102 protein-coding genes, 1 tRNA gene, 3 other RNA genes and 1 pseudogene (1 of these 107 cut by a window edge) are annotated in these 115,343 nt (G+C 57.2%); 56 read left to right on the top strand and 51 right to left on the bottom strand.

Annotated features, from left to right (window positions below; genetic code table 11):
- The 3 genes in view from bcsA (EDF73_RS12105) to bcsR are tightly spaced (at most 11 nt apart) and all read right to left on the bottom strand, a layout consistent with a single transcriptional unit that may run on beyond the window.
- On the bottom strand, positions 1-2,357 hold the 5' portion of the coding sequence (gene bcsA / locus EDF73_RS12105) for a UDP-forming cellulose synthase catalytic subunit (RefSeq protein WP_132729374.1). Its footprint begins 262 nt before the window's first position; 2,357 of the gene's 2,619 nt are visible here — the first part of the coding sequence; it begins with the start codon at positions 2,355-2,357; its stop codon lies beyond the left edge, outside the window.
- Positions 2,354-3,091, bottom strand: a complete 738-nt coding sequence (bcsQ, locus tag EDF73_RS12100) for a cellulose biosynthesis protein BcsQ (RefSeq protein WP_132729373.1) — start codon at positions 3,089-3,091, stop codon at positions 2,354-2,356. The genes bcsA (EDF73_RS12105) and bcsQ overlap by 4 nt, the downstream gene beginning before the upstream one ends.
- Positions 3,092-3,102: 11 nt before the next feature.
- A complete protein-coding gene (gene bcsR, locus EDF73_RS12095; protein ID WP_132729372.1) occupies positions 3,103-3,291 on the bottom strand; it encodes a cellulose biosynthesis protein BcsR in 189 nt (62 codons plus the stop codon).
- Positions 3,292-3,459: 168 nt separating this feature from the next.
- Here bcsR and bcsE point away from each other — a divergent pair, with 168 nt between their 5' ends.
- The 5 genes from bcsE to map all read left to right on the top strand — a co-directional run bounded on the left by bcsE (position 3,460) and on the right by map (position 8,027).
- On the top strand, positions 3,460-5,016 hold the full coding sequence (gene bcsE, locus EDF73_RS12090; RefSeq protein WP_132729371.1) for a cellulose biosynthesis protein BcsE: 1,557 nt from the start codon (positions 3,460-3,462) through the stop codon (positions 5,014-5,016).
- On the top strand, positions 5,013-5,210 hold the full coding sequence (bcsF, locus tag EDF73_RS12085) for a cellulose biosynthesis protein BcsF (protein ID WP_132729370.1): 198 nt from the start codon (positions 5,013-5,015) through the stop codon (positions 5,208-5,210). Before bcsE ends, bcsF begins: the two co-directional genes overlap by 4 nt.
- Positions 5,207-6,868, top strand: a complete 1,662-nt coding sequence (gene bcsG / locus EDF73_RS12080; protein WP_132729369.1) for a cellulose biosynthesis protein BcsG — start codon at positions 5,207-5,209, stop codon at positions 6,866-6,868. Before bcsF ends, bcsG begins: the two co-directional genes overlap by 4 nt.
- A 180-nt stretch (positions 6,869-7,048) precedes the next feature.
- Positions 7,049-7,267 carry a ParD-like family protein gene (locus EDF73_RS12075; RefSeq protein WP_004868736.1) on the top strand — a complete coding sequence of 73 codons (219 nt, stop codon included), beginning with the start codon at positions 7,049-7,051 and terminating at the stop codon, positions 7,265-7,267.
- Positions 7,248-8,027: a type I methionyl aminopeptidase gene (gene map / locus EDF73_RS12070; protein WP_132729368.1), complete on the top strand. Its 780-nt coding sequence runs from the start codon at positions 7,248-7,250 to the stop codon at positions 8,025-8,027. The genes EDF73_RS12075 and map overlap by 20 nt, the downstream gene beginning before the upstream one ends.
- Before the next feature lie 41 nt (positions 8,028-8,068).
- Here map and EDF73_RS12065 read toward each other — a convergent pair whose 3' ends face one another.
- The 19 genes and pseudogenes from EDF73_RS12065 to EDF73_RS11975 all read right to left on the bottom strand — a co-directional run bounded on the left by EDF73_RS12065 (position 8,069) and on the right by EDF73_RS11975 (position 31,164).
- Entirely contained in the window at positions 8,069-9,070 is a 1,002-nt protein-coding gene (locus tag EDF73_RS12065; RefSeq protein ID WP_132729367.1) for a glycosyl hydrolase family 8, read from the bottom strand.
- Positions 9,071-9,081: 11 nt separating this feature from the next.
- Positions 9,082-9,558, bottom strand: coding sequence for a cellulose biosynthesis protein BcsD (gene bcsD / locus EDF73_RS12060; RefSeq protein WP_165905712.1), 477 nt, complete (start codon positions 9,556-9,558; stop codon positions 9,082-9,084).
- Positions 9,558-13,610, bottom strand: a complete 4,053-nt coding sequence (locus EDF73_RS12055; protein WP_132729365.1) for a cellulose biosynthesis protein BcsC — start codon at positions 13,608-13,610, stop codon at positions 9,558-9,560. Before EDF73_RS12055 ends, bcsD begins: the two co-directional genes overlap by 1 nt.
- Positions 13,607-16,006, bottom strand: coding sequence for a cellulose biosynthesis cyclic di-GMP-binding regulatory protein BcsB (gene bcsB / locus EDF73_RS12050; protein WP_132729364.1), 2,400 nt, complete (start codon positions 16,004-16,006; stop codon positions 13,607-13,609). The genes EDF73_RS12055 and bcsB overlap by 4 nt, the downstream gene beginning before the upstream one ends.
- Positions 16,003-18,114, bottom strand: coding sequence for a UDP-forming cellulose synthase catalytic subunit (bcsA, locus tag EDF73_RS12045; RefSeq protein WP_132729363.1), 2,112 nt, complete (start codon positions 18,112-18,114; stop codon positions 16,003-16,005). Before bcsA (EDF73_RS12045) ends, bcsB begins: the two co-directional genes overlap by 4 nt.
- A gap of 19 nt (positions 18,115-18,133) precedes the next feature.
- Positions 18,134-18,926 (bottom strand): annotated as a pseudogene (locus tag EDF73_RS12040) (cellulose synthase operon protein YhjQ/BcsQ).
- A 1-nt stretch (position 18,927) separates the two neighbouring features.
- Positions 18,928-19,458 (bottom strand): cellulose biosynthesis protein BcsO, encoded by a 531-nt coding sequence (locus EDF73_RS12035; RefSeq protein ID WP_132729361.1) that lies wholly within the window; start codon positions 19,456-19,458, stop codon positions 18,928-18,930.
- Positions 19,459-19,944: 486 nt separating this feature from the next.
- Complete coding sequence (dppF, locus tag EDF73_RS12030) at positions 19,945-20,958, bottom strand: dipeptide ABC transporter ATP-binding subunit DppF (RefSeq protein WP_132729360.1); 1,014 nt, start codon at positions 20,956-20,958, stop codon at positions 19,945-19,947.
- Positions 20,955-21,938 (bottom strand): dipeptide ABC transporter ATP-binding protein, encoded by a 984-nt coding sequence (gene dppD, locus EDF73_RS12025; RefSeq protein ID WP_132729359.1) that lies wholly within the window; start codon positions 21,936-21,938, stop codon positions 20,955-20,957. Before dppD ends, dppF begins: the two co-directional genes overlap by 4 nt.
- Before the next feature lie 10 nt (positions 21,939-21,948).
- On the bottom strand, positions 21,949-22,851 hold the full coding sequence (dppC, locus tag EDF73_RS12020) for a dipeptide ABC transporter permease DppC (RefSeq protein ID WP_132729358.1): 903 nt from the start codon (positions 22,849-22,851) through the stop codon (positions 21,949-21,951).
- 9 nt (positions 22,852-22,860) lie between these two features.
- A complete protein-coding gene (dppB, locus tag EDF73_RS12015; protein WP_132729357.1) occupies positions 22,861-23,880 on the bottom strand; it encodes a dipeptide ABC transporter permease DppB in 1,020 nt (339 codons plus the stop codon).
- A 107-nt stretch (positions 23,881-23,987) separates the two neighbouring features.
- Entirely contained in the window at positions 23,988-25,595 is a 1,608-nt protein-coding gene (gene dppA, locus EDF73_RS12010) for a dipeptide ABC transporter periplasmic-binding protein DppA (protein ID WP_132729356.1), read from the bottom strand.
- A 760-nt stretch (positions 25,596-26,355) separates the two neighbouring features.
- Positions 26,356-26,487, bottom strand: a non-coding RNA gene (locus EDF73_RS12005) — RtT sRNA.
- A 34-nt stretch (positions 26,488-26,521) separates the two neighbouring features.
- Positions 26,522-26,653: non-coding RNA, RtT sRNA (locus tag EDF73_RS12000), on the bottom strand.
- 33 nt (positions 26,654-26,686) lie between these two features.
- Positions 26,687-26,818, bottom strand: a non-coding RNA gene (locus EDF73_RS11995) — RtT sRNA.
- 34 nt (positions 26,819-26,852) lie between these two features.
- Positions 26,853-26,929 (bottom strand) — tRNA-Pro (locus EDF73_RS11990).
- A gap of 90 nt (positions 26,930-27,019) precedes the next feature.
- A complete protein-coding gene (gene eptB / locus EDF73_RS11985; protein ID WP_132729355.1) occupies positions 27,020-28,711 on the bottom strand; it encodes a kdo(2)-lipid A phosphoethanolamine 7''-transferase in 1,692 nt (563 codons plus the stop codon).
- Between the two features lie 364 nt (positions 28,712-29,075).
- Positions 29,076-30,278, bottom strand: a complete 1,203-nt coding sequence (locus EDF73_RS11980) for an MFS transporter (protein ID WP_132729354.1) — start codon at positions 30,276-30,278, stop codon at positions 29,076-29,078.
- 238 nt (positions 30,279-30,516) lie between these two features.
- Entirely contained in the window at positions 30,517-31,164 is a 648-nt protein-coding gene (locus tag EDF73_RS11975) for an autotransporter outer membrane beta-barrel domain-containing protein (protein ID WP_132729353.1), read from the bottom strand.
- A gap of 227 nt (positions 31,165-31,391) precedes the next feature.
- Here EDF73_RS11975 and tag point away from each other — a divergent pair, with 227 nt between their 5' ends.
- The gene (tag, locus tag EDF73_RS11970; protein ID WP_132729352.1) at positions 31,392-31,973 is read left to right on the top strand and encodes a DNA-3-methyladenine glycosylase I; all 582 of its coding nucleotides are present in this window, start codon (positions 31,392-31,394) and stop codon (positions 31,971-31,973) included.
- Entirely contained in the window at positions 31,951-32,391 is a 441-nt protein-coding gene (locus EDF73_RS11965; RefSeq protein WP_132729351.1) for an N-acetyltransferase, read from the top strand. The genes tag and EDF73_RS11965 overlap by 23 nt, the downstream gene beginning before the upstream one ends.
- Here the strand turns inward: EDF73_RS11965 and EDF73_RS11960 are convergent.
- On the bottom strand, positions 32,360-34,690 hold the full coding sequence (locus EDF73_RS11960) for a molybdopterin guanine dinucleotide-containing S/N-oxide reductase (protein ID WP_132729350.1): 2,331 nt from the start codon (positions 34,688-34,690) through the stop codon (positions 32,360-32,362). The genes EDF73_RS11965 and EDF73_RS11960 overlap by 32 nt on opposite strands.
- A 167-nt stretch (positions 34,691-34,857) precedes the next feature.
- Here EDF73_RS11960 and EDF73_RS11955 point away from each other — a divergent pair, with 167 nt between their 5' ends.
- The 6 genes from EDF73_RS11955 (at position 34,858) to ghrB (ending at position 40,822) form a co-directional block, all read left to right on the top strand.
- A complete protein-coding gene (locus tag EDF73_RS11955) occupies positions 34,858-35,520 on the top strand; it encodes an OmpA family lipoprotein (protein ID WP_132729349.1) in 663 nt (220 codons plus the stop codon).
- 123 nt (positions 35,521-35,643) lie between these two features.
- On the top strand, positions 35,644-36,660 hold the full coding sequence (locus tag EDF73_RS11950; protein WP_132729348.1) for a LacI family DNA-binding transcriptional regulator: 1,017 nt from the start codon (positions 35,644-35,646) through the stop codon (positions 36,658-36,660).
- A gap of 110 nt (positions 36,661-36,770) precedes the next feature.
- Entirely contained in the window at positions 36,771-37,520 is a 750-nt protein-coding gene (locus EDF73_RS11945) for a sugar phosphate isomerase/epimerase (RefSeq protein WP_132729347.1), read from the top strand.
- Between the two features lie 3 nt (positions 37,521-37,523).
- Complete coding sequence (locus EDF73_RS11940) at positions 37,524-38,462, top strand: sugar kinase (protein ID WP_132729346.1); 939 nt, start codon at positions 37,524-37,526, stop codon at positions 38,460-38,462.
- 84 nt (positions 38,463-38,546) lie between these two features.
- Positions 38,547-39,827: an MFS transporter gene (locus EDF73_RS11935; protein WP_132729345.1), complete on the top strand. Its 1,281-nt coding sequence runs from the start codon at positions 38,547-38,549 to the stop codon at positions 39,825-39,827.
- 23 nt (positions 39,828-39,850) lie between these two features.
- Positions 39,851-40,822, top strand: coding sequence for a glyoxylate/hydroxypyruvate reductase GhrB (gene ghrB, locus EDF73_RS11930; protein WP_132729344.1), 972 nt, complete (start codon positions 39,851-39,853; stop codon positions 40,820-40,822).
- A 96-nt stretch (positions 40,823-40,918) separates the two neighbouring features.
- Here ghrB and EDF73_RS11925 read toward each other — a convergent pair whose 3' ends face one another.
- Positions 40,919-41,629 carry a DUF3053 domain-containing protein gene (locus EDF73_RS11925; protein WP_132729343.1) on the bottom strand — a complete coding sequence of 237 codons (711 nt, stop codon included), beginning with the start codon at positions 41,627-41,629 and terminating at the stop codon, positions 40,919-40,921.
- Between the two features lie 440 nt (positions 41,630-42,069).
- Here EDF73_RS11925 and EDF73_RS11920 point away from each other — a divergent pair, with 440 nt between their 5' ends.
- From EDF73_RS11920 to cspA, 3 genes are all read left to right on the top strand, one after another.
- A complete protein-coding gene (locus tag EDF73_RS11920) occupies positions 42,070-43,428 on the top strand; it encodes an aromatic acid/H+ symport family MFS transporter (protein WP_132729342.1) in 1,359 nt (452 codons plus the stop codon).
- Between the two features lie 241 nt (positions 43,429-43,669).
- Entirely contained in the window at positions 43,670-43,960 is a 291-nt protein-coding gene (locus tag EDF73_RS11915; RefSeq protein WP_132729341.1) for an HTH-type transcriptional regulator, read from the top strand.
- A 260-nt stretch (positions 43,961-44,220) separates the two neighbouring features.
- Positions 44,221-44,433: an RNA chaperone/antiterminator CspA gene (gene cspA, locus EDF73_RS11910; RefSeq protein WP_004868803.1), complete on the top strand. Its 213-nt coding sequence runs from the start codon at positions 44,221-44,223 to the stop codon at positions 44,431-44,433.
- A 117-nt stretch (positions 44,434-44,550) separates the two neighbouring features.
- Here the strand turns inward: cspA and EDF73_RS11905 are convergent, their stop codons facing one another.
- Positions 44,551-46,170, bottom strand: coding sequence for an ABC-F family ATP-binding cassette domain-containing protein (locus EDF73_RS11905; protein ID WP_132729340.1), 1,620 nt, complete (start codon positions 46,168-46,170; stop codon positions 44,551-44,553).
- 402 nt (positions 46,171-46,572) lie between these two features.
- On the opposite strand from EDF73_RS11905, the gene EDF73_RS11900 reads away from it, so the two are divergent.
- Together EDF73_RS11900 and EDF73_RS11895 are read left to right on the top strand one after the other, a co-directional pair.
- On the top strand, positions 46,573-46,782 hold the full coding sequence (locus tag EDF73_RS11900; RefSeq protein WP_132729339.1) for a YdgH/BhsA/McbA-like domain containing protein: 210 nt from the start codon (positions 46,573-46,575) through the stop codon (positions 46,780-46,782).
- Between the two features lie 80 nt (positions 46,783-46,862).
- Complete coding sequence (locus tag EDF73_RS11895; RefSeq protein WP_132729338.1) at positions 46,863-47,051, top strand: hypothetical protein; 189 nt, start codon at positions 46,863-46,865, stop codon at positions 47,049-47,051.
- Positions 47,052-47,148: 97 nt separating this feature from the next.
- Here EDF73_RS11895 and glyS read toward each other — a convergent pair whose 3' ends face one another.
- From glyS to EDF73_RS11880, 3 genes are all read right to left on the bottom strand, one after another.
- Positions 47,149-49,218 (bottom strand): glycine--tRNA ligase subunit beta, encoded by a 2,070-nt coding sequence (gene glyS / locus EDF73_RS11890; RefSeq protein WP_132729337.1) that lies wholly within the window; start codon positions 49,216-49,218, stop codon positions 47,149-47,151.
- Positions 49,219-49,227: 9 nt separating this feature from the next.
- Complete coding sequence (gene glyQ / locus EDF73_RS11885; RefSeq protein ID WP_004126458.1) at positions 49,228-50,139, bottom strand: glycine--tRNA ligase subunit alpha; 912 nt, start codon at positions 50,137-50,139, stop codon at positions 49,228-49,230.
- Positions 50,140-50,276: 137 nt separating this feature from the next.
- Positions 50,277-50,576 (bottom strand): YsaB family lipoprotein, encoded by a 300-nt coding sequence (locus tag EDF73_RS11880; RefSeq protein ID WP_132729336.1) that lies wholly within the window; start codon positions 50,574-50,576, stop codon positions 50,277-50,279.
- 184 nt (positions 50,577-50,760) lie between these two features.
- On the opposite strand from EDF73_RS11880, the gene EDF73_RS11875 reads away from it, so the two are divergent.
- The gene (locus EDF73_RS11875) at positions 50,761-51,756 is read left to right on the top strand and encodes an acyltransferase (RefSeq protein WP_132729335.1); all 996 of its coding nucleotides are present in this window, start codon (positions 50,761-50,763) and stop codon (positions 51,754-51,756) included.
- 38 nt (positions 51,757-51,794) lie between these two features.
- Here EDF73_RS11875 and xylB read toward each other — a convergent pair whose 3' ends face one another.
- Together xylB and xylA are read right to left on the bottom strand one after the other, a co-directional pair.
- Positions 51,795-53,252: a xylulokinase gene (xylB, locus tag EDF73_RS11870; protein ID WP_132729334.1), complete on the bottom strand. Its 1,458-nt coding sequence runs from the start codon at positions 53,250-53,252 to the stop codon at positions 51,795-51,797.
- 87 nt (positions 53,253-53,339) lie between these two features.
- Positions 53,340-54,662, bottom strand: a complete 1,323-nt coding sequence (xylA, locus tag EDF73_RS11865) for a xylose isomerase (RefSeq protein ID WP_132729483.1) — start codon at positions 54,660-54,662, stop codon at positions 53,340-53,342.
- A gap of 376 nt (positions 54,663-55,038) precedes the next feature.
- Here xylA and xylF point away from each other — a divergent pair, with 376 nt between their 5' ends.
- From xylF to xylR, 4 genes are all read left to right on the top strand, one after another.
- Positions 55,039-56,031, top strand: coding sequence for a D-xylose ABC transporter substrate-binding protein (gene xylF, locus EDF73_RS11855; RefSeq protein ID WP_132729333.1), 993 nt, complete (start codon positions 55,039-55,041; stop codon positions 56,029-56,031).
- 64 nt (positions 56,032-56,095) lie between these two features.
- Positions 56,096-57,637 carry a xylose ABC transporter ATP-binding protein gene (locus EDF73_RS11850; RefSeq protein WP_132729332.1) on the top strand — a complete coding sequence of 514 codons (1,542 nt, stop codon included), beginning with the start codon at positions 56,096-56,098 and terminating at the stop codon, positions 57,635-57,637.
- Entirely contained in the window at positions 57,615-58,796 is a 1,182-nt protein-coding gene (gene xylH / locus EDF73_RS11845; RefSeq protein ID WP_132729331.1) for a xylose ABC transporter permease XylH, read from the top strand. The genes EDF73_RS11850 and xylH overlap by 23 nt, the downstream gene beginning before the upstream one ends.
- Positions 58,797-58,921: 125 nt before the next feature.
- Positions 58,922-60,100, top strand: a complete 1,179-nt coding sequence (xylR, locus tag EDF73_RS11840; RefSeq protein ID WP_132729330.1) for a D-xylose utilization transcriptional activator XylR — start codon at positions 58,922-58,924, stop codon at positions 60,098-60,100.
- Positions 60,101-60,155: 55 nt separating this feature from the next.
- Here xylR and EDF73_RS11835 read toward each other — a convergent pair whose 3' ends face one another.
- Positions 60,156-60,974 (bottom strand): protein bax, encoded by an 819-nt coding sequence (locus tag EDF73_RS11835; protein WP_132729329.1) that lies wholly within the window; start codon positions 60,972-60,974, stop codon positions 60,156-60,158.
- 315 nt (positions 60,975-61,289) lie between these two features.
- Between EDF73_RS11835 and EDF73_RS11830 the strand changes: the two genes are divergently transcribed.
- A complete protein-coding gene (locus EDF73_RS11830; RefSeq protein WP_132729328.1) occupies positions 61,290-63,323 on the top strand; it encodes an alpha-amylase in 2,034 nt (677 codons plus the stop codon).
- 173 nt (positions 63,324-63,496) lie between these two features.
- A complete protein-coding gene (gene avtA / locus EDF73_RS11825) occupies positions 63,497-64,753 on the top strand; it encodes a valine--pyruvate transaminase (protein WP_132729327.1) in 1,257 nt (418 codons plus the stop codon).
- A 114-nt stretch (positions 64,754-64,867) separates the two neighbouring features.
- Here the strand turns inward: avtA and EDF73_RS11820 are convergent, their stop codons facing one another.
- Both EDF73_RS11820 and yiaJ read right to left on the bottom strand, forming a co-directional pair.
- Positions 64,868-65,356 carry a 4Fe-4S binding protein gene (locus EDF73_RS11820; RefSeq protein ID WP_132729326.1) on the bottom strand — a complete coding sequence of 163 codons (489 nt, stop codon included), beginning with the start codon at positions 65,354-65,356 and terminating at the stop codon, positions 64,868-64,870.
- Between the two features lie 118 nt (positions 65,357-65,474).
- Positions 65,475-66,308, bottom strand: a complete 834-nt coding sequence (gene yiaJ, locus EDF73_RS11815) for an IclR family transcriptional regulator YiaJ (protein ID WP_132729325.1) — start codon at positions 66,306-66,308, stop codon at positions 65,475-65,477.
- A gap of 202 nt (positions 66,309-66,510) precedes the next feature.
- Between yiaJ and yiaK the strand changes: the two genes are divergently transcribed.
- The 8 genes from yiaK to araD all read left to right on the top strand — a co-directional run bounded on the left by yiaK (position 66,511) and on the right by araD (position 74,084).
- Positions 66,511-67,509: a 3-dehydro-L-gulonate 2-dehydrogenase gene (gene yiaK / locus EDF73_RS11810; protein ID WP_132729324.1), complete on the top strand. Its 999-nt coding sequence runs from the start codon at positions 66,511-66,513 to the stop codon at positions 67,507-67,509.
- Positions 67,510-67,520: 11 nt separating this feature from the next.
- Complete coding sequence (locus EDF73_RS11805) at positions 67,521-67,985, top strand: YhcH/YjgK/YiaL family protein (RefSeq protein WP_132729323.1); 465 nt, start codon at positions 67,521-67,523, stop codon at positions 67,983-67,985.
- A 13-nt stretch (positions 67,986-67,998) separates the two neighbouring features.
- Positions 67,999-68,928: a DUF4862 family protein gene (locus EDF73_RS11800; protein ID WP_132729322.1), complete on the top strand. Its 930-nt coding sequence runs from the start codon at positions 67,999-68,001 to the stop codon at positions 68,926-68,928.
- Between the two features lie 52 nt (positions 68,929-68,980).
- Positions 68,981-70,300, top strand: a complete 1,320-nt coding sequence (locus EDF73_RS11795; RefSeq protein WP_132729321.1) for an MFS transporter — start codon at positions 68,981-68,983, stop codon at positions 70,298-70,300.
- A gap of 77 nt (positions 70,301-70,377) precedes the next feature.
- On the top strand, positions 70,378-71,883 hold the full coding sequence (locus EDF73_RS11790) for an FGGY-family carbohydrate kinase (RefSeq protein WP_132729320.1): 1,506 nt from the start codon (positions 70,378-70,380) through the stop codon (positions 71,881-71,883).
- Positions 71,880-72,542 (top strand): 3-keto-L-gulonate-6-phosphate decarboxylase UlaD, encoded by a 663-nt coding sequence (gene ulaD, locus EDF73_RS11785; protein WP_132729319.1) that lies wholly within the window; start codon positions 71,880-71,882, stop codon positions 72,540-72,542. Before EDF73_RS11790 ends, ulaD begins: the two co-directional genes overlap by 4 nt.
- Positions 72,535-73,395 (top strand): L-ribulose-5-phosphate 3-epimerase, encoded by an 861-nt coding sequence (locus tag EDF73_RS11780; protein ID WP_132729318.1) that lies wholly within the window; start codon positions 72,535-72,537, stop codon positions 73,393-73,395. Before ulaD ends, EDF73_RS11780 begins: the two co-directional genes overlap by 8 nt.
- A complete protein-coding gene (gene araD / locus EDF73_RS11775; protein ID WP_132729317.1) occupies positions 73,389-74,084 on the top strand; it encodes an L-ribulose-5-phosphate 4-epimerase in 696 nt (231 codons plus the stop codon). Before EDF73_RS11780 ends, araD begins: the two co-directional genes overlap by 7 nt.
- 123 nt (positions 74,085-74,207) lie before the next feature.
- On the opposite strand, the gene selB is transcribed toward araD, so the two are convergent.
- The 3 genes from selB to EDF73_RS11760 all read right to left on the bottom strand — a co-directional run bounded on the left by selB (position 74,208) and on the right by EDF73_RS11760 (position 78,160).
- Positions 74,208-76,061: a selenocysteine-specific translation elongation factor gene (gene selB, locus EDF73_RS11770; RefSeq protein ID WP_132729316.1), complete on the bottom strand. Its 1,854-nt coding sequence runs from the start codon at positions 76,059-76,061 to the stop codon at positions 74,208-74,210.
- Positions 76,058-77,446, bottom strand: coding sequence for an L-seryl-tRNA(Sec) selenium transferase (selA, locus tag EDF73_RS11765; protein WP_132729315.1), 1,389 nt, complete (start codon positions 77,444-77,446; stop codon positions 76,058-76,060). The genes selB and selA overlap by 4 nt, the downstream gene beginning before the upstream one ends.
- 105 nt (positions 77,447-77,551) lie before the next feature.
- Entirely contained in the window at positions 77,552-78,160 is a 609-nt protein-coding gene (locus EDF73_RS11760) for a glutathione S-transferase (RefSeq protein ID WP_132729314.1), read from the bottom strand.
- Positions 78,161-78,658: 498 nt separating this feature from the next.
- Here EDF73_RS11760 and EDF73_RS11755 point away from each other — a divergent pair, with 498 nt between their 5' ends.
- The 3 genes from EDF73_RS11755 (at position 78,659) to mtlR (ending at position 82,460) form a co-directional block, all read left to right on the top strand.
- Positions 78,659-80,575, top strand: coding sequence for a PTS mannitol transporter subunit IICBA (locus EDF73_RS11755; protein ID WP_132729313.1), 1,917 nt, complete (start codon positions 78,659-78,661; stop codon positions 80,573-80,575).
- 140 nt (positions 80,576-80,715) lie between these two features.
- Positions 80,716-81,864, top strand: a complete 1,149-nt coding sequence (gene mtlD, locus EDF73_RS11750) for a mannitol-1-phosphate 5-dehydrogenase (protein ID WP_132729312.1) — start codon at positions 80,716-80,718, stop codon at positions 81,862-81,864.
- The gene (gene mtlR, locus EDF73_RS11745) at positions 81,861-82,460 is read left to right on the top strand and encodes a mannitol operon repressor MtlR (protein ID WP_132729311.1); all 600 of its coding nucleotides are present in this window, start codon (positions 81,861-81,863) and stop codon (positions 82,458-82,460) included. Before mtlD ends, mtlR begins: the two co-directional genes overlap by 4 nt.
- Here mtlR and EDF73_RS11740 read toward each other — a convergent pair.
- Complete coding sequence (locus EDF73_RS11740; RefSeq protein WP_032690288.1) at positions 82,449-82,673, bottom strand: hypothetical protein; 225 nt, start codon at positions 82,671-82,673, stop codon at positions 82,449-82,451. The genes mtlR and EDF73_RS11740 overlap by 12 nt on opposite strands.
- 275 nt (positions 82,674-82,948) lie before the next feature.
- On the opposite strand from EDF73_RS11740, the gene EDF73_RS11735 reads away from it, so the two are divergent.
- The 5 genes from EDF73_RS11735 to trmL all read left to right on the top strand — a co-directional run bounded on the left by EDF73_RS11735 (position 82,949) and on the right by trmL (position 87,748).
- Entirely contained in the window at positions 82,949-83,311 is a 363-nt protein-coding gene (locus EDF73_RS11735) for a YibL family ribosome-associated protein (protein ID WP_132729310.1), read from the top strand.
- A 260-nt stretch (positions 83,312-83,571) separates the two neighbouring features.
- The gene (gene lldP, locus EDF73_RS11730) at positions 83,572-85,227 is read left to right on the top strand and encodes an L-lactate permease (protein WP_132729309.1); all 1,656 of its coding nucleotides are present in this window, start codon (positions 83,572-83,574) and stop codon (positions 85,225-85,227) included.
- Positions 85,224-85,997, top strand: coding sequence for a transcriptional regulator LldR (gene lldR, locus EDF73_RS11725; protein ID WP_132729308.1), 774 nt, complete (start codon positions 85,224-85,226; stop codon positions 85,995-85,997). Before lldP ends, lldR begins: the two co-directional genes overlap by 4 nt.
- The gene (lldD, locus tag EDF73_RS11720) at positions 85,997-87,181 is read left to right on the top strand and encodes an FMN-dependent L-lactate dehydrogenase LldD (RefSeq protein ID WP_132729482.1); all 1,185 of its coding nucleotides are present in this window, start codon (positions 85,997-85,999) and stop codon (positions 87,179-87,181) included. The genes lldR and lldD overlap by 1 nt, the downstream gene beginning before the upstream one ends.
- A gap of 93 nt (positions 87,182-87,274) precedes the next feature.
- A complete protein-coding gene (gene trmL / locus EDF73_RS11715) occupies positions 87,275-87,748 on the top strand; it encodes a tRNA (uridine(34)/cytosine(34)/5-carboxymethylaminomethyluridine(34)-2'-O)-methyltransferase TrmL (protein ID WP_132729307.1) in 474 nt (157 codons plus the stop codon).
- Positions 87,749-87,822: 74 nt separating this feature from the next.
- Here trmL and cysE read toward each other — a convergent pair whose 3' ends face one another.
- From cysE to EDF73_RS11690, 5 genes are all read right to left on the bottom strand, one after another.
- The gene (gene cysE / locus EDF73_RS11710) at positions 87,823-88,644 is read right to left on the bottom strand and encodes a serine O-acetyltransferase (RefSeq protein ID WP_132729306.1); all 822 of its coding nucleotides are present in this window, start codon (positions 88,642-88,644) and stop codon (positions 87,823-87,825) included.
- An 80-nt stretch (positions 88,645-88,724) separates the two neighbouring features.
- Positions 88,725-89,741 carry an NAD(P)H-dependent glycerol-3-phosphate dehydrogenase gene (gene gpsA / locus EDF73_RS11705; RefSeq protein ID WP_132729305.1) on the bottom strand — a complete coding sequence of 339 codons (1,017 nt, stop codon included), beginning with the start codon at positions 89,739-89,741 and terminating at the stop codon, positions 88,725-88,727.
- Positions 89,741-90,208, bottom strand: coding sequence for a protein-export chaperone SecB (secB, locus tag EDF73_RS11700; RefSeq protein WP_004868904.1), 468 nt, complete (start codon positions 90,206-90,208; stop codon positions 89,741-89,743). The genes gpsA and secB overlap by 1 nt, the downstream gene beginning before the upstream one ends.
- Positions 90,209-90,266: 58 nt before the next feature.
- Positions 90,267-90,518, bottom strand: a complete 252-nt coding sequence (gene grxC / locus EDF73_RS11695; RefSeq protein WP_123757127.1) for a glutaredoxin 3 — start codon at positions 90,516-90,518, stop codon at positions 90,267-90,269.
- 108 nt (positions 90,519-90,626) lie between these two features.
- Positions 90,627-91,058: a rhodanese-like domain-containing protein gene (locus EDF73_RS11690; RefSeq protein ID WP_132729304.1), complete on the bottom strand. Its 432-nt coding sequence runs from the start codon at positions 91,056-91,058 to the stop codon at positions 90,627-90,629.
- A 245-nt stretch (positions 91,059-91,303) separates the two neighbouring features.
- Here EDF73_RS11690 and gpmM point away from each other — a divergent pair, with 245 nt between their 5' ends.
- The 3 genes from gpmM to EDF73_RS11675 are packed head-to-tail and all read left to right on the top strand — an operon-like array spanning position 91,304 to position 95,083.
- Positions 91,304-92,848 (top strand): 2,3-bisphosphoglycerate-independent phosphoglycerate mutase, encoded by a 1,545-nt coding sequence (gene gpmM, locus EDF73_RS11685; RefSeq protein WP_132729303.1) that lies wholly within the window; start codon positions 91,304-91,306, stop codon positions 92,846-92,848.
- 9 nt (positions 92,849-92,857) lie between these two features.
- Positions 92,858-94,129 carry a murein hydrolase activator EnvC gene (envC, locus tag EDF73_RS11680; protein ID WP_132729302.1) on the top strand — a complete coding sequence of 424 codons (1,272 nt, stop codon included), beginning with the start codon at positions 92,858-92,860 and terminating at the stop codon, positions 94,127-94,129.
- A gap of 3 nt (positions 94,130-94,132) precedes the next feature.
- Positions 94,133-95,083 carry a divergent polysaccharide deacetylase family protein gene (locus EDF73_RS11675; protein WP_165905702.1) on the top strand — a complete coding sequence of 317 codons (951 nt, stop codon included), beginning with the start codon at positions 94,133-94,135 and terminating at the stop codon, positions 95,081-95,083.
- Here EDF73_RS11675 and EDF73_RS11670 read toward each other — a convergent pair.
- The 3 genes from EDF73_RS11670 to kbl form a co-directional block, all read right to left on the bottom strand.
- Complete coding sequence (locus EDF73_RS11670; RefSeq protein ID WP_132729300.1) at positions 95,080-95,877, bottom strand: glycosyltransferase family 2 protein; 798 nt, start codon at positions 95,875-95,877, stop codon at positions 95,080-95,082. The two genes, EDF73_RS11675 and EDF73_RS11670, sit on opposite strands and share 4 nt — an antisense overlap.
- 246 nt (positions 95,878-96,123) lie before the next feature.
- Complete coding sequence (gene tdh, locus EDF73_RS11665; RefSeq protein WP_132729299.1) at positions 96,124-97,149, bottom strand: L-threonine 3-dehydrogenase; 1,026 nt, start codon at positions 97,147-97,149, stop codon at positions 96,124-96,126.
- 9 nt (positions 97,150-97,158) lie between these two features.
- A complete protein-coding gene (gene kbl, locus EDF73_RS11660; RefSeq protein ID WP_132729298.1) occupies positions 97,159-98,352 on the bottom strand; it encodes a glycine C-acetyltransferase in 1,194 nt (397 codons plus the stop codon).
- Between the two features lie 212 nt (positions 98,353-98,564).
- Here kbl and rfaD point away from each other — a divergent pair, with 212 nt between their 5' ends.
- The 5 genes from rfaD to EDF73_RS11635 all read left to right on the top strand — a co-directional run bounded on the left by rfaD (position 98,565) and on the right by EDF73_RS11635 (position 103,716).
- Complete coding sequence (gene rfaD / locus EDF73_RS11655) at positions 98,565-99,545, top strand: ADP-glyceromanno-heptose 6-epimerase (RefSeq protein WP_132729297.1); 981 nt, start codon at positions 98,565-98,567, stop codon at positions 99,543-99,545.
- A 79-nt stretch (positions 99,546-99,624) separates the two neighbouring features.
- Positions 99,625-100,683 (top strand): ADP-heptose--LPS heptosyltransferase RfaF, encoded by a 1,059-nt coding sequence (gene rfaF, locus EDF73_RS11650; protein WP_132729296.1) that lies wholly within the window; start codon positions 99,625-99,627, stop codon positions 100,681-100,683.
- A 3-nt stretch (positions 100,684-100,686) separates the two neighbouring features.
- Complete coding sequence (rfaC, locus tag EDF73_RS11645; RefSeq protein ID WP_132729295.1) at positions 100,687-101,658, top strand: lipopolysaccharide heptosyltransferase RfaC; 972 nt, start codon at positions 100,687-100,689, stop codon at positions 101,656-101,658.
- Entirely contained in the window at positions 101,658-102,566 is a 909-nt protein-coding gene (locus tag EDF73_RS11640; RefSeq protein ID WP_132729294.1) for a sugar glycosyltransferase, read from the top strand. The genes rfaC and EDF73_RS11640 overlap by 1 nt, the downstream gene beginning before the upstream one ends.
- On the top strand, positions 102,544-103,716 hold the full coding sequence (locus EDF73_RS11635) for an O-antigen ligase family protein (RefSeq protein ID WP_165905701.1): 1,173 nt from the start codon (positions 102,544-102,546) through the stop codon (positions 103,714-103,716). The genes EDF73_RS11640 and EDF73_RS11635 overlap by 23 nt, the downstream gene beginning before the upstream one ends.
- Before the next feature lie 27 nt (positions 103,717-103,743).
- Here the strand turns inward: EDF73_RS11635 and EDF73_RS11630 are convergent, their stop codons facing one another.
- A complete protein-coding gene (locus EDF73_RS11630) occupies positions 103,744-104,826 on the bottom strand; it encodes a glycosyltransferase family 9 protein (RefSeq protein ID WP_165905700.1) in 1,083 nt (360 codons plus the stop codon).
- A gap of 20 nt (positions 104,827-104,846) precedes the next feature.
- The gene (locus tag EDF73_RS11625; protein ID WP_132729293.1) at positions 104,847-105,809 is read right to left on the bottom strand and encodes a polysaccharide deacetylase family protein; all 963 of its coding nucleotides are present in this window, start codon (positions 105,807-105,809) and stop codon (positions 104,847-104,849) included.
- A gap of 111 nt (positions 105,810-105,920) precedes the next feature.
- On the opposite strand from EDF73_RS11625, the gene rfaQ reads away from it, so the two are divergent.
- The 7 genes from rfaQ to coaD all read left to right on the top strand — a co-directional run bounded on the left by rfaQ (position 105,921) and on the right by coaD (position 112,853).
- Positions 105,921-106,997: a putative lipopolysaccharide heptosyltransferase III gene (rfaQ, locus tag EDF73_RS11620; protein WP_132729292.1), complete on the top strand. Its 1,077-nt coding sequence runs from the start codon at positions 105,921-105,923 to the stop codon at positions 106,995-106,997.
- Positions 106,994-108,121, top strand: a complete 1,128-nt coding sequence (locus tag EDF73_RS11615) for a glycosyltransferase family 4 protein (RefSeq protein WP_132729291.1) — start codon at positions 106,994-106,996, stop codon at positions 108,119-108,121. The genes rfaQ and EDF73_RS11615 overlap by 4 nt, the downstream gene beginning before the upstream one ends.
- A gap of 2 nt (positions 108,122-108,123) precedes the next feature.
- A complete protein-coding gene (locus tag EDF73_RS11610; RefSeq protein ID WP_132729290.1) occupies positions 108,124-109,218 on the top strand; it encodes a glycosyltransferase in 1,095 nt (364 codons plus the stop codon).
- A gap of 30 nt (positions 109,219-109,248) precedes the next feature.
- Positions 109,249-110,238 carry a glycosyltransferase gene (locus EDF73_RS11605; RefSeq protein WP_132729289.1) on the top strand — a complete coding sequence of 330 codons (990 nt, stop codon included), beginning with the start codon at positions 109,249-109,251 and terminating at the stop codon, positions 110,236-110,238.
- Between the two features lie 91 nt (positions 110,239-110,329).
- On the top strand, positions 110,330-111,604 hold the full coding sequence (gene waaA / locus EDF73_RS11600) for a lipid IV(A) 3-deoxy-D-manno-octulosonic acid transferase (RefSeq protein ID WP_132729288.1): 1,275 nt from the start codon (positions 110,330-110,332) through the stop codon (positions 111,602-111,604).
- Entirely contained in the window at positions 111,604-112,380 is a 777-nt protein-coding gene (locus EDF73_RS11595) for a glycosyltransferase family 2 protein (protein ID WP_132729287.1), read from the top strand. Before waaA ends, EDF73_RS11595 begins: the two co-directional genes overlap by 1 nt.
- Positions 112,377-112,853, top strand: coding sequence for a pantetheine-phosphate adenylyltransferase (coaD, locus tag EDF73_RS11590; RefSeq protein ID WP_100682896.1), 477 nt, complete (start codon positions 112,377-112,379; stop codon positions 112,851-112,853). Before EDF73_RS11595 ends, coaD begins: the two co-directional genes overlap by 4 nt.
- A 44-nt stretch (positions 112,854-112,897) precedes the next feature.
- Here the strand turns inward: coaD and mutM are convergent, their stop codons facing one another.
- The 4 genes from mutM to radC all read right to left on the bottom strand — a co-directional run bounded on the left by mutM (position 112,898) and on the right by radC (position 115,283).
- Complete coding sequence (gene mutM, locus EDF73_RS11585) at positions 112,898-113,707, bottom strand: bifunctional DNA-formamidopyrimidine glycosylase/DNA-(apurinic or apyrimidinic site) lyase (RefSeq protein WP_132729286.1); 810 nt, start codon at positions 113,705-113,707, stop codon at positions 112,898-112,900.
- Between the two features lie 145 nt (positions 113,708-113,852).
- On the bottom strand, positions 113,853-114,020 hold the full coding sequence (rpmG, locus tag EDF73_RS11580) for a 50S ribosomal protein L33 (RefSeq protein ID WP_003024094.1): 168 nt from the start codon (positions 114,018-114,020) through the stop codon (positions 113,853-113,855).
- A 22-nt stretch (positions 114,021-114,042) separates the two neighbouring features.
- The gene (rpmB, locus tag EDF73_RS11575) at positions 114,043-114,279 is read right to left on the bottom strand and encodes a 50S ribosomal protein L28 (RefSeq protein WP_002436699.1); all 237 of its coding nucleotides are present in this window, start codon (positions 114,277-114,279) and stop codon (positions 114,043-114,045) included.
- 338 nt (positions 114,280-114,617) lie between these two features.
- Entirely contained in the window at positions 114,618-115,283 is a 666-nt protein-coding gene (gene radC / locus EDF73_RS11570) for a DNA repair protein RadC (protein ID WP_132729285.1), read from the bottom strand.
- Positions 115,284-115,343 lie beyond the last annotated feature (60 nt).

The raw sequence follows: 115,343 nt of genomic DNA, 5'->3' as shown, positions 1-115,343 counted from the left end.
ACAAAATCAATATGTTGCTGATTGGTCAACGGCATCAGCTGCAGACCGACTTCGCTGCCATTCACGCGCGCGACCCGTACCGGGAAGACATACTCCTGCTGTCCGCGTTTGAGCAGCAGCTTCGCCTGCTGCCCTTCCAGCACCTGCGCCTTACCGTGAATGTTGATCCCCAGCCCGCCATCGGAATAGTCATGGACGGTACAGGAGAACAGGTGGCCATCTTCGCGGGCAATCGCTGCGGGCATGCTCATTTCCACACGATGCGAACGGCGGACCTGTTTGCTTTCCACCGATACCGCCACCGCACCGCCGAGAATAATCAGGTTATAAAATACCCAGACAATACTCACCCAGACGGTCAGGATTTCGTTTTCCGGGCCGTACATAAACCGCCAGATGCCGGCCGCCACGCCGAAGAGGTTCAGCAGCACCAGATAGATATAAGGTCGGGAAATCACCCAGTCGACATACTCGTCGGCCACCAGCCCGCCCTTCGCCGTCACGTTGAACTTGCCTTTGTGCGGATTAATCAGCGCGACAAAGGTCGGCGGCGCGATATACCACGCCAGCGTCGTTTCGTAGATTTCGCTCCAGAAAGAGTGACGGTATTTCCCCTGAATCTTCGAGTTCGTCAGGCTGGCGTGAATCATATGCGGCAGGACAAACAGCGCGATCATCAGCGCCGGGGCATAGATGATATAGGCGTGCAGCAGTAAAAATGCCAACGGTGCGGTCAGGAAGATCAGCCGGGGGATACCGGATAAGAAGTGCATCATCGCATTGACGTAACAGATCCGCTGCGCCAGCTTCAGCCCTTTACCCAACAGCGGGTTATCCAGGCGGAAAATCTGCACCATGCCGCGCGCCCAGCGAATACGCTGACCGATATGCGCCGACAGGCTCTCGGTCGCCAGCCCGGCGGCCTGCGGAATACGCATATAGGCGGAGGTATAACCGCGGCGGTGCAGACGCAGGGAGGTGTGCGCATCTTCGGTCACCGTTTCAACGGCGATACCGCCAATCTCATCCAGCGGCCCGCGCCGGATGACCGCGCATGAACCGCAGAAGAAGGTGGCGTCCCACATGTCGTTCCCGTCCTGCACCAGGCCGTAAAACAGGGTGCCTTCGTTCGGCGTCTTACGAAAACGGCCAAGGTTGCGTTCAAACGGATCCGGAGAGAAGAAGTGGTGCGGCGTCTGCATCATCGCCAGCTCTTTCTCTTTCAGAAACCAGCCCATCGTCATCTGCAGGAATGAGCGCGTCGGCACGTGGTCGCAGTCAAAGATCGACACGAACTCGCCTTTGGCGTATTTCAGCGCATGGTTGATGTTCCCGGCCTTCGCATGTTCATGGGTGGTACGGGCGATATAATGCACGCCGACATCTTTCGCGAACTGGCGGAACTCTTCGCGGCCGCCGTCATCAAGGATCCAGATATTGAGTTTGTCTTTCGGCCAGTCGATCCCCTGCGAGGCGTAAATGGTATTTTTCACCACGCTCAGGTCTTCGTTATAGGTGGGCACGAAAATATCCACCGTCGGCCACCCGGCCATCTCTTTTGGTAGCGGCACCGGCTGGCGATTCAGCGGCCATACCACCTGGAAATAGCCCAGCACCAGCACTATCCAGGCATAGGTTTCGGCAAACAGCAGTACGAGGCCGCACACCAGGCTTACGGGATCGTCCCAGTTCAGCGTTGAGGTGTAGCGCCACCAGATGTAGCGGCAGGAGACGGTCAGCGAGAGAACAATCAGCATCAGGGCCGAGAAACGCCCCGGTATACGCCGCACCAGCAGCGCCACGCCCCACAGCAGCAGCAGGAAAATAAACTGCGATAGCGGATTAAACGGCTGGGTAATACACAGCAGCGCCAGCACCAGCGAGAAAAAGACCACCACGCCGAGAATCGCCTTGCGCAACCGCGGGTTAAGATGCGCCAGCTCTTTGTGTTTATCGAGATGGCCGCTGCCGGCGTTCACCCGCTCGGGCAGTTTATCCAGCCACTGCGCGTAGCGCCCGTGTACGCCTTCCAGCGCCGCCAGCGTTCGCCAGTTGGCCTTTTTATCCGCTTCAGGTACCCGCGTCGCCAGCAGCCACAGGGATTGCAGCAGATAGCGAAGGGGATCCAACGGCCGCGGACGATGGGGATTAATATGCGGAAAATAGCGGCCATGGTTTGCCAGAATCGCCTGCCAACGCGGGGTTTCCAGCGGCATCAGCGCCCACACCAGCGACACCCACAGGCACCCCAGCGTTGCCGACAGCCGCGACGCGCCGTGCTGACGATAGTCGTTGTAGCGCTCGCTCAGGCGTGCTGCGACCGGAGGCGCCAGCAGCAGGGTGCTCAGGCGCATCATTGCGCCTCCTGGCGGGAATAGTGCAGTAAGCACCAGTTGGCAAGCGTGAGGATCTCTTCCGCCGCCAGCGAGTCCTGACGATATTCTCCCAGCGGTTGCTTCGCCGCCAGGCACTCCGCCATCGCCTCATCGCGGTGGACGGTGACCGGCAAAATACGGCGCTGGCTCTCCAGCCATAGCTGGTATAAATCTTCCTGCAGCTGGCTGCCGACGCGCAGATCGTTGATCAGAATATCGCCATTCGCCGCCAGCGCCTGTTGATGCAGGCGAATGTGGCTATTGCCATCCGGGTGCACCACCACCAGCGTACGATCGCAGGCGCTAAGCAACGAACGGGTCAGCGGGGAAAAACCGTCCGCTAAATCCAGCAGCAGCCAGCGATGATCGCCCTGCTCCGCCAGCTTCCGCACCATCCCGACGATCGGTTCCAGCGTCGGATAGAGCCTATCGATATTCTCTCTTTCGCCCGGCGTAAGCTGGCCAAAGGGCAAAATATCGATATGCGAGGTATAGCGAATACCGGCATCACGCCAGTCGCGCCCGTCAATCAGCGAACGCGCCCAGCCGTCGCGATGGCTCGCGTCGACGTTGAAAAAAAAGCGCAGCATATTGTCCGGGCTGGTGTCGATCGCCAGTACCGTCTCACCGAGGAGCTGTAACGCCCAGGCTAATGCAGCGGTAATCGACGTGGTGCCGACGCCACCGCGTATCCCCTGTAATCCAAGAATGGCCATCGACGGCGTCCTTACTTTTTCTCTGCGAGTTCGGCCAATAACGGCCAGCGTTTCAGCGCCGCGGCTAATTGCTCGCGTCGGGAAATGTCGTGGTAATCAATATCGGGCAGGGAAAATGCCCGGCTTAAGGCCAGGAAATCATTTTGAAAGGTATAACCCAGCGTGGCGTCTGAGGGTACTACAGGCTCTTTTCCCGGCATTTCTCTATCCATTCAAAAACACATAAATAAAACCCGAGGTGTAAAAGGCTCATTCTCAAATCACCTATATATGCTAAAACTGATACCCTTTAATTTCAATGTTAGGTTTACTCTGACGCTTTCGCTAGTAAACTGATCCAGTATGAATCAGGGCGCGCGAGGAACGACGTGAATATCGTTTATACTTTAGGTATTTCATCATTATGGGACGAAGTTTGCCATATGCCCGTTGGGGGTGTCTGGTGGCTCAACGTCGATCGCTATGCCGATGCGGTCAGTCTGCTTAATCAGACCCTGGCAGCCCAGGACAAAGAGAGTCAGGTCGCGGCCATCGTGATGGGTGATAAACCAAATAAAATCATATCATTAAATAAATCTCACGGCCCGGAAAAAATAGCGTTATTTACCATGCCGAACCATGCGGAAGGGCTGGCAGAAATGCATCGTGACCTGCTGTGCTCTGTCGATCCTGGCAATTATTTGTTTATTCTTCTGGGTGCAGAAAATGCCTGGCAAAACATAAAAAGTGAAAAATTATGCGAATGGGTAGAAAAATCTCAGCGTTGGGCTAAATATCATAAATGCTGCTTATTAATTCTTAATTCAGGTAATGACGTCGACCGGCAACTTTCCCCCTTATTACGCGAGCATCGTGCCCTTTCCGGTCTTGCCAGTATCCGTTATCAGGGCGACAGCTTTCTATTTGATATTGCCTGGTGGGGCAGTGAAAAAGGAATGAGCGCCCAGCAACAGCTCACCATTTTACAGGCTGAAGACGGCTGGCGGCTGGCGCAGGACGAAGAGAAACTCGTGCAGCCGCGCAGCGATGAAAAAGCGGTGCTGAGCAACCTGCGGGTACTGGAAGGGGCTCCGCCGCTTTCTGAATACTGGACGCTGTTTGATACCAACGACGCCGTGTTCAACGCGGGGCGAACGGCGCAGGCGGCGACGCTGCTCTTTTCCATCACCCAGAACGAGCAGATTGAACAGCTCGGGCGCTATATCCACACCCTGCGTCACCAGCGCGGCAGCGCATTAAAAATTGTGGTGCGCGAGCAGACGCCCAGCCTGCGCGCGACCGATGAGCGTCTGTTGCTGAGCAGCGGCGCGAATATGGTGATACCGTCCAGCGCGCCGCTTTCGCGCTGCCTGACGCTGATTGAAAGCGTGCAGAACCAGAAGTTTACCCGGCACATCCCGGACGATTTCGCCACCCTCCTCACCTGGAGCCAGCCGCTTAAGCTGCGCGGCTATCAGAAATGGGATGCCTTCTGCGAAGCCGTGCATAACATTATGGCCAACACCATGCTGCCGGCGGATAGCAAGGGCGTGATGGTCGCATTACGCCCGGCGCCGGGGCTGCGCGTCGAACAGGCGCTAACCCTGTGCCGACCAAACCGGATGGGCGATATTATGACCATCGGCAATAACCGGCTGGTGCTGTTTTTGTCGTTTTGCCGGGTTAACGATCTCGATACCGCGTTAAACCATATTTTCCCTTTACCGACCGGCGATATATTTTCCAACCGCATGATCTGGTTTGAAGATAAGCAGATCACTTCAGAAATCATCCTGATGCGCGGGATCGCGCCGGATCAATGGACCACGCCGCTGCCGATTAGCATGGAGAAGAACGAAGCCATCAATGCGACCCATGACGGGCGCAGCTGGCGGCGGGTTCCTGAACCGCATCGCCTCTTTACTGACCGGGAGCAAACGTCATGATGTCCATCAGCGATATTATGCAGCTGGTTGTATTATGCGCCCTGTTGTTTTTTCCGTTGGGATACCTGACGCGCCATTACCAGCGCCGTATTCGCACCACTTTACGCTTGATGTTCTTTAAACCCCGTTATGTCAAACCGGCTGGCGTATTACGCCGGGAAGCACCAACTCAGCAAGGCAAACCGAACAAATGACGACTCCTAAAACTAACGCTACGCCGCTCCCTCTCTGGCAGTACTGGCGCGGCCTGGGCGGATGGAATCTTTACTTCCTGGTAAAGTTTGCGCTGCTCTGGGCGGGATATCTTAATTTTCACCCAATGCTGAACCTGGTGTTTCTCGCGTTTTTGCTGGTTCCGCTGCCTCAATATTCGCTGCACCGCCTGCGCCACTGGATTGCCATTCCCCTCGGTATCGGGCTGTTCTGGCATGACACCTGGCTGCCGGGACCGGAAAGCATTCTCACCCAGGGCTCGCAGCTTGCCGGCTTCAGCGCCGATTATCTCTGGGATCTGGTGACCCGCTTTATTAACTGGAATATGGTCGGCGCCTTCTTCTTGCTGCTGGTGCTGTGGCTGTTCCTCAGCCAGTGGCTACGGGTGACGGTACTGGTCTCCATCGTCATGGTCTGGCTCGCTATCAGCCCTCTGCTTCCGGCCTTTACGCTATGGCCTGCGGGCCAACCGACGGTCGCCGCGGCAACCACCGCGAATCCGGCGGCTCCGGCAACCGCCGCCGCGGCCAATAGCGATATTCCCCCGCAAAGCGAACCGCCAACCTCAGCAAATCTGAGCAACTGGCTCAACACCTTCTATGCGACGGAACAGAAACGTAAAACGCCGTTCCCGGAGCAGCTGCCTGCCGACGCCCAACCGTTCGATCTGCTGATTATCAACATTTGCTCCCTGTCATGGTCAGATATTGAAGCCGCCGGGCTGATGGATCATCCGCTATGGAAGCACTTCGATATCGTGTTCAAAAACTTTAACTCGGCGACCTCTTACAGCGGCCCGGCGGCGGTTCGCCTGCTGCGCGCCAGCTGCGGTCAGCTGTCGCATACCAACCTGTATCAGCCGTCGGGTAGCGACTGCTACCTGTTCGAAAACCTGGCGAAACTTGGCTTCGCCCAGCAGCTGATGCTGGGCCACAACGGTCAGTTCGGCGACTTCCTGAAAGAGCTGCGTTCCCTCGGCGGTATGCAAAGCCCGCTGATGGATCAGACCGGCCTGCCGGTGATTTTACAAGGTTTCGACGGCTCGCCGGTCTACGACGACCAGGCGACCCTGAACCGCTGGCTGCAAACCCTGGAGAAACAGAATACGCCGCGTACCGCCACCTTCTACAATACCTTGCCGCTGCACGACGGCAACCACTTCCCGGGGCAGAGCAAAACCGCGGATTACAAAGTGCGCGCGCAGAAACTCTTCGACGAGCTGGACAGTTTCTTTACCGAACTGGAAAAATCGGGTCGTAAAGTGATGGTGGTGGTCGTGCCGGAGCACGGCGGGGCGCTGAAGGGCGACAAAATGCAGGTTTCTGGTCTGCGCGATATCCCCAGCCCGTCAATTACCCACGTTCCGACGGCGGTGAAATTCTTCGGTATGAAGGCGCCGCATCAGGGCAGCCCGGTGATCATCGATCGGCCGACCAGCTACCTGGCGATCTCTGAACTGGTGGTTCGCGCGCTGGACGGCAAGATGTTTACCGAAGACAACGTTGACTGGCAGCAGTACACCGCCAATCTGCCGCAAAGCGCGGCGGTATCGGAAAACGCCAACGCCATTGTCATCCAGTATCAAGGCAAGCCTTACGTCCAGCTCAACGGCGGAAGCTGGGTTCCGTACCCGCAGTAATCCCAACAGGCCGCAAGGTTCCTCCTTGCGGCCTGTTCAAACCAATACATCGCCATCCCTCCGCCGCTCCCCCCTCTCTTCTTGTTGCCGGCAATTCCCTTCCCCCCGATAAAAACAGATGTGACAGCGCGCGCGGAAGAATATACGATATGTATATGAATCATTATGGTGTGTATATATATGGGAATCGTAAAAATCTCCGACCTGCTGCATGACGACATCCGCGATGCCAGCAAGGCAATGTCACGTTCGGTGAACGCTCAGGCCGAATACTGGATCCGACTGGGTATGATGAGCGAGCTCTATCCGGAGCTTAACCACCAGCAAATCAAGATGATGATGCTTAAATCAGGTTCCGATCGCTTACTGGAGGTGATCAATGCCATCAATTCCCATTAAAACCGCGGATCAGCTGGCCAGACAGCGCCGCGCCGGGGAGCTGTTAGCCTCCGTCTTTGAGATGCTGGACGGCTTTATCCAGCCTGGGGTGACCACCATGGAAATCAACAACCGGGTGGAAGATTTTATCGTCAATCAGCTGCACGCCCGACCCGCCAGCAAGGGACAATATGACTATCCCTACGTGCTGAATACCTCGGTGAACGAAGTGGTGTGCCACGGCATGCCGAAAGAGACGGAGCATCTGAAATCAGGCGCTATCGTCAATGTCGACATTACGCTGGAAAAAGGGGGTCTGATCGCGGATTCCAGCAAAATGTATTTGATCGGTGACGTTTCGCCGCTGGCCCGCAGGCTGGTGAAAAAGACCTACGAGGCCATGTGGCAAGGCATCAAGGCGGTGAAGCCCGGCGCCACGCTGGGCGATATCGGCCATGCGATTCAACGCTATGTCGAAAGCAACGGCTACAGCGTTGTCAGGGAGTATTGCGGCCACGGCGTGGGACAGGAGATGCATGAAGAGCCGCAGGTGCTGCACTACGGCAAGCCCGGCACCGGTGCCGTACTACAGGAAGGGATGGTCTTTACCATTGAACCGATGGTTAATCAGGGCGATAGCCGGACAAAAATCAAAAAAGATGGCTGGACGGTGGTCACCCGCGATAAAAAACTCTCGGCGCAATGGGAACATACCATTGCCGTGACCGCGGAGGGTTTTGAAGTCCTGACGCTGCGTAACGGGGAAACCCCGGCAGGCTAACCCCGCAACCGCCACGCAGGAATATTGCCAGCGGCCGCCGATCAGGGCCGCTGGCTGCTCGCCAGCCAGACCAGCAGCTTCAGACTGGCGGAGTAGTAATCATCCTCGGCGGTAATCTGCGGCTCGGCCTGCGGTTCGCCGACGGTTAAATCGCGTACCGCCAGCAGACCGCCGGTCATAAACCATGGGGAAACCTCGTTGGTCGTGACGTTGATCCACGCTGGCGTTTGCAGCCGCGAATAGCGCTGAAACCAGTTTTTCCACGGCGTCAGCAGCGCGCTGTGCGGGTCTGCCCAGGACACATACAGCGGAATACGAATCGCGTCATAGCTCATACGCGGCGGCCACTCTTTGGCGGGCTCCATCGTGCCGTCGGCTTTCAGCGCCACCCAATCGCTGGGCAGCTGCGCCTTACCCCATGCCATTTTGGCCAGCAGCGCCTGGCCATCGCTCTGCAGTTTGCGCCAGGCCGTCAGGTGCGTACGTGCCGCGAAGGCCTGCCAGGCGGGGAAAATAAAGTAGGACGGATTCAGGTTGAGATGGTCATTGTGGTTGAAGCCCCTGGCGCCGGGGAGCATCACCTGACGATTGGCAAAGGTCACCACGGTATATTTCAGCAGCGCAGCGGTAATGGCGTCGGAGGCGGCACCGTAGGCTTTATCCCCCCACTGCTGCTGGGCGCGAAGCAGCGCCCACGCAATCATAGTATCGCCATCGGTCGCATCATTTTTATCGGCGACAGGGTCCGGAGCGACGGGGTTATAGCGCCAGTAAAACAGCCCGTTATCTTTATTGCGCAGCGTCTTATCGGTCCATTGCCACAGTTTATCGAAGGCGGGCCGATCGTTTTTCGCCACCGCCAGCAGCATCGCGAACCCCTGCCCTTCGGTATGCGAGATATTACCGTTGCCCGTATCCACGATCCGCCCGTCAGCCATCATAAACCGTGATTTATAGCTCTCCCAGGCGGTATCTGCCCACGCGCGCGGGAGTACCATCATCATGGTGGTAAGCATGACCGCCACTGCAGCACGCAAGGACATAGATTCACCCGCTATGGATGGAAGTAGAGGAACTGAACATCAGAGACTGAGAACAAACGCTCACGCTGTAAAACCACGTGCGCACCGCCGCCCTGTCCCCGCAGCCAGCGAGAATAAAGCCCTTCGAGTATGGCACAAAATGCATTACACCAACGCACGCGCTGCGCTTCATCGCGGCTAACCGGCAGCGCCCGGTGGCGCAATCGCAGCCCCTCGTCGCTCACCTCGAGGGTGACCATCCCCCACTGAAAACGGCTCAGCAGCTGGTTGATATTGCTCTCCAGCGCGCCGACCGTCTCCGACTCCGGCAGCGGATAACTCTCCGCCAGCGCCTCCCCCATCTGCCGCAGGAAGGGTTGGCTCCCCAGCTCGCCGGCATTGTTCAGCATCCCGTCCACCATGATGCTCAGCAGATCAAACCATCCGGCGGGCGTTTGCTGCTGTTGAAACCAGGCCATGACCTCCGCGTTATTATTCTCCGTCATGATCAATAATCTCCCAGCATATAGCGGATATAGAGCCCTGCGGTGCTCTCGTTATAATCCCCGAAGGTGTCGTAGCCAATCTGGCCGCCAAGCGTCATCTGTTTGTTGACCTTGTAATCCGCACCGGCGCGCAAGGTGTAACCAATCCCACTCTTCGAGGTCGCCGAATAGTAGGCCTCTTTCGCAAAACCACTGGAAACGGCGGTCTCCAGGGTCTGCTGCCATTCCGAATTGGTCGGGAAGTAGGCGCTCTTATCCTGGCTGTAGGATTGATAGCCCACCGAGCCGCCGAGCTTCATCGTCCAGTTATCATAGTTTTCCGTCAGGTTGACCGGCAGCGAGACGCTGACATAGTTTTGCGGGCTGAAATAGCCCCCCTGACCGTAGGTGAAGTAGCTCAGGTTCTTCGAGTAATCCATGTAGCTCATACTCAAACCGGCCTGTAGCTGACGATATTCGTCATGGTAAGGCCGCAGATAAACCCCGGCGTTGGCGTTCACGCTGGTGTTGCTGGCGACATTCTGGCCCAGATAGCTGTACCCGCCGCCGCCGACATAAAAACCGGCGTCGCCGTCGTCATAGCTCAGCTGCAGGGTGCCGCCGTTTTTGGTCACCTGCCCCCAGTTTTTCCCGGAGTAGGCGTCTTTCAGACCGACATAGGACAGCAGGCTATCGGTCAGCGAACGACGCTCCCCGGTGAAAATCAGCGACAGATAGTTGGTGAGCTTCGGCGACCACTGCACGCCCCCCACCACGGTGTTGAGATCCTGGCCCAGCGGCGTGCTGCCGATATCAAGGCGGTAACGATCGCCGCTCAGGGCCATGGCCAGCTCAACGCCATTCGCTTTTTGCGCATCCGTCGAGCCGCTGGTCTGATCGATACTCGGCTTCAGGCTCGATGCCGCCAGATAGCTGGCGACCTGCCCGGAATCATAGGCCCCCAGTTTCGCCAGATTCTCCATGCCGCTGCTGCTGGTGGCGTTAAAATCGGCCGCACTCAGCGTCCCCAGCGAACTCAACGCCTGCGCGCCTGGGTTGCTGGCGAAATAGGTAGTACGTTCCGCATCAGTCATCGCCGCAATGGCCGCCTGCTCCTTAGTGGCGGTGGTGACCATATTAGAGACCGCGTTAGAGAGCGGGTTTGCGCCGTAGCGCCGCCAGGCATCGCCGCTGGCGGTGCCGGCGTTCAATGACACCGGCGTCACGGTAAAATCAAAACGCGCATCGCCAAACGGCGATGAGGACCAGGTCAGCGGCGTTTTTAACTCCGTTAACTTACTGGTACCGGATTCACCATCCCGGCCGCGAACGTCCATGCCGGTCTGCAGCCAGGTAGCGGTTTTTTCCTGCAACGTCTCCATCATGCTATCGACCTGACGCAGCATGCGGGTTTGCGCAGTTTCCACCGGCAGATCGGGGCGCTGGATACCGGGTAACGAGGTCCCGGTTCCGGTCGACACCTGCGAAACCTGCCACGGCATATACTGGCCATAAGCCGACGCCGTTCTTGTCGCGGCTGGCGTACGGGAGACGCCCACGAAGGGGTTATCCGCCGCCAGCACGCCGCCCACCGTTGGCGTTTGCGCACCGTTAGTACTCTGCAGCCCCAGCAGTTTGCCGCGGGCGCTGCGCAGATACGTCATGGCCTGCTGATGATGTCCCTGGGCCTCCGCGACCCGCGCCAGCAGCAGTAAACGATCCGGCGTATTGTCCTGGCGCAGCCCGCCTGCCAGCTGCTGCGCCCGCTCGTTATCACCCGCCGACAGGGCCACGTCGATCGCCCCGGAGCGGGCCGCCTGATCCGGCGTGTCGCGGGTCATCAGGTAGTCATAGACCACCCCGGCTTCTTTATTCATTTTGCCGCTCTGGTAGAGACGCGCCATGGCAAACATCAGGTCGGTATTTTGCGGATCGCTTTGCATCGCCGCCATCAGCTTGTCATAGGCTGCGGCGTAGTTCCCCTGCTCACGTAAACGATCGGCGTCGTTAATCACATAGCCATTGCGAATGCTCGCCAGCTGCGTCGGCGTACTACTGGCCTGAAGCTGGGGGTTGCTTAACAGGCTTTGCGCTTCGTTAGTCAGCCCGGCCTGATTGAGCACCGTCACCTGGTCGGCATAATCCCCGGCATTGCCTGATATCCCGCCGCTGATGCTATTGCGCACCAGCGCGACCGCGCTACTGACATCACCGCTCTGCGCGAGCAGGCGCGCCAGCTTCCCGACATCCGCCGGTGCTTTCGGCGGCGTGGCGGCCATCGCTCTCAAGGTGTTGGCGGCAGCGACCGAATTGCCCTGGGAGAGATAATTTTGCGCGGTTGCCAGCTGCAGGTTGTAGTTTACCCGCTGATGTAACTCACGCATTTGCGCGGTCTGACTGGCGGCAGGTATACGTCCCAGCAGCGTTTGCGCCTGCTGCCAGCCGCCGTTTTCGCTGGCGAAGAGCGCCGCCGCGTACAGCGCGCTGCCGCTGGCGCCGGGGCGATACGCGGCAGCCATCAGCGAGGCGGCCTCGCCGTCATTACCGGATTTTTGCAGCAGGCGGGCTAAATCAAGGCGCATCCAGCTATCATCCGGATAGCGGGCAACCCCCTGACGCAGCGTCGCTATCGCGCCGCTCACGTTACCGCCGTTGGCCTGTTCCTGCGCCTGCCGACGTAGCGTATCTCCCGGCATGCCGGTCACCACGCGCGGCTGCAGTTTTTGCTGCAGGCTTTCCGGCAGCGTACGCAGCATCGCCTGCGCTTCTGCCGTTTTATTCTGCTCACGCAGGACGTAGTACAGACTCTCGCGGGCCGGACCGTTTTGCGGCTGTTCATCGAGCAGCGAGCGCAGGGTTTGCTCGGCCTGCGGCAGATCTTTGTTGTGCCGCAGCACATCGGCGCGGAACAGTTTTGCCGATGTGCCGCGTGCGCCGCTCTGTTCAGCCAACGGGGCGGAGAGCGCCAGCGCCTGGCTGATGTTTCCCTGTTTATACGCCTGCTGCGCCTGGGCCAGCTGCCCATAGAACAGAGCATCGGCCGCCTGCTGGCGCCGCGCCGCCGAATCCGCGCCGCCGAGTTCCGCCGCCCGGTTCAGATACTGCGAGGCGGCCTGAAAATCGCCGTTCCGCTGGGCGATGTAGCCCATCCCGGCCAGCGCGTCCGCATCCTGCGGGTTGGTTTGTAAGACCTGCTCAAACTGCTGCTTCGCCGCCGCCGTGTTGCCGCTGTTCAGGTTGGCAAACCCCTGCCCGCGCGCCTGCCCGCTCAGCCGTTGGCGATAATAGTTCTGCACTTCGCTATCCTGCGGGTGGCGCTGCATCCAGGTATCGTAAAACGGCTGGTCGCCGGCCTGCGGCCCCAGCCACAACAGCGCCTGACGCAGGCCGCTGTCGGCATCTGTACTGCCGCTGGCCATCGGTTCCAGCATGGCGATCCCTTCCCGCCGGGTATCTTCCCGCCAGGTCAGCATCTTGCCCAACGCCACGCGTGGCGCATTCTCCTGCGGATGCTGCGCGACGTATTGACGCAGTTCGCTCAGCGCCTGCGGATAGAGCGACTTGTCGCTGGCCATCGTCATATAGTATTCGGCCGCCAGCCCCGACGGCGGGATATCGCCGTTAAACATACTGCGCCAGGTGGTCAACGCCGCGGGGATATTACCGCTTCGCGCCTGCTGCCGCGCCAGGTTCAGTTGACCTTGCGGTACCTGGGCCATTTTTTTGGCCGTATCCAGCTCCTGTAAACTGGCGCTGTTGGGGTCCGCCTTTGCCAACCGCTCCCGCCAGCGCGCGGCCGTCTGCAAATCGCCGCCCTGCTGCGCCCACAGCGCCATCAAATACAGCGCCTGGGTGTTGTTGGCATCGACCAGTAGCACCTTTTGCAGCGACTCCATCGCCAGCTCATCGTGCGATTTTTCATGCCAGTAGTTAGCCTGCGCAAACAGCGCCTGCAGGGCGGCATCATTGCCCGCCGCCTGGGCGCTGCCGAATGCGCCAAGCGTCAGCGCCCCTGACAGACAAAACGTGGATAATCGTCGGGTGGCCCTGGTATTCACTTTGCAAACTCGTCTCATTGGCTATCCCCCGAACTCAGACGCTTGCGCGCATGGCGCTTAAACATGGCGGTTAACGCCAGGCCAACGATCGTGGTGGTGATCAGCCCCAGCAGCGCCAGCAGGCCGGAGTGTTGGTTGGCATACCAGACGGCCATCATGTACCACGGCATTTGTCCGCTGGGGAACGGCGTGCTGACCTGGAAGCTGCGCACGCCATTATCACTGGTGATCACCGCCGTATCGCCGCGGATACCGGCGTTGATTCGCGGGGACTCAAGGTCATTTGTCAGCCTGGCCAGCTGATCGTCATTGCTGGCCATTGCCACCACCACCGTGCGCTGCGGGCTCCACGGCGAACGGTAGCTAATAAAGCCGCGCCAGGCGCTGCTGGAAGAGAGATAACGATCGGCATCAAGGGTCGCGGAGGTCCAGTCGCCGCTCAGCCAGCGCTGTATTTTCTCACCGATCCCGGACTCGCGTACCGCGAGCTGATTATCGAGCGGATAATACGGGGAGTGGGCCAGCAGGCGTTGATTAAACGTATTCTGGTCAAGAGTCGTCACCGCCAGCACATCGCGATCCCGCAGATATGCGACGCTCGCGTCACCGTCGGGGAGTCCCAGCAGCACCCGGTTGTTGGCCAGCGCCGTACCGGTCGCATTTCCCGAGCGCGCCGCCAGGTTCAGCAGAGTCGCCACCTGGGTTTCCGACGGCTGTTCCGGCAGCAGCAGCGTGGTTTGCGAATAATCCGCCAGCCGCGAGAACGGGAACGACGCGCCGACAAAATAGGAGAGGTTAGGCAGCTGCGAGAAGTGCCGCGTATTGCTCAGGTCAATCCATGAGTCATCGGTAATGCGGCTCTTGATGCCGGTATTCAACAGCACTGAACAGGGCGCGTCCTCTTTTGGCACCACATTGAAATATAAAGACAGTTGGTTATCACCGTAAATCAGGTAGGGCGCCAGCGGGATGGTAAACTGCTCCTGACGCGCATCGCCGCCGAGGTGGCGCCAGAGCTTCTCCAGCGGCCCCTGTTTGTTCATCGGCAGATTGTGCAGGAAGGTATTGTTGAGCGTCACGCTCAGTAGCGACTTATCTTCGTTGATCCAGCTTTCCGACGGGAAGCGATAGCTAATCTGCAGGGGGATGGTTTCGCCATCCCACAAATAGAGATCCGGCGCGGCGCGGAAAGCCACCTGCAGCGGTTCATGCCATACGCCGCTCACCGTTGCGCTTTGATCTTTACGCAGCAGTTCGCTGATTTTTACCGGCCGATCGGTGGGGATCCAGCGCGGCGCATCATACGGTTTACCGAGCGGGATGGTTTGCGGATCCACTTCCAGGCGGGTGGTCTGCGGGGCGATGTCACCGCGGGTCAGCCGCCAGGCCGCCGTGCGCAATGCCGCATCATTGTGCCCGACAATCAGCAGCAGTTTGTAAGCCGGGTTACCCGGGTTATCAACAATCTGCAGCAGCGGTTTATCGGTTTGCGGTAAGGTTAACCCGCCAATCCGATCGCCCGGATGACCGATAAGAATGCCGTGCCGTTCCGGCAGACGATCGCGCATGGCGTTGAAAGCGATCCCGCGATAATCCGCCTGAATCCCCAGCCATGATGACACCAGCGCCGCCGCGCTGAAGATATCCGCAGTGGATTTCTCCGGATACGCCAGCGCAATATCTGCCGGGGTCATCTGCATACTGTCGAAGAAGGGGCGCGGGAAGAAGCTTAAATCATTGCTGATATTCAGCGGCTGGCTTTCCCAGCTAAAGCGCGAGGTGGGTAAAATCACCACCCCGCGGGTGTCGCGCGTATCGAGCCGACACTGCAGCGTATCGCCATCGTTGACTTTAAAACTTAAATTATTGCTGGAAACCATCAGCGCGGCCGGAATATCCAGCTGATAGTGCGAGATGTCGGCGCCGTCCGTACCCAGCGACACCGTTCCGAGCGGCTGACCGTTAAGCATCAGCTGGAGCGTGGCGTTTCGCGTCGCCAGCTCCGGTGACACCCGGACATCCAGCATCAGTTCCGCATGCGTGACCACCTGGTCGGAGGGCAGCGTAAAATCAACGCCGCCCTGCTGTTGCCCGCCGCTCAGCATAATCCCGTCCGCCATCCCGAGCTGCGTCATATTCAGGCTACCGCCCACAAGCGGGGATAACGGCACAACATCGGCTGCCGCGCCGCTCGCCGGTGGTGGAAAGGTCGGCGGCGATACGGATTCTGACGTTGGTTCCGTCGGAGTAGCGGGAGTTGCTGAAACCGGTTCATCCGCCGGTGGGCTGTCCTCCGCCGCATCCGGCAGCGGGAAATTCAGCGACGCGGCACGATCGACAGCGCGCTCTTCAGCGTGCAGCGCAGGCGCAGAGAGCATCCCCGCCAGCAGCGCAAGCGTGGTTAATCGCTTCATAGACGCCCATCCTCCTGCGCCGCATGCGCCATCGGTCTCTGCCGACGCTGGCTACGCCGTGTTTTCCACGTCAGCCAGAACAGTTCAAACACGCAGCGCAAAATGGTCACAAACGAACGGAATGGGTTATCCTGCGGACGCGGCGGATTAATCCACGCGTCCGCGCGCGCCAGCACGACGCGCACCAGCTCCCGGCGCAGCGAGAGCGGGATGTTTTCATCAAACTTCAGGCGAATATAACGTTCGTCCGCAGTGACCTGCTCGGCGGGAATACAGATCGCCCCCGACTGCAAAATCAGCTCAATTTCTTCAATCTTATCCTGCAGATGACGCGAGTCCGGAACGGCAATACGGCAACCGCCCATCGACAGGTCAACGGTATGGCTGCGCGAGACAATGCCGCTGGCATAGTGAATCAGTACCGGTACATCAACGTCGATGCGAATCGTTTTGCGTACCTGACGGGTCTCCCGCGCGACGGCGATCGCCGCCAGCAGGAAGATCAGGCTGTACAGCCCCCAGCCGACGTTCAGCGCGATAACGTTGGGATCTGAACCGAAATAGTCATGACCCAGCGCGCGAACGATCCCGAGGATCACCCCCACGCCCAGCAGACATGCCACCACCAGATGCGGCCTGACGACGGTAAAATCAAAGTAACCGACATCCAGCAGCCCCCCCTTGTCGGTGACGTTGAATTTACCGCGTTTGGGGAAAATCATCGTCACCAGAGTCGGCAACACCAGATGGAATGCCAGCACAATGTCGTAAATCTCCCCCCAGAAACTGTAGCGATAGCGGCCGTTCATGCGCGAACCGACGTAAATCGCCAGAAACAGATGCGGTAGCGCATACGACACAATCAGGCTGGCCGAGGAGTAGATAATGTTCAGGTTAAACAGCAGATAGGCTAACGGCGCGGTAACAAATACCACCCGCGGCAGGGCAAACTGATAGTAGAGCATCGCGCTGAGATAGCACAGACGCTGCTGGAAAGTGAGCCCGCGGCCCAATAGCGGGTTATCAAGACGGAAAATTTGCGTCATCCCACGCGCCCAGCGGGTTCGCTGAATCACATGCACCACCAGACGTTCGGTGGCTAGCCCCGCCGCCAGCGGAATATCGAGAAATGCCGACTTCCAGCCCAGACGCTGGAATTTCAGCGCGGTATGCGCGTCTTCGGTGACCGTTTCTACCGCGAAGCCCCCAATCTGCTCCAGCGCCTGACGGCGAATCACCGCGCAGGAACCGCAGAAAAAGGTCGCATTCCAGTTATCGTTACCCTGCTGAATCGGACCATAGAACAGCATCCCTTCGTTGGGAATGTTGCGCCCTACCGACAGGTTGCGCTCGAAAGGGTCCGGCGAGTAGAAGTAGTGCGGCGTCTGCACCAGCGCCAGCATCGGGTCTTTGAGAAAACCGCCGACCGTCGCCTGCAGGAAAACGCGGGTCGCCACGTGGTCGCAGTCAAACACGCAGATAAGCTCACCCTGCGTGAGCGTCATGGCGTGGTTAAGGTTGCCCGCTTTGGCATGCTTATTATCATTGCGGGTGATATAGCCCACCCCGACATCGGCGGCAAACACCGCGAACTCGCTGCGTTTACCATCATCCAGCAAATAAATTTTCATCTTATCCGCCGGGTAATCAATGCATTGCGCAGCCAGCACGGTATCCCGCACCACTTCAAGCGGTTCGTTGTAGCTCGGAATATAGATATCGACCGTCGGCCACTGGCTCATATCCTCCGGCAGCGGCACAATTTCTCGCTTCAGCGGCCACACCGTCTGCAGATAGTTCAGCAGCAACATCACCCAGATATACACTTCCGCCAGAAATAGCCCCATCCCCAGCACCGTCTCGATTCCGGAGTTGAAATGCAGGGTTTGCGTCAGGCGAAAATACATGTAACGCGTGGACATCAGCAGAGAAGTGACGACCATAATGACCGAAATACCGCGCTTCTTGCTAAAGCCCATTAAGAAAAGAATACCAATGCTGAGCAGGCCAAAAAGATACTGCTTTTGGCTATCCATTGGCGTGATAACGATCAGCACCGCCACCGGCGATAACACCAGCACCAGCAACCAGAAAAGTGTTTTTTTCATTCCGCAGCCCTGCAATAAGTTACAGCCCTGACATGCGAGGCAGGCTGTGCACCGTGCCATCGCCAATATGGATCCCCAACAGTGCAGAGATTTTTTTTGCTATGATTTCAATATCAAAGGCGGCTGCAGAAGATGAGCTAAAGTCAAGAATCGACTTCTGAGAAGCATTCGCCTCCACCACGCTTTCATCACGGTGGATGATGCCCAACAGGCGATCGCCCAGCTTTTCCTCCATCAACGCGGTGACGTCACGGCTCACCTGACGGCGATTATCACTCTGGTTAATCACGAAAAAATGTCCGTGCTTATGATTAAGCTCATCGCCGGTTAAACGCTGCTTTTCCACGTGCGCTAAGGTCGACAGCGAGGCCGTATCCGCCAGCAGCGGTACCAGATGCAGGTCGGCAAGCGGGGTCAGCGCCGTCAGCGCCGCCGAAGGACCCGGCGGCAGATCGGCGATGATAATCAGACCGGGATAGTTCAGCAGCGCCGCCAGACCGCGGGTCAGAAAATGGGGATCGTTGAGCAGACGTTCGTCAAACGCCCGCCGCTGCGTTTCCGTCACGTCGCCGTAGGGCAGCACGAAGATATTGCTGCCTGCGCTAAGCACACACTGGCTCCAGTCATGCAGATCCAGGGCTTTCGCCACATAGCCCCGCTCATCGCTGAGGGGAACGCCAAAATGCAGGCGCAGCGCATTCTGCCTATCAAAGTCCAACGCCAGCACCTTGCTGCCCGCGCGCGCCAGCGACCAGGCCAGATTTGCCGCCAGGGTCGTTTTTCCTACGCCGCCTTTTGGCGAACAGACGCAGATCAACGGCATGTTGCAATCCTTTCTAAAAGAGACTTCAGCGGCTGATCTTTATTTTTCGCCACCGGTTCAGCGGTTTTCGCCGCAAATAAATGCGCATAGCCTTCCGTCGCCGCGGTCGGCTGCGGACGAGGGGCGACCGACGGCGCGGATAGCGTCGCGGCCATCGCCGGAATGGGTTCCGCCGGGATGCTGTTTGCTGCAACAGGAGTTGGTTCGACAGGCGCAGCGGGAGTTGCCGCCGCCGCGGTTATCGGTTCGGCGACCAGGACAGGCGGCGAGAGCGTAGAGGGGGAGTGCACCGGTTCAGCTTCCACCCGGTGAAACAGATCCGCCGGCACCTGCTGCGGTAGCGGTAACGACACGCTGCCTCCCATTGCCAGCGAGGACTCTTTTGCTCCAGGCGTAAGCTGATTGAGAATAACCCAATCGCCCTTATCCCGGGTGACAGCCTGTGATGAAAGGTCCCTGAAATGTAGACTTTGTGTACCGGTCTTTTCCTTGAAGCGCTGCAAATCATCATAATGGTTCATTGATAACCTCATGATTCTACATACATAGTGTTTATCTTTTTATTCTGGCGCTCGATGTCATAAGCGTTGTTTATTTTATTTTTTTCATTCATTGCAACCGAATCAGGACGATCGACGTTACAAGGACTTGCCGGGAATATAAGTCAGGGTGGCTTAATTCACTGATGATTTTGCGGCTACCCTATCAGGTCCTATCTGAAATGATAGCTCCATTTTTTAGGGGCCCCGGAAAGAGCGGCGCAGACTCGGCTGCACATTAAAAATAATCAGTGATTTATCTCGTTAATTTATTAGACACAAGCAGAAATAAACACGCTTCATCCCGAGGATAAAATATATTAATCTTTTTATTACGTTATATAAATAGACTGAATGACTTATCGCGAATAAAAAAATAAGAGCGGTTATTCATGGCGGCAGATAACACGTTAGCGTGGCATGCGCTGCCGCCGACAGGGATTTCTCCGCCGACGGCAGCGCCGATCCTCAGGAAGGATGTTTTTCCTGATTTTCATCCTGATCGACGGCAAAACAGGCGACCAGCTGACCCCGATAATCCTTCAGCTGCGGCTGTAGCTGGGTGCACGGGCCAAAACGACGACGGCAGCGCGCGTTAAACGCGCAGCCCGGCGGCGGATTGAGCGGGCTCGGCAGCTCACCGGTCAATTTAATCCGCTCGCGACGATCGTCCGGATTGAGACGCGGGGTGGCCGACAGCAGGGCCTGAGTATACGGGTGCTGCGGATTGCTGAAGATCTGATCCTTCGACCCTTTCTCCACGCAGCGGCCCAGGTACATCACCATCACTTCATCGGCAATGTGCTCGACCACCGACAGGTCATGGGAGATGAACACATACGACAGCCCCATCTCCTGCTGCAGGTCCATCATCAGGTTCAGCACCTGCGCGCGCACCGATACGTCCAGCGCGGAAACCGGTTCGTCGGCAATCACCACGTCCGGGTCCAGCATCAGGCCCCGGGCAATGGCAATACGCTGCCGCTGGCCGCCGGAGAACATATGCGGATAGCGATCGTAATGCTCGGTTTTGAGCCCCACTTTCGCCATCATGGCCAGCGCTTTCTCACGACGCTGCTCTTTACTGAGCGAGGTGTTGATCTGCAACGGTTCTTCCAGAATCTGCCCCACTTTTTTGCGCGGGTTCAGCGAGCCGTAGGGGTTCTGAAACACAATCTGGATTTTCTGCCGACGCAGCTTTTCTGCCGTCGCGTCAGGCTTTAATAAATCCTGCCCCTGATAGTAAAGCTCGCCGCCGGTCGGGATTTCAATCATCGTCAGCAGACGGCCCAGCGTTGATTTGCCGCAGCCGGACTCGCCCACCACCGCCAGCGTTTTACCGCGTTCGAGGGTGAAAGAGACGCCATCCAGCGCTTTTACCAGCCGTTCCGGGGCGAACAGCCCCTTCTTCACCGGGTAGTATTTTTTCAGGTCGATGGCCTGCAACAACGAGCGTTGCGTGGTGGCCTCATGGGTACTCATAGCGTAGGCCTCCCGGCATCATCCAGTGGGTAGTGGCATTTCGACTGACGGCTGCCGTCAACGCGGTTCAGCTCCGGTTCTTCGCTCCGGCAGCGATCCGTGGCATAGGGGCAGCGCGGGTTTAACAAACAGCCGTTGGGACGGTCGTATTTCCCCGGTACCACGCCCGGCAGCGATGCCAGCCGCGCTTTATCCTGGGCAAACTCCGGCAGCGCGCGCAGCAATGCCTGCGTATATGGATGGCGCGGCGCGCGGAAGATATCCTTCGCATCGCCGGCTTCCACCACCTGACCGGCGTACATCACAATGATTTTGTGTGCCGCCTCGGCCACCAGCGCCAGATCGTGTGTAATCAGGACCAGCGCCATGTTCTCTTTTTGCTGCAGATCCAGCAGCAGCTCAATGATCTGCGCCTGGATCGTCACGTCCAGCGCGGTGGTCGGCTCATCGGCAATCAGCAGCTTCGGCCGGCAGGCAATCGCCATGGCGATCATCACGCGCTGGCTCATCCCACCGGAAAGCTGGTGCGGATAGACGTCGAGACGCGATGCCGGGTCCGGGATGCCGACCAGCGTCAGCAGATCGATTGCCCGCTGGACGCGGGTTTTCTTATTGCCGCCCTGATGCACCTTGATGGCTTCCATAATCTGATAGCCGACGGTGTAGCATGGGTTGAGGCTGGTCATCGGGTCCTGGAAGATCATCGCCACTTCCGCGCCAACCAGCTGGCGACGCTCTTTTTCTGAAATGCGCTTCAGGTCGCGGCCATTAAACTCCAGTTTATCCGCCATCACCCGGCCGGGATAATCAATCAGCCCCATAATCGCCAGCGAGCTGACCGATTTACCGGAACCTGATTCCCCGACGATCCCCACGACTTCGCCCTGGTTAACGCTGTAGCTCACGCGGTCTACCGCGCGAAACGGTGTGCCTTCGTCGCCGAAATGCACCGATAATTTATCAACATTCAATAACGCCATCTCGAACCTCTTACTGCTTCAGTTTGGGATCGAGCGCGTCACGCAGACCGTCACCCATCAGGTTAAATGCCAGCACCGTCAGCAGAATCGCTACCCCCGGGAAGGTGACGACCCACCAGGCACTCTGCGCGAACTGCAACACGTCGGAGAGCATCGTGCCCCACTCCGGTGTCGGCGGCTGCGCGCCCATGCCAAGGAAGCCAAGAGCGGCCATATCGAGAATGGCGTTAGAAAAACCGAGCGACGCCTGAACAATCAGCGGCGCCAGGCAGTTAGGCAGAATATTGATGAACATCTGCCGTATCGCGCCCGCGCCCGCTACCCGCGAAGCGGTCACGTAGTCGCGGTTCACTTCCACCAGCACCGCCGCACGGGTCAGACGCACGTAGTGCGGCAAGGCGACAAAGGTCAATGCCAGCGAAGCGTTGACGATAGAAGGGCCGAAGATCGCCACCAGCACCAGCGCCAGCAGCAGGCTCGGCAGGGCCAGCATGATATCGACGATACGCATAATGACCGAGTCAATCACGCCGCCGAAGTAGCCGGCGATCAGACCCAGCACCACGCCAAGAATCAGCGACAGCACGACGACCAGACAGCCCACCAGCAGCGATAAACGCGCGCCGTACATCAGGCGCGACAGAATATCGCGGCCGACGTCATCGGTTCCCAGCAGATGGGCGAAGCTTCCCCCATCCTGCCATGCCGGCGGCGCCAGCAGCACATCGCGGAACTGATCCGCCGGGTTATAGGGCGCGATGAAGTTAGCAAACACGGCGATGATAATCATAATCGCCACGTACACCAGGCCTACCACCGCCCCCTTGTTGCGTTTGAAATAGTGCCAGAACTCCTGCATCGGGGTCATAGGCACCGGCGCGGCGACAGTTTTATGTTCAGTAATTTGTGACATGATGGCCCCTTACTTCTTATGCCGAATACGCGGGTTCACCACGCCGTACAACAGATCGACCAGCAGGTTGACGAGGATGATCATCGTCGCGACCAGCAGCACCCCGCCCTGCACCACCGGATAATCGCGCCGTTGCAGCGCGTCGATCAGCCAACGCCCTAAACCTGGCCAGGAGAAGATGGTTTCGGTCAGAATGGCGCCCGCCAGCAGCGTCCCCACCTGTAGCCCGATAACCGTCACCACCGGTAGCATGGCGTTACGCAGCGCATGAACCACGATGACGCGCATCCGGGTCAGCCCCTTAGCGCGCGCGGTACGGATGTAATCCTCACCCAGCACTTCCAGCATCGATGAGCGGGTCATACGCACGATAACGGCCAGTGGAATGGTGCCCAGCACAATGGCAGGCAGAATCATATGCATCACGGCATCAATAAAATCGCCCGGTTCGCCCCAAATCGCGGTATCGATCAGCATAAAACCGGTCAGCGGCAGGGTATCGTCAAGGAACACAGTATCGCTGATACGTCCGGAGACCGGCGTCAGGTTGAGCTGCACCGAAACCAGCATAATCAGCATCATGCCCCACCAGAAGATCGGCATGGAGTAACCGGTCAGCGCGAGACCGACGGAGGTATGATCGAAGATAGAACCGCGTTTGACCGCCGCCAGCACGCCCACCGGGATACCGACGACAACGGCAAAAATCATCGCGCAGACGCCCAGCTCCATCGTGGCTTTAAAGCGCGGGACGAATTCTTGCCACACGGGAATGCGGCTTTTCAGCGAGATCCCTAAATCGCCGTGCAACACGCCCCAGATATAGTGGACATACTGCTGCCACATGGGCTTATCAAGACCCATTTCAGCCAGCAGCTGCGCGTGACGTTCAGGGGAAATACCACGTTCGCCCGCCATAATCATCACCGGGTCGCCGGGAATCATATGCACAAAGGCAAAAGTGAGAAGGGTAATACCGATAAATGTCGGGATGACAAGTCCCAAACGTCGGAGGATGAACTGCAACATAACCCGGATTCTCTATAGTGACGACCCGCCTGGTGACAGGGCGTCTGTATTGCTCACAAATGTAAATCCCCCCTCCCCGTTAAGGGAGAGGGGAAACATACTGTTTATTATTCGACAGAGACGTTTTCGAAGTGGTGCTTACCTAACGGGTCAACCACGTAGCCTTTAACTTCTTTACGCACCGGCTCAAAGACGGTGGAGTGCGCGATGATCAAGGCTGGAGCCTGATCGTGCATCACGACCTGAGCCTGCTTGTACAGCTCGATACGCTTGTTATGGTCTTCGGTGGCACGCGCCGGCTGAATCAGGTCTTCAAACGGCTTGTAGCACCAGCGAGAGTAGTTAGAACCATCTTTCGCCGCGGCGCAGCTGAACAGGGTGGCGAAGAAGTTATCCGGATCCCCATTGTCGCCGGTCCAGCCCATCATGACGGTCTGGTGTTCACCCGCTTTCGCCCGCTTCAGGTACTCACCCCATTCGTAGGTCACGATCTTGGCCTGAACGCCGACTTTAGCCCAGTCGGACTGGATCATCTCCGCCATGCGGCGCGCGTTCGGGTTATATGGACGCTGTACCGGCATTGCCCACAGATCGATCGTGAACCCTTTTTCCATGCCGGCTTCTTTCAGCAGCGCTTTCGCCTTTTCCGGATCGTAGGTGTAGTCTTTAACATCGTCGTTATAACCCCACATGGTCGGCGGAATCAGGTTTTTCGCCGGCTGGCCTGCGCCCTGGTAAACGGCTTTGATAATCGCTTCTTTGTTCACCGCGTAGGTCAGCGCCTGACGGACTTTGACGTTATCCAGCGGTTTCTTCTCGGTATTGAAAGAGAGGTAACCGACGTTCAGACCCGGTTGCTCCAGCAGGTTGATGTTCTTATCTTCTTTCATCCGCGCGATGTCTGCCGGGTTCGGGTACGGCATCACCTGGCACTCATTTTTCTGCAGTTTGGCATAGCGCACGGAAGCATCAGGCGTGATGGAGAAGACCAGGCGATCGATCTTCGGCTTGGTGCCCCAGTAGCCCGGGAAGGCTTTATAGAGAATACGGGAGTCTTTCTGGTACTGCAGCAGCTGGAACGGGCCGGTACCGATCGGGTTCAGGTCCACTTTTTCCGGCGTGCCGGCTTTCAGCATGTTGTCGGCATACTCTTTGGATAGAATCGAGGCGAAGTCCATCGCCAGGTCCGCGAGGAACGGCGCTTCCGGACGAGTCAGCACGAACTGGACGGTATTATCGTCCACTTTCTTCACTTCGCTAATCAGGTCAGGCAGGCCCATGCCTTCGAAGTATTCGTAGCTGCCGCCAGACACTTTATGGTACGGGTTTTGTGCGTTTTTCTGGCGATCGAACGAGAACACGATGTCATCAGCATTCAGGTCGCGGGTCGGTTTAAAATCTTTATTATCCTGCCACTTCACGCCCTGACGCAGGTGGAAGGTATAGGTTTTTCCGTCTTCGCTGACTTCCCATTTTTCAGCCAGGCCCGGAATAACTTCGGTGGTACCGGTTTTGAATTCGACCAGACGGTTATAAATTGGCACTGAGCTGGCGTCATAGGTGGTACCAGAAGTGAACAGCTGTGGGTTAAAGCCTTCCGGCGAGCCTTCAGAACAATAAACCAGGGTCTTAGCCTGAACGCTTGCTGCAACGGTCAGGGCGACCAGGCTCAGACCAAGCTTCAGCATCCCTGACTTTTTCAAGGAAATACTCATTATTCTGCTCCAAATGTGATGTTGTTTGCATATATCCGCCAGACCTTTATTTATTTTTTACCCGGTCTGGTCGGTGGTGCCCGAAGGCCTGGATGAGAGATGGGGATTCCTTTCACAAAAACGCCTGAGTTGCAGTGCGGATTCTCCATGAAATGCCCCTCATGCCCTACAATCTGTCAACAGAATGCGTAAACGTCAATACAGCCAACCTGGTTTTACATCCGGGGTGAGAATCAACAGGCAAAGATTAAAAAAACTTCACGGCGCTATTTTCAGCAGAGAAATTTATGCTAGCGGCAAACAGGCAGCATAAATGCCTTAATAGTTTGCAGCAGGTAGTGATAAGCAATTCTGGCAAATGATGAAAATTTATTACGATGTGGCCAATATGTGAGCGATTAATAGCGCGAACGTTAAAACGCACAGCGGAAAATGCTGTAGTTATCCATAAGCTTCGCGAAAAAAGATCGGTACATATATAAAAAAATACAATGGAAGATGTCACAAAATAGTTAACAGGCGGTGTAAAACGCCGATTCATGCTTTTTTTGTGACTCTGGTTAAATATAGCCTCCCCGGCGTTGCGACGTTCGGCCGCGCCCTCAATGCCATCAAGGCGGGGGGGTTCTTTTTTACGGTGGTTTGGGCGAAGAAAACAGCTTCGCCCAAACCACCGTTTACCGGCATAGCGTAAGTCCGCGATAAACTGCTGACCCACCTCAAGTGATCAGCGCTGCTCAAAGAGCGGGCTTTTCAAATTTGGTCGGTGATAGAGGATAACTCGCCACTGCGTGGCTCGCCCTGCGGGCCGTTGCTGACGCAACGTTCCCTCGCGCTGCTCGGGTCGAACCTCTGCCCCCGGAGGTTCTCATCCTCATCGGCCACAGATGCAAAAAAGCCCGCTGAAAGAGCGGGCTTTTCAAATCTGGTCGGTGATAGAGGATAACTCGCCACTGTGTGGCTCGCCCTGCGGGCCGTTGCTAACGCAACGTTCCCTCGCGCTGCTCGGGTCGAACCTCTGCCCCCGGAGGTTCTCATCCTCATCGGTCACAGATGCAAAAAGCCCGCTCAAAGAGCGGGCTTTTCAAATTTGGTCGGTGATAGAGGATAACTCGCCACTGTGTGGCTCGCCCTGCAGGCCGTTGCTGGCGCAACGTTCCCTCGCGCTGCTCGGGTCGAACCTCTGCCCCCGGAGGTTCTCATCCTCATCGGTCACAGATGCAAAAAAGCCCGCTCAAAGAGCGGGCTTTTCAAATTTGGTCGGTGATAGAGGATTCGAACCTCCGACCCCTTCGTCCCGAACGAAGTGCGCTACCAGGCTGCGCCAATCACCGAATGCGGGCGCATCTTACTGCTGAGACCCGCACCCGTCAATGCCTTATTAAGAAAAAATGGCTCAAGCGGCGAGAAACTCGCCACTCCGCTTATTTCTTCGCTGTTTTGCTCGCATCAGGAACGCGGCACCAGTTGTTATGCTCATTAATCCCGCCATCTGGCGAGGTATAGCCGAGGCAGCCCATGATGGTGTCGTACAGCTCAACGTGGCGACGCGGCACTTTCATCGCCGCCTGCTGCTGGAGCCGGGCAAAAGAAGCGGCATGATCGGGCGCTTCCAGATACTTATCCGACATCCACACCATCATCGGTACCCGGAACTGCTCCGGCGGCGCCATATTGCGCGGCGTACCGTGCAGGTGCTCACGCTCATTGATGGACTCGCCATGATCGGCCGCGTAGAACACTATCGCTTTCTTATCACGCAGCTGATCCAGCACGCTGACGATAAAGTGATCGACGTAGGTCACGCTGTTATCGTAAGAGTTGATCAGTTCCGCTTTCGAACATTTACTGTCCACGCCCACGCACTCCGGCTGCCACTGCGCGAAGCTGCGCGGATAACGCTGGGTATAGTTAAAGTGCGACCCTTTGGTATGCAGAATGATCAGGTGCTTACCCTGAGTATTCTTGGTTAGCGAACGCTTCACTTCATCCACCAACAGCATATCATCCACGCTCTTACCGCGGTTACGCGGCTCCGCGCCAATCTGCTCGCGATAGGCAATGCTGTTCGCCATGGTATTGCTGTAGAACCACATCTCGCTCTGCATGGCGTACAGATCGCCGGTAAAGCCCAGCTGATGCAGGACCGCAAAGACGTTTTGCTCTTTCAGCGTCCGCTGTGGGTTATCTTCCGCCCCGCCCTCGCGCACAAACATGCAGCGCAAGGAGAGCTTGGTCGCGGTGTCGCACGAATACCCGCGGAAGGCGACCAGGTTTTTCTCCTGGGCCAGCTTTGGCGTGGTATTCCGGCCATAGCCCAGAATGCCCATATGATCCCACCGGGTGGTCTCACCGATGATAAACACCACGTAGGTGTCATCCAGCCCTTCCGGCGCCACATAGGTGAATTTCTTTGCCGGATTGATCAATGACTTGTTATCAGAGGACTCATCCACCTGCGCCCAGGCATACAGCCCCAGCGCGGAGAGCCAGTTTGACGGCAGATAGGAGTTGGCAATCACTCCGCCGTAGCTCGGCATATCAACCTCTGAGCTGCGTTCAACGTTCTTCTGTCGCAGCTCGAGCAGGCGAATCGGGCCCCAGACCATTAAACCGGCCAGCACGACGATAGCGATATTTTTCATCCGCTGGCCAGGAGTGCGAATTTGCCGCAGCAGGGTGTGACGACAGCGGTTATTCCAGATAAGCAGCAGCGGCGGCGTACTCACCAGCACCAGCCACAGAATCAAATGCCAACCGATCACCTCCTGGGACAGGTCAATATCCGTCGTCATCACCGACGCAATGATTCCGTAGCCAATCACCACATTCAGGAAGGTCATGTAATAACTGGCGGCAGCGGAGAAAATAACGACCAGGGTGGCTAATATTCGCCAGACGCGCCGGCCCAGCAGCGACAGGATACGCAGCAGAAAAAAGGTCACCAGTACGGCCGCAACCAGTTCCACAACTCCGGAAAGCCCTTTCCAGAAGGTAAATTCCTGCGCATAACCGTTGAGACGACGGAAAAACACAGCACCGTTCATAAACCAGCCGATGTACAGCGCCAGCCAAATACTGAGCTTCTGCTGCGTCATCGTTCTAATATATTTCATGCATGAAACCTGGAAAAAGAAGAGATAAAACCACCTTGCTTACGCAATATAAGCGAGCAGGTTAATAGAGTGCGTTCAGGTTGATTAACTACTCAAACCCTTTCGAGATGCCTTGCGGCGACAGGCCCGTGAACCCTCTGGAGCTTACTCAAGTAAGTGACTGAGGTCAGTGGCGCAGTCAACAATAAGGCAGGTTGAAGGACGGAGAGTATAAGAAACCTCTACAAAGCGCGCTAAGTAGACCACAGAGGAAGGAAAAAGTACCAGGAGGGAATGTGATCCAACCAAACATTTACAAAACATTTGGTTGGATTGGCACTATTCGTTAAGGAAATGAGTGCTTCAGGCCAGGCATGCTGCGCCTTCAGGCATGCGCCTCGCTATAAACGTCGCTTTTTGGCTGACGAATGGTCGTGGAGAGCGCCAGGGAAAGAATCAGCAGGGCGAAGATAACGCAGAAGGTCACGTAGAACCCGCCAAACAGTGACGCAATCAGCGACCCGCAGATGCTGCCGATACCAAAGCCCAGATAAATCACGCCGTAGTTTTTCGCCAGGTTATTCAGACCGAAGAATTCACTGACCAGCGACGGGAACACGGTAATGGTGCCACCGAAGTTAAAGGCGACGCAGGCGATGGCGGCAAAGAAGGTCATGGCGTTCAGCGGCGCGAACAGCAGCGCGGCCATGCCGACCAGCGAAACCACCTGACCGATGGTAATCACCCGAATACGGGAGATTTTATCCGACAGAATCCCCAGAACCAGACGGCCGCTCAGGTTGGCGATAGAAATAACGGTCACCGCATTCGCCGCCGTCGCGACATCCAGATGAACCATCCCCTGGGCAATATCTTTTGCCACACCGATGACATACAGACCGCTCATACAGGCCGTCAGGAACATCACGGCTAACATCCAGTACTGCGGTTTACGCATCGACTCGGCCAGCGTGAAATCATTTTCCACCACGCCGTTGTGGGAGGCGGCGGTGTGGTTCGGCGCATCTTTCATCAATGTTGCGCCGCAAACAATCATCAGCAGCACAATCGCGCCCCAGATAATAAAGGTTTTCTCCAGCCCAACGGTTGCCAGCAGATGGGTATCGATAAATTTGAAACCGAGGCTACCGAGGCCGTAGGCGCCAATGGAAAAGGCGGAAATCAGCCCTTTACGCTCCGGGAACCACTTCACGCAGTTGGAGAGCGTCAGCAGATAGCCAGCGCCGTCCGCCAGCCCCACCAGCAGGCCCGCGCTCAGCCACAGCATCATCAGGCTATTCGAATGGGCGGTGAGGAAAAAACCGAGCCCCAGTAGAATCCCGGAGGCCATGGTGACGCGTTTAACGCCAAAGCGTTCCTGCAATTTACCGGCGACGGAAGAGGATAACGCCAGACCGAGGCTTAACAGACCGAAGGAGAAAGCCACCTGGCTTACCGGTTCGCCCAGCTTTGCGGAAAGAGAACTGTTGAACAAACTCCATGTATAAACCGATCCCAGCGCGAATTGTGTCACGATCGTGCCGGCTAGCGTAAGCCAGCGGGTATATTGACTGTTTGCAGCGTTCATAGCAGATATCCTGAAGAATTAACTGCCGCCACAATAGCGAAGCCCGCCGAGCGCCTGGCGAAAAAAGGCATGAAATGCCGCCAGCGAGGAATGAAATGCCGGAATGCCGGAATGAATGACATTGAAAAACGGCTGCGCATAAAATTAGTCGCGCTAAGTTAGTACCCACTACCTCACAACAATGCATCAACACTGTGTTTTTTAAGTAACATGCGCGTATCTTACATGCTACAAAACGCTAAAAGTTGGCGCTGACGCCCATCACATAGAGATAATTCGCCCCCGTTGGCACATTATCCGCCTGCGACAACGCCGCCCACGCCGCAAGGTGCGAATTGAGTGACATATCCGCCCCCAGGGTCACATCGCGCCAGGAGCCGTCCTGCGCCCGACCAGCAGCCCCAATCGGATCCGCGGAGAGCGACTGGTTGTAGCTCACCTGGGCCCAGGGATGCACGCCCCACAGCGCCTGATAATCCATCCGCCAGCCCAGCGTATTCACATAGGGGCTTTCTGGCGCACGACGGACGACGGGCGGCGATATTGCATCGCTGCGCAGACTGGCCACCGGCCCGGAGGTGACGCCATTCGCCAGGGTAAAATTCCAGCCCACGCTCATCCCATGGCCGCTATCCGGGGGCGCCAGCGCCTGATTCAACGCCATGCCGGGCAGGTCGCCAGAGGTATTCATCCGCTCCGCGAGGATATCTTCATAACGGGGTTGGTGATCGCTATCCCACGTATAGCGTTCAGGGGTATTACTTTTGGTATCGATAGCGATATATTCCTGTTGCCAGGCATTGGCGCTCGTGGCCAACGCAGCCCAGACGGCGACGCACGCCGGGAGAAATCCCCCCCGGAGACCATTGCATTTCTTTATTATCATTAATGCGACTCCATAAAGAGCCAAACAGGCGCTGTTGCTGTGTTTTTTATGGGATGTGCGGCCCTGAATACCCGAATAATGTGATTAGGCGAGCGAATGCGGCTAGTGCACATGCAACATCAAAAAGGGTGGGTATATTGGGGAGTGGTATCCCTGTATTAACTATTATCTTTATCTTTCAGCCGTCAAGGCGAGCAGGTAAGTTTTATGACTAAAGGGAGAGAGACATGCAACGTTGCGGATGGGTAAGCCAGGACCCGCTCTATATTCAGTATCATGATAGCGAATGGGGCGTTGAGCAAAGAGATGCCCGTAAGCTGTTCGAAATGATTTGTCTTGAGGGCCAGCAGGCCGGGCTGTCGTGGATTACGGTACTGAAAAAAAGAGAAAACTATCGTCAGGCCTTCCATCAGTTTGATCCGGTTCGCGTCGCCGCCATGGATGACGCCGATATTGAACGTCTGCTCCAGAATGCCGGTATCATTCGCCATCGCGGGAAAATTCAGGCCATTATTGGCAACGCCCGCGCCTTCCTGGCGATGGAAGAAAACGGCGACGCTTTCGCTGATTTCGTCTGGTCTTTTGTCGACAATCAGCCACAGATCTCCCATCCGGCGACGCTGGCGGAAATTCCGACCACCACCCCCGCCTCCGATGCGCTGTCAAAAGCGCTGAAAAAGCGCGGCTTTAAGTTTGTCGGCTCAACGATCTGCTACTCCTTTATGCAGGCCTGCGGTCTGGTCAACGACCATGTGACAGGCTGTTTTTGCCACCCCGGAGGCCAGGATGATCCGCAAGTGGGACGCTAAAAATAGCCATCAGCTGCTCTCGCTGTGGCTGGAAAGCACGATTCACGCGCATCCCTTTATCAATGAAACGTACTGGCACGATAGCGTCGCGGTGGTACGCGATGTCTATCTGCCTGCCGCCAGCACCTGGGCATGGGAAGAGGACGGAGAGATAAAAGGCTTCATCAGCGTGCTGGAGTCACGTTTTATCGGCGCGCTTTTCGTCGCGCCGAAGGCTATCCGCCAGGGGATCGGCCGCGCGCTGCTGGACGAGGTCAAACAGCACTACGCCTGGCTCAGCCTCGAGGTGTACCAAAAAAACGTCCAGGCGGTGAATTTTTACCATGCGCAAGGCTTCCGGATAGAAGACTGCGCATGGCAGGACGACACGCTACAGCCGACCTGGATTATGCATTGGCCGGCGGATCAAACGCCGTAAGCGGCAACGCGGGCCCCGCATATTTTTCCAGCCACGCCAGCGCCGTATTGCCAGCGCAGCCGTTGCCCAGCCGCGAGGTAGGGATATCTTTGGTCAGCACGTTCACCGCGCCGTTCTTGCAGATCCCCGCCTGCGGGTCGAGATCGGGCCACGCCCCTTCATGCAAACAGATAACCCCTGGCCGAATCCCCTCCGTGACTACCGCCCCGGCCAGAACCTGACCGCGCGAGTTCCACACCCGCACCACATCGCCGTCGGCAATCTGCCGCGCCTGCGCATCCTGCGGGTGAATCGTTAACGGCTCGCGACCGGCAACGGCGTACTGGTCGCGCAACGATGTCTGATTCAGCTGGCTATGCAGACGATGCGCCGGATGTGCGGAAAGGAGCTGCAGCTGTTGCGGCTGGGCATTGCCGTGCCACTCATCGGGCTCCAGCCACATCGGGTGCGGCGGGCAATCGGGGTAGGCAAAACCGGCAATCGTCGGCGAGTGAATCTCGATTTTTCCGCTGGCGGTTTTCAGCGGGTTAGCCTGCGGGTCGGCACGGAAAGCGGCAAAACGGGCAAAGCGGGCGTTTTCCGGGTTTTCCGGCATTTCTATCAGCTGATTAGCCTGCCAGAACTGCTCAAAGGGCGGCAGCGTCACCTGCTGGCTGGCTCCCCGCTGCGCGGCGATCTGGTAGAAGGTTTCCAGCCACTGCAGATCGCTTTTCCCCTCGGTAAAACGCGCCCGTCCCCCGGCTTCCCAGCGCTCGCTGAGATCGGCAAAGACGTCAAAGTCATCGCGAGCTTCATCCCGGGGGGCAACCACCCGCTTCATCGGCACCAGATGCTGGTTACTGTAATCACCGGTCATGGTCATATCGTTGCGTTCAAACGAGGTGGTGGCCGGCAGGACGATATCGGCATGACGGGCCGCGGCGGTCCAGAAGCACTCTGAAATGACGATCAGCTCCGGTTTCTGCCAGGCGCGGATCAGCCGGTTGGTATCCTGATGATGGGTAAAGTTGGCGCCGCCCGCCCACCAGATAAACCGGATATCCGGGAAGTGGCGATCCATGCCGTTATGCTGATAGGCGGCGCCCGGGTTTTCCAGCGCTTCGACGATTCGCGCGACCGGTATTTTTTCTACCGCATCGGTACCGCCCGCCACGCTCCCCTGCATGGAGCCCAGCACCGCCGCCCGACGGGTGGGGTTGCCGCCGTTGGCGAAATGGTACGACAGGCCAAAGCCGCCGCCCGGCGTGCCAATCTGCCCCAGCATCGCCGCAAGCGTCACCAGCATCCAGTGTTTTTGTTCGCCAAACTGCTGGCGCTGCATCCCCCAGCCGGACATCAGCATGGTCGTATTTTCGTGGAATAAGGCCGCCAGTTCACGGATCTTACTCTCACTAACGCCGCAAATCTCCGCAGCCCAGCCGGCGGTTTTCGCCGTGCCGTCGCTCTCGCCGGTCAGGTAGCGGGCGAAAATGTCATAGCCGCTGGTGCAGCGGGCGAGGAACTCATCGTCCTGCCAGCCGTTCTCAACCAGCGTATGGGCGATGCCGAGCATCATCGCCACGTCGGTACCCATATGAGGAGCGATCCACTCGCTGGCTTCGCCAAAGAAATCGACGGTTTCCGATCGCATAGGATCGATACAGATCACGCGCTTGCCGCTTTTACGCAGCCGATCGAACCACGGTATCCCCTGTTCATCGGAGGCATTCCACGCAATCTTAAGCGTATTCAGCGGGTTGGCGCTCCACAGCACCACCACATCGCTGTGTTCCAGTAGCATGGGCCAGCTGGTTTGTTGCTGATAAACCTCATTGCCGCCCACCACATACGGCATGATCGCCTGCGCCGCGCCGGTGGAATAGTCCCCCAGATGGCCGGTGTATCCCCCCGCCAGGCTCATATAGCGCTGCAATAACGTCGCCGCCTTGTGCAGTACGCCGTTAGAACGCCAGCCGTAAGAACCGGCAAAAATGGATGCCGGGCCGTAGCTGTCCCGAATCCGCCGATGCTGGGTATGGATAAGATCCAACGCCTCCTGCCAGCTTACCCGCACAAACTCGTCCTGGCCACGCACGCCTTGCGGACTCTCCGGCGAAACCAGGAAACCTTTCCGCACCATCGGGTAGCGCACGCGGGTTTTGCTGTGCACCTGGTCACGTACGGCGGTTTGCAGGGAATTGGTGAAAGAGGTCTCCAGCGCACCGCGGGAAGAGAGGACATTTTCACCATCTGTTTCAACCAACATAGGTCCCCAATGGGCCGCGGTTAAGATCGTTTCGGTTGCAGATGAGGTTGGCAAAGCGAGCTCCTGGTCAGCGAATGCAGGTGTTATGACGGTCTGTCAGGTAACCGTTCAATGTTATTTACAAAAAGAGAGATTATCCGGGGAATTTTCTCCGCATCCGGGCGTCATAATCAACCGTCACGCGTGCGGTGACAAAGAATAAAAAGGATTAAGGAAATAACATGAAAAAACGCGTACTCATGATTGCGGCTGTGGTTAGCGGCGCACTGGCGATTTCTGGCTGTACCACCAACCCCTATACCGGCGAGCGAGAAGCAGGAAAATCCGGCATCGGCGCCGGGATCGGCTCACTGGTTGGCGCGGGCATAGGCGCCCTCTCCTCGTCGAAGAAAGATCGCGGCAAAGGGGCGCTGATTGGCGCGGCGGCCGGGGCAGCGCTGGGCGGCGGCGCCGGTTATTACATGGATGTGCAGGAAGCGAAATTACGCGAGAAAATGCAGGGAACCGGCGTCAGCGTGACGCGAAATGGCGATAACATCGTGCTGAATATGCCAAACAACGTCACCTTCGACAGCAGCAGCGCCAACCTGAAACCGGCCGGTGCGAATACCCTGACCGGCGTCGCCATGGTGCTGAAAGAGTACGCTAAAACCGCCGTTAACGTCGTGGGTTACACCGACAGCACCGGCGGTCAGGATTTGAATATGCGCCTGTCGCAGCAGCGCGCAGAGAGCGTCGCCAGCGCTCTTATTACTCAGGGCGTGGCGGCAAACCGTATTCGCACCAGCGGCATGGGCCCGGCGAATCCGATTGCCAGCAACAGCACTGCGGAAGGAAAAGCGCAGAACCGTCGCGTAGAAATCACCCTCAGCCCGCTTCAGTAACAGCGGTGGCCGGTCCTGGCCTCGTCTCCTTCGCCCGGCAAAAGGTCGTCTGCCGGGCAAAATGCTTGATATAGCGAATTTTCGCGCTAAGGTGTTGTGCAGATTTCAGCAAAGGAAGCCATCATGGCGAAAGCGGCGCGAGCAACCATCAGCGATGTGGCGAAAGCCGCAAAGACCGGAAAAACCAGCATTTCACGCTACCTCAACGGCGAAAAGCACCTGCTTTCCGATGACCTGCTGGCGCGCATTGAAAAAGCGATTGCCGAGCTCAACTATCGCCCCAGCCTGATGGCCCGCGGCCTGAAGCATGGTCGTACCCGGCTGATTGGCCTGATCATCGCCGATATCACCAACCCCTACTCCGTCAATGTGCTCAGCGGGATCGAAGCCGCCTGTCGCGAAAAGGGCTTTACCCTGCTGGTGTGTAACACCAACAACGAGCTGGACCAGGAGCTACACTATCTTGACCTGCTGCGCAGCTACCAGGTCGAGGGGATCGTGGTGAACGCCGTCGGGATGCGTGAAGAGGGACTTAACCGCCTGCAGCAGTCGGCGCTGCCGATGGTGCTTATCGACCGTAAAATCCCCGACTTCGCCTGTGATGTCGTCGGTCTGGACAATACCCAGGCCGCCACCACGGCCACCGAACATCTGGTGGAAAAAGGCTTTGAAGCCCTGCTGTTCCTCAGCGAACCGCTCGGCTCGGTGAACACGCGCCGCGAACGCCTGAGCGCTTTTCGCGCCACCCTCCAGCGCCACACCGGCGTCGTGGCCGAGAACGCCGAAGTCCCGCTGAACGACGGCGCGATGCTGGATAGCGTTCTGCGCCAGTTTCACTCCCGCCATCGCGGCATGCGCAAAGCGGTGATTTCCGCCAACGGCGCCCTGACGTTACAGGTCGCGCGCGCGCTTAAACGGGTCGACCTGATTTGGGGCAGCGATATAGGCCTGCTCGGTTTCGACGAGCTGGAATGGGCGGAGCTGGCAGGGGTCGGCATTACCACTCTCAAACAGCCCACCTGGCAGATTGGCTACGCCGCGGTGGAGCAGGTGGTGCGCCGGATTGAAGGCACTAATGACCCCATCTGCGAGCGGGTCTTCTCCGGCGAGCTGATCGTCCGCGGTTCCACCTCCCGTTAATCGTCCTTCGTGATGGCGATCATAAATTAGACATCCGCCCCTTTCCTTTGGAACCGGTACCATCTAGCGTAATAGAGAGATTCGCTACAGCGCTACCGGGAGTTTGTCAGATGGCCAGAAAAATCATTGTCGTGACCGCCGCTTATGGTTACGACCGCGTTAAAGCACTTGGCGGGCAGTCCGCTGTCCTGCCGTTTATCGCCGGATCCGGCGCCGACGGCGTGGAAATCCGCCGCGAATTATTCAGCGCTGACGAGCTTAATCAGCTGCCAGAGCTGGCGGCAAACATTGAACGCCACAACCTGCTGGCCTGCTATTCCGCCCCGGAAGCTTTGTTTGAAGTCGATGGTTCGCTCAACCCGCGTCTGTCGGCCTTACTGCAGGAAGCGCAAATCCTCAACGCCCTGTGGCTGAAACTCTCTCTCGGCCACTTCACCCACAACCATGAACTGGAGAGGCTGCGCCGCACCCTGCAGGAAAGCGGCATGGCGCTGGTGGTCGAAAATGACCAGACCGACTGCGGCCAGCTGGCGCCGATGCAGCGCTTTAAGGCCAGCTGCCGGGTGAATGCGCTGCCGATCACCTTGACCTTCGATATGGGCAACTGGCTGTGGGTCGGTGATTCGCCGGAAGAGGCCGCCCGCTATCTGGCCCCCGCCGTTAGCTATATCCACGTCAAGGCTGCGGAACCACACCATGAGCAGTATCGCGCCGTTCCTCCCGATGAGGCGTCAGCACGCTGGCTGGCGCTGCTTAACGACCTGCCGGCCGATGCCCCGCGCGGTATCGAATTTCCGCTGGAGGGTCATGACCTGACGGCCGTGACCCGCCGCTATGTGAATTTGTTACGCGAGGAGTAAGCCATGGAAAACCAATTAGATGTCATCACCATCGGCGAAGCGATGGCCATGTTTGTCGCGGCCGAAACCGGGGACCTGGCTGACGTTGAACACTTTATGAAGCGTGTCGCAGGCGCTGAGCTGAACGTCGCCACCGGCCTTGCTCGCCTGGGGCTGAACGTCGGCTGGGTCAGCCGCGTCGGCAAGGACAGCTTCGGGCGCTTTGTCCGCCATGCGCTGGCAAAAGAGGGCATCGATGCGCGCGGCGTTACCGAGGATAGCCGTTACGCCACCGGCTTTCAGATGAAATCCAAAGTCGAAAATGGAACCGATCCCATTGTGGAATATTTCCGCAAAGGCTCTGCCGCCAGCCATCTGTCGCCGGATGACTTCCATGCCGATTACTTCGCCAGCGCCCGCCATCTGCATCTAAGCGGCGTGGCCGCCGCGCTGTCTGACAGTTCATACGCCCTGCTGGATCATGCCGCCAGGACGATGAAAGCCCAGGGGAAAACGCTCTCCTTCGACCCCAACCTGCGCCCGGTGCTGTGGAAAAGCGAAGCCGAGATGGTGGAAAAGCTGAATCAGCTCGCCTTCCAGGCCGACTGGGTGCTGCCTGGGTTAAAAGAGGGCATGATCCTCAGCGGTCAGCAGACGCCGGAAGGCATCGCTGACTTCTATCTCACCCGCGGCGTTCAGGCGGTGGTGATTAAAACCGGCGCCGACGGCGCCTGGTTTAAAACGGCCGCTGGCGAACAGGGCGCGGTCGCGGCCATAAAAGTCGATAACGTTGTCGATACCGTGGGCGCCGGCGATGGCTTTGCCGTGGGGGTGATTAGCGCGCTGCTGGAAGGCAGATCGCTGCATCAGGCGGTACAACGCGGTAACAAGATTGGCTCGCTGGCCATTCAGGTCCAGGGGGACAGCGAAGGATTACCTACGCGCGAGGCGCTGGGCGAGTAACCCAGATCAGCATAATGATAACGGCCTCCCCTGTACCCTACATACGGCGGCGGCGTCATGAACCTCAACTTTAGAGGCAAGCCTATGAACAGCTCAACCAATGCAACCAAACGCTGGTGGTACATCATGCCTATCGTGTTTATCACGTATAGCCTGGCGTATCTCGACCGCGCAAACTTCAGCTTTGCTTCGGCAGCGGGCATTACTGAAGATTTAGGCATTACCAAAGGGATCTCGTCGTTACTGGGCGCCCTGTTTTTCCTCGGCTATTTCTTCTTCCAGATTCCGGGGGCAATTTATGCCGAACGCCGCAGCGTACGGAAACTCATTTTCGTGTGCCTGATCCTGTGGGGCGCCTGCGCTTCGTTGACCGGGATGGTGCACAATATTCCGGCGCTGGCGGCTATCCGCTTTATTCTTGGCGTGGTTGAGGCGGCGGTCATGCCGGCGATGCTGATTTACATCAGTAACTGGTTTACCAAATCCGAACGTTCGCGGGCCAATACCTTCTTAATCCTCGGTAACCCGGTGACGGTGCTGTGGATGTCGGTGGTATCCGGCTATCTGATTCAGTCCTTCGGCTGGCGTGAAATGTTTATCATTGAAGGCGTTCCGGCGGTGCTGTGGGCCTTCTGCTGGTGGGTGCTGGTCAAAGATAAACCGTCGCAGGTCAACTGGCTGGCGGAGAGCGAAAAAGCCGCCCTGCAGGCGCAGCTGGAAAGCGAACAGCAGGGAATCAAAGCCGTGCGCAACTACGGAGAGGCGTTCCGCTCACGCAACGTGATTCTGCTGTGCATGCAGTATTTCGCCTGGAGCATCGGCGTGTATGGCTTCGTCCTGTGGCTGCCGTCCATTATCCGCAGCGGCGGCGTCAATATGGGCATGGTGGAAGTGGGCTGGCTCTCCTCGGTACCTTACCTGGCTGCGACCATCGCGATGATCGTTGTCTCCTGGGCTTCGGATAAAATGCAGAACCGCAAACTGTTCGTCTGGCCGCTGCTGCTGATCGGCGGGCTGGCGTTCATCGGTTCCTGGGCGGTTGGCGCTAACCACTTCTGGACCTCCTATACGCTGCTGGTGATTGCCGGTGCGGCGATGTACGCCCCATATGGCCCTTTCTTCGCCATCATTCCGGAAATGCTGCCGCGTAACGTTGCCGGTGGCGCAATGGCCCTGATCAACAGCATGGGCGCCTTAGGCTCCTTCTTTGGCTCATGGTTTGTTGGCTACCTCAACGGCACCACCGGCAGCCCTTCGGCCTCGTACATTTTCATGGGAGTGGCGCTTTTCGCCTCGGTATGGCTTACTTTAATTGTTAAGCCCGCTAACAATCAAAAACTTCCGCTTGGCGCTCGTCACGCCTGATCCTTAAGACTACGGAGATCCGCATGAAGCCGTCCGTTATTCTCTATAAAACGCTTCCCGACGACCTGCAACAACGTCTGGAAAAACACTTTACCGTCACTCAGGTGAAAAACCTGAACCCGGAAACCGTCCAGCAGCACGCTGAAGCTTTCGCGCAAGCCGAAGGCCTGCTGGGGTCGAGCCAAAAAGTCGACGCCGCGTTGCTGGAGAAAATGCCCAGGCTTCGTGCGACCTCAACGATTTCCGTCGGCTATGACAACTTCGACGTGGACGCGCTGAACGCACGTAAAGTGCTGCTGATGCACACGCCGACCGTACTGACCGAGACCGTTGCCGACACGGTGATGGCGCTGGTGCTGAGCACCGCGCGTCGGGTGGTGGAAGTCGCCAACCGCGTGAAAGCCGGGGAATGGACCAAAAGCATCGGGGCGGACTGGTTCGGCACCGATGTGCACCACAAAACGCTGGGCATCGTCGGGATGGGCCGGATCGGGATGGCCCTGGCGCAGCGGGCGCACGCCGGTTTCGGCATGCCGATCCTGTATAACGCCCGCAGCCGGCATCCGCAGGCGGAAGAACGTTTTAACGCCCGCTACTGCGATCTGGATACCCTGCTGCAGGAAGCTGACGTGGTGTGCCTGATCCTGCCGCTGACCGACGAGACTCACCATCTGTTCAGTGCGGAAAAGTTCGCGAAAATGAAGTCCTCGGCGATCTTTATTAACGCCGGGCGCGGTCCGGTGGTTGATGAGAATGCCCTCATCGCCGCCTTGCAGAAGGGAGAAATTCACGCCGCCGGTCTGGACGTTTTCGAACACGAGCCGCTGGCGAAAGACTCTCCGCTGCTCAGCCTGCCGAATGTCGTCGCCCTGCCGCATATTGGTTCAGCCACCCATGAGACCCGCTACAATATGGCGGCCTGTGCGGTGGATAATCTGATTGATGCCCTCGAGGGGCGCGTCGAGAAGAACTGCGTGAATCCGCAGGTGAAGTAAAGGCTTATCAAGGTTGAGGCCACCCGGCCGAGCAGCGCCTCGGCCGGGCGGAACCCCGGAATCGGCGCCAGCGCCTCCTCCGGGTTAGCGAAACGGTTAGCGCGTAGCGTTAACCGCCGCCGTCCACGCCTGATTAAATGCCTGATGCTGGGCAGCCAGCGGGCCAATCAGGGTGTTGTACTGGCTGGCCTGTTGCGAAGTCGGGAACTGGATCCCGTTCGCCACAAAGCTTACCTGAGTATTTTGCTGAGCGATAAAATCACCCACCTGTACCAGCTGCTGCGTGAAGACCTGAGCGGCAGGAATCAGCGGCTGCAATGCATTGGCCGGTGCGGTTACCACTTTATTGTAAACCTGGTCAAAGACCGGCTTCAGATCGTCAGCCTGCTTCAGCGCGCTGTGTGCGCCATCGGCCTGCATTTTCGCATTTTCCAGCTGCTGGCTTAGCACGCCCAGCGCGCCGTTTGCCTGGCGCAGCGGTTCACGCTGAGTCACATAGTCCTGCGGTACGCGAATCGCGTTGACGCTGTCTACAACCGGGCGCAGACCCGCGTCCATCGCCTGACTTACCTGCTGTGAATAGCCGTAAATCACCGCGTAATCGGAGACAAAAGGACCAAACTGTTTTTTCTGATCGGCAGTCAGCGTCGGCAGACGTTCGCCGCTACGCATTGCCGTATTTTGCAGGAAGTCGATAAACGCTTTGCGCTGATCGCCTTCTTTATCAAAACACCCACTCAGGCTAACCACCATTAATAAGGCCGCAACAGCCGCAAACCAGCGAGAGCAGGACTTTCCTGTCGCCATTTTTATACTCCTTTCAGCCAAAAAAAGCGCACACAGACACACACGTGCCAGACGCTGACAAGGATAGTCCAGGTCGGCCTTGCAGGATACTCTTTCCTGACAATCTTCCGCAGGAAAAGCACCGTGCAGGGCGTTTTATTGGTCAGCGCTATCGTCTGTTAAGCTCATCACAATTACCGCCGTCGTTCATCCGGCAAAAATAAGACACAACAAATTGATTTAATTAAACTTTACCTTATCCTCCCGCGAGAAAGCCGCCAAAGAGAACGATAATCGCACGCTTCCTGGCCAGCCTGCGTTGCCTGAGCTCGGCTTCAATGCTTTGATGAATGAGCGATTAACGGCGATGCGTTCGATAATCGCACAAATCACCTTAACGACAGCGAGGGAGAGGATGACAATCCTGCTCCGTCCCCCGCTCTGGCTGCCAGGAATGCCGTATGAATAAGACAACCATCGATATTCAGGCTTTTATCAATGAACATCCGTTTACGAAGTACCAGTGGATGATTCTGGCCTTGTGTTTTATTACCGTCGCGATGGACGGATTCGATACCGCCATCATCGGTTTTATTGCCTCTGACCTGGTGCAGGAATGGGGCGTGGAAAAATCCGCGTTAGGCCCGGTGATGAGCGCCGCGCTGGTCGGTCTGGCCGTCGGCGCCCTGACCGCAGGACCGCTGGCGGACCGCATCGGGCGTAAGAAGGTGCTGTTGATGTCGATTGTGGTGTTCGGCAGCTTTAGCCTGCTGACCGCCTTCGCCACCAGCCTGAATCAACTGACGCTGCTGCGTTTCCTGACCGGCCTTGGGCTGGGCGCCGCGATGCCGAACGCCGCTACGCTGATGAGCGAGTATGCGCCGGAACGCCGCCGCGCTCTACTGGTAAATCTGATGTTCGTTGGCTTCCCGATGGGCTCGTCGCTGGGCGGCTTTCTCTCGGCCTGGATGATCCCGCATTACGGCTGGCAGAGCGTACTGATACTGGGCGGTGTGATGCCTCTGCTGCTGGCGGTGGCGCTGGTGTTCCTGTTGCCGGAATCGGCGCGCTATCTGGTCGTCAAACGGCAGCCTGCACAGCGGATTGCGGCGATTCTGCGTCGTATCGGCCCCGTGCCGCAACAGGTGGAATTCGAGCTGCATGAAGCCGGACAGGTAAAAGAAAAATCGGCGCTGGCGGTGATTTTCTCGCCGCGCTATCTCGTCGGCACCGTGATGCTATGTCTGACCTACTTTATGGGATTGCTGATTTTCTATTTACTGACCAGCTGGCTGCCGCTGCTGATTCGCGAAACCGGCGCCTCGATGAGCCAGGCATCGATCATCACCGCGCTGTTTCCGCTGGGCGGCGGGATTGGGGTACTGATCCTCGGCGCGCTGATGGATAAACTCAACCCCAATAAAGTGGTCGCCGTCGGCTGGCTGCTGACCGGCGCTTTCGTCTGTCTGGTGGGCTTCTCGACCAGCAGCCTGATCTTAATGGGTGTCATGGTCTTTATCGCCGGCAGCATTATGAACGGCGCGCAATCCTCGATGCCCGCGCTGGCGGCCGGATTTTATCCCACCCAGGGGCGGGCGACCGGCGTCGCCTGGATGTTGGGGATCGGCCGGTTTGGCGGGATCCTCGGCGCCTTCAGCGGGGCATTCCTGATGCAGGCCCAGCTCTCCTTCGGCACTATCTTCACCCTGCTGTCGATTCCGGCGTTTTTATCCGCCCTCGCGCTACTGGTGAAATATAAAATCAGCAAAAGTCTGCCGGTATCCCGGCGAACCGCAGTGAAAAATATGCAAAAGGCGTAATCTTCAGGCCAGCGAATAATCGCTGGCCTAAGCGCTTTCTTAACTGTTTACAAAAATTTTCCATTGCCATCTGTCTGGTGATTAATCATCACGTTATCGGTAATTTTCCTTCATTTTCCGCCGCCAGAAGTTAGTCCGCATGCACATAATAACCCCCGTGATCATTATTTGCGTTTTTTCTGACTATTCTTAATAAGCTGTATGACATTTACCTTATTGCTGTGTAAGAGAGGAGTTCTCAATGGAATATAAAGATCCCGTGGTTGAACTGCTTAGCAGCCTGGAACAAATTGTTTTCAAAGATATTTCTCAGACGATCGCCCCGCCTCGCAAGCAGACCGTATTTAGCGAGTTTGAACAGCTTCGCCAGGGCACCGGGCTCAAGATTGATGATTTTGCCAATGCCATGGGAGTGAGCGTGGCGATGGTGCAAGAGTGGGAGTCGAGACGCGTGAAGCCCTCTTCCACGGAGCTGAAATTAATGCGCTTAATTCAGGCGAATCCGCAGCTTTCAAGGCAACTTATTGACTGAAGTTCTATAATAAGAATCAGGTCTGGTTACGGTCCTCATACGGGACCGTTTTTATTTCTGTGAAAAAACGTTTGCTATCGCACCGCAAAAATGAGTTAATGCTCGCAGGTTTGATGTACAGACCACAGAGCATTAGTATAGAGTAGTCCTTGAGCGGTTATCATAGATACCCCGGTAGTGAACTTTCCCTTTATAGCTTCAAATCTGTAGTCCAGACCGTATCGCCGAAAGGTTCATTTATTATTTAAAGGTATTTCGCTATGTCCGGTAAAATGACTGGTATCGTAAAATGGTTCAACGCTGACAAAGGCTTCGGCTTCATCACTCCTGATGACGGTTCTAAAGATGTATTCGTACACTTCTCCGCTATCATGAACGATGGCTACAAATCCCTGGATGAAGGTCAGAAAGTTTCCTTCACCATCGAAAGCGGCGCTAAAGGCCCGGCAGCTGGCAACGTAACCAGCCTGTAAGCTTAAATTAAGCTCAGAATTTAAGATCCCTGCCTCACGGCGGGGATTTTTTTTTATCTGACTTTTTTATCTGACAATAATAAAACCGCCTTCTGAACGAGGGCGGTTTTTTTGTCTTCAGAGCGCCGCGAAATGCCAGCCGCCTTCCCGCCACTCCAGAGAATGGGTCAGCTTCAGCCCCTGCAGAAAAGCCACATCATGCGACACCACGATCATCGCTCCGGGAAATGCCGCCAGCGCCGCTTCTATCGCCTGCGTGGAGGCTAAATCAAGATGGTTAGTCGGCTCATCGAGCAGCAGAAGCTGCGTCGCGTCACGTCGCCATAAGACGCAGGCCAGCGCCGCCTTTAAGCGCTCCCCGCCGCTTAACGCCGCCAGCGGCAGATTGATTTTATCCGTCCCTAGCTGCAGCCGGGCGAGACGGCTACGCAGCACGCCCGCCTCCAGCGGCGTATCCTCAAGGTTAAGGTGCGCCATCACCGACAGCGACAGGTCCAGCTGCGTCAGATGCTGATCCAACCAGGCCGCGTTCACCGATAGCCGACACTCACCGGATAAGGGCTGTTCCAGCCCTACCAGGGTTTTCAGCAGGGTGGTTTTCCCACAGCCATTAGGCCCGCGCAACGCCACACGCATTGGCCCATCGAGCCGCCAGTCGAGCGGCGACGTTGCCAGATGCGCCAGCTGTAGCGACTCCAGCACTAACACCTGTTTACCGGCGGCAACCTGGCTCCCTGGAAGGGTAAATATCACCGACGTCTCCTCCTCCACCCGCTCACGCGCCTGCATCACCGCCGCATTTAGGGCACTATTTTGCTCCCGGTGCTGGCGCTGTAACGTCCCAGGGCGCTCTTTCGCCGCCCCTTTGTACTTCACCCGTTCAAAAGAGGCGATATTCAGCGTATCCACAACGCGCAGCGTCTGTGCAGAGCGCCGCTGGCTGGCATCGTGTTCCTTTTGCATCCGGGCGCGGGTACGGCGACGTTCGGTTGCCGCGTGTTCCAACGCCGCGCGAGCCGCCTGCCGTTCCGCGTCGCGCTGCTGCTGGTAATCGGCATAGTTGCCGCCATAGCTGCGTAAGGCGCCAGGCGTGAGTTCAAGGATACGCGGCACTCTGGCCAGCAGTTCACGATCGTGGCTGGCGATAAGCGCCCCGCCGGACCAGCGTTCCAGCTGCTGATATAGCCATTCCCGTCCCTGGCGATCCAGATGATTAGTCGGTTCATCAAGCAGCAGGTAATCGGCAGCGGAAAGAAATGCGCCGCACAGCAACGCCTTCACCCGTTCGCCACCGCTGAACGACGAGGCGAGGCGATCGGGGGAAAACGCCGGTAAGCCGGCGTGCCGGAATGCCGCACTCAAACGCTCCGGGAGATCCCAAAAACCGTCCAGGCTATCCACATCGTCTGCCAGCGCCTCGCCGCGTTCAAGGCGCTGCAATGCAGCAAAGACCGGCTGATAGCCCAGCAGGGCGGCCAGCGTGGTCCGGGGGGTAATCGCCTGCTGCTGGGCAACATAGGCTATGGACGCGGAACGCTCGATATGGCCGCCAGAGGGGGCGTCCAGACCGGCCAGCAGACGCAGCAAACGGGTTTTGCCAACGCCGTTACGCCCGACCAGACCGCAATACGAATTTTCCAGCGCTAAAGTCAGCGGGCCAAAAAGCGTCTCTCCCGTCGCAAACTGACAGGTGACCTGATGCAAAATAAAAGAGGGGGATTGGGCACAATGGGCCATAAGCACTCCTGAATGAAATCAATACTTCCCCTACCGGCAAATCGCGCTGGCAAGGATCCGAATTCAGCAGGTGTGTTTGTCCATTTTCAGGGTGCTCTCAGTGAGACGAGGGGTTCGTCGGGGCATAGGATAGCCACACCGACGCCCCCATTTCAAGATTATTTTTTCCGCACCGGGGTACGCCCGTGGCAAAAGGAGCCGTCGGAAACCGTCATTTCCCCCCTCAACGAGGCACACCATATCGGTAATATGGCCCGCGGCTACACGCTCAATTTTCATTCTATTTTTTTGAATGAGATGCGCAAATTGTTCCGATTTTAATCAGCCGAATATGGTCCTATCATTTATCACATCAGAGCAATAACGCTCTATACCAGATAAAAAAACTTAAGGAATATGACCATGAAATCCATCAAAACTTTCGTTGCAGTTTCTGTTCTTTCGATGATGTCTTTCGGTGCATTCGCACAAAGCATCAGCACCACCGCCTCCACTCTGGATCGTGCAGAAGCAAAAATTGCCGCTCAGGCCGCTGAACAAGGCGCGTCATACAAAATTACCAGCGCCCAGTTCAATAACCGCGTTCATATGACGGCAGAACTGACCAAATAAGCCCCACCCGCGCTCCTGCCGGGCCGCCGGAAGTTGACCAGACAGGCGACAATGACAACACGATGAAGAAGGAACCTGAAATGAAGACTATCAGCGTGATAACCGCCCTGTTTCTGGCAGCTTCACTGTCATCCGCGGTGATGGCCGCCGGGCAGCACGCCGGGCCACCGGAAGCCGGTGCGAATATGGATACGTCGCTGCATCAGAACCGTATTAACGTCAGTCACGCTTTTGATAAAGAGAGTCTGACCGCGGGCAATCTGCAGTAAAGACAGGCGCCGCAAGGCGGCTGAACGGGCGAGGGAGTCATTCTGCCGCCATAAAAAAACCTGCCGGAGGGCAGGTTTTTTGTTATGCGAAAAACGCTTACTGCAGCAGCGAAATATCCGCGACCTGCAGGAACAGATCGCGCAGTTTCGACAGCAGCGTCAGTCGGTTAATACGCACTTCGCGATCTTCAGCGTTAACCATCACGTTCTCAAAGAACTCGTCCACCGGTTCACGCAGGGAGGCCAGCTCGATCAGCGCATCCTGATAACGACCCTCGGCGAAATATGGCTGCAGCTTATCGCGCAGCACCACCAGGTGACCCGCCAGCTTGATTTCAGCCGCTTCTTTCAGCACGGAAGCGTGGACGATATCGTTCAGCGTCTCGTCGGATTTTGCCAGAATGTTGGAGACGCGCTTGTTGGCTGCCGCCAGCGCGGACGCCTCTTCCAGAGTACGGAAGTGCGATACCGCCTTCATACGGGCGTCAAAATCGGCCGGGCGGGTCGGACGACGCGCCAGCACCGCCTGAATGGTGTCGACGGTGTAGCCCTGGTCCTGATACCAGGCGCGGAAACGACCGAGCATAAAGTCGATAACGTCATCCACCACGTTGGCGTTAGTCAGCTTGTCACCATACAGACGCACCGCTTCTTCAGTGAGGGTCTGCAGATCCAGATTCAGGTTCTTTTCAACGATGATACGCAGCACGCCCAGCGCGGCGCGGCGCAGCGCGAACGGGTCTTTATCCCCTTTCGGATGCTGACCGATACCAAAGATCCCCGCCAGGGTATCCATCTTATCGGCAATCGCCACGGCGCAGGCCACCGGATTAGACGGCAGCTCATCGCCGGCAAAGCGCGGCTGGTACTGTTCGTTCAGCGCCACGGCAACGTCTTCGGCTTCGCCATCATGACGCGCGTAGTGCATCCCCATCACGCCCTGAGTATCGGTGAACTCGAAAACCATGTTGGTCATCAGGTCGCACTTCGACAGCAGGCCCGCACGGGTCGCGTGGTTAACGTCAGCGCCAATCTGCCCGGCAATCCAGCCCGCCAGGGCCTGAATACGGTCGGTCTTGTCGCGCAGGGTGCCCAGCTGCTGCTGGAACAGCACGGTCTGCAGACGCGGAAGATGGTCTTCCAGACGCTTTTTACGGTCGGTATTGAAGAAGAACTCGGCATCGGCCAGACGCGGACGCACCACCTTCTCGTTACCGGAGATGATCTGCTGCGGGTCTTTGGATTCGATGTTGGCGACGAAGATAAAGTTCGGCAGCAGTTTGCCGTCTTCAGCGTAAACCGGGAAGTACTTCTGGTCACCTTTCATGGTGTAAACCAGCGCTTCGGACGGTACCGCGAGGAATTTTTCTTCGAATTTCGCCGTCAGCACCACCGGCCACTCCACCAGTGAGGTGACCTCTTCCAGCAGGCTTTCGCTCAGATCGGCCTTACCGCCAATCTTACGCGCGGCGTCTTCCGCGCCGGCTTTAATCATGGCCTTACGCGCTGCGTAATCCGCCACCACTTTACCGCGCTCCAGCAGAATCTGCGGATACTGGTCGGCATTGTCGATGGTGAATTCCGCCTCGCCCATAAAGCGATGGCCGCGGATCACGCGATCGGACTCGATGCCGAGAACCGTTGCCGGAACGACTTTGTCACCCAGCAGCAGGGTCACGGTGTGAACCGGACGGACGAAGTGGACGTCAGAATCGCCCCAGCGCATCAGTTTCGGGATCGGCAGCTTCGCGAGAGAGGTCGCCACCATGTTTGGCAGCAGCACTTCCGCGCTTTCACCTTTCACATGGGCGCGGTACAGCAGCCATTCGCCTTTGTCGGTTGCCATGCGCTCGGCCTGGTCAACGGTGATACCGCAGCCACGCGCCCAGCCTTCGGCCGCTTTGCTCGGCTTACCTTCGGCATCGAACGCCGCAGAAACCGCCGGGCCGCGTTTTTCAACTTCGCGATCGGGCTGTGCCGCCGCCAGGTTAGCGACTTTCAGCGCCAGACGGCGCGGCGCGGCAAACCATTCAACGGCGCCGTGGGCTAAGCCCGCCGCATCCAGCTCGGCGGTAAAGTTCGCAGCAAAGGACTCCGCCAGGCTGCGCAGGGCTTTTGGTGGCAGCTCTTCGGTACCGATCTCCACCAGGAAAGTTTTCTCAGACATGGCCGCCTCTTATTTGTTTTTGTTGCACATCGGGAAGCCAAGGGCTTCACGGGAAGCGTAGTACGCTTCCGCCACTGCTTTCGTCAGGGTGCGAATGCGCAGGATATAGCGCTGACGCTCGGTAACGGAGATGGCTTTGCGTGCATCCAGCAGGTTGAAGCTATGGGCGGCCTTCAGGATACGCTCGTAGGCAGGCAGCGGCAGCGGATTTTCCAGCGCCAGCAGCTGCTGCGCTTCTTTCTCATACTGCTCAAAGCAGGAGAACAGGAAGTCGACGTCCGCGTATTCAAAGTTATAGGTCGACTGCTCGACTTCGTTTTGATGGAACACGTCGCCGTAGGTGGTTTTACCCAGCGGGCCGTCGCTCCAGACCAGGTCGTAAACGCTGTCCACGCCCTGAATGTACATCGCCAGACGTTCCAGACCATAGGTGATCTCACCGGTAACCGGTTTACATTCCAGGCCACCCACCTGCTGGAAGTAAGTGAACTGCGTCACTTCCATCCCGTTCAGCCACACTTCCCAGCCCAGACCCCAGGCCCCCAGCGTCGGGTTCTCCCAGTTGTCTTCCACGAAGCGAATGTCGTGAATCGTCGGATCCATACCCAGCTCTTTCAGAGACCCAAGGTACAGCTCCTGAATGTTGTCCGGCGATGGCTTAATCACCACCTGGAACTGATAGTAGTGCTGTAAGCGGTTCGGGTTTTCGCCATAGCGGCCGTCGGTTGGGCGGCGGGAAGGTTGCACATAGGCAGTCGCCATCGGCTCTGGCCCCAACGCACGCAGGCAGGTCATCGGGTGAGAGGTGCCGGCGCCGACTTCCATGTCCAGTGGTTGAACAATGGTGCAGCCCTGACGAGCCCAGTAATCCTGTAAGGTCAGGATCAGGCCCTGGAAGGTCCTGGTATCAAACTTTTGCATATTATTTCGTGCTGGATACGTGTGGATTTAAAGGAAGGGATCAGTATACCCGCTGACTGCGAGATATACAGTACGAAACGGCGTTGTTTAACTAAAATTGCGGAAATTAACGCCAGCACGCGGCATCAGGGGCGCGTTTAACGCATAGAAAGATGTAAAAACTGCCCATCTGGGTCGAAAGAACAGATAAAACGCTCATTCTGCGCAGTCAGGCCTGAGAGCTCATAGCTCCCCTGGAACTGCTCGAAATGACTGACGTCGACCATACGCTCCCTTGTGCTGTAGCGCTTCGCGGCCTGTTCCTTACAGAGTTGTTCCATATTGCGGGTAATTTGCGGCGTAATCCCTGCACGTTGTGCTTTTTGCATCGGCTGGTTCGGCGTCTGGCTGCAGCCCGCAAGGAGGAGCAATATCAGTCCAGAAAAAAAATATTTCATCACCCTGTTCCTCAGCCGCCTTGTTAGCAAATTGTTATATTGAGATTACGTGAAATCACCCGAACATTGTGCGAATCTCTCCACATCTCTACAAGTCTGCTACGGTAAACTCGGAATATTCCATTGCGACACGGCGGCACAAGGGCAGTCAGAGCCTGTTTAAGAAGGAGCCATTGAGGTACTGATGCAGGAAAAAATAAACTGGATAACAAGTTTGCGCGGCATCGCATGCCTGATGGTGGTGATGATCCATAGCACCACCTGGTATATCACCCATCCCCATACCATCAGTTTGCTGAACTGGGATATCGCCAATCTGCTTAATTCCGCCTCCCGGGTCAGCGTCCCGCTGTTTTTCATGATCTCAGGCTATCTGTTTTTCGGCGAACGCAGCGCCCGGCCGCGGCATTTTCGCCGTATTGTGCTGTGCGTGCTGTTTTATAGCGCGCTGTCGCTGCTCTACATCACCCTGTTCACCCATATCAACGTGGCGTTATCGCTGAAGAATCTGCTGCAAAAGCCGGTGTTCTACCACCTGTGGTTTTTCTTCGCCATCATCGTCATTTATCTGCTTTCGCCACTCCTGCAGGTTAAGCAGATCGGCGGTAAAATGCTGCTGGTCCTGATGCTGGTGATGGGCATTCTGGCGAATCCCAATATGGTGTCGGTGAAGGCGGGCGGCGTCGAATGGTTGCCGATCAATCTCTATATCAACGGCGATACCTTTTACTATGTGCTGTACGGCGTGCTGGGGCGAGCGATTGGCATGCTGGATACCGATAAAAAATGGCTCACCCCGCTATGCGCCGTGCTCTTCGCGGCAGCGGTTTGGGTTATCTCCCGCGGGACGCTGCACGAGCTGAAGTGGCGCGGCGACTTCGGTGACACCTGGTATTTATATTGCGGACCGGCGGTTTTTATCTGTGCCATGGCGCTGCTGACGCTGGTGAAAAATACCCTCAATGCCCGCCCGATCCCGGCTCTGGCGCTGATTGCCCGCCATTCTCTAGGGATCTACGGGTTTCACGCGCTGATCATCCACGCGCTACGGGCCAGCGGTCTTGAAATGACCCGCTGGCCGCTGCTGGATATTTTCTGGGTGTTCAGCGCCGCAGTACTGGGAAGCCTGCTGCTGTCGACGCTGGTACAACGCATCGATAGCCGTCGTCTGGTCAGCTAGCGCGCGAAGACGTAACCCGCCCCGTCCGGGGCGGGTTATCAGGATGACATCAGCGGCAGCAGCTGCTGGTAAATCTGGCGGAACGTCTCGCGACGCGGCGCATAGCGGGCGAAGCGTTCCGCGTCCGGCCGGTGGGCCTGTTCCAGCGGCAGCTGCGGGAGGAGGTCGGAAAACGCCGCCCCTTTATGCAGCGCCAGCTGGGCTAAGCGGGCCGCCCCCAGCGCTGGCCCGACGTCGCCGCCGGTACGAAAATCAAGCTGCTGACCGCTGATATCCGCCAGCATCTGCCGCCACCAGGCGCTGCGCGCACCGCCGCCGATCAAGGTAATGCTCTCCGGCTTCACGCCGCAGGCATGAACCACATCCATCCCATCCGCCAGCGCGAAGCCCACCCCCTCCAGCACCGCGCGGGCCAGCTCGGCCGGGCCGTGCTGATGCGTCAGGCCGAAAAAGACGCCCTTGGCATGCGGGTTGTTATGCGGCGTCCGTTCCCCGGAAAGATAAGGCAGAAACCACACCGGGCCGGCATTGCCGTTCGCCGATTCCGCCGCGGCCACCAGCGCCGGTACCGTGCCGAGGCCAGTCAGCTTCGCCGCCCAGTCGAGACAGGACGCCGCGCTCAGCATCACCGACATCAAATGCCAGCGTCCCGGCAGGGCGTGGCAAAAGCTGTGCACCGCGCTTTCAGGCCGACTGAGAAAACCGTCGCTGACGGCAAAATAGACCCCGGAGGTCCCCAGCGACAGCATCGCCTGGCCCGCATCCGCCATGCCAACGCCGACGGCGCCGGCAGCATTATCGCCGCCGCCGGCCACCACCAGCGCCTGCGGCATATTCCACGCCTGGGCGACGGCAGGACGCAGCGTCCCCGTCACGTCACAACCTTCAAACAGCGCGGGCATATTGTCGCGGCTCAGACCGCAGGCAGCGAGCATTTCATCGCTCCAGTCGCGCTGCGCCACATCCATCCACATTGTCCCGGCCGCGTCCGACATGTCGCTGGCAAACTCGCCGGTCATGCGCAAACGGAGATAATCTTTCGGTAACAGGACCTTATCCACCTGGCGGAAGATTTGCGCTTCGTGGCGCTGAACCCACAGCAGTTTCGGCGCGGTGAAGCCCGGCATCATCAGGTTGCCGGTGATCTGCCGCGAACGGCTGACGGTCTCTTCCAGCTGTACGCACTCTTCGCCGCTGCGCCCGTCATTCCATAAAATGGCCGGGCGCAGCACGCGTTGTTGTTTATCCAGCAACGTTGCGCCATGCATCTGTCCGGCGATGCCCACCGCCTTCACGTCACGCAGCGAGTGCCGGGCTCCCAGCGCTTTTATTGCGCCATCCGTCGCCTGCCACCAGTGCTCGGGGTCTTGTTCGGACCATAGCGGGTGCGGGCGCGATACGGTAAGGGGTTCGGTGTGCGACGCCATGACCTCGCCCTGCTCATTAAGCAGAATGGCCTTCACGCCCGAGGTGCCTAAATCAATCCCGATGTACATACAGCCTCTCCTTGAACAGCGCGCCACGGCAAACCGTGGCGCGAGAAAGCGTGTTATCGTTCATGCCCGACGCGGCCGGGCAGGTTGTTACTTATCGAAAAGATAGTGGTTAACCAGGTTTTCCAGCTGCTCCTGATGGCCGCTTTGGTGCTGCGGCGCCAGATTATGCTGCGCCGCATACTGCGCGATTTCCGTCAACGTCATCTGCCCTTTCAGGATCTGCTGGCCCAGATCGCCATTCCAGCCGCCGTAGCGTTTCGCCACGCGTTTATCCAGCTCGCCGTCTTCAATCATCCGCGCCGCCACCTTCAGCGACAGCGCCATGGTATCCATCGCCCCAATATGACCATAGAACAGATCGTATTTATCGGTACTCTGGCGACGCACTTTGGCATCAAAATTCAGGCCGCCGGTGGTGAAGCCACCCGCTTTGAGAATTTCATACATCACCAGCGCATTTTCTTCCACGCTGTTCGGGAACTGATCGGTATCCCAGCCCAGCTGCGGGTCGCCGCGGTTGGCGTCGACGGAGCCGAACAGGCCCAGCGCAATGGCGGTCGCAATCTCATGGTGGAACGAGTGGCCGGCCAGGGTCGCATGGTTCGCTTCAATATTCAGTTTGATCTCTTTTTCCAGGCCAAACTGCTTGAGAAAACCGTAGACGGTTGAGGCATCGTAATCGTACTGATGCTTGGTCGGCTCCTGCGGTTTTGGCTCAATCAGCAGCGTGCCCTGGAAGCCAATTTTATGTTTGTGCTCAACGACCAGCTGCATAAAGCGACCAATTTGTTCACGTTCCTGGCGCAGGTCGGTATTGAGCAGCGTTTCATACCCTTCGCGGCCGCCCCACAGAACATAGTTTTCCCCGCCCAGCTTGTGGGTGGCATCCATGGCGGTCACCACCTGGGTCGCCGCCCAGCTGAAGACTTCCGGATCCGGGTTGGTCGCCGCCCCTGCGCCATAGCGCGGGTTGGTAAAGCAGTTTGCCGTGCCCCATAGCAGCTTCACGCCGCTCTGTTCTTGTTTCGCCGCCAGCACATCGACCATCCGGGCAAAATTGTCCAGATACTCCTTCAGCGACGCCCCTTCCGGAGAGACATCAACATCATGAAAGCAGTAATACGGCACGTTGAGCTTGTGGAAAAACTCAAAGGCGACGTCCGCTTTGCGCTTTGCCATTTCCAGCGCGTCGCCGGGCTGCTGCCACGGACGGTTAAAGGAGCCCACGCCAAACATATCTGCGCCGTTCCAGCAGAAGGTGTGCCAGTAGCAGGCGGCAAACCGCAGGTGCTCTTCCATGCGTTTACCCAGTACCAGCTCATCCGGATTGTAGTGCCGGAACGCCAGCGGGTTAGTCGATTTTGGGCCTTCGTAACGAACGCGATCGAGTTGATCGAAATAGGTCTGCATAATGAACTCCATATTCAGGGATGCGGCGGGTAATAAGTCATAAGCCAATATAGAATTCATGATTGACTTCCCTCAATTACGTTATTTCACACCGTCATTGAGAGAATCCACAAACGTGCGCCAGATCGCATAAACCGTTATTACAAATAAGTCCGTCCATTGTCTCATTGATGAAATATCAAGGGCCTATGGAAATTAATGATGATTAAAAATCCGATCGCGGTCATAAATCAGAAAACAAACTAAATTTCGTAATACCAAAATAAGCACAGGTAATTGCCAGCCTTCCTGTACCTGTTAAGAATCTACTACGTATCAGGCCGTTTCTTTGCCTCGTTCGTCTTATCCTGTACTTCACAAAAAAGGCGTTATTATTATGAAGATAAAGAACCTTTGCCTCACACTCTGCGCATCCCTCCTGCTGACCAGTATGGCGGGCATTGCTAAAGAAGTTAAAATCGGTATGGCCATTGACGATCTCCGCCTGGAGCGCTGGCAGAAAGACCGCGATATTTTTGTTAATAAAGCCGAATCATTAGGCGCAAAAGTATTTGTGCAATCTGCCAATGGCAATGAAGAAACGCAAATGTCGCAGATTGAAAATATGATAAATCGCGGCGTAGATGTTCTGGTTATTATCCCCTATAACGGCCAGGTATTAAGTAATGTGATTAAAGAGGCAAAACAGGAAGGGATTAAAGTTCTGGCCTACGATCGGATGATCAACAACGCAGATATTGATTTCTATATTTCCTTTGATAACGAAAAAGTGGGCGAAATGCAGGCCCAAAGTCTGGTTGCTAAAACGCCGCAGGGAAATTATTTTCTGATGGGCGGATCTCCGGTAGATAATAACGCCAAACTTTTCCGCGCCGGGCAAATGAAAGTGCTCAAACCGTATATTGACGAGGGTAAAATTAAGATTGTCGGCGATCAGTGGGTTGACGGCTGGCTGCCGGAAAATGCGTTAAAAATCATGGAAAACGCGCTCACCGCTAACAATAACAAAATTGATGCGGTTGTCGCCTCCAACGATGCCACCGCCGGCGGAGCGATTCAGGCCTTAAGCGCCCAGGGTCTGGCAGGGAAGGTGGCGATTTCCGGCCAGGATGCCGACCTTGCCGGCGTGAAGCGTATTATCGCCGGCACACAGACCATGACCGTCTATAAACCCATCACCACGCTTGCCACCACCGCTGCCGAGATTGCCGTTGAGCTCGGGAATGATAAACAACCGCATGCCGACGCCAACTTAAATAATGGGCTGAAAGATGTCCCGTCCCGGCTGTTAACCCCTATCGAAGTCAACAAAGACAATATTGACCAGACCGTGGTTAAAGACGGGTTCCATAAAAAGAGCGAATTATAATCCCTGACGCCCCTCCCCGGGGCGTTATTCTCGTCCAGCCGGATATCGCTTATGCGGAGCTTCTATGTCCTGGTTACTCGAAATGAAGAACATCACCAAAACCTTCGGCGCGGTGAAGGCGGTAGATAATATCAGCCTGCGACTTAACGCCGGGGAAGTCGTCTCATTATGCGGAGAAAATGGCTCTGGCAAATCCACGCTGATGAAAGTCCTGTGCGGCATTTATCCGCACGGCAGTTATGACGGTGAGATTATTTTCGCTGGCGAAACGCTGCAGCCTGCCCACATTCGCGATACCGAACGGAAAGGTATTGCCATTATTCACCAGGAGCTGGCGTTGGTTAAGCATCTGAGCGTTCTGGAGAATATTTTCCTCGGCGCGGAAATCTCACGCCATGGCCTCCTTGACTATGAAACCATGACCCTACGCTGCCAGAAACTGCTGGCCCAGGTTAATTTAGCCATTTCACCCGATACCCGCGTGGGCGATTTAGGCCTTGGTCAGCAGCAGCTGGTTGAAATTGCCAAGGCGCTCAATAAACAGGTGCGTTTATTGATCCTCGATGAGCCCACCGCCTCTTTAACCGAGCAAGAAACGGCTATTTTGCTGGATATTATTCGCGATCTGCAACATCACGGTATCGCCTGCATTTATATTTCCCACAAGCTCAACGAAGTCAAGGCCATCTCCGACACCATCTGCGTCATTCGCGACGGCCAGCATATCGGCACCCGCGATGCCAGCGGCATGAATGAAGATGATGTGATCACCATGATGGTGGGACGTGAGCTCACCGCCCTCTATCCAAACGAGCCCCATGACTGCGGCGATGAAATTTTACGCGTTGAAAATTTAACCGCATGGCACCCGGTCAACCGCCACATTAAGCGGGTCAACGATATCTCCTTTTCACTGCGTCGCGGTGAAATCCTCGGTATCGCCGGGCTGGTCGGCGCCGGGCGCACCGAAGCCGTCCAGTGTCTGTTTGGCGTCTGGCCGGGGCGCTGGGAAGGGAAAGTGTTCATTGATGGCCAGCAGGTTGCGATTCATAACTGCCAGCAGGCTATCGCCCACGGTATCGCTATGGTGCCGGAAGACCGCAAAAAAGACGGCATCGTGCCGGTGATGGCGGTGGGCAAAAACATCACTCTGGCCGCATTAAGTCAGTTTACCGGCCCGCTCAGTAGCCTGGACGACGCCGGCGAGCAGCACTGTATTCAGCAATCCATCCAGCGCCTGAAAATTAAAACCTCATCGCCGGAGCTGGCCATCGGGCGCCTGAGCGGCGGCAATCAGCAGAAAGCGATTCTCGCCCGCTGCCTGCTGCTGAATCCGCGCATTCTGATCCTCGATGAGCCCACCCGCGGCATCGATATCGGCGCGAAATACGAAATCTACAAGCTGATTAACCAGCTGGTGCAGCAGGGGATCGCCGTTATCGTCATCTCCTCCGAGCTTCCCGAAGTACTGGGGTTAAGCGATCGGGTACTGGTGATGCATGAAGGCAAGCTGAAGGCCAATTTAGTCAATCAGGGTCTGACCCAGGAACAGGTGATGGAAGCCGCATTGAGGAGCGAACACCATGTCGAAAAATACGTCGTCTGAGATAAAAATCATCCCGCCCGCCCCTGCCGTCCTGTCCGGATTCAAAGGGCTGAATCTGCAGGTTTTCGTGATGATCGCCGCCATCGTGGTGATCATGCTGTTCTTCACCTGGGCCACCGAGGGGGCCTATTTAAGCGCGCGCAACATTTCCAACCTGCTGCGGCAAACGGCGATCACCGGCATCCTGGCGGTCGGGATGGTCTTCGTCATTATTTCCGCGGAGATCGACCTCTCCGTCGGCTCAATGATGGGGCTGCTCGGCGGCGCGGCGGCGATTTTTGACGTCTGGTTCGGCTGGCCGCTGCCGCTGACCATAGTGGTCACCCTGGCAATGGGGCTGCTGCTTGGCGCGTGGAACGGTTGGTGGGTCGCCTATCGCAAGGTTCCTTCGTTTATCGTGACCCTCGCGGGGATGCTGGCGTTCCGCGGTATTCTGATCGGTATCACCAACGGTACCACCGTCTCCCCTACCAGCCCGGCGATGTCGCAAATTGGTCAAAGCTACCTGCCGGACGGACTCGGCTTCGGTATTGGTGTGATCGGTATGGCGGCCTTTATTGTCTGGCAGTGGCGCGGCCGCCTGCGCCGCCAGTCGCTGGGGTTAACCACCCCGGCCCCCACTTCGACGGTGGCCCGCCAGAGCATCACCGCCGTTTTAGTGCTGGGCGCCATCTGGTTATTAAACGATTATCGCGGCGTGCCGACGCCGGTGCTCATTCTGGCGGCGCTGCTGCTGGTCGGAATGTTTATGGCGACCCGCACCGCTTTTGGTCGCCGGATATACGCCATCGGCGGCAACCTGGAAGCGGCGCGTCTGTCCGGCATCAGCGTTGAGCGCACCAAGCTGGCGGTTTTCGCCATCAACGGCCTGATGGTGGCCATCGCCGGCCTGATCCTCAGCTCGCGCCTGGGTGCCGGTTCGCCTTCCGCAGGCAACATTGCCGAGCTGGATGCCATCGCCGCCTGCGTCATCGGCGGCACCAGCCTGGCCGGCGGTGTCGGTAGCGTCGCCGGAGCGGTCATGGGGGCATTTATCATGTCGGCGCTGGATAACGGCATGAGTATGATGGATGTCGCCACCTTCTGGCAGTACATCGTCAAGGGCGCCATCTTACTGCTGGCGGTGTGGATGGATTCGGCGACCAAGCGACGAGCGTAAGCAGGTTGAAAAAAGAATGCCCGAATTCTTTGCGCTACCGCCAGATTTGCGTATAAGTCGGTTGTCATTATTCGGGCATTGGCCGGTATTGTATGGCCAGCAAGAGAGATCAGGAAAAAGAGATTATGTTTGCAAAGCGCCACCGTATTACGCTGCTATTCAATGCCAATAAAGCCTATGACCGGCAGGTTGTCGAAGGGGTCGGTGAGTATTTACAGGCATCGCAACTGGAATGGGACATCTTCATTGAAGAAGATTTTCGCGCGCGCATTGAGAACATCAGGGAGTGGCTAGGAGACGGCGTCATCGCCGATTATGACGATCCGGAAATTGAAAAGCTGCTGGCGGATGTCGACGTGCCGATTGTCGGCGTCGGCGGCTCCTACCACCGCCCTGAATGTTATCCCCCGGTTCACTATATTGCGACGGATAACGCCGCCCTGGTCGAAAGCGCGTTCCTCCATCTGAAAGAAAAAGGGGTCCAGCGCTTCGCCTTTTACGGCCTTCCCGCCTCCAGTGGGAAACGCTGGGCTGTCGAGCGCGAGCACGCGTTTTGTCAGCTGGTCGCCAAAGAGAAGTATCGCGGCGTGGTGTACCAGGGGCTGGAGACCGCCCCGGAAAACTGGCAGCACGCGCAGAACCGCCTGGCGGACTGGCTGCAAACGCTGCCGCCGCAAACCGGAATTATCGCCGTCACCGACGCACGCGCACGCCACGTGCTCCAGGCCTGCGAACTGTTGCATATTCCGGTGCCGGAAAAGCTGTGCGTTATCGGCATTGATAACGAAGAGCTGACCCGCTACCTGTCACGCGTGGCCCTCTCCTCCGTCGCCCAGGGCACCCGGCAGATGGGGTATCAGGCGGCGAAACTGCTGCACCGCCTGCTGGATAAAGAACCGCTGCCGCTGCAGCGCCGGCTGGTTCCCCCGATGCGCGTCGTTGAACGACGCTCCACGGACTATCGCTCGCTTAGCGACCCCTCGGTGATTCAGGCGATGCACTATATCCGCAATAACGCCTGTAAAGGCATCAAAGTCGAACAGGTACTCGATGCCGTCGGCATCTCCCGCTCCAACCTTGAAAAGCGCTTTAAGGAGGAGGTCGGCGAAACGATTCATACCGTCATTCACAGCGAGAAGTTAGAAAAGGCCCGCAGTCTGCTGGTTTCCACGACGCTGTCGATTAATGAAATCTCGCAAATGTGCGGCTACCCGTCGCTGCAATATTTCTATTCGGTGTTTAAAAAAGAGTACGACGTAACGCCGAAGGAGTACCGGGACCGGCACAGCGAAGTGATGATGTAGAGGGGAAAATCGCAGGAAAGAAAAATGCCCGGGCTTACGCGCCGGGCATTTTCAATTACATATGGGCCGCAATCAGCCGCTGGTTATCCTGATACATCGCGAAGAGATAGTTGTTATAGCTCGACCCTTTGGTCGAATAGCCCTTCAGCTTATGAATCATGGTGCTGGCGGTCACTTCCTGATCCGTTTTACGCAGCTGCGCACGGGATTTACGGAAAGAATTATAGGCCGGATGCGTGTTCAGGTTAGTAACATAGGCCTGTACCGACTGCTCCACAGAGTCAAACTGGGAATAGCCTTTCATCGCACCGCGGCAGTTTCCGCCACCGCATTTCATACCAAACAGATTGTTGTTCATGCGCGCCAGTTTGGAGGTGCCCCAACCGCTTTCCGCCGCCGCCATGGTTGCCACCATGCTGTTCGGAATGATGTCGACGCGCTCCATCAGCGTGTTCCATGGAATATGGCGGGTGTTGCCAGACCATTTCACCTTATAACGCGCAGTAATATCTTTCAGGCGCGAACGCTCCGTCGGTGACCAGCGTGCGTCGTACTGCTTAGCAACAAGCCAGTTACGATCGGCGGTAATCACCTGATTCTGTTTAGTAATATAAGGCATTACTGTCCGGAGAAACGCTTTTTTCCTTGGGGTTCCGGAAGGGTATTTTCGCAAATCAGGAAGTGAACTACTCTTTACACTATTGCGAGAATACTCTTGTTTACTGCTTACCTTAACTTGACTACTTTTCTTTACTTGTGAGGCTTTATGACTCGTTGTTGCTGTGTGGGTTGTTGCCAACACACTACCTGAAAATATGCAGGTAAGTAACATGAGTATCGCAGCCCCATATCGTCGCATGGGAATCGATATCATTAGGTCTCCTGGTCGGATTTAATCATTCCAACACCTTGTTTTACGCAAAAAAACGTTAATTGAGTCGCGAATAGTAGCAAAAATACCCAGTGAGAGCACTAACAGAAATAGTCCAATTCCGAAAAGCTGTCATCTGAAATCGGTTTCTGCCGCGCGGCCAGGGTGTGAAAATGCTAGCACGATCTCATTTTTAGCTTATTTTTTGAGCTCTGTCACTCACCCCTTTTTATCATCCCCGTAAAAGCGCAGATGGGATGAGTTCACCGCCCGGTTTGACAGGCACACTGCAAAAAACACCGCTCACAGGATTCCGCAATGAAACTCGCTGCGCTTGCGTCGCTCTTGTTGCCTGGGATGGCTTTCGCCGCCTGGACGACCGCTGATTTCCCTGCCTTTACCGAAGAGAGCAGCGGCAGATTTATTAGCCAAAACGAGGTGGCGAAGGGTACACGGCCTCTGCAAATAAATTTTGACCAACAGTGCTGGCAGCCCGCCGGGGCGATAAAACTCAACCAGATGCTGTCAATGGAACCTTGTCACGGCGATCCCGCGCAGTGGCGCGTCTTCCGCGAAGGCCAGTACACCCTGGCCGTCGATACCCGCTCCGGCACGCCGACGTTGATGATCTCCCTAAAGGAAACAGAGGCCGTAACGGCGTCTACGCCGCAGCTGCGCCAGTGCCCGAAATGGGACGGCAAGCCGTTGACGCTGGATGTCAGCAGCACCTTTGCCGAAGGCAGCAAAGTCCGTGATTTCTACAGCGGTAACATCGCCACGGTAAGCGGTGGGAAAATCACCCTGCAACCCGCCCCCAACAGCAACGGTTTACTCCTGCTTGAACGTGCGGAAACGGCCGCCGCAGCCCCCTTCAACTGGCATAACGCCACCGTCTATTTCGTGTTGACCGATCGTTTTGTGAACGGCAATCCGGCTAACGACAATAGCTACGGGCGGCACAAAGACGGCATGCAGGAAATCGGCACCTTCCACGGCGGAGACCTGCAGGGCCTGACCAGCAAGCTCGATTACCTTAAAGATCTGGGCGTTAACGCGCTATGGATAAGCTCTCCGCTGGAGCAAATCCACGGCTGGGTCGGCGGCGGAAGCAAAGGCGATTTCCCGCATTACGCCTACCACGGCTACTACACCCAGGACTGGACAAAGCTGGATGCCAACATGGGCACCGAGGAGGATTTACGCCGCCTGGTCGACGAGGCCCACAGGCGCGGCATTCGTATTCTGTTCGATGTGGTAATGAACCATACCGGCTACGCCACCCTCGCCGACATGCAGGAGTTCAAATTTGGCTCGCTGTATCTCCAGGGCGACGAGCTAAAAAAAACCCTTGGCGAACGCTGGACCGACTGGAAGCCCGGCCCGGGTCAGACCTGGCATAGCTTCAATGACTACATCAACTTCAGCGATAAAGCGGGCTGGGAAAAATGGTGGGGCAAAAAGTGGATTCGTACCGATATTGGCGACTACGATAACCCCGGCTTCGACGATCTGACCATGTCGCTGGCCTTCCTGCCGGACCTGAAAACAGAATCGACAACCCCTTCCGGGCTGCCGAACTTCTATCAACACAAGCCGGACACGGCGGCAAAAGCGATTTCTGGCTTCACCCCGCGCGATTACCTGACCCACTGGCTGAGCCAATGGGTGCGTGATTACGGCATCGATGGTTTTCGCGTCGATACCGCCAGGCACGTTGAGCAGGCCGCCTGGCAGCAGTTGAAAACCCAGGCAACCGCGGCGCTGGCGGAATGGAAACGGGCCAACCCGGACAAAGCGCTGGATAACGCCCCTTTCTGGATGACCGGTGAAGCCTGGGGACACGGGGTTATGCAGAGCGATTACTACCGTCATGGTTTTGATGCGATGATTAACTTCGACTATCAGGATCAGGCGGCGAAAGCGTCCACCTGCCTGGCCAATATTGACCTCACCTGGCAGCAAATGGCGGACAAACTGCAGACGTTTAATGTCCTGAGCTATCTCTCATCCCACGATACGCGCCTGTTCCGCGAAGGCGGCAGCTCGGCGGCAGAACTGCTGCTGCTCGCCCCGGGCACGGTCCAGCTGTTCTACGGCGATGAATCCGCGCGGCCGTCGGGCCCTGGCGGATCCGATCCATTACAGGGAACGCGCTCGGATATGAACTGGCAGGACATCGCGGGTAAAGCCGCACTCAGCGTCACCCACTGGCAGAAGCTCGGTCAGTTCCGCGCCCGCCATCCGGCAATTGGCATGGGTAAACAGACCACGCTCTCAATACCACAGGGCTATGGCTTCGTGCGCGACAGCGGCGCTGACAAAGTCATGGTGGTGTGGGCCGGCCAACAATAACCGGTGACAGACGACTCCCTCCATATTCGAGGGAGTCATTTCAGCATAAAAATCTAAAAGATAGTGATAAACCAGCATAAAAACAAAATCATCGTCTCCCCTGTCGATTTGCACCTCGTCAACGCTGGCGTTATGGTTACCCACTTTCCAGGAAGACCGACAGATTATCCGCGATGACATTTTCACTTTTCGGCGACAAATTCACCCGTCATTCAGGCATCACCCGCCTGATGGAAGACCTTAACGACGGCCTGCGAACTCCGGGCGCAATCATGCTGGGCGGCGGTAATCCCGCACAGATCCCGGAGATGAACGAATACTTCAATAACCTGCTGGCCGACATGCTCGCCAACGGCAAAGCCCTTGATGCGCTTTGTAATTACGACGGTCCGCAGGGGAAAAGCGAGCTTCTGACCGTACTGGCGCAGATGTTGCGTGATGAACTGGGCTGGGAGATCGAACCACAGAATATTGCACTGACAAATGGCAGTCAGAGTGCGTTTTTCTACTTATTTAACCTCTTTGCCGGGCGCCGTGCGGATGGCACCACCCGCAAAGTCCTGTTCCCGCTGACGCCGGAATATATTGGCTACGCCGATTCCGGTCTCGAAGAGGATTTGTTTGTCTCCACCCGCCCGAATATCGAACTGCTGCCGGAAGGCCAGTTTAAATACCACGTGGATTTCGAACACCTGCAGGTCACCGAAGAGACGGGGATGATTTGCGTTTCCCGCCCGACAAACCCTACCGGTAACGTAATTACCGACGATGAGCTGATCAAACTGGATGCGCTGGCCAATCAACACGGCGTACCGCTGGTGATTGATAACGCCTATGGCGTCCCCTTCCCGGGGATTATTTTCAGCGATGCCAGACCGCTGTGGAACCCCAATATCGTACTGTGCATGAGCCTGTCCAAGCTGGGCCTGCCGGGCAGCCGCTGCGGGATTATCATTGCTAATGAGAAGATCATTACCGCCATCAGCAATATGAACGGGATTATCAGCCTGGCGCCTGGCGGAATGGGGCCGGCGATGATGTGCGAAATGATTAAACGTCATGACCTGCTGCGCCTGTCGGAAACGGTGATTAAGCCGTTCTACTACCAACGCGTGCAGGAAACTATCGCCATTATTCGTCGCTACCTGCCGGAAGAGCGCTGCCTGATTCATAAACCGGAAGGGGCGATTTTCCTCTGGCTGTGGTTTAAAGATCTGCCCATCTCTACCGAACTGCTGTATCAGCGGCTGAAAAAGCGCGGCGTATTGATGGTGCCGGGCGATTACTTCTTCCCGGGTCTCGACAGGCCCTGGCCGCATACGCACCAGTGCATGCGCATGAACTACGTGCCGGATCCGCATAAAATCGAAGCCGGGGTGAAAATTCTCGCCGAAGAGGTCGAGCTGGCCTGGCGCGAACAGCTGGCGTAAGCGCGCGGATTCTCCGGCGATGCCGTCCCCGGATGTGCGGTTTATGCGCCATCCGGGCGTTTCCCGCCATGAGTGGCCCGCCGGAAGGCCACATATCCCCCCCGCGGCAGCCGTCTACATCGCCAGCGCCGCTCGCCGACGTCTTTGCGCACTTAACCTCTCAAGCTCGTCGCTCTCCACGCAGCGCAGCGCCTGGGTCGGGCAGGCGGCCACGCAGGCAGGGCCCTGCGTACTGTGGCTGCATAAATCACATTTCAGCGCCTGCACGCCCTCCCCGGTGAGCATCACGGTCATCGCGCCATACGGGCAGGCCACCATGCAGCTTTTACAGCCGATACAGCGGCGCTGATCGACGCGCCAGACGGCATTTTCACGCTGAATGGCGCCCACCGGGCAGACATTAGCGCAGGGCGCATCTTCGCATTGCCGGCACAGCGTCGCCGTTGATAGCTCACCGCTTTTCACCACGCGAATGCGGGGCGCAAACTGTGTCGCAGAAACCGTGGAACAGCTTTGGTCATGCTGATGCGTGACCACACAGGCCACTTCACAGGTCCGGCAGGCAATACATTTCTGGGCATCCGCAAGAATAAACCGGTTCATCCACAGCTCCATGGGAGTAAAACCGCAGCGTGCCAGAAAAAGGCGCTCCCGCGCCTTGATCCTGAATGGAATCAGCGGCGTTTTCTCTCAGATGTCCGGGACAATCTGGTCATTTGCCTTAGCCTTCCCGCACGGAAAAACCCAGTTCGCGAGAAATCGCCTCTGCCGTATCGCGCAGCGGCTTGAGTAAATTTTTCTCTCCTACCTGCTTGAGGCGCGATGTTGATAAGGAGATGGAAATGGCATAAGGCACGCGCCCATGAATATCGAAAACGGGAACAGCCAGGCAGGACACGCCCAGCTCGTTCTCTTCCCTGTCCATCGCCATATTACGCTCGCGGATCTGCGCCAGTTCATCATGCATCGCAGGCAAGCCGGTAATGGTATTCCGGGTCAGCGGCTGAATAATCTCCTGGTGTGAATTCCAGTAGCTCTCAACGTAGTCAGGATGGCCAAACGCCATATAAATCTTGCCCATTGCCGAGCAGTACAGCGGCATATGCTGGCCAATGTAGGCGCGCGTACGTAGCATGCCGGTGGTCGGCTCCAGCTTATAAATCAGGATGGCGTGGTCATCTTCACGGCTGGAGAAGTTCACCGTCTCGCCGGTGGCCAGGTTAAGCGCCTCAAGATGCGGCGCCGCGACGTGGATAATATTCAGCGACGACAAAGCCTTTTGGCCAACGGCGATAAACTTTGTCGTCAGACGATAGCTCCCCGCAGCCGGGGCAGGCGTCACGTAGCCGCAGGATTGCAGCCCCTGTAATAAGCGATGAACGGTACTTTTGTTCAGGCCCGCCAGTTCCGACAGATGCGCCAGCGGACAGCCATTTGGATAATTACTCAGGATCTCAATTAGCATCAACCCACGAAAAAGGCTCTGACTTCCGGCAGGCCTCTCTTTATCTTGCGTGATCTCGCTCTCTTTTGTGCCCATCGCTTCTGCTCCCATTTTTGTCGCGTTCAGATGGTAGCGCAAAGTGTGTTTCAGTTCACGATCTGAACCAAAAAAACACAACCTTATGATTTTTATAATCTTTAAAAATAACGCCGCCCGTTGATCTAACAAAAATTGATCTATATATTTGAAATCAGATTTCGCATAGTGAAATTTAGAGATAAAAAAGCGATCAACTCTGACCAGGGAAACAGTAATGAAAGTAACGTTTGAGCAGTTAAAAGAGGCATTCAATCGGGTACTGCAGGCACGTGGTATCGCCGCAGAAACCGCCGATGCCTGCGCAGAAATGTTTGCCCGCACCACCGAATCCGGCGTCTATTCTCACGGCGTGAACCGCTTCCCTCGCTTCATCCAGCAGTTGGATAACGGTGACATTATCCCTGAAGCTAAACCGCAGCGGGTGACCAGCCTCGGCGCCATCGAACAGTGGGATGCTCAGCGTTCCATCGGCAACCTGACGGCGAAAAAGATGATGGATCGGGCCATCGAGCTGGCCTCCGATCACGGTATCGGCCTGGTAGCTTTACGTAATGCTAACCACTGGATGCGCGGCGGCAGCTACGGCTGGCAGGCGGCGGAAAAGGGCTATATCGGTATCTGCTGGACCAACTCCATCGCCGTTATGCCGCCGTGGGGCGCTAAAGAGTGCCGTATTGGTACCAACCCGCTGATCGTCGCCATCCCGTCGACGCCAATCACCATGGTGGATATGTCGATGTCGATGTTCTCCTACGGCATGCTGGAGGTTAACCGACTTGCCGGCCGCGAGCTGCCCGTGGACGGTGGATTCGACGATGAAGGTCGTTTAACCAAAGAGCCGGGGGTTATCGAGAAAAATCGCCGCATATTACCGATGGGCTACTGGAAAGGTTCCGGCCTGTCGATTGTGCTGGATATGATTGCCACCCTGCTCTCCAACGGTTCTTCGGTTGCCGAAGTGACCCAGGAAAACAGCGATGAATATGGCGTTTCGCAGATCTTCATCGCCATTGAGGTTGATAAGCTGATCGACGGCGCAACCCGCGATGCCAAGCTGCAACGGATTATGGATTTCATCACCACCGCCGAACGCGCCGATGAAAATGTGGCGGTCCGTCTGCCCGGTCATGAGTTTACCCGTCTGCTGGATGAAAACCGCCGCAACGGCATTACCGTCGACGACAGCGTATGGGCCAAAATTCAGACGCTGTAAGGAGCTAACCCATGATTTTTGGTCATATTGCTCAACCTAACCCGTGTCGTCTGCCTGCGGCTATTGAACAGGCGCTTGATTTCCTGCGCACGACGGATTTCCACGCGCTGGAACCCGGCGTAGTGGAAATCGACGGCAAAAACATCTTCGCACAGGTTATCGATTTAACCACCCGCGATGCCGCTGAAAATCGTCCGGAGGTCCACCGTCGCTATCTGGATATCCAGTTTCTGGCATCGGGCGAAGAGAAAATCGGTATTGCCATTGATACCGGAAATAATCAAATCAGCGAATCTTTGTTAGAACAGCGCGATATTATTTTCTATCACGATAGCGAACACGAATCGTTCTTTGAAATGACTCCAGGAAACTATGCCATATTTTTCCCGCAAGATGTCCATCGTCCTGGATGTAATAAAACTGTAGCCACGCCGATCCGCAAAATAGTCGTTAAGGTCGCTATTTCAGTTTTATAAAAAGGAGCACAAAATGAATTCGAATAATACCGGTTACATTATCGGTGCGTATCCCTGTGCACCCTCATTTCACCAAAAGAGTGAAGAGGAAGAGACGGAATTCTGGCGGCAGCTCTCCGACACCCCGGATATTCGCGGACTGGAGCAACCCTGTCTTGAACATCTTCATCCGCTCGGCGACGAGTGGTTATTGCGCCATACGCCGGGACACTGGCAGATTGTCGTCACCGCCATCATGGAAACCATGCGCCGCCGCGGTGAAAAGAGCGGCTTTGGGCTGGCGTCCAGCGACGAAGAACAGCGTAAAGCCTGCGTGGAGTACTATCGCCACCTGCATAAAAAGATCGCTAAAATCAATGCCGGTACCGCCGGAAAGGTGATAGCTCTCGAGCTTCACGCCGCCCCGATGGCGGGCAATGCCAACGTGGCTCAGGCTACCGACGCCTTCGCCCGGTCATTAAAAGAGATTACCCGCTGGGACTGGTCTTGTGACCTGGTGCTGGAGCACTGCGACGCCATGACCGGCACCGCGCCGCGCAAAGGATTCTTACCGTTAGAAAACGTACTGGAAGCCATTGCCGACTATGACATTAGCATGTGTATTAACTGGGCACGTTCGGCCATTGAAGGGCAGAATACCGTTCTACCGCTCACCCATACACAGCAGGTAAAACGGGCAGGCAAGCTCGGCGCGCTGATGTTTTCTGGCACGACGCAAACCGGCGAGTACGGCGAATGGCAGGATTTACACGCGCCGTTCGCGCCTTTCTGCCCGCACAGCCTGATGACCACCGTACACGCTCGTGAATTATTTACCTGCGCAGGAACTGACCCCCTGCAATTTTCAGGCATTAAATTACTGGAAATTAATGCCAGCGCAAACGTTGATCATCGTATCGCGATATTACGCGACGGCATCTCAGCGTTAAAGCAAGCACAATAATAATAACCACCTTCATCGCCAGAATATTTTTTAATATTACGAGACTATAAAGATGAATATAACCTCTAACTCTACAATTAAAGATATACCGCGCCAGCGCTGGTTAAGAATCATTCCACCCATACTGATCACTTGTATTATTTCTTATATGGATCGGGTCAATATTGCCTTTGCGATGCCGGGGGGAATGGATGCCGATTTAGGTATTTCCGCCACCATGGCGGGGCTGGCGGGCGGTATTTTCTTTATCGGTTATCTTTTTTTACAGGTTCCCGGCGGGAAAATTGCCGTTCACGGCAGTGGTAAGAAATTTATCGGCTGGTCGCTGGTCGCCTGGGCGGTGCTCTCCGTTCTGACCGGGTTAATTACGAATCAGTACCAGCTGCTGGCCCTGCGCTTCTTACTGGGCGTGGCGGAAGGCGGCATGCTGCCGGTCGTTCTCACGATGATCAGTAACTGGTTCCCCGACGCTGAACGCGGTCGCGCCAACGCGATTGTCATTATGTTTGTGCCGATTGCCGGGATTATCACCGCCCCACTCTCAGGCTGGATCATCACGGTTCTCGACTGGCGCTGGCTGTTTATTATCGAAGGTTTGCTCTCGCTGGTTGTTTTAGTTCTGTGGGCATACACCATCTATGACCGTCCGCAGGAAGCGCGCTGGATTTCCGAAGCAGAGAAGCACTATCTGGTCGAGACGCTGGCCGCAGAACAAAAAGCCATTGCCGGAACCGAGGTCAAAAACGCCTCTCTGGGCGCCGTTCTCTCCGACAAAACCATGTGGCAGCTTATCGCCCTGAACTTTTTCTACCAGACCGGCATTTACGGCTACACCCTCTGGCTGCCTACCATTCTGAAAGAATTAACCCATAGCAGCATGGGACAGGTTGGGATGCTCGCCATTCTGCCATACGTCGGTGCCATTGCCGGGATGTTCCTGTTCTCTTCCCTTTCAGACCGAACCGGTAAACGCAAGCTGTTCGTCTGCCTGCCGCTGATTGGCTTCGCTCTGTGCATGTTCCTGTCGGTGGCGCTGAAAAACCAAATTTGGCTCTCTTATGCCGCACTGGTCGGCTGCGGATTCTTCCTGCAATCGGCGGCTGGCGTGTTCTGGACCATTCCGGCACGTCTGTTCAGCGCTGAAATGGCGGGAGGAGCGCGCGGGGTTATCAACGCGCTTGGCAACCTCGGCGGTTTTTGTGGCCCTTACGCGGTTGGGGTTCTGATCACGCTTTACAGCAAAGACGCTGGCGTTTACTGCCTGGCGATCTCCCTGGCGCTGGCTGCGCTGATGGCGCTGCTGCTGCCGGCGAAATGCGACGCGGGCGCTGCTCCGGTAAAGACGATAAACCCACATAAGCGCACTGCGTAAAATCGAGCCCGGCGGCGCTGCGCCTGCCGGGCCTGCGAAATATGCCGGGGCTATCCGGCAAGAATGAGATACGAAAGATGAGCAAGAAACAGGCCTTCTGGTTGGGTATTGATTGCGGCGGCACTTATCTGAAAGCCGGTTTATATGACGCCGAAGGCCATGAACATGGCATTCATCGGCAAGCGCTACAGACGATGTCGCCCCTGCCGGGTTACGCCGAACGCGACATGCACCAGCTCTGGCAACAGTGCGCAGCGACCATTGCCGGGCTATTGCAGCGTACCGGTGTTTGCGGCGAACAAATTAAAGGCGTGGGCATCTCCGCTCAGGGTAAGGGTCTCTTTCTGCTCGATAAGCAGTCTCGACCGCTGGGTAACGCTATCCTCTCCTCTGACCGTCGGGCGTTGAAAATCGTCCAACGCTGGCAGCGGGACCATATTCCCGAACGTCTCTATCCCATTACCCGCCAGACGCTATGGACCGGACATCCGGCTTCTCTGCTGCGCTGGGTAAAAGAGAATGAACCCCAGCGTTACGCGCAAATTGGCTGCGTGATGATGGGGCATGACTATCTGCGCTGGTGCTTAACCGGCGTGAAAGGCTGCGAGGAGAGCAACATCTCCGAGTCCAACCTCTACAACATGGCCGCGGGTCAGTACGACTCGCGCCTGACCGGGTGGCTGGGCATCGGTGAAATCGATAGCGCGCTGCCCCCCGTTGTAGGGTCAGCCGAAATATGCGGGGAGATCACCGCTCAGGCAGCCGCCATAACCGGTCTGGCGGCGGGCACTCCCGTCGTTGGCGGCCTGTTTGACGTGGTTTCCACCGCCCTTTGCGCCGGTATTGAGGATGAATCAACCCTCAATGCGGTAATGGGGACCTGGGCCGTCACCAGCGGTATCGCTCACGGTCTGCGCGAACACGAAGCCCACCCTTACGTCTATGGTCGCTACGTCGATGACGGACAGTATATCGTTCACGAAGCCAGCCCAACCTCTTCCGGCAACCTCGAATGGTTTACCGCCCAGTGGGGCGATCTCTCGTTCGATGAGATCAATCAAGCCGTTGCCGGTTTGCCGAAAGCCGGGAGCGAGCTGTTTTTTCTACCGTTTCTCTACGGCAGCAACGCCGGGCTGGAGATGACCTGCGGCTTTTACGGAATGCAGGCGCTGCATTCCCGCGCGCACCTGCTGCAGGCGGTTTATGAAGGCGTGGTATTCAGCCATATGACCCATCTCAACCGTATGCGCGAACGCTTTACAAACGTTCAGGCCCTACGCGTCACCGGCGGCCCGGCGCACTCCGACGTCTGGATGCAGATGCTGGCGGACGTCAGTGGGTTACGCATTGAACTGCCGCAGGTGGAAGAGACCGGCTGCTTTGGCGCGGCCCTCGCCGCTCGCGTCGGCACCGGCGTATATCGCAGCTTTAGCGAAGCCCGGCACGCCCGGCAGCACCCGGTACGCACGCTGCTGCCCGATATGACCGCCCATGCGCGCTATCAGCATAAATACCGCCATTACCAGAATTTGATTGAAGCACTACAGGGCTATCACGCCCGTATTAAGGAGCACGCATTATGAGCCGACCATTACTGCAACTGGCGCTCGACCACACCAGCCTTCAGGCAGCGCAACGTGATGTCGCCCTGCTACAGGCGCACGTCGATATCATCGAGGCGGGTACCATCCTCTGCTTAACCGAAGGGCTTAGCGCGGTTAAAGCCCTGCGCGCCCAGTGTCCGGAGAAGATCATCGTCGCCGACTGGAAAGTCGCTGATGCCGGTGAAACGCTGGCGCAGCAGGCATTTTCCGCCGGCGCCAACTGGATGACCATTATCTGTGCCGCGCCGCTCGCCACGGTAGAGAAAGGTCACGCCGTTGCGCAATCCTGCGGGGGCGAAATTCAGATAGAGCTGTTTGGCAACTGGACGCTGGATGACGCCCGCGCCTGGTACCGTACCGGCGTCCATCAGGCGATTTACCATCGCGGACGCGATGCCCAGGCCAGCGGGCAGCAGTGGGGGGATGCGGATCTGGCGCGCATGAAGGCGCTTTCCGATATCGGTCTGGAGCTGTCGATCACCGGCGGCATTACCCCGGAGGATCTGCCGCTGTTCAAAGATATCAATGTGAAAGCATTTATTGCCGGACGCGCGCTGGCAGATGCGCCCCATCCGGCGCGAGCCGCCGCCGGGTTTCACGCACAAATCGATGCCATCTGGGGAGTACACCATGCGTAATCATCCGTTAGGCATTTATGAGAAAGCGTTGGCGAAAGATCTCAGTTGGCCGGAGCGACTGGTGCTGGCGAAAAGCTGCGGTTTTGATTTTGTTGAAATGTCGGTGGATGAGACCGACGAACGCCTGTCGCGCCTGGACTGGAGTCCCGCACAACGCGCATCGCTGGTAACCGCCATGCTGGAAACTGGCGTTTCGATCCCATCAATGTGCCTGTCCGCCCACCGCCGTTTCCCTTTTGGCAGCCGCGACCGGGCAATACGCGAGCGGGCGCGTGAGATTATGACCAAATCTATTCGTCTGGCACGCGATCTGGGCATCCGTACGATCCAGCTGGCAGGGTATGACGTCTATTACGAGGAGCACGACGAAGGCACCCAACAGCGTTTTGCCGAGGGACTGGCGTGGGCGGTGGAGCAAGCCGCGGCCGCGCAGGTGATGCTGGCGGTAGAAATCATGGATACCGCCTTTATGAACTCCATCAGCAAATGGAAAAAATGGGATGCAATGCTTTCATCGCCGTGGTTCACCGTCTATCCGGATGTGGGCAACCTTAGCGCCTGGGGGAATGACGTCACCGCCGAACTGAAGCTGGGTATCGACCGCATCGCCGCGATCCACCTCAAAGACACCCAGCCTGTCACGGCACAAAGCCCCGGACAATTTCGCGACGTGCCGTTTGGCGAAGGATGTGTCGACTTTGTCGGTATTTTTAAAACGCTACACCAACTGAACTACCGCGGCTCATTTCTGATTGAAATGTGGACCGAGAAAGCCAGTGAGCCGGTTCTGGAAATTATCCAGGCACGACGTTGGATTGAAGCGCGTATGCAGGAAGGAGGATTCACATGTTAGAACAGCTAAAAGCCGAGGTGCTAGCGGCCAACCTGGCGCTCCCGGAACATCGACTGGTGACGTTTACCTGGGGTAACGTCAGCGCAGTAGACGAAACACGCAGGCTGATGGTGATCAAGCCTTCCGGCGTCGAGTATACGGTAATGACCGCTGACGATATGGTGGTGGTGGATATTGCCAGCGGTAAAGTGGTGGAAGGGAGTAAAAAACCCTCCTCCGATACCCCAACCCATCTGGCGTTATACCGCCGCTATCCGCAAATCGGCGGGATCGTCCATACCCATTCCCGCCATGCGACAATCTGGTCACAGGCGGGACTCGATCTCCCCGCATGGGGCACCACACACGCCGACTATTTTTACGGTGCCATCCCCTGTACCCGCCTGATGACGCCAGCGGAAATTCAGGGTGAATATGAATATCAAACCGGCGAGGTGATCATTAAAACCTTTGAAGAACGGGGCCTCGACCCGCAGCAGGTACCCGCGGTGCTGGTTCATTCGCATGGGCCGTTTGCCTGGGGGAAAGATGCCGCTGATGCGGTACACAACGCCGTAGTACTGGAAGAGTGCGCCTACATGGGGCTATTCTCCCGCCAGCTGACTCCGCGACTGCCGGACATGCAGCCAGAATTGCTCGATAAGCATTATCTGCGCAAGCATGGGAAAAATGCCTACTACGGGCAATAATCGCCCGTAGCCTCGTGAGGAACAAACGCATACGCCAATCCGCCGGATGCGCAATAACGAGCGGGGCTAATGGGCAGTACGGTCACGTACTGCCCGGGCCCGACGAGGCCGTGTTGCGTCTTATCACGCGCTGTCTTTGTCGGGGAACAGCAGGCCATCGCGCAGCAGATGATCATTTCCACGACGGCGGGTAAAACCAATCCGGTCGAAGTACTCGAGGATTTGAATCGCCAGCTTACGCCCGACGTTCAGGGTATCGCGGAAGTCTGCCGCGCAGGTTGAACCGCGCAGCTGGTCCAGCTCGCGGATCATTCTGGCAAACGCCACGATCCGATCGTTACGGTAATAACGATCTTTGACGATCGCAGTAATCATGCCCTGCTGCGCCGCCTGGCGCAGTACCGCGCGCATCAACGACTCTTCGACGCCGGCCTCTTTCGCCAGATCGCGCACCCACCAGGGCTCATCGGCAAACAGCCCGGCAACCTGTAGCCAGATGGCCTGCTGCTCATCGGTAAAAGCCGCCTTGTGTTCCGGCAGATGGAGCCAGCCGTGATGACTGAGGATCGTCCCGCTGGCGCGCATCTGCTCGATCAGCAGTAGCACCAACGCCTCGTCCTCCATCGGCAGCGCAATACGCCGCAGCCGTTCACGGCCCGGCCCCGGCTCATCGCGATGCCGATCGTGATAGCGTGACAGCGCATCGAGTAATTTGCCCTGCCAGCAAGCCGCCAGCGGCGCGCTGAGCACGCTATTACCAGCCTGCAGATAACCGGCCTTGCCGATCAATGTCGCGAGACCGTCTTCGCTCAGCTGGCGCGCCCAGGCAAATTCACTCAGGCGCACCGCATCGCGTTGCAGATGCGTCTCCAGCGCCAGGGCATCATCGGTAGCCGTCGCCAGGGCATGTAGCCACTGCAGATACGCCGCTTTACGTTTACCGCGACGCGGCGGGTTCAGCGTCAATACGCGAGCCCCCGCCAGGGTGACGCGAGCGGAGATATCGCGCAGCACCAGACGATCGTTATCCGCCAGCCACAGCGGGGTATCCAGCACCAGCTCGGCGAAATTGCCCTCCAGCAACGAGACGCGCCCGGTAATATGGCTGGCCGCATGATGGATATGTAATGACTGCCATTGCGTCAGCGGCGTATGGCATTGCAGTTCAACAATCACCCGCTCCGACGGTTCGGGAGGTTGCGCAGATAACAGCCAGTCGCCGCGGCTCAGCGCCTCTTTTTGCGCATCGCCGACGATATTCAGCGCGATGCGTTGCCCGGCCCAGGCCTGATCTACCGGCTGATTTTGCGCATGCAGACCGCGCACGCGCATCGGCTTGTCGACGCCGGTCAGCCACAGCGTCTCCCCCACCTTCACTTCACCGCTGAGCGCGGTACCGGTAACCACCAGACCCGCCCCTTTGACGGTAAAAGCGCGATCGATAGCCAGACGAAAGCGCTGATGCTGCGGATGCGCACGTTCAGGCAACTGCAGCAGATGGTCACGCAGCTCGCCAATCCCGCGGTTTTCCGTCGCGGCAGTGGCAAACAGCGTGGCATCGGTAAAACCCAATTCGGCCAGCGCCGCTTCAACATCGGCATGGACCTCGCTCACCCGCGCCGTATCGACGCGATCGGTTTTCGTTAGCGCCACCGTCAGCGACGGGTTTCCCGTCAGCTGCAGGATCGCCAGATGCTCGCGGGTCTGCGCCATTACGCCATCATCGCAGGCCACCACCAGCAGCGCATGGTCAATCCCCCCTACGCCTGCCAGCATATTAGACAAAAACTTTTCATGGCCGGGCACGTCGATAAACCCCAGCACGCGACCGTCGGGCTGCGGCCAGTAGGCGTACCCCAGATCGATGGTCATGCCGCGCGATTTCTCTTCCGGCAGCCGGTCGGCATTCACGCCGGTGAGCGCCTGCAACAGCGTGGTTTTACCATGGTCAACGTGTCCGGCGGTGGCAATAATCATTGTAATAACATCTCCATAAACCGGGATTCATCTTCAAGACAGCGCAAGTCCAGCCACAGACGCCCATCGTAAATACGTCCGATAATCGGGATCGTCAGCCCACGCCAGCGGGCCGCCAGCGCCTCCAGCTGACTGCCACGACCATCGCGCGGCGTAAAGGTCAGCGCCGCTCCCGGCAGCCGGTCAACCGGTAAGGAACCGCTGCCGATCTGCGACTGACACGGCTCAACCCGGACATCAAACTCTGCGTAATGGGCGGCCAGCGGCGGCTGCAGACGCGTCGCCTGCGCGTGAATCGCCTCGGCCGTACGGGTCAGCAGACGCAGGGTCGGCAGGCGCTCGGCCAGCGTTTCCGGGTGCAGATACAGGCGCAAAGTGGCTTCCAGCGCCGCCAGCGTCATTTTGTCGGCGCGCAGCGCACGCTTAAGCGGATGCTGCTGCAGACGGGCAATCATCGCTTTCTCACCGACGATAATCCCCGCCTGCGGACCGCCCAGCAGCTTATCTCCGGAGAAGCTCACCAGGCTGACGCCCGCGGCGATCATCTCCTGCGGCATCGGCTCTTTCGGCAGGCCGTACTCGCTCAAATCAACCAGCGAACCGCTGCCCAGATCGACCACCACCGGAATACCTGACTCGCGGCCAATCGCCGCCAGCTCCGCCTCATCCACCGCTTTGGTGAAGCCTTCAATGCTGTAGTTGCTGGTGTGGACCTTCATCAACAGTCCGGTATGGTCATTCACGGCCTGGCGATAATCTTTGGCGTGGGTGCGGTTGGTGGTGCCGACTTCGTGCAGGAGGCAGCCCGCCTGGCGCATCACATCGGGGATCCGGAACGCGCCGCCGATCTCCACCAGCTCGCCGCGCGAGAGCACCACTTCTTTACCGTTGGCCGTTGCCGCCAGCATCAACAGCACCGCCGCCGCGTTGTTGTTAACGATGCAGGCATCTTCAGCACCGGTGATACGGCACAGCAGCTCCGCCAGCGCCCGATCGCGATGCCCCCGCCCGCCATCATCCAGGCTGTACTCGAGCGTCACCGGCGCGCGCATCGCCTGCGCTACCGCGTCAACCGCCGCTTCAGCCTGAATCGCGCGTCCCAGGTTAGTGTGCAACACCGTCCCGGTCAGATTAAAAACCGGACGCAGTGCGCTGTGCCGGGTCTGCGCCAGGCGCCGCCCGGTTTCCGCGGGCCAGTCGTCGCACCAGGCCGGTAACGCCTGAATCTGGCGAATGTGCTGCCGGGCTTCATCAAGCATCTGGCGCAGCAGCGCCACCACCTGGGCGTGACCATATTGGGCCAACACAGCAGAAAAAGCGGGGTCGCGGAGCAAACGATCGGTGGCCGGAAGCCGGGTATAAAGCGCACGAATATCGGTAGTCATGAATGGACCTGGCGGTAAGTTATTTTCCCCCCTCCCGACGGGAGAGGGAGTCAACAATCAGCGGCGATTGTAACGCCTCCGGGCGGAAACTGTTACCGGCCTGGGTCAAGTCCTTGGCGGTTCTGTACGGGCAAAGCTGGGACGCTGAAAGAGCGACTCAACCAGTTTGATCAGTTGAGGGCGCGTCGCACACCAGCCTGGCGCCACGCGGCGAAAGTTGAGATAAGCAATCGCGCAGGCCGCGGAAATCGTCGCCAGGTTGACCTCATCGGGGCGCAGGCTACCGTTGACAATATTCGCCTCCAGCGCATCCAGGCCGCGGGCCACCTTCTCACGCTGGCGCAGCAGTTCGCCTTCCGACTGCTGCGCCGCCGGACGAGCCTTTTCACGCACCAGCGCCTGCGCCGCTTCCATCACGCCGTCGGCCAGCGCTTCGAACTGACGCATTTTCAGCGCCGCTTTCGCCTCGGACGGCACCATCGCCGGCGTGACATCAAGCAGTTCAAGATATTGGGCAATGACTGGCGAGTCGTACCAGCATTCGCCGTCGTCGGTGACCAGCGCCGGCACTTTACCAAGCGGGTTAAATTTCGCGACACCGTTGACATCGTTGTAGGGGAACTCGTTAACAAACTCGAAAGGAATCTCTTTTTCCAGCAGGATGACGGAAATTTTGCGCACAAAGGGACTGGTATAGCTGCCGATCAGTTTCATTGCCTGCTCCTTTTGCCAACAAAAAGGTAAGTATGGTTCAGGCGCAGGCAAAAGGCAGAGGAGAGTTCACCGCGCAGAGGGTCGTATAAGTATTCACGATGTCGGCCAGCAAGCGGAGCATATCGCGCGGCAGAACCTGCCGGAGATCACATGTGGAAAAATCAGCTGAAATATTTTGTGATTAACATCACATATAAATAATTAATATCGGTCACAATTTTGTGACGTTTATCACACAAAACAGCATTAAAGGCGCGAATCTCTCCAGATGGAGGCTCTTTGCACAATTGTTTTGTGATGCAGATCACTATATTTACCCACCAACCACCTACATTTACGTGACATATATCACAAAAAATCCCGCTGACTGGACAGTTTAACGATTCAGTGCCAGATTTCGCATTATCAATCAGGGTCCGGCTACCTCTGCCGCCACATTAACAACAAGCCTCAGGCTTTTAGCCTACGCGATAAGCAAAACAGAAGAAGGGGTGTTTTATGTCATCCGATATCAAGATCAAGGTGCAAAGCTTTGGTCGATTCCTCAGCAATATGGTGATGCCGAATATCGGCGCGTTTATTGCGTGGGGTATCATCACCGCGCTATTCATTCCAACAGGGTGGTTGCCGAACGAAACGCTGGCGAAGCTGGTCGGCCCAATGATTACCTATCTGTTACCGCTGTTGATCGGTTATACCGGCGGTAAACTGATTGGCGGCGAGCGCGGCGGTGTCGTCGGCGCGATCACCACCATGGGCGTCATCGTCGGCGCGGACATGCCGATGTTCCTCGGCGCAATGATTGCCGGCCCTCTCGGCGGCTGGGCCATCAAACGCTTTGACGGCTGGGTCGACGGTAAGATCAAGTCCGGCTTTGAAATGCTGGTAAACAACTTCTCCGCCGGTATCATCGGGATGATCCTCGCGATTCTGGCCTTCCTCGGCATTGGCCCGGCGGTTGAAGTCCTGTCCAAAATTCTGGCGGCGGGCGTTAACTTCATGGTTGTCCATGACATGCTGCCGCTGGCGTCGATCTTTGTTGAACCGGCGAAAATCCTGTTCCTGAATAACGCCATCAACCACGGTATCTTCTCGCCGCTGGGTATCCAGCAGTCCCACGAACTGGGCAAATCAATCTTCTTCCTGATTGAAGCCAACCCGGGTCCGGGTATGGGCGTGCTGCTGGCGTACATGTTCTTTGGTCGCGGTAACGCCAAGCAGTCCGCTGGCGGCGCTGCAATCATCCACTTCCTGGGCGGTATCCACGAAATTTACTTCCCGTACGTGCTGATGAACCCGCGTCTGATTCTCGCGGTTATCCTCGGCGGTATGACCGGCGTATTCACCCTGACCATCCTCAACGGCGGTCTGGTTTCTCCGGCCTCTCCAGGCTCCATCCTGGCCGTACTGGCGATGACCCCGAAAGGTGCTTACTTCGCTAACATCGCCGCGATTGTCGCCGCAATGGCCGTCTCCTTCGTCGTCTCCGCCATTCTGCTGAAAACCAGCAAAGTGAAAGAAGAAGATGATATCGATGCCGCGACCCGTCGCATGCAGGATATGAAAGCAGAATCCAAAGGCGCAGCCACTCCGCTGGCCGCGGGTGATGTCGCTAACGACCTGAGCCACGTGCGCAAAATCATCGTCGCCTGTGACGCCGGTATGGGTTCCAGCGCCATGGGTGCCGGCGTGCTGCGTAAGAAAGTACAGGATGCCGGGCTGAGCAATATCTCCGTCACCAACTCGGCGATTAACAACCTGCCGCCGGATGTCGACCTGGTGATCACCCACCGTGATCTGACCGAGCGTGCGATGCGCCAGGTACCGCAGGCCCAGCATATTTCGCTGACCAACTTCCTCGACAGCGGCCTGTACACCAACCTGACCGAGCGTCTGGTGGCCGCACAGCGCCATACGGATAACGAAGAGAAGGTTCGCGGCAGCCTGAAAGACAGCTTCGATGCCCCGGACACCAACCTGTTCCAGCTGAGCGCGGAAAACATCTTCCTTGGACGCCAGGCGGCGAATAAAGAAGAGGCGATCCGCTTCGCCGGTGAGCAGCTGGTGAAAGGTGGTTACGTTGAGCCGGAATACGTGCAGGCGATGCTGGATCGTGAAAAACTGACCTCGACCTACCTGGGTGAGTCCATCGCGGTGCCACACGGTACCATTGAAGCAAAAGACCGCGTGCTCAAGACCGGTGTGGTCTTCTGTCAGTACCCGCAAGGGGTGCGTTTCGGCGACGATGAAGATGACATTGCCCGCCTGGTCATTGGTATCGCCGCCCGCAACAACGAGCATATTCAGGTTATCACCAGCCTGACCAACGCGCTGGATGATGAATCCGTGATTGAACGTCTGACGCACACCACCAGCGTAGATGAAGTGCTGACTCTGCTGAAAGGCAATAAGTAAGCGTATCGCCCGGATCAGGCCTTCAGGCCATCATCCGGGGAAACCGTCCCTCTCTCCTCATTCGGGGAGAGAGGGTTCGGGTAAGGGCCCCACCCTCACCCGAACCCTCTCAGGTAAAAACATTAATGAAGGTTAATACTATGAATGCATTACATTTTGGCGCAGGTAATATCGGACGTGGCTTCATCGGCAAATTGCTGGCTGACGCCGGGATCGCCTTAACGTTCGCCGATGTCAATCAGGTGGTGCTTGATGCCCTGAATGCCCGTCATAGCTATCAGGTTCACGTCGTCGGCGAAAACGAGCAGGTGGACACCGTCTCCGGCGTCAGCGCCGTTAGCAGCATCGGCGAGGAAGTGATTGACCTGATTGCCAGCGTTGACCTGGTCACCACCGCCGTCGGTCCGGTCGTGCTGGAGCGCATCGCCCCGGCGATCGCCAAAGGGCTGGCGAAGCGTAAGGCGCAGGGTGTTGAAACCCCGCTGAACATTATCGCCTGCGAGAACATGGTGCGCGGCACCACGCAGCTGAAGGGCCACGTGTTTAACGCGCTGGCTGACGAAGACAAAGCCTGGGTCGAAGCCAACGTCGGCTTCGTTGATTCCGCCGTGGACCGTATCGTCCCGCCATCCGCCTCCGCGACCCACGACCCGCTGGAAGTGACGGTAGAAACCTTCAGCGAGTGGATCGTCGATAAAACCCAGTTCAAAGGCGCGCTGCCCGATATCCCAGGAATGGAATTAACTGACAACCTGATGGCATTTGTCGAGCGTAAGCTATTCACCTTAAACACCGGACATGCTATAACCGCCTACCTCGGAAAACTGGCGGGTCACCAGACGATTCGCGACGCGATTCTCGATGAGAAAATTCGCACCGTGGTTAAAGGGGCCATGGAAGAGAGCGGTGCGGTACTGATCAAACGCTACGGCTTTGATGCGCAGAAGCACGCTGCCTATATCCAGAAAATCCTTGGTCGTTTCGAGAACCCGTATCTGCAAGATGACGTTGAGCGCGTTGGCCGCCAGCCGCTGCGTAAGCTGAGCGCCAGCGATCGCCTGATCAAGCCGCTGCTGGGCACGCTGGAATACGCGCTGCCGCACACCAATCTGGTGAAGGGGATTGCGGCGGCGATGCACTTCCGCAGCGAAGAAGATCCGCAGGCGCAGGAGCTGGCGACGCTGATTGCAGAGAAAGGCCCACAGGCTGCGCTGGCACAGATTTCTGGTCTGGATGCAGCAAGCGCCGTGGTAGCGGAGGCCGTTAACGACTATAACGCCACCAAATGAGGCAAGATCTGGCGCGGCACGAACCGCGCCCATTACTACTCCTGTCAGATATGCAGGCAATAATGGAAGAAACACAGGCATTTGAAAACCGCGTGCTTGAGCGTCTGAATGCTGGCAAAACCGTACGAAGCTTCCTGATAGCGACCGTCGAATTACTCACGGAAGCGGTCAATATCCTGGTGCTTCAGGTATTCCGTAAAGATGACTACGCGGTGAAATACGCAGTGGAGCCCTTGCTGGATGGCGACGGCCCGCTGGGCGACCTTTCCGTACGCCTGAAGCTGATTTACGGCCTTGGGGTGATTAGCCGCGCCGAATATGAAGACGCCGAGCTGCTGATGGCCCTACGCGAAGAACTCAACCATGACGGAAATGAGTACAGTTTTACCGATGATGAGATTCTTGGCCCTTTCGGCGAGCTACATTGCGTGACGGCCCTGCCGCCGGCGCCGCTGTTTGACGATAGCGACGAGGAGCTGCTGGCAATGCAGAAACTGCGCTACCAGCAGGTGGTACGTTCAACGATGATGCTTTCTCTGACTGAGCTGATTTCCCGAATCAGCTTAAAAAAAGCCTTCCAGAAATCAACGCTCTGATTCAGGTTCAGACTGATCGCAGGTTGGCCGGTAAAGCTGCCGGTAATACTCCAGCCGATTCAAAAATAACGCCTCTTTGTTCTGCGGAATCTCCGGTGGCACATGCTGCAAACGCGGGGATTTTTTCAAATACTCCATAAAAGCCTGGCTTGAAGCCATAAAATCAACCGTCTTGTCGATTATACGCGGTACGCCGTCACCGATTTTTGCCATCACGCCCTCCTCTTCTCGGGGATAATCCCGTAAAGAATTAGTCAAAAAAAGGCGCCGGGTTGAGGAAAACGTGCTCAATTTACGGCTGACTTCACAAAGATCAAATTCGGGGCACTCTTAGCAAGAATACTATTAACATTCATATCATTAGATTTTATTGACCCCGCAACTTCGGCGGATAAAACGGCGAGTTTTTGATAAATAACTACCCACAACAGACGTCACAGCACATACTATATGTCGTCAAAATCCCTTTATTAATAGATTAAGTCACCATGAAAGAAGTCGAAAAGAATGAAATCAAGCGTTTGAGCGACCGTCTCGACGCCATCCGCCACCAGCAGGCCGACCTGTCGCTGGTTGAAGCTGCGGATAAGTATGCCGAGCTGGAAAAAGAAAAAACCACCATCGAGGCCGAAATCATTCGCCTGCGCGAAGTTCAGGGTCAGAAGCTGAGTAAAGAAGCGCAGAAGCTGATGGGCCTGCCGCATCGCCGCGCGATCACGAAAAAAGAGCAGGCCGATCTGGGCAAGCTGAAAAAAAGCGTTCGCGGTCTGGTGATTGTGCACCCGATGACCGCCCTCGGTCGCGAAATGAACCTGAAAGAAATGACCGGTTTCTCTAAGACCGCGTTCTGATCTGCCTCCCCTCTCCGCCTGGAGAGGGGAGACTCTGCATCCCACTCTAATTGGCCCAACCACTTATCGCTTGGATCGTCCAGCGGTTCACATATCCATCATTTTTGGTCACAGACATATTGCCTGGCAATAACATTTAGTTAACCATTCGTTGTCGTTAATCCTACAACTGAATTTTGGCTGGGCCAGTTTTACAAAGGATGTGACCTGCAAGGAGCGCAGACTCAGCACCGCATCTTGATGGCCCGATGGAGACCTGCATGAACCTCTGGCAACAAAATTACGATCCGGCCGGTAATATCTGGCTCTCAAGTCTTATCGCATCGTTACCGATTCTGTTTTTCTTTTTTGCCCTGATTAAGCTCAAACTTAAAGGGTACATTGCAGCGACCTGGACCGTGGCGATTGCGCTGTCGGTCGCGCTGCTGTTTTATAAAATGCCGGTCGACCGCGCGCTGACCTCGGTAGTCTACGGCTTCTTTTACGGGCTGTGGCCTATCGCCTGGATTATTATCGCCGCGGTATTCGTCTACAAAATCTCGGTGAAAACCGGGCAGTTTGACATTATCCGCTCGTCGATTCTCTCGATTACCCCGGACCAGCGCCTGCAGATGCTGATCGTTGGCTTCTCCTTCGGGGCTTTCCTCGAAGGGGCGGCGGGCTTTGGCGCCCCGGTGGCCATCACCGCCGCGCTGCTGGTCGGACTGGGCTTTAACCCGCTGTATGCGGCAGGACTGTGCCTGATTGTTAACACCGCGCCGGTGGCCTTCGGCGCGATGGGGATCCCTATCCTCGTCGCCGGTCAGGTAACCGGTATCGATAGCTTCGCCATCGGCCAGATGGTCGGTCGCCAGCTACCGTTCCTGACCATTATCGTGCTGTTCTGGATTATGGCAATCATGGACGGCTGGCGTGGGATCAAAGAGACCTGGCCGGCGGTCATGGTTGCCGGCGGCTCCTTCGCCATCGCGCAGTACCTCAGTTCTAACTTCCTCGGCCCGGAACTGCCGGACATCATCTCCTCTCTGGTGTCGCTGGTCTGTCTGACGCTGTTCCTCAAACGCTGGCAGCCGGTGCGTATTTTCCGTTTCGGCGATATGGGCGCCGCCCAGGTCGATCAGACCCTCGCCCGCACCCATTACACCGCCGGGCAGGTGATTCGGGCATGGTCGCCGTTCCTGTTCCTGACCGCGACCGTCACCTTATGGAGCATCCCGCCATTTAAAGCGCTGTTTGCGCCGGGCGGGGCGATGTATGACTTCGTCATCAATATCTCCGTGCCGTTCCTTGATAAGATGGTCGCCCGCATGCCGCCGGTGGTGAGCGAGGCCACGCCGTACGCGGCGGTGTATAAGTTCGACTGGCTATCTGCCACCGGTACCGCCATCCTGTTCGCGGCTATACTGTCCGTAGTCTGGCTGCGCATGAAACCGAAAGATGCGCTGGTGACCTTTGGCAGCACGATGAAAGAGCTGGCCCTGCCGATTTACTCCATCGGTATGGTGCTGGCGTTCGCCTTTATCTCTAACTATTCCGGGCTGTCATCGACGCTGGCTCTCGCCCTGGCGCATACCGGCCATGCGTTTACCTTCTTCTCGCCGTTCCTCGGTTGGCTGGGGGTATTCCTGACCGGTTCGGATACATCGTCTAACGCGCTGTTCGCCGCGCTGCAGGCTACCGCGGCGCAGCAAATCGGCGTCTCCGATATCCTGCTGGTGGCGGCCAATACCACCGGTGGCGTGACCGGCAAAATGATTTCACCGCAGTCCATCGCCATCGCCTGTGCGGCGGTAGGCCTGGTCGGCAAAGAGTCGGATCTGTTCCGCCTTACCGTGAAACACAGCCTGATCTTTACCTGCATGGTTGGCGTCATCACCACCCTGCAGGCCTATGTCTTAACCTGGATGATCCCATGATAGTGATGCCCCGGCGCCTTGCAGACGATGTTGCCCGTCGTGTGCGGGCGCTGATTGAAGAACAAAAGCTGGAGGCGGGCATGCGTTTGCCCGCCGAGCGCCAGCTGGCCGCCCAGCTTGGCGTGTCGCGCAACTCGCTGCGCGAAGCGCTGGCGATGCTGGTTAACGAAGGCCTGTTGGTCAGCCGTCGCGGCGGCGGGACCTTTGTCCGCTGGCAGCATGAGGCGTGGTCAGAACAGAATATTGTGCAGCCGCTGAAGACCCTGCTCGCCGACGACCCCGATTACAGCTTTGATATTCTGGAAGCCCGCCACGCCATCGAAGCCAGTACCGCCTGGCATGCGGCGATGCGGGCCACCGATGCCGAAAAAGAGCGTATTCGCCTGTGCTTTGAAGCCACCCAGAGCGAGGACCCGGATCTGGCCTCCCAGGCCGACGTACGCTTCCACCTGGCAATCGCCGAAGCCTCACACAACGTGGTGCTCCTGCAAACCATGCGCGGTTTTTTCGACCTCTTACAGTCCTCGGTCAAACAGAGCCGCCAGCGGATGTACCTTGTCCCGCCGGTTTTCGCCCGCCTGACCGAACAGCACCAGGCCGTGATGGAGGCCATTTTCGCCGGCGATGCCGAAGGGGCGCGCCAGGCGATGATGGCGCACTTAGGCTTTGTGCACGCCACGATTAAACATTTTGATGAAGACCAGGCCCGCCAGGCGCGCATTACCCGCCTGCCCGGTGACCACCATGCAAATTCCAGGGAGAACCCGTGATGATTATTTCAGCCGCCAGCGACTATCGCGCAGCCGCCCAGCGCATCCTGCCGCCGTTCCTGTTCCACTATATCGACGGCGGCGCCTATGCCGAACATACGCTGCGCCGCAACGTCGCAGACCTGTCCGATGTGGCGTTACGCCAGCGGGTACTGAAGAATATGTCGGACCTGAGCCTGGAAACCACGCTGTTCAAAGAGAAGCTCTCCATGCCGGTGGCGCTGGCGCCGGTCGGCCTGTGCGGGATGTACGCCCGCCGTGGCGAAGTCCAGGCCGCAGGCGCGGCGGATGATAAAGGGATCCCGTTTACCCTCTCCACCGTTTCCGTCTGCCCGATTGAAGAGGTCGCCCCGACCATCAAGCGCCCGATGTGGTTCCAGCTGTACGTCCTGCGCGACCGCGGCTTTATGCGCAATGCGCTGGAACGCGCCAAAGCCGCCGGCTGTTCCACGCTGGTCTTTACCGTCGATATGCCGACGCCTGGCGCCCGCTATCGCGACGCGCATTCCGGGATGAGCGGCCCGAATGCCGCCATGCGCCGCTACTGGCAGGCGATGACCCACCCGCAGTGGGCGTGGGATGTCGGTTTAAACGGCCGCCCGCACGATCTCGGTAATATCTCCGCCTATCTCGGCAAGCCTACCGGGCTTGAGGATTACATCGGCTGGCTGGCGAATAACTTCGATCCGTCTATTTCATGGAAAGACCTTGAGTGGATCCGCGAATTCTGGGACGGCCCGATGGTGATCAAAGGGATCCTCGATCCGCAGGATGCGCGCGACGCCGTACGCTTCGGCGCCGACGGGATCGTGGTTTCCAACCACGGCGGTCGCCAGCTCGACGGGGTGCTCTCCTCCGCCCGCGCCTTACCGGCGATCGCCGATGCGGTGAAAGGCGACATCACGATTCTCGCCGATAGCGGTATTCGCAACGGCCTGGACGTGGTGCGGATGATTGCCCTCGGCGCCGACAGCGTGCTGCTGGGTCGTGCCTATCTGTACGCGCTGGCCACCCACGGCAAGCAGGGCGTAGCCAACCTGCTGAATTTGATTGAGAAAGAGATGAAGGTGGCCATGACCCTGACCGGAACCAAAACCATCAGTGACATCAGCCGCGATTCGCTGGTGCAGAATGCCGACGCGCTGCACGCCTTCAATGCGCTTACGCAGGGCAACGCTGCGTAAGCCGCCCGCCCGGCGCTCTCCCACAGGGATGAGGGCCGGGCAAATATCTGCTATTCTGCCCGCGCGATTAAGAGCCTAATGAGACAGGGCAGCATGCTGAACATTGTACTATTCGAACCAGAGATCCCGCCAAATACCGGGAATATCATCCGCCTGTGCGCCAACACCGGTTTTAACCTGCATATTATCGAGCCGATGGGTTTCACCTGGGACGATAAGCGCCTGCGCCGCGCCGGGCTGGATTATCATGAATTCGCCGCCGTTCAGCGCCATCACGACTATGCCGCCTTCGTGGCAAGCGCCAGGCCACAGCGTCTGTTCGCTCTGACCACCAAAGGGACGCCGGCTCACAGCGCGGTCAGCTATCAGGACGGTGATTTTTTAATGTTCGGCCCGGAAACGCGCGGCCTGCCGGCCAGCATTCTTGATGCCCTGCCGCCGCAGCAGAAAATCCGGATTCCGATGATGCCGGACAGCCGCAGTATGAACCTGTCAAATGCGGTGTCGGTGGTGGTGTATGAGGCCTGGCGCCAGCTGGGATACCCTGGCGCGGTATTGCGCAGTTAACCCGGGTTATTCCCGGATTGCGGCGCGTTGCGCCTGATCCGGGCTATGTCGGCAGCGCGCGGGATAACCCGATTCTAGATCCCGTCGCCGTACTCAAACGTATGGTGGATGCCGTTAAAGTGCTGATCCATATCCATCGCCGGCTTGTCGCTCTCTGGCTTACCGACGATACGCGCCGGCACCCCGGCCGCGGTGGTATGCGGCGGTACGGGCTGCAACACCACGGAACCGGCACCGATTTTGGCGCCGCGTCCAACTTCGATATTGCCGAGGATTTTCGCACCGGCGCCAATCATCACCCCTTCACGGATTTTCGGATGACGGTCGCCGCTGGTTTTACCGGTACCGCCGAGGGTCACCGATTGCAGAATCGAGACGTCGTCCTCAATCACCGCCGTTTCCCCGACAACAATACCGGTAGCGTGATCGAGCATGATCCCGCGGCCAATTTTCGCCGCCGGGTGAATATCGACCTGGAAGGAGACCGACACCTGGTTTTGCAGGAAAATCGCCAGCGCGCGGCGCCCCTGATTCCACAGCCAGTGGCCAATACGATAGGCCTGCAGCGCGTGGAAACCTTTCAGGTACAGCAGCGGCGTGGAGTATTTATCTACCGCCGGGTCGCGGGTGCGCACGGCCTGGATATCGCAGGCGGCGGAGGCGATCATCTCCGGGTCAGCGGCATAGGCCTCTTCCACCACTTCACGAATGGCGATGGCGGGCATGATTGGAGAAGCCAGTTTGTTAGCCAGCATATAGCTCAGGGCGCTGCCCAGATTTTCGTGCTTGAGTAGCGTTGCGTGGTAGAAACTGGCGAGCATAGGCTCACAGTCGGCCAGAGCCCGGGCTTCGGCTTTAATATTATTCCAGACCATATCCAGTTCTTCACACGGCATTGCTGACTCCAGGCGATAGCATAATGACCGGCCAGTTCTACGCTGACCGGGTCATCGAGGTGACAAAGGTTCCTTTAAGATTAATTGCTGCGCTCGTCCTTGCGTGCACGGCCTAATAACGTCAATGCTGCCTCGCGCGCAATTTTTCCGCAATATAATACCTGATAAATTTCCTCGGTTATTGGCATTTCGACACCCAAACGCTGTGCCAGAACGCGAACTTCCCTGGTATTGCGGTAGCCTTCAACCACCTGACCGATCTTATCCTGCGCGCTTTGCACATCCATGCCCTCACCGAGCATCATGCCAAAACGGCGGTTACGCGATTGGTTATCGGTACAGGTCAGCACCAGATCGCCCAGCCCCGCCATCCCCATAAAGGTTTCCGGATCGGCGCCCAGCGCCGTCCCGAGGCGAGACATTTCAACCAGGCCGCGGGTAATCAGCGCCGTACGGGCATTGGCGCCAAAGCCGATACCGTCAGACATCCCGGCGCCGATGGCAATGACGTTTTTCACCGCCCCGCCTAGCTGAACGCCGATAAAGTCCGGGTTGATATAGACACGGAAGCTTTTGCCACAGTGCAGCAAGTGCTGCAGATCGTCGGCAAACTGCGGATCGGTTGACGCCAGAGAAATAGCCGTCGGCAACCCTGCCGCCAGTTCTTTGGCAAAGGTCGGGCCGGAAATCACCGCCAGCGGGATAGCATCGCCCAGCGCTTCACGCGCGACGTCCTGCAGCAAACGACCGGTCTCCGCTTCGAGGCCTTTGGTGGCCCAGACCAGCCGCGCATCAGGGCGCAGCAGCGGTTTAATCTGCCGCAGAACCTCGCCGAAGACATGGCTCGGCACCACGATCAGAATGTCGCGGCTGGCAGCCAGCGCGGCCGACAGGTCGCTTTCCAGGTGCAGCGTATCAGGGAACGGGACATCAGGAAGGAACGCGGCGTTGCAGCGATCGTGTTGCAGCGTCGCGATATGTTTCGGGTCATGGCCCCAGAGCACAACATGGTGGCCATTTCTTGCCAGGGTGATGGCAAGAGCGGTGCCGTATGAGCCGGCACCGATCACAGTCATTGCAGCATTAAGTGCGTTCATCAGGCATCCTGATGTTGTTCGGCACCTTCGCCAGCCTGCTGCTGCAGATAGTTCATAAACAGCGCATCGAAGTTCACTGGCGCAAGGTTCAGTTGCGGGAAGGTACCGCGGGAGACCAGGCTGGTAATGCACTCACGCGCATACGGGAACAGGATGTTCGGGCAGTATGCACCGAGGCAATGCGCCATCTGGTTGCCGTCAATGCCGTCGATGGAGAAGATACCGCCCTGCTGGACTTCGCACAGGAATGCCGTTTCTTCACCCAGCGCAGCGGTAACGGTTACGCGCAGCACCACTTCGTATACGCCTTCAGCCAGCTGGCTGGAAGCCGTATCCAGATCAAGTTTAACTTCCGGCTGCCAATCTTTCTGAAAAACTTGCGGCGCATTCGGCGCTTCAAAGGAAATATCCTTGGTATAGATACGCTGAATCTGGAAAGTCATTTCGGTGCTGTTTTGTTCTGACATAGTAAAACCCTTTCGTGTTGTCCTTAAATACGCCTACCCGGTCTGGGTAGACGCAAAATTAGCGCAGCAGGGGATCAAGTCCACCACGTGAATCAAGCGCATACAAGTCGTCACAGCCGCCAATGTGCTGCTCATCAATAAAAATCTGCGGAACCGTCGTCCGACCGCTGCGTTGAATCATCTCTTCACGCTTCGCGGCATTGCCATCGATCGGCAGTTCATTGAAGGTTACGCCTTTGCTGTTCAGCAGTGCTTTCGCGCGAACGCAGAACGGGCAGGTCGCTTTGGTGTAGATATCAATATTGGCCATGACTTTACTCCTGTTTTTTACCCTGGGAATGTTACATCGCAGACAGAGCGATCCCCCGGCGGCTGACCGCAAGGGGGACCCTGCTACGTCATACAGACGCGGGGTAAATTATTTGCCGCGTACCAGCGGAAGGTTTTCGCCGCTCCAGCCAGCGATGCCTTCTTTCAGTACAAAGACCTTCTCGAATCCGGCTTTGTTCAGCGAGCCGGCAGGCTCTTGCGCCTGCATACCGGAACCGTCTACCACTATAATGGGTTGCGCTTTGTGCTTTTCCAACTCACCGACGTTATTTGCCTTGATATCGCTCGGCAGCAGGTTGATGGAGCCGGCAATGTGGCCTTTACGGAAATCGTCGCGCTGACGCAGGTCGACGACCACGGCATCTTCTTTGTTGATCAGACGCGTCGCTTCACCACGGGTAATGACTTTAACTTTCGACATCAGCCCTTTAAAGGTGGTGAACAGTACCGCCACCAGCAGCGCGATCCACGCGATGCTCAGGACGGGATGACGGCCGACGAATTGCATAATTTCTTGCATGGGGGGTTACAACTCCCGACTAAGTGATAAAAAACCAGGGAAGGAGTATACCTGTGCATTGCGGCAAATACAGCCAGTGAGCGCGATGTAATGTATTTTCTGCGGTGCGTCACGAAAAAATCCTCTCCACGCCGCTTTCCCTCCCCCCTCTCCGCTCCCTTTCTTTGATCTTCAGCGGGGCTTTGATCGATTCAGCTGTAGTAAAATTACGCAAATTTTCTGTCTTTGAGCATGAGGTTGTTGCAATGTCGAATTCTAAAAAACCGATGGTACTGGTCATTCTGGATGGCTATGGCTATCGCGAAGAGCAGCAGGATAACGCGATCTATAGCGCGAAAACGCCCGTCATGGACGCATTGTGGGCACACCGTCCCCATACGCTGATCGATGCTTCTGGCCTTGAAGTCGGTCTGCCAGACCGCCAGATGGGTAACTCTGAAGTGGGCCACGTTAACCTCGGCGCCGGTCGTATCGTCTATCAGGATCTGACCCGTCTCGATGTCGAAATCAAAGAACGCACCTTCTTCGCCAACCCGGTACTGACCGCTGCGGTCGATAAAGCCGTTGCCGCGGGCAAAGCCGTGCATATCATGGGCCTGATGTCGCCTGGCGGCGTTCACAGCCACGAAGACCACATTATGGCGATGGTGGAGCTGGCCGCCGAACGCGGCGCGGAGAAAATCTACCTGCACGCCTTCCTCGATGGGCGTGACACGCCGCCGCGCAGCGCGGAAAGTTCGCTGGCCAAATTCGAAGAGAAATTTACCGCTCTCGGTAAAGGCCGCGTGGCCTCGATTATCGGCCGCTACTACGCCATGGATCGCGACAATCGTTGGGATCGCGTTGAGCAGGCGTATGACCTGATGACTCTGGCGCAGGGCGAGTTCCAGGCCGATACCGCCGTGGCGGGTCTGCACGCCGCCTACGCTCGTGATGAGAATGACGAGTTCGTGAAAGCGACCGTGATTCGTGCCGCAGGCCAGGCCGATGCCGCCATGGAAGATGGCGATGCGCTGATTTTCATGAACTTCCGCGCCGACCGCGCCCGTGAAATCACCCGCGCCTTCGTGAATACCGATTTCGATGGCTTCGCGCGGAAGAAGGCGGTCAAACTCGACTTCGTGATGCTGACCGAATACGCCGCCGACATCAACGTCGCCTGCGCCTACCCGCCGGCCTCGCTGGTGAACACCTTCGGCGAGTGGATGGCGAAAAACGACAAAACCCAGCTGCGCATCTCCGAAACCGAGAAATACGCCCACGTCACCTTCTTCTTCAACGGCGGCGTTGAAGAGCCGTTCAGCGGCGAAGCGCGCATTCTGATCAACTCGCCGAAAGTCGCGACCTACGATCTGCAGCCGGAAATGAGCTCCGCCGAACTGACCGAAAAACTGGTGGCCGCGATCAAGGGCGGAGAGTACGACACCATTATCTGTAACTACCCGAACGGCGATATGGTCGGTCATACCGGCGTAATGGAAGCGGCGATTAAGGCCGTTGAAACGCTGGATAACTGCATCGATCGGGTCGCTAAAGCGGTAGAATCCGTCGGCGGTCAGCTGCTGATCACCGCCGATCACGGCAACGCGGAACAGATGCGCGATCCGGCCACTGGCCAGGCCCACACCGCTCACACCAACCTGCCGGTACCGCTGATCTACGTTGGCGACAAAAGCGTGAAAGTGGCCAAAGGCGGCAAGCTTTCCGACATCGCGCCAACCATGCTGTCGCTGATGGGAATGGAAATCCCGCAAGAGATGACTGGCAAGCCGCTGTTCATCGTGGAATAATCCTTCCCCATGAGGGGAAAGGCGACTTATTCAAATACATGGATCGCAACGGCAGTGCGATCCGTCCTTTACGCCAGCGCGCTCAGCGCTGGCGTATTGCTGTGCGCCGCACCCGCTCAGGCGGACGATCGCGACCAGCTTAAATCTATTCAGGCCGATATCGCCGCGAAACAGCGGGCGATACAGCAGCAGCAGCAACAGCGCGCCTCTCTGCTTGCTCAGCTTAAAGCGCAGGAGGAGGCCATCTCCGCCGCGGCCCGCACGCTGCGTGAAACCCAGAGCACCCTGGTCCAGCTCAACAAGCAGATTGACGAGATGAACGCGTCTATCGCTAAGCTGGAACGTCAGCGCGCCTCCCAGGAGCGCAATCTGTCCGCCCAGCTCGATGCCGCGTTCCGTCAGGGGCCGCATACCGGGATGCAAATGATCCTCAGCGGCGAGGAAGGCGAGCGTAATCAGCGTATACAGGTCTACTACGGCTATCTCAACCAGGCCCGCCAGGAGACGATTGCCGAGCTAAAACAGACTCGCGAAGAGGTCACCGCGCAAAAGGCTGAGCTGGAAGAGAAACAGAGCCAGCAGCAGACGCTGGTTTACGAGCAGCGCGCGCAGCAGGCCAAACTTGAGCAGGCGCGCAACGAACGTAAGAAAACCCTTTCCGGTCTTGAATCCTCCATCCAGCAGGGCCAGCAGCAGCTGAGCGAAATGCGGGCCAACGAATCGCGCCTGCGCGGTCGTATCGCGCAAGCCGAAGCCGCCGCGAAAGCTCGCGCCGAGCGGGAAGCCCGCGAAGCGCAGGCCGTGCGCGATCGCCAGCAGGATGCCTCGCGTAAAGGGACCACCTACAAGCCCACCGAAAGCGAACGTTCGCTGATGTCCCGTACCGGCGGGCTGGGCTCGCCACGGGGCCAGGCCTACTGGCCGGTACGCGGGACGTTGCTGCATCGTTATGGCGAACAGCTGCAAGGTGAACTACGTTGGAAAGGGATGGTTATCGCTGCGTCTGAAGGTACCGAGGTCAAGGCGATCGCCGATGGCCGGGTGATCCTCGCCGACTGGCTGCAGGGCTACGGCCTGGTGGTGGTCGTTGAACACGGTAAAGGCGATATGAGCCTTTACGGCTATAACCAAAGCGCGCTGGTCAGCGTCGGCACCCAGGTCCGGGCGGGCCAGCCGATAGCTCTCGTAGGCAGCAGCGGCGGTCAGGGCCGTCCGTCGCTCTATTTCGAAATTCGTCGCCAGGGTCAGGCGGTCAATCCACAGCCGTGGTTGGGAAGATAAGTTTTGCTTCAATTTCGCAGAATTGCACTCGCGGTAGCCGGTACGCTGGCTATGGCATCGCCGGCATTTGCCGGCAAACTCTCCATTGTTATTGACGACTTTGGCTATCGTCCACAGACGGAAAATCAGGTACTGGCGCTGCCAGCGACCCTCTCCGTCGCCGTATTACCCAACGCGCCGCACGCTCGTGAAATGGCGACCAGGGCGCACAATCTCGGCCACGAGGTGCTTATTCACCTGCCGATGGCGCCGCTCAGCAAACAGCCGCTGGAAAAAGACACCCTGCGTCCTGATATGAGCAGCGCTGAGATCGAACGCATCATTCGCGACGCCTATGGCAAAGTGCCGTACGCCGTTGGCCTGAACAACCATATGGGGAGCGCGATGACCTCCAGCCTGTTCGGGATGCAAAAGGTGATGCAGGCGCTGGAGCGCTACAACCTCTATTTCCTCGATAGCGTCACCATCGGCAATACTCAGGCGATGCGCGCCGCGCAGGGCACCGGGGTGAAGGTGATCAAGCGTAAGGTGTTCCTCGACGATACCCAGAATGAGGCCGATATCCGCGTCCAGTTTAACCGGGCTATCGCGCTGGCGCGCCGTAACGGCTCCGCCATTGCCATCGGTCATCCGCACCCCACCACGGTGCGCGTCCTGCAGCAAATGGTCTATAACCTGCCGCCGGATATCACCCTCGTGCGTCCGAGCAACCTGCTGAACGAGCCGCAGGTCGATACCTCAAGGCCAGACAGCGGGCTGCCGCCGTCGAAAGCCGTACCGCCAACGCAGCCGCGTAACCCATTCCGCGGCGTGAAATTCTGTAAACCGAAGCATCCGCCGGAGCCGGTTTACGCCAGCCGCTTCTTTAGCATCCTGAGCGAAAGCATTAGCCAGAGCACGCTGGTGCAGTACTACCAGCTGAAATGGCAGGGCTGGGACAATCCGACGAACTAAACGGAGCGGGAATCCGGGCGTTTATCCGCCACGGGTTCCCGTTTATCCTGATCGGCATACCAGGCTTTAAAATACTTCAGAAAGCTGTACAAAGCCGCATAGAGCCCGGTAACAACCCCCACTTTTCCGTTTCGCCACGCCCCGCTGAACAGATACCACTTAAAAAACGCGCCAGTCGCGCTGACGATCCCGCGGCTTAGCGACGGCCTGACCTTCTGGTATTGAACCAGCCGGGTGGTATAGCTGTTGAGCTTATTAAACACTTCATGCAGCGAATAGAAGGTATCGTGCCGGACGCGGCCCGGCAGTTTGCTTGAACGGGAGTGACCGACCACCCGATCATCGACCGGACGGTCATTAAAAGCCGCCACCGTACGATTGAACAAGCGAACCGGGTAATCCGGCGAAGAGACGGGATAGATTGTTCTGACCGCCTCCCCCAGCACATACCAGTAGCGCGGCAGACGCCACGCACAGCCTGGATCGCTACCCTGCCCGGCCTTGAGCCGCAGAATGGCGGCGACGACTTCGCTATCGAGGATTTCATCGCTATCCATGCACAGCACCCAGTCGTGGCTGGCCAGCGCCGTGGCATAGTTCATCTGCGCCCCGTGGGTGGTATAGGGATGATGATGCACCGTTAACCCAAATTGCTGGCAGATATCCAGCGTCGCATCCGTACTCCCTGAGTCAACGACAATGCATTCATCCGCCACCTTGAGTAGCGGGGGCACAACCTCCCGCAGCAGACGCGCGGAATTACAGGTCAGTAAGCATACGGAGAGTTTAAACATAGTGTTTATAAGGTTAAACGGTGCGTAAACAAACTGTATAAACGAATAGGCAAAAAATCGATTTAGAAATAGTGCATTTGCGAGGAAGGATCGTAGAAATGTTATCCAAATCGAAATAAAAAAAGCGCCCGCAGGCGCTAAGACGTTCGCGCTGGCAAAACCGCTATCCATCTGCTAGCGCACCGGCAACGAAAGCCCGGGCTCGCGGCGTCAAACGCGCGATCCCGGCTGCCGTCTCCGTCGGGCTTAATCCCAGCTCAGAATCACTTTACCGGACTGACCGGAGCGCATCGCGTCAAAGCCCTGCTGGAACTCATCAATGCCGAAACGGTGGGTGATGATCGGCGACAGATCCAGACCAGACTGGATTAATGCCGCCATTTTGTACCAGGTTTCGAACATTTCACGGCCATAAATCCCTTTGATAAACAGCCCCTTGAAGATGACCTTGGTCCAGTCGATGGACATATCCGACGGTGGAATACCGAGCATGGCAATCCGGCCGCCGTGGTTCATGGTATCGAGCATGGTACGGAACGCCGGCGGCGCGCCCGACATTTCCAGGCCCACGTCGAACCCTTCGGTCATCCCCAGCTCCGCCATCACGTCGCTCAGGCTCTCCTGCGCGACATTGACCGCGCGGGTCACACCCAGCTTGCGCGCCAGCCCCAGGCGGTACTCGTTGACGTCGGTGATCACCACATTGCGCGCGCCAACATGCCTGGCGACCGCCGCGGCCATAATGCCGATCGGCCCGGCGCCGGAAACCAGCACATCCTCACCCACGAGGTCGAAGGAGAGCGCGGTATGGACAGCATTACCAAACGGGTCAAAAATCGATGCCAGATCGTCAGAAATATTGTCAGGGATTTTGAAGGCATTGAAAGCCGGGATCACCAGATATTCGGCAAAGCAGCCCGGGCGATTAACGCCCACGCCGATGGTATTGCGGCACAGGTGAGTCCGCCCGGCGCGGCAGTTACGACAGTGCCCGCAGGTAATATGCCCCTCGCCGGAAACGCGATCGCCAATTTTAAAGCCGCGCACTTCCTGGCCGATACCCACCACTTCACCCACGTATTCATGCCCTACTACCATCGGCACCGGGATGGTTTTTTGCGACCACTCATCCCAGTTATAGATGTGTACGTCGGTACCGCAAATCGCGGTCTTACGGATTTTAATCAGCAGGTCGTTATGGCCGACTTCCGGTTCCGGTACGTCGGTCATCCAGATGCCTTCTTCCGCTTTCAGTTTGGATAACGCTTTCATCTCACACCCTCAGGCAATCACGCCCAGTTGTTTACCGATGCGGGTAAAGGCTGCCACCGCACGTTCAATTTGTTCAGGGGTATGCGCCGCCGACATCTGGGTGCGAATACGCGCCTGGCCTTTTGGTACCACCGGATAGAAGAACCCGGTGACATAAATCCCTTCTTTTTGCAGCTCACGGGCAAAGTTCTGCGCGACCACCGCTTCACCCAGCATCACCGGGATAATCGCGTGATCGGCGCCGGCCAGCGTAAAGCCCGCCGCGGTCATTTTGTCGCGGAACAGACGCGCGTTGGACCACAGGCGATCGCGCAGCTCAGCGCCGGACGCCAGCATCTCCAGCACTTTGATAGAGGCGGAAACGATAGCCGGGGCCAGCGAGTTGGAGAACAGATACGGACGTGAGCGCTGACGCAGCCACTCAACCACTTCTTTACGCGCGGCGGTATAGCCGCCGGATGCGCCGCCCAGCGCCTTGCCCAGCGTGCCGGTGATAATATCCACCCGCTCCATCACATTGCAGTATTCGTGGGTGCCGCGACCGTTCTCACCGACAAAACCGACGGCGTGGGAGTCATCGACCATCACCAGCGCATCGTACCGGTCTGCCAGATCGCAGACGCCGTTGAGGTTGGCAATCACGCCGTCCATCGAGAACACGCCGTCGGTCGCGATCAGCACATGACGGGCGCCCGCATCACGCGCCTCTTTCAGACGCGCTTCCAGCTCCTGCATATCGTTATTGGCATAACGGTAGCGTTTCGCTTTACACAGGCGCACGCCGTCGATGATCGAAGCGTGGTTAAGGGCGTCGGAAATAATCGCGTCTTCCGGCCCCAACAGCGTTTCAAACAGGCCGCCGTTGGCATCGAAACAGGAGGAGTAAAGAATGGCATCTTCCATGCCGAGGAACTCAGCCAGCTTCTTCTCAAGCGCTTTATGGCTATCCTGGGTACCGCAGATGAAACGCACGGAAGCCATCCCGAAACCATGACTGTCCATCCCGGCTTTCGCCGCGGCGATCAGCTCCGGATGGTTAGCCAGCCCCAGATAATTATTGGCGCAGAAGTTAATCACGCTGCTGCCGCCGACGGTAATATCCGCCTGCTGCGCCGAGGTAATAATGCGTTCTTCTTTAAACAACCCCTCCGCGCGCGCGGTCTCCAGGTTATTAGCTAACTGTTCGTAAAAATCACCACGCATTGCAACTCTCCAGATTCGGCAAAATTTGGCACATATTACCCAAAGCTATACGCTGATACGAGATGATGCATGCCTGAATGAATTATTTGCAGCATAAATCACGCTCGTCACCCCCTTTTCGGTGAATGGCTGAAGCCTTTCTCATGTGGTGATATGATATGAGTATTCATGTCCGGATTGTCTCTGGACTCCATACTTCAAAGGTTACAGTTATGATCATCGTTACCGGCGGCGCAGGCTTTATCGGCAGCAACATCGTTAAGGCCCTGAATGACAAAGGCATTACCGACATTCTGGTGGTAGATAATCTGAAAGACGGTACCAAGTTTGCCAACCTGGTAGACCTGAATATCGCTGATTACATGGATAAAGAAGACTTCCTGATCCAGGTGATGGCCGGGGAAGAGTTCGGCGAAATTGAAGCGGTGTTCCACGAAGGCGCCTGCTCTTCCACCACGGAGTGGGACGGCAAGTACATGATGGATAACAACTATCAGTACTCAAAAGAGGTGCTGCACTACTGCCTGGAGCGTCAAATTCCGTTCCTCTACGCCTCTTCTGCGGCGACCTACGGCGGCCGTACCCGCGACTTTATCGAATCCCGCGAATATGAGCAGCCGCTGAACGTGTACGGTTACTCCAAATTCCTGTTTGACGAATACGTTCGCCAGATCCTGCCGGAAGCGGATTCGCAGATCGTCGGCTTCCGTTACTTCAACGTTTACGGGCCGCGTGAAGGCCACAAAGGCAGCATGGCGAGCGTGGCCTTCCACCTCAACACCCAGCTGAATAATGGCGAAAGTCCGAAACTGTTCGAAGGCAGCGACGGCTTCAAACGCGATTTCGTCTACGTGGGCGACGTGGCGGCGGTGAACCTGTGGTTCTGGGAAAACGGCGTATCCGGCATTTTCAACCTCGGCACCGGCCGCGCGGAATCCTTCCAGGCGGTAGCCGATGCCGCGCTGGCTTACCACCAGAAAGGCAGCATCGAATACATCCCGTTCCCGGATAAGCTGAAAGGTCGTTACCAGGCATTTACCCAGGCGGATCTGACCAATCTGCGCGCCGCAGGTTACGATAAACCGTTTAAGACCGTTGCCGAAGGCGTAACGGAATATATGGCCTGGCTGAACCGCGAAACTGACGCCGGGTCACAAAATCATTCAAGCGATATCAAGGCGGCAACTAAGTAAATCTCCGGGAGCTTACTGAAGTCAGCGACCGGGGTGAACGCAGGCAGCCAACGCAGAGACGGCTTGAAGGATGAAGTGAATGAAAATATTGGTGGTTGGCCCGTCATGGGTGGGCGACATGATGATGTCGCAAAGTCTCTATCGCACGCTCAAGGCGCGCTATCCCCAGGCTATCATCGACGTGATGGCGCCAGCATGGTGCCGTCCGCTGCTGTCGCGTATGCCGGAGGTTAACGAAGCGATCCCGATGCCGCTCGGCCACGGCGCGCTGGCCATCGGCGAACGGCGTAAGCTCGGTCACAGCCTGCGCGAGCGTCGTTATGACCGCGCGTATGTGCTGCCGAACTCGTTTAAATCGGCGCTGGTCCCCTTCTTTGCCAACATCCCGCACCGCACCGGCTGGCGGGGTGAAATGCGCTACGGACTGCTGAATGACGCGCGGGTGCTGGATAAAGAAGCCTGGCCGCTGATGGTCGAGCGCTACGTTGCGCTGGCCTACGATAATGGCGTCATGCGCAGCGCCAAAGACCTGCCGCAGCCGCTGCTGTGGCCGCAGCTGCAGGTCCACGAAGGTGAAAAATCTCAGGTCTGTAACGCCTTCAATCTTCCATCCGACCGGCCGATGATCGGCTTCTGCCCCGGCGCGGAGTTCGGCCCTGCCAAGCGTTGGCCGCACTACCACTACGCCGAGCTGGCAAAGCAGCTAATCGACGAAGGTTTTCAGGTGCTGCTGTTCGGTTCGACCAAGGACCATGAAGCCGGCAACGACATCCTTGCCGCGCTGAACACCCAGCAGCAGGCGTGGTGCCGTAACCTGGCCGGGGAAACCCAGCTTGAACAGGCGGTAGTGCTGATTGCCGCCTGTAAAGCAGTGGTCAGCAACGATTCCGGCCTGATGCACGTCGCCGCGGCGCTGAACCGCCCGCTGGTGGCGCTGTATGGCCCGAGCAGCCCCGACTTCACCCCACCGCTGTCGCACAAGGCGCGGGTTATCCGCCTGATTAGCGGCTACCACAAGGTGCGTAAGGGCGATGCCGCGGAAGGCTATCATCAGAGCCTGATCGACATCACGCCACAGCGCGTCCTCGAAGAGCTGAACGCGCTGCTGCTGGAAAAACCGCAGCATGAGGATGCGTAACGGATGCGGGTATTGATTGTAAAAACCTCGTCTATGGGCGACGTACTGCACACGCTGCCCGCGCTGACCGATGCCGCGCAGGCCCTTCCCGGCATTCGTTTTGACTGGGTGGTCGAGGAGGGGTTCGCCCAGATTCCCTCCTGGCATGACAGCGTCGATCGGGTGATTCCGGTGGCTATTCGCCGCTGGCGTAAAGCCTGGTTTTCCGCGCCGATCAAAGCCGAACGCCAGGCCTTTCGTCAGGCCGTCCAGGCGCTGCGCTATGATGCCATTATCGATGCGCAGGGGTTGGTCAAAAGCGCCGCCCTGGTCACCCGCCTGGCGCATGGCGTGAAACACGGCATGGACTGGCAAACCGCCCGCGAGCCGCTGGCCAGCCTGTTCTATAACCGCCGCCACCATATCGCTAAGCAGCAGCATGCCGTTGAGCGCACCCGGGAACTGTTCGCCAAAAGTCTGGGCTATGCCAGACCAGAGATTCAGGGTGACTACGCCATTGCCCGGCACTTTAGCCGTCAGCAAGCGGCCTCCGCCGCGCCATATCTGGTCTTTCTGCATGCCACGACCCGCGATGATAAGCACTGGCCGGAGAGCAACTGGCAGGCGCTTATCGCCCTGCTGGCCGAACGCGGTGTACGCATTAAGCTGCCGTGGGGGGCGCCGCATGAGGAAGCGCGCGCCAGACGGCTGGCGGAAGGCCACGACTTTGTCGAAGTGCTGCCGCGGATGAGCCTGGAGCAGGTCGCCCAGGTGCTGGCGGGCGCCAGAGGCGTGGTTGCCGTCGACACCGGCCTGAGCCATCTGACCGCCGCGCTCGATAAACCCAATTTTACGCTGTACGGCCCCACCGATCCGGGGTTGATTGGCGGCTATGGTCAAAATCAGTACGTCGTGCGCCCGGAAGCCGGCAACCGAACCGGGGATATTACCGCCGATCGCGTCGCGCAGCTGCTGCAATCTCAGGGGCTGGTTTAATGGGTTCACTGTTTAAGCAAATCTACCGCTACACGCGCCCGCGGGCCTTGCGCCACAACGAAAATCTCTGGCCTTATACCCAAATCACCCGCGCCGAAAGCGGTGAGATCCGCACGCTGCGGTACAAAGGTCAAAACGTTCCGCTGGTCAATCTGAGCGCGTTGAAAAACAGCGCCCATGGCGAGGTTTTGCTGACGGCGACCGGCCCTTCCACCCGCGGTATTGATTTTTCACGCCTGCCGGAGAGCGTGCCGGTGATGGGGGTGAACGGCGCCTGGTTTCTCTCGGAGAAGCTCAGGTTTTCGTTCTACACCATTGTCGATATGGAGTTTTACGACAAAAAACCCGACATTATCCGCGCGGTGATCGGTCAAGCCGATCTTGTGCTGTTTACCACCATGCACGGGATCGCCAAAATCTACGATCGCCATGCGGCCGATCTGCGCTGCCGCCTGGCGTTGATTGAGGACGGCTGCTATAAAATTTACCAGCCTAAAGTCGCCAGCAGCGTAATGCAGAAAACCTATCAGCATATCGCAGCGCTGCGCTTTCACCCTGAGCGCCAGGATATCTGCTTTAGCACCGATATCCGCCACGGCGTCTTTGATGCCGGAACCGTCGTCTACTGGTCCTTACAGATCCTCGCCTGGCTGGGGTTCGACACCATTCTGATCAGCGGTCTGGACATGAATAATTTCAACCAGCCGCGGTTCTACGAAACACAACAGAATAAACTGCCCTCCTACCTGGCAAACAAGGTGGATGACCTGGTGATGCCGTCCTTTTCGCACGCCGCTTGCGTGCTACAACAAAACCATATTCGGGTCATCAATTTCTCTCAGGAGAGCGCGGTGCCGGAATCGATTTTTGCAAAGGTTTCTTTCGATGCGTACTTTAAAAATAAGTAACTATGCCAGTCAGGGTTACGCCATTTTCTTTCCCTTATTTTTATTTTTCAGCGCTATTTTTTGCATCTCCACCCGGACGAACAACCTGCTCCACCTGTCGATTCTGCTGTTCCTGCTGTCGTTGCTGGGCAAAGACCGTCGCCAGGCGCTGGCGGAGAGCATCCGCCAGCAATGGCCGACCTATGCGCTGCTGGTGGTGTTCTTTGTGTACTATGCGCTTAGCAATCTCTGGGGCCATACGCCGCAGTATATTGACTCGCCGCTGACCCACGGTACCTATCTCATCTTCTATCTGTTGCTGCTCACCACTCTGCTGGGCGATCCCCGGACCCGGCATCTGGCGCTGCTTAGCGTGGTTGCCGGAGTCACCGTGCTGTCGGTCTGGACGCTGGCGATCGACCATACGCGGGTTCTGACCCTGCGCGAAGTCTCGCCGGGCAACCCTGGACCAACCAACGTTATCGACCTGGCGGGATACTGCGGCATCGCCATCTTAATTTGCTGCCTGCTGATGAAAGAAAAAGCCCGCCATTATCTCTATCTACCGATCGCTATCCTGCTGGTGATGATGGTCTTTACCCAGAGCCGCGGGCCGATTATCGCCCTGGCGCTGGCCTTCTGCTGCACGCTGCATCTCCAGGTGGTTACGCGGCGGAACTTATCGATCGTCGCCGCGCTGGCGGTGGTGCTCGGCCTGGTCTTCTTCCTGACGCCGGTGGGCGACCTGCTGTTAGCCCGCTTTGAAGAGATGGGTACCCAGAGCGGCCTGCGTATCAGCATCTGGCGCCATACGCTTGCGGAAATTGCGAACCAGCCCTGGCTGGGCCGGGGGTTCGATTATGGACTCGAATTTATTAACTACAGCGGCGAACATATCACCACCACCCACAGCGTCTACCTCGGTTCGCTGCTGAAAGGCGGCATTATCGGCCTGCTGCTACTGCTGGCGGTCATTGCCAGCGGGTTATGGCGGGCATGGTGCAAACGCCGGGGCGACAGCCGATACGGCCTGGCTATTTTCATGTACGCATTGATTTTTATGGCGTCGCAGGGGATGTTTATCGTCAGCAATCCGCGAGAAACCTGGGTGCTGTTCTGGCTACCGCTCGGGATTGCGTTAAGCCATAACCTGCCGGCAAAACGACCGTAAAAGAGAAGGGCCCGTCCGGGCCCTTTTTTATTGCCGCAAGCGCGTGGCAACCAGGCTATCAGCCTGTTCTTTGATCACCGGCCATATCGCGTCAATCGATACATCCGCCACGTTCTCTTCCTCGCAGACAATCTGTCTGGCCTTGGCATAACCTGGGGCCCAGATGGTATAGCCCGGCAGGCCGGTATCCTTAAGCTTGCGTTTGTTATAGACCGCCACCATCGGCTTATCAAACACCCGGGCAATATGCACAATGGCGGTGTCAGCGGTAATCACCAGATCGCAGCAGCGGACAACTTCTACCGCCGAGTTGATATTACTGTCGGCCAGATACAGCGCCATATCCAGCTCAAGCTGACGGATTTTCTCACTGCGACCGACCATCACCACGCTCACTTTATAGGGCAACTGGCGGAGCCGTTCAATGAGCGCGGCGACCTGATGACGGCAGAAGTCCTTATCGGTTGATGCGGTAAATGGATTGATGGCGACGCGCAGCTGCGTATCACTTTCTGTCGCCAGTAACGTCTCCACTCTTTCGCGCTCACGAATATCACCGGGAATATGATAATGATAATGCTCGTCCATCACGCCAAAAAGCTTAACCACCTGTTTATAACGCGCGGAAATATGTCTTGTACTATCAAAAAAGGCGATTGAATGGTCATACAGCTTATATTTCTCTTTATTAAAACCAATAACGCAGGGTGCGCGTAAATCGGAGAGAAATTTAAACCGTTCATAGGTTTTCACATCGTCAAAATCGATGACGGCATCAAAATTAAGTGCACGTAACGCATCGAGTGACATGCGCGGCTGATACAAATATATATTCTCAAGAAATATTGAGCCTGCTAATATTTGCATGCAGACAGGACCGGTGAGGACAGAAACTTTATAGCCGCGCTCGGCGAGAAGCTTTGCACAGCCTGTGGTCACCACCATGTCACCGACTTTATCATCCAGACGTAATAATAAAACGCGTTGCACCTGGGCCGGATCGAATGGCTGGCGCTCGGCTTTATTTCTATAACGAAAGTTAATTAAATTAAACTTAATGTCGCGGAAGAAAGCATTCTTCTTCCGCGTCAGTTGCTTAAGGATACGCATACGGTACCTTAGGAGGCCTTTTATTGCTGTGTGTGTTTCCGTTGGTAATATTCTGCCAACGTCATCCCTTTTACCTGCGGCGCCAGCCAGTTAAAAAATGCTTCCAGGTCGGCATATAACTGCTCGATATCCTGTGTATTTTTAAATGTCGGACTGCCGCCGGGCATATACTCAGAAGAGTGCAGCATATATTCGACGTAATCATTACCCTGAGTCAATGTTTGCTGTACCACTTTCTTCATGGTGTCGACATTGCCGCCCATCGGGCGCAGCCAGTGGACGGACGGCGAGCGTACTTTCCCCCGCAGCCGATCGTAGCCCTGCTTGACGCTATTCATCCATGCGGAGTGCTTATACTGAATGCTCATCGGCACTTCCAGCAGCGGAGAGCGGCCTTCGCGGCTGATATCGTTCTCGTCGAGGAAATAGGCGTGCTGCGGGAAGTGACGGTAGTCGGTGCCGCCGTCGCCCTGCGGGGCGCCTTTCGCCGTCTTCCAGTTGACCCGCGGAGTGACGGAACAATCCACCCGATAGCCGTGTTCCACCAGCAGACGCGCATAGCGCTCATCGAACGCCCAGCGTCCGGCGCGGTGGCTGACCATTTTCGTCTGGAAGGTATCTTCCAGCAGGTGGGTCATATACGCTACTTTTTCACGCATCGCCGCGTCGGTATATTCAATCAGGTAGGGCTTATACCGCCAGTCGTCAGCGGTCAGAGGGTCCGTCGGCGGGCTGTTCCAGGCGTGGAGGTGCATACCGATTTCCGCGGTACCCCGGGCAATCACATCGTTGGCGAATTCGATATAAAATGGATCAATCGCCATTTCATAGTTGGTCAGATAGACAGGTTTGAAACCATACTTTTCGCAAAGCTGCTGAAAACGCGGTAAATAGCGCGCATTCTCGGTGGTAATGCTGTCATGTTTTTGCCAGAGGTTATCGCCCTCTGTATCAATCGTGATGAGAAATGCGGGATTGTGCACGAAAACGTCCTCAGAGCCTACGTATCGGGTCATGGTAGAGCAATACAACGCTTCTCTCAATCTGTCTGATCCCCTAGAATCGGAAACCTGATATTGAATGAAGAACAGAGTATGACGCCTGAAACCCGCTCTCCCGGCCGTGTGACCCCGGCGCGAATCCTGGTCATCAAGCTGCGCCACCATGGCGATATGCTGTTGATCACGCCGCTCATTCACACCCTCAAACAGCACTATCCCGCCGCCAGCGTCGATGTTCTGCTTTATGAAGAAACCCGGGATATGCTCGCGGCAAACCCTGACATCAACCAGATTTACGCCATCGACCGGCGCTGGAAAAAGCAGGGCAAGAGGCATCAGCTCAGCATGGAGTTCAGGCTGATCCGCACGCTGCGTCAGCAGCGCTACGATCTGGTGCTCAATCTTGCCGACCAGTGGCCAAGCGCCATCATTACCCGTTTGACCGGCGCGGCGACGCGTATCGGTTTTGACTTCCCGAAACGCCGCCAGCCGGCCTGGCGTTTCTGTCACAGCGAGCTGGCGTCGACCCAGGCACATAAACAGCTGCATACGGTGCAGCAAAACCTCTCTATTCTGGCCCCGCTCGGCCTGGCTATCGATGATGCCCCGGCGCGGATGGGCTACAGCGAAGAGGACTGGGCCACCAGCCGCGCGCTGCTGCCGGAAGGGTTTGAAAACCACTATATCGTCATTCAACCCACCTCCCGCTGGTTCTTTAAATGCTGGCGGGAAGATCGCATGAGCGCGGTGATTAACGCGCTGTCTGACGCCGGTTATGCTATCGTGCTGACCTCCGGGCCGGATGCCAAAGAGAAGAACATGGTGGACGCCATTATCGCCGGCAGCCCAAACGCCCGGTTACACTCCCTGGCCGGGCGGTTGACCCTGCGCCAGCTGGCGGCGGTCATCGATCACGCCCGTCTGTTTATCGGCGTGGACTCCGTGCCGATGCATATGGCGGCGGCCCTTGGTACCCCGCTGGTGGCGCTGTTCGGGCCGTCGAAACTGACCTTCTGGCGCCCGTGGCAGGCAAAAGGCGAAGTCATCTGGGCCGGCGATTTTGGCCCGCTACCCGACCCTGACGACATTGATACCGGGACGCAGGAGCGTTATCTCGATTTCATTCCCACCGACGCCGTCATCACGGCGGCGAAAAAGGTACTGGCATGAGCAAATTCAGGCTGGCCCTGGTGCGACAGAAATATCGCCCGGACGGCGGCGCGGAGCGTTTTGTCTCCCGCGCGCTGGAAGCCCTTGATAGCAGCAATCTTGAACTGAACGTCATTACGCGCGAATGGCAGGGGCCGGTGAAGCCCGACTGGAAGATCCATATCTGCAACCCACGGAAATGGGGGCGCATCAGCCGCGAGCGCGGTTTTGCCGCTGCCGCGCGTCAGCTGTGGCAAGGAGAACGCTTCGATCTGGTGCAAAGTCACGAACGTATTCCCGGTTGCGATCTGTATCGCGCCGGCGATGGCGTCCATCGCCGCTGGCTGGAGCAGCGCTCGCGTATTCTGCCGGGGTGGAAAAGCCGCCTGCTATTTGCTGACCGCTATCATCGCTACGTGATGCAGGCCGAGCGCGAGATGTACCAGGACGCCCACCTGCGTGGCGTCATCTGCAACGCAGAGATGATTAAGCAAGAGATCATGGAAGATTTCTCCCTTCCGGCGGAAAAAATCCACGTCATCTACAACGCCATCGACCACCGGCGTTTCCTGCCGCCGACGGCGGAGGCATTTGCCGCCTTACGCGCCCAATGGCATCTTCCGCTGCAGGCGACCTGTCTGGTATACGTGGGTTCCGGCTTTGAACGTAAGGGGCTGGATGCGGCGATTCGCGCCATCGCCCCCACCGATCGCTATCTGCTGGTGGTGGGCAAAGACAAAGACCAGAACCGCTATCAGTCGCTGGCGAAAACGCTGCACTGCGAAGAGCGGGTACGCTTCTTCGGAATGCAGTCGGAAACCCTGCCGTTTTACCAGATGGCCGATGGTCTGCTGCTGCCAACGCTGTACGATCCGTTCCCTAACGTCATTCTGGAAGCGATGGCCTGCGGCCTGCCGGTGATCACCACCACCGGCTGCGGCGGCGCCGAATTTATCGTGCAGGGCAGCAACGGTTTTGTCTGCGACGCCCTGGATATCCCGGCGCTACAGCAGGCGGTTGTCGCCCTCCCGGCCCGCGCGTTGGGCTCAGCTGAGGGGAGCCGCGCCCGGGAACGCATTATCGACTGCACCAGCGAACGGTTATCGGCGCAGTTGCTCTCTCTCTATCAGGATCTGGTGAAATAACGATGCGCATACTGTTTGTGATCGATGGCCTGCCCGGCGGCGGCGCGGAAAAAGTGGTTCTGACGCTGGTGGAGCGCTTTCTGCGCCAGGGCGAACGAGTATCGCTATTTTCACTGCGCGATGTGTGTGATTATCCGCTGCCGGAAGGACTGGATTATCAGATCATCAGCGACCGTTGCCGCAAACCGTGGCGCAAGCTCAGCGAACTGTCGCGCCGCGCCCGCCAGCTTGATGCCGCGATCGCCGAAGCCGAACGGCAGGGGGAGTTCGATCTGGTGCTGTCCAATTTGCATAAAACCGACCGGATTGTCGCCCGCAGCCGCAAGCTGATGAGCCGTAACGTCTGGTTCTGCCTGCACGGCGTTTTCTCCACGTCATACCTTGGCCATCGCACCGGCTTTGACCGCTGGCTGAAGCAGTACAAGATTAAGCGCGTCTATCAGGGGCGTAATGTCGTTACCGTCTCCGATGCGGTAGGTCAGGATCTACTCGAGCAGTTCGCCATTCGTCCGGCGCAGTTAAAAACCATTTATAACCCGTTCGACATTGCCGCTCTGCGCGCGGGCGCCGATGCGCCGGGCGAGCAACCCGCTGGCGACTATATTATTCACGTCGGGCGCTTCCACCCGGGTAAACGCCATGACCGGCTGATTGAAGCCTATGCGCAAAGCGGCATCGACGCGCCGCTGGTGTTGCTGGGCCAGGGCAAACCGGAGCAGGAACAGCGTCTGCGTCAGCTGGCGCAGCAGCTGCAGGTTGGCGACCGGGTGCTGTTTAAAGGCTTTCAGAAAAACCCGCTGCCGTGGATTAAACACGCGCGGATGCTGGTGCTCAGCTCCGATAGCGAGGGTTTCGGCAATGTGGTGGTCGAAGCGCTGCTGCTGGATACGCCGGTCGCCAGCACCCGCTGTCCTGGCGGGGTGACGGAAATCCTCACCGGGGAATTAGCCCGCGGTCTGGCCGACCTCAACAGCCCGGCGCTGGCCCGGACGATGCAAAGCATCTACCATAACCCGCCTGCCATCGAGCAATCGGCGCTGGAAAAATTCAGCGTGGATACCATTTGTCAGCAGTACCGTCAGCTGCGTCGCGCCTGACGTCGCTATTTAACCAGGATCGAATGATTTATGAGTCAAACGCCTTTACTGAGCATCGTGGCCGCCGTCTATAACGGCGAAAAATTCCTTGCGCAATTCTTTGAATGCCTTGAGCAACAGCAGCTGGAAAGCTATGAACTGATCCTGGTGAACGACGGTTCGACGGACGGCAGCCTGGGCGTTATCGACGAATGGAAAGCGCGGCTGCAAAACGTCATCGTGCTGGAACAGGAAAACCAGGGCGTCTCGGTCGCACGCAATACCGGCCTCGCCGCCGCGACCGGCAAGTATCTGGCATTTCCGGATATCGACGATAAGCTTTATCCCGGCATGTACCGCACGCTGCTGGAGATGGCCGAAAAGGGTCACCTCGATGTCGCCACCTGTAACGGCCGCTACGTTTACGAGACGCGCAAGGATATTCATCCGATACTCCCGCCGGACCGTCTGCCGTCCACCGGCGTCCTGCCGGGCTACGTCTGGTTAAAACAGGCGCTGGATTCACGCAAGTTCCTGCATGTGACCTGGCTGAACATCTATCGCCGTGAATTTATCATGCAGCACAATTTCCACTTTGAACCCGGGCTGCGTCATCAGGATATTCCCTGGACCACGGAAGCGCTGCTGGCGGCCGAACGCGTGCAGTACACCAGCGAACAGTTTTACGATTACTACATCCACTCGGAATCGGTGTCGCATAAACCGGACAATGACGACACGCTGATGCGTTCGGCACGTCACTATATGAAGATTCTGGAGATGCTGGACGCCATCAACGAACGTTATCCTGATAAGGTGCGCCAGATTTCCGCCTGCCGCTGGCAAATCGCCAAAGAGGGGCTGGGAATTATTCATACCTTCGATAGCATGAAAGATGAGTCAAAAAAGCATATTATCATTAAAGAGTTCTTCGACCGCGGCATCTGGCGCCTGATCTGGAAAAATGCGCGTACCTTCCGCTTGCGCTGGCGCCTTGGCCGGCGCTATCTGCGCATTAAGCGCTATCGTGACGCGGCCTGATGCTGAATCCCGTTGTTTCCGCCAAAGAGATAGCTTTACGCGGGCTAAATGCTTAGAATTTGCCCGCTAAAACATAAAACGGATAAATCGCTTGGAATTGCTTTATACCACCCTACTCTATCTAATTCAGCCGCTGGTATGGCTGCGACTGCTGCTGCGCAGCCGTAAAGCCCCCGCCTACCGCAAACGCTGGGCTGAACGTTATGGCTTCTGTCAGAACAAGGTAGCGCCGGATGGGATTTTGCTGCATTCCGTTTCCGTGGGTGAGACGCTTGCAGCCATCCCGCTGGTGCGCGCGCTGCGCCACCGTTATCCTTATCTGCCGATCACCGTCACCACCATGACGCCGACGGGGTCTGAACGCGCCATGTCCGCCTTCGGCAAAGATGTCCACCATGTTTACCTGCCTTACGATCTACCCTGCGCGATGAACCGTTTCCTTAATACCGTCCAGCCGAAGCTGGTTATCGTGATGGAAACCGAGCTGTGGCCCAATATGGTCGCCGCCCTGCACAAACGCAAAATCCCGCTGGTTATCGCCAACGCCCGTCTGTCGGAGCGTTCGGCGAAGGGCTACGCCAAACTGGGTAAATTTATGCGCCGGCTGCTGAGCCGCATCACGCTGATTGCGGCGCAGAATGAAGAAGACGGTAACCGCTTTATTTCCCTCGGACTGAAACGCAACCAGCTGGCGGTGACCGGCAGCCTCAAGTTTGATATTTCCGTCACGCCGGAGCTGGCCGCCCGCGCCATTACCCTACGTCGCCAGTGGGCTCCGCACCGCCAGGTCTGGATTGCCACCAGCACCCACGACGGCGAAGAGCAAATTATCCTGCAGGCGCACAGAAAGCTGCTGGATACCTTCCCGGATCTGCTGTTGATTCTGGTCCCTCGCCACCCTGAACGCTTCGCCGATGCGCGGGAAATGGTGCAGAAAGCGGGGATGAGCTTCACGCTGCGCAGCACCGGTGAAATCCCGTCGAACAGCACCCAGGTGGTGATCGGCGATACCATGGGCGAGCTGATGCTGCTGTACGGCATTGCCGACCTGGCCTTCGTCGGCGGCAGCCTGGTTGAACGAGGCGGCCACAACCCGCTGGAGCCGGCGGCGCACGCCATTCCGGTACTGATGGGGCCACACACGTTTAACTTCAAAGATATCTGCGCCAAACTGCAGCAGGACGACGGTCTGATTACGGTCACCGACGTCGATTCGCTGGTGACCCAGGTCTCCAACCTGCTGACCGATGAAGACTATCGGCTATGGTATGGCCGTCACGCGGTTGAAGTCCTGCACCAAAACCAGGGCGCCCTCTCGCGTCTGCTACAGTTACTGCAACCCTATCTGCCGCAGCGGAGCCACTAATGTCGACCCGACTGTCCGTCGTGATGATCGCCAAAAACGCGGCGGATCTGCTTGCAGATTGCGTGGCCTCCGTCGAGTGGGCGGATGAGATAGTCCTGCTGGACTCCGGCAGCAGCGACCACACCGTTGAACTGGCGCGTAGTCTTGGCGTCCAGGTCTATATCAACACCGACTGGCAAGGCTATGGCATTCAACGCCAGCGCGCCCAGGACTATGCGACCGGTGACTATGTGTTGATGATTGATACCGACGAGCGCGTAACGCCGGAGCTGGCCCACTCTCTTCGCCGCGTGCTGGCCGCGCCAAAAAGCGGCGCAATCTACAGCATCGCCCGCCGAAACTATTTCCTCGGCCGCTTTATGCGCCATAGCGGCTGGTATCCCGATCGCGTCCTGCGTTTGTACGAACGCCGCCGTTTCCGCTATAACCATAATCTGGTACATGAGTCGCTCGACGCGAAAGGGGCGCCGGTTATCGAACTGTCAGGCGATTTACTGCACCTGACCTGTCGCGACTTCGCCGCCTTCCAGCAAAAGCAGCTGGCCTATGCCGCCGCCTGGGCGCAGGAGCGTCATCAGAAGGGAAAAAAAACCTCTCTGGCGAGCATTTTCGGCCATACGCTGGGGGCATTTGTGAAAACGCTGCTGCTGCGCGGCGGCGTACTGGATGGAAAACAGGGCTGGCTACTCGCGGTAGTCAACGCGCAGTATACGTTTAATAAATACACCGGGCTGTGGGCGCTGAGCCGCGGCTACTCAGAGAAAGTGTCATTATGAGCACAAAAGCGATCTATCCCGGCACCTTCGATCCGATTACCAACGGGCATATCGATATCGTCACCCGTGCCGCCAGCATGTTTGACAAGGTGCTGCTGGCGATTGCCGCCAGCCCGAGCAAGAAACCGATGTTCACCCTCGACGAGCGCATCGCGCTGGCGGAGCAGGCAACGGCGCATCTGGTTAACGTTGAGGTGATCGGCTTCAGCGACCTGATGGCGAATTTTGCCCGCGCCCAGCAGGCGAATATTTTGATTCGCGGCTTACGCGCGGTGGCGGACTTCGAATATGAGATGCAGCTGGCGCATATGAATCGCCACCTGATGCCGACCCTGGAAAGCGTATTCCTGATGCCGTGCAAAGAGTGGTCGTTTATCTCTTCTTCGCTGGTGAAAGAGGTGGCGCGCCACCAGGGGGACGTCTCGCACTTCCTGCCCGCCAATGTCCACCAGGCGCTGCTGAAGAAGCTGTAGCCCCCGGACGGGCCGTTGACCGCGCCGCCGGGGTTTTCACGCGCTTACTTCTGACACTGGCGGCAATAAAATGTCGCCCGCTGCGCATGCTTACTGGCAACGATCGGCGTTCCGCACACGCGACAGGGCTCGCCTTTGCGTCCATAGACCTGCAGCTCCTGAGCAAAATAGCCCGGCTTACCGTCGCTTTGCAGGAAATCCTTCAGCGTTGTTCCGCCCTGCTCAATCGAGCGTAGCAGCACCGCTTTAATCACCGTGACCAGCCGTCGACACTCTTCAGGTGATAACGACGACGCCAGTCGATCGGGATGGATCCCGGCCGCAAACAGCGACTCGCTGGCATAGATATTCCCGACGCCTACCACCAGCTTGTTATCCATCAGCCACGGCTTAATCGCCGTTTTCTTTTTCGCACAGCGGTGCTGGAGATACTCCGCGTTAAAATCATCGCTCAGCGGCTCTGGCCCAAGGTGCGCCAGCGCAGGGTGCCCTGCCAGCTCTTTAGTCCATAGCCAGGCGCCAAAGCGACGCGGGTCGGTGTAACGCAGCACGTTGCCGTTGCTCATCACCAGGTCAACGTGGTCATGCTTCTCCGCAGGTATCTCGTCTATCAGGATCCGCAGACTCCCGGACATTCCCAGATGGATAATAATCCAGCCGCCCGGCAGTTCCAGAAGCAGATATTTGGCACGCCGCTGGACGCTAAGCACCGGAACGTCACTCAGGCGATAGATTTCTTCACTGACCGGCCAGCGCAGACGCCCGTTACGAATAACAGCGTGCAGAATGGTCGCCCCCACCAGATGCGGTTCAATACCGCGACGACTGGTTTCTACCTCAGGTAATTCAGGCATTCGTTTTCCTCCGTTAACCCAGAGTATTGTGATTCAGCGACAGGCGGTAGGGAAGCACTTTCCCGGCGGGTATATCCGGCCTTTTTCGCCAGACAAAAACAAAAAACCCCGCCGGAGCGGGGTTTTCTTTACAAGGAGACTAAAATTATTTGATTTTAGCTTCTTTGTATAAAACGTGCTGACGGACAACTGGATCGAATTTTTTCAGTTCCAGTTTTTCCGGCTTAGTACGTTTGTTCTTCGTGGTGGTGTAGAAGTGACCTGTACCAGCAGAAGAAACCAGCTTGATCTTCTCACGAATACCTTTAGCCATGATTTATTTCCTCTTTAAGTACTTAGTACTTTTCGCCACGGGCACGCAGTTCGGACAGAACTGTATCGATGCCTTTCTTATCAATTACACGCATACCTTTTGCAGATACACGCAGGGTGACAAAACGCTTCTCGCTCTCAACCCAGAAACGGTGAGAGTGCAGGTTCGGCAGGAAACGGCGTTTAGTCGCGTTCAGTGCGTGGGAACGGTTGTTACCGGTCACCGGACGCTTGCCAGTAACTTGGCAGACTCGGGACATGTCTATTCTCCAAAAATCAAATTAGCTCGAGCTTCGTATGGGGTATCGGCGCCTCGTCAGGCTTTACAGCCCGGTCATCGCAGTTCTACACCTCATCCTTCAAGCTGCCTCTGTGTTGGCTGCGCTCGCTCACCCAGGTCACGTATTATGTACGTTCCCAGGGATTCACTCTCTTGCCGCCTTGATGCAACGTGAATGATTGGGTGTCTAAGTGAACTCTCGATTGCCAGGCCCAAATGCCAAACCCGAGATTCTCAAAGGTGGCGTAGTATACGCTGACTCGGCGATGTGCTCAAGTCCCGAACAGACAAAGATCCCGCTGGATCGCGTGATCGGGGCTAAATCCAGCCGCGTTCGGCAAAAGATACGTACGCACCGCGGCCGATTACAAGATGATCGAGCACTCGTATCTCCATGAAACCACAACACTTTATCACTCTTTCGGTCATCAACCTGTCAGCCTTACTCGGCTCAGGACAACCGGATGGATGATTATGCGCAAGGATCACCGCAGCGGCGTTCACTTTGATGGCTTCGCGTACAATTTCTCGCGGATGCACCTCTACGTGGCTAAGAGTACCAGAAAAAAGCCGGCTATGTTTCAATACCCGGTTCTGGTTATCTAAAAAGATCACGATAAAGATCTCCCGCTCTTCATCCGCGAGCTGGCTTTGTAAAAACTCCCGCGTCATCAACGGCGTCACCAGAGAGGGCTCTTCGACCAGCCGCAGGCTAAAATAACGCCGCGCCAGCTCAGCGATCCCCTTCAGCTGGGCATATTTCGCCAGGCCAATCCCGTCAACCTCATCGAACTGCGCTTTATCCGCCGAGAGCAGACCATACAGCGAGCCAAAACGTTGTAACAGGTCATGCGAAAAAGTCATCACGTCTTTCTGCCGCGTTCCGGTTCGGAGAAACAGCGCCAGCAGTTCAACATCCGTCAGAACTTCAATGCCGTAGAGCTGCATTTTTTCCCTTGGCATCAGGGATTCCAGTGCATCCATAACCGCGCCTCCTTTCCACTACGGCCTATCCTGGCATAGCCTGCCGGCGCTGCCGACGTC

It is taken from the genome of Klebsiella sp. BIGb0138, from assembly GCF_004342285.1.
Lineage (GTDB): Bacteria > Pseudomonadota > Gammaproteobacteria > Enterobacterales > Enterobacteriaceae > Klebsiella.
This window is presented reverse-complemented; position numbering and strand designations above follow the sequence as displayed.

Excerpts from the sequence above, each read along its gene's own strand:
- EDF73_RS11850 (WP_132729332.1), top strand. The coding sequence starts at position 56,096 with ATGTCCTGGTTACTCGAAATGAAGAACATCACCAAAACCTTCGGCGCG.
- EDF73_RS11945 (WP_132729347.1), top strand. The coding sequence starts at position 36,771 with ATGGCCAGAAAAATCATTGTCGTGACCGCCGCTTATGGTTACGACCGC.
- map (WP_132729368.1), top strand. The coding sequence starts at position 7,248 with ATGCCATCAATTCCCATTAAAACCGCGGATCAGCTGGCCAGACAGCGC.
- EDF73_RS12035 (WP_132729361.1), bottom strand. The coding sequence starts at position 19,458 with ATGAACCATTATGATGATTTGCAGCGCTTCAAGGAAAAGACCGGTACA.
- EDF73_RS11875 (WP_132729335.1), top strand. The coding sequence starts at position 50,761 with ATGCAGGAAAAAATAAACTGGATAACAAGTTTGCGCGGCATCGCATGC.
- xylH (WP_132729331.1), top strand. The coding sequence starts at position 57,615 with ATGTCGAAAAATACGTCGTCTGAGATAAAAATCATCCCGCCCGCCCCT.
- EDF73_RS11630 (WP_165905700.1), bottom strand. The coding sequence starts at position 104,826 with ATGCGTATCCTTAAGCAACTGACGCGGAAGAAGAATGCTTTCTTCCGC.
- bcsQ (WP_132729373.1), bottom strand. The coding sequence starts at position 3,091 with ATGGCCATTCTTGGATTACAGGGGATACGCGGTGGCGTCGGCACCACG.
- EDF73_RS11800 (WP_132729322.1), top strand. The coding sequence starts at position 67,999 with ATGAATTCGAATAATACCGGTTACATTATCGGTGCGTATCCCTGTGCA.
- EDF73_RS11920 (WP_132729342.1), top strand. The coding sequence starts at position 42,070 with ATGAATAAGACAACCATCGATATTCAGGCTTTTATCAATGAACATCCG.
- rfaF (WP_132729296.1), top strand. The coding sequence starts at position 99,625 with ATGAAAATATTGGTGGTTGGCCCGTCATGGGTGGGCGACATGATGATG.
- EDF73_RS11955 (WP_132729349.1), top strand. The coding sequence starts at position 34,858 with ATGAAAAAACGCGTACTCATGATTGCGGCTGTGGTTAGCGGCGCACTG.
- selB (WP_132729316.1), bottom strand. The coding sequence starts at position 76,061 with ATGATTATTGCCACCGCCGGACACGTTGACCATGGTAAAACCACGCTG.
- gpsA (WP_132729305.1), bottom strand. The coding sequence starts at position 89,741 with ATGAACGCACTTAATGCTGCAATGACTGTGATCGGTGCCGGCTCATAC.
- EDF73_RS11940 (WP_132729346.1), top strand. The coding sequence starts at position 37,524 with ATGGAAAACCAATTAGATGTCATCACCATCGGCGAAGCGATGGCCATG.
- rpmB (WP_002436699.1), bottom strand. The coding sequence starts at position 114,279 with ATGTCCCGAGTCTGCCAAGTTACTGGCAAGCGTCCGGTGACCGGTAAC.
- bcsG (WP_132729369.1), top strand. The coding sequence starts at position 5,207 with ATGACGACTCCTAAAACTAACGCTACGCCGCTCCCTCTCTGGCAGTAC.
- gpmM (WP_132729303.1), top strand. The coding sequence starts at position 91,304 with ATGTCGAATTCTAAAAAACCGATGGTACTGGTCATTCTGGATGGCTAT.
- EDF73_RS11980 (WP_132729354.1), bottom strand. The coding sequence starts at position 30,278 with ATGAACGCTGCAAACAGTCAATATACCCGCTGGCTTACGCTAGCCGGC.
- xylB (WP_132729334.1), bottom strand. The coding sequence starts at position 53,252 with ATGTACATCGGGATTGATTTAGGCACCTCGGGCGTGAAGGCCATTCTG.
- EDF73_RS11635 (WP_165905701.1), top strand. The coding sequence starts at position 102,544 with ATGCGTACTTTAAAAATAAGTAACTATGCCAGTCAGGGTTACGCCATT.
- xylF (WP_132729333.1), top strand. The coding sequence starts at position 55,039 with ATGAAGATAAAGAACCTTTGCCTCACACTCTGCGCATCCCTCCTGCTG.
- EDF73_RS11690 (WP_132729304.1), bottom strand. The coding sequence starts at position 91,058 with ATGCAAGAAATTATGCAATTCGTCGGCCGTCATCCCGTCCTGAGCATC.
- EDF73_RS11755 (WP_132729313.1), top strand. The coding sequence starts at position 78,659 with ATGTCATCCGATATCAAGATCAAGGTGCAAAGCTTTGGTCGATTCCTC.
- EDF73_RS11640 (WP_132729294.1), top strand. The coding sequence starts at position 101,658 with ATGGGTTCACTGTTTAAGCAAATCTACCGCTACACGCGCCCGCGGGCC.
- EDF73_RS11835 (WP_132729329.1), bottom strand. The coding sequence starts at position 60,974 with ATGATATCGATTCCCATGCGACGATATGGGGCTGCGATACTCATGTTA.
- cspA (WP_004868803.1), top strand. The coding sequence starts at position 44,221 with ATGTCCGGTAAAATGACTGGTATCGTAAAATGGTTCAACGCTGACAAA.
- bcsA (WP_132729363.1), bottom strand. The coding sequence starts at position 18,114 with ATGAAAAAAACACTTTTCTGGTTGCTGGTGCTGGTGTTATCGCCGGTG.
- EDF73_RS11805 (WP_132729323.1), top strand. The coding sequence starts at position 67,521 with ATGATTTTTGGTCATATTGCTCAACCTAACCCGTGTCGTCTGCCTGCG.
- bcsB (WP_132729364.1), bottom strand. The coding sequence starts at position 16,006 with ATGAAGCGATTAACCACGCTTGCGCTGCTGGCGGGGATGCTCTCTGCG.
- EDF73_RS11935 (WP_132729345.1), top strand. The coding sequence starts at position 38,547 with ATGAACAGCTCAACCAATGCAACCAAACGCTGGTGGTACATCATGCCT.
- EDF73_RS11915 (WP_132729341.1), top strand. The coding sequence starts at position 43,670 with ATGGAATATAAAGATCCCGTGGTTGAACTGCTTAGCAGCCTGGAACAA.
- dppB (WP_132729357.1), bottom strand. The coding sequence starts at position 23,880 with ATGTTGCAGTTCATCCTCCGACGTTTGGGACTTGTCATCCCGACATTT.
- yiaK (WP_132729324.1), top strand. The coding sequence starts at position 66,511 with ATGAAAGTAACGTTTGAGCAGTTAAAAGAGGCATTCAATCGGGTACTG.
- selA (WP_132729315.1), bottom strand. The coding sequence starts at position 77,446 with ATGACTACCGATATTCGTGCGCTTTATACCCGGCTTCCGGCCACCGAT.
- mtlR (WP_132729311.1), top strand. The coding sequence starts at position 81,861 with ATGAGGCAAGATCTGGCGCGGCACGAACCGCGCCCATTACTACTCCTG.
- EDF73_RS11795 (WP_132729321.1), top strand. The coding sequence starts at position 68,981 with ATGAATATAACCTCTAACTCTACAATTAAAGATATACCGCGCCAGCGC.
- dppF (WP_132729360.1), bottom strand. The coding sequence starts at position 20,958 with ATGAGTACCCATGAGGCCACCACGCAACGCTCGTTGTTGCAGGCCATC.
- ghrB (WP_132729344.1), top strand. The coding sequence starts at position 39,851 with ATGAAGCCGTCCGTTATTCTCTATAAAACGCTTCCCGACGACCTGCAA.
- yiaJ (WP_132729325.1), bottom strand. The coding sequence starts at position 66,308 with ATGGGAGCAGAAGCGATGGGCACAAAAGAGAGCGAGATCACGCAAGAT.
- cysE (WP_132729306.1), bottom strand. The coding sequence starts at position 88,644 with ATGCCGTGTGAAGAACTGGATATGGTCTGGAATAATATTAAAGCCGAA.
- EDF73_RS11740 (WP_032690288.1), bottom strand. The coding sequence starts at position 82,673 with ATGGCAAAAATCGGTGACGGCGTACCGCGTATAATCGACAAGACGGTT.
- EDF73_RS11905 (WP_132729340.1), bottom strand. The coding sequence starts at position 46,170 with ATGGCCCATTGTGCCCAATCCCCCTCTTTTATTTTGCATCAGGTCACC.
- EDF73_RS12075 (WP_004868736.1), top strand. The coding sequence starts at position 7,049 with ATGGGAATCGTAAAAATCTCCGACCTGCTGCATGACGACATCCGCGAT.
- rfaQ (WP_132729292.1), top strand. The coding sequence starts at position 105,921 with ATGACGCCTGAAACCCGCTCTCCCGGCCGTGTGACCCCGGCGCGAATC.
- grxC (WP_123757127.1), bottom strand. The coding sequence starts at position 90,518 with ATGGCCAATATTGATATCTACACCAAAGCGACCTGCCCGTTCTGCGTT.
- envC (WP_132729302.1), top strand. The coding sequence starts at position 92,858 with ATGAGGGGAAAGGCGACTTATTCAAATACATGGATCGCAACGGCAGTG.
- ulaD (WP_132729319.1), top strand. The coding sequence starts at position 71,880 with ATGAGCCGACCATTACTGCAACTGGCGCTCGACCACACCAGCCTTCAG.
- xylA (WP_132729483.1), bottom strand. The coding sequence starts at position 54,662 with ATGCAGACCTATTTCGATCAACTCGATCGCGTTCGTTACGAAGGCCCA.
- kbl (WP_132729298.1), bottom strand. The coding sequence starts at position 98,352 with ATGCGTGGTGATTTTTACGAACAGTTAGCTAATAACCTGGAGACCGCG.
- EDF73_RS11610 (WP_132729290.1), top strand. The coding sequence starts at position 108,124 with ATGCGCATACTGTTTGTGATCGATGGCCTGCCCGGCGGCGGCGCGGAA.
- trmL (WP_132729307.1), top strand. The coding sequence starts at position 87,275 with ATGCTGAACATTGTACTATTCGAACCAGAGATCCCGCCAAATACCGGG.
- EDF73_RS11965 (WP_132729351.1), top strand. The coding sequence starts at position 31,951 with ATGATCCGCAAGTGGGACGCTAAAAATAGCCATCAGCTGCTCTCGCTG.
- EDF73_RS11895 (WP_132729338.1), top strand. The coding sequence starts at position 46,863 with ATGAAGACTATCAGCGTGATAACCGCCCTGTTTCTGGCAGCTTCACTG.
- radC (WP_132729285.1), bottom strand. The coding sequence starts at position 115,283 with ATGGATGCACTGGAATCCCTGATGCCAAGGGAAAAAATGCAGCTCTAC.
- dppC (WP_132729358.1), bottom strand. The coding sequence starts at position 22,851 with ATGTCACAAATTACTGAACATAAAACTGTCGCCGCGCCGGTGCCTATG.
- xylR (WP_132729330.1), top strand. The coding sequence starts at position 58,922 with ATGTTTGCAAAGCGCCACCGTATTACGCTGCTATTCAATGCCAATAAA.
- coaD (WP_100682896.1), top strand. The coding sequence starts at position 112,377 with ATGAGCACAAAAGCGATCTATCCCGGCACCTTCGATCCGATTACCAAC.
- mutM (WP_132729286.1), bottom strand. The coding sequence starts at position 113,707 with ATGCCTGAATTACCTGAGGTAGAAACCAGTCGTCGCGGTATTGAACCG.
- eptB (WP_132729355.1), bottom strand. The coding sequence starts at position 28,711 with ATGAAATATATTAGAACGATGACGCAGCAGAAGCTCAGTATTTGGCTG.
- araD (WP_132729317.1), top strand. The coding sequence starts at position 73,389 with ATGTTAGAACAGCTAAAAGCCGAGGTGCTAGCGGCCAACCTGGCGCTC.
- tdh (WP_132729299.1), bottom strand. The coding sequence starts at position 97,149 with ATGAAAGCGTTATCCAAACTGAAAGCGGAAGAAGGCATCTGGATGACC.
- glyS (WP_132729337.1), bottom strand. The coding sequence starts at position 49,218 with ATGTCTGAGAAAACTTTCCTGGTGGAGATCGGTACCGAAGAGCTGCCA.
- rpmG (WP_003024094.1), bottom strand. The coding sequence starts at position 114,020 with ATGGCTAAAGGTATTCGTGAGAAGATCAAGCTGGTTTCTTCTGCTGGT.
- lldR (WP_132729308.1), top strand. The coding sequence starts at position 85,224 with ATGATAGTGATGCCCCGGCGCCTTGCAGACGATGTTGCCCGTCGTGTG.
- rfaC (WP_132729295.1), top strand. The coding sequence starts at position 100,687 with ATGCGGGTATTGATTGTAAAAACCTCGTCTATGGGCGACGTACTGCAC.
- bcsR (WP_132729372.1), bottom strand. The coding sequence starts at position 3,291 with ATGCCGGGAAAAGAGCCTGTAGTACCCTCAGACGCCACGCTGGGTTAT.
- secB (WP_004868904.1), bottom strand. The coding sequence starts at position 90,208 with ATGTCAGAACAAAACAGCACCGAAATGACTTTCCAGATTCAGCGTATC.
- EDF73_RS12055 (WP_132729365.1), bottom strand. The coding sequence starts at position 13,610 with ATGAGACGAGTTTGCAAAGTGAATACCAGGGCCACCCGACGATTATCC.
- EDF73_RS11950 (WP_132729348.1), top strand. The coding sequence starts at position 35,644 with ATGGCGAAAGCGGCGCGAGCAACCATCAGCGATGTGGCGAAAGCCGCA.
- EDF73_RS11735 (WP_132729310.1), top strand. The coding sequence starts at position 82,949 with ATGAAAGAAGTCGAAAAGAATGAAATCAAGCGTTTGAGCGACCGTCTC.
- dppD (WP_132729359.1), bottom strand. The coding sequence starts at position 21,938 with ATGGCGTTATTGAATGTTGATAAATTATCGGTGCATTTCGGCGACGAA.
- tag (WP_132729352.1), top strand. The coding sequence starts at position 31,392 with ATGCAACGTTGCGGATGGGTAAGCCAGGACCCGCTCTATATTCAGTAT.
- EDF73_RS11670 (WP_132729300.1), bottom strand. The coding sequence starts at position 95,877 with ATGTTTAAACTCTCCGTATGCTTACTGACCTGTAATTCCGCGCGTCTG.
- EDF73_RS11900 (WP_132729339.1), top strand. The coding sequence starts at position 46,573 with ATGAAATCCATCAAAACTTTCGTTGCAGTTTCTGTTCTTTCGATGATG.
- EDF73_RS12065 (WP_132729367.1), bottom strand. The coding sequence starts at position 9,070 with ATGTCCTTGCGTGCTGCAGTGGCGGTCATGCTTACCACCATGATGATG.
- EDF73_RS11925 (WP_132729343.1), bottom strand. The coding sequence starts at position 41,629 with ATGGCGACAGGAAAGTCCTGCTCTCGCTGGTTTGCGGCTGTTGCGGCC.
- EDF73_RS11880 (WP_132729336.1), bottom strand. The coding sequence starts at position 50,576 with ATGAAATATTTTTTTTCTGGACTGATATTGCTCCTCCTTGCGGGCTGC.
- lldD (WP_132729482.1), top strand. The coding sequence starts at position 85,997 with ATGATTATTTCAGCCGCCAGCGACTATCGCGCAGCCGCCCAGCGCATC.
- EDF73_RS11820 (WP_132729326.1), bottom strand. The coding sequence starts at position 65,356 with ATGAACCGGTTTATTCTTGCGGATGCCCAGAAATGTATTGCCTGCCGG.
- avtA (WP_132729327.1), top strand. The coding sequence starts at position 63,497 with ATGACATTTTCACTTTTCGGCGACAAATTCACCCGTCATTCAGGCATC.
- EDF73_RS11605 (WP_132729289.1), top strand. The coding sequence starts at position 109,249 with ATGAGTCAAACGCCTTTACTGAGCATCGTGGCCGCCGTCTATAACGGC.
- dppA (WP_132729356.1), bottom strand. The coding sequence starts at position 25,595 with ATGAGTATTTCCTTGAAAAAGTCAGGGATGCTGAAGCTTGGTCTGAGC.
- EDF73_RS11595 (WP_132729287.1), top strand. The coding sequence starts at position 111,604 with ATGTCGACCCGACTGTCCGTCGTGATGATCGCCAAAAACGCGGCGGAT.
- glyQ (WP_004126458.1), bottom strand. The coding sequence starts at position 50,139 with ATGCAAAAGTTTGATACCAGGACCTTCCAGGGCCTGATCCTGACCTTA.
- EDF73_RS11615 (WP_132729291.1), top strand. The coding sequence starts at position 106,994 with ATGAGCAAATTCAGGCTGGCCCTGGTGCGACAGAAATATCGCCCGGAC.
- lldP (WP_132729309.1), top strand. The coding sequence starts at position 83,572 with ATGAACCTCTGGCAACAAAATTACGATCCGGCCGGTAATATCTGGCTC.
- EDF73_RS11760 (WP_132729314.1), bottom strand. The coding sequence starts at position 78,160 with ATGAAACTGATCGGCAGCTATACCAGTCCCTTTGTGCGCAAAATTTCC.
- EDF73_RS11975 (WP_132729353.1), bottom strand. The coding sequence starts at position 31,164 with ATGATAATAAAGAAATGCAATGGTCTCCGGGGGGGATTTCTCCCGGCG.
- bcsF (WP_132729370.1), top strand. The coding sequence starts at position 5,013 with ATGATGTCCATCAGCGATATTATGCAGCTGGTTGTATTATGCGCCCTG.
- rfaD (WP_132729297.1), top strand. The coding sequence starts at position 98,565 with ATGATCATCGTTACCGGCGGCGCAGGCTTTATCGGCAGCAACATCGTT.
- EDF73_RS11780 (WP_132729318.1), top strand. The coding sequence starts at position 72,535 with ATGCGTAATCATCCGTTAGGCATTTATGAGAAAGCGTTGGCGAAAGAT.
- EDF73_RS11790 (WP_132729320.1), top strand. The coding sequence starts at position 70,378 with ATGAGCAAGAAACAGGCCTTCTGGTTGGGTATTGATTGCGGCGGCACT.
- EDF73_RS11830 (WP_132729328.1), top strand. The coding sequence starts at position 61,290 with ATGAAACTCGCTGCGCTTGCGTCGCTCTTGTTGCCTGGGATGGCTTTC.
- mtlD (WP_132729312.1), top strand. The coding sequence starts at position 80,716 with ATGAATGCATTACATTTTGGCGCAGGTAATATCGGACGTGGCTTCATC.